Raw genomic sequence first — 114,994 nt, 5'->3', positions numbered from 1 at the left:
CGGTGAACCGGACGATCGACGCCTGCGTCTGGGACGAGGCGAGTTCGCGGCCGACTTCGGCGGCGGCGAGGAGGTAGTCGTCGAGCACCCGCTGCGCGGCTTCCCGGCGGCCGAGGGCGTCGCCGACGCGCAGGAACTGCTCCCGCCAGAACACGGGGTCGGATCCCACGGTCACGGTCGGCGCGATCGCGTCGAGCCGGCCGTACAGATCGGACTCGACCGACGAGCCCAGGATCAGATCCGGCTGCGCCTGCGCGACCAGGTCGAGATCGGGCAGGTCGCCGGAACCGACCGACGGCAACTCGGCGATGCCGGTGCCGAGGTAGTCGAAGTAGCCGGGGTCGATCGGGGTGAACGCCACACCGACCACCCGCTCCCACAAACCGAGCGCGCACACCGCGTCCATCGCCGCGAGGTCGAGAACGACGATGCGCTGCGGGTCCGCGGGAACCTCTGCGGTGCCCGCGGTGTGCACGACGGTCCGGGTGCCGGTGGCCGGCTGCCCCGCGTCGAGGGGAGAGGGGAGCGGGCACGCGGTCGTGGTGTCACGATCGACACCGACGACCGCGGCCCCGGCGATGCGGGTGGTCGTGCGCACGATGCTGTCCGCCGGATCGTCCGTGGTTTCCCCGCACCCCGCGAGGGCGAGCGTCGCCACGGTGACGGCGGCGAGGACGGCAGTTCGGGACCGGTGCACAACGGGCAATTCGACCACTTCCTGTTTCGGGGACGGTCCAGGTTATCCCTTGTGCGGATCGACCCCGAACGCCTCCGCGAGGTCGTCGAGGATCAGGTGGGCCCCCTGGATGCTGACGGGAGTCATCCACAGGCTGTCGTCGACGTCGATCTTGCGGCCCCGGAGGTTCCCCCACAGCGGGTTGGTCAGGAACGGCTGAGCGGCGCCCTCCGACTTCCCGTCGCCGTCGCGGTACATCGAGACGAAGATGACGTCGGCGTCCGCCTGGGCGATCAGCTCGGGGCTGATGGCGTTCATGATGCTGCTCGGGTCGGCCGGATCCGGACCCTGGCTCTCGGGCCGGGCCAGACCCGCGTCCTCGAGGACGATGCCGCTGAACGAGGTGGTGCGGTACAGGCGCGCGGTCGGCTCACCGGCGAAGCGCACGACCGAGACGGTCGGGTTGTTCGCCGAGGCGTTGATCTCGTCGCCGATCGCCTTCGCTCGTGCCTCGTACTCGCCGATCTTCTGCTCGGCGAGGTCCTCCTTGCCGAGCGCCCGGGCGGCGAGCCGGATGTTGTCCTTCCAGGTCGGTCCGGTGGACTGGGAGAAGACGGTGGGAGCGATCGCCGACAGCTCCTCGTACTGCTCACCGTTGCGCACCTCGGCGGACAGGATCAGGTCGGGCTCGAGGGCGGCGATCTTCTCCAGGCTCACGTCGGCGACCTTGCCGACCGAGACGGCGTTCGCGGCGTACTTCTCCGGGGCGTCGCCGAGGTAGTCGGGCAGTCCTTCGGTGCGGTAGTCGACGTAGCCGACGAGTTCGCTCTCGAGCAGCAGCGTCGCGTCGGCGTAGCTGGTGTCGAGCGCGACGACCCGCAGGGGAGCCTCGTCGAGCGTGGTCGAGCCGCGGAAGTGTTCGACCGTGCGCGGGAAGCCCTCGGTCGACGAGACGGACGTTTCCGGCTCGGTGTTGTCGGCGGAACAGCCGGCGAGGGCGACTGCGGCGGTGAGTGCCGATACGAGCGCGACGGTCGCGCGGCGGCGGAATCGAGGGAGCACGTCCATACCTCGGACTTTCGGAGCGGGGCAACAACGACGCAACACTAGCCTGATAAGGTTTCGCTACCCTAAATCCCTGTCCGATGTGACGTACATCATCCGCGCGCGGGGGCGGCGCGCGACACGCCGGGGAAGGGGCTCACGAGGGTTCTGCTCACGAACAACACCCTGGTCGTGACAGCACCTCGAGGTACGCTGTCGCACCGAGTACGACACTGAGTAGGACCCGGTGGGCGACCGCTGTGTGCACGGTCTACGATTCGACTCAGCGCAAGCCAGAGACCGCTCGCCTCCAGCCCGAGGTCGAGCGCGCATTCAGGAGGATTAGTGACTGCCGTAGCGCCCCAGCCAGTCCCGATAGCTGCAGCAAGGCCGTACCCGCCGCGGCAGGGACCCAAGGGTTCGTTCATCTACAAGATGATCACGACTACAGATCCCAAGCTGCTCGGGATCATGTACCTCATCACCTCGTTCTCGTTCTTCCTCATCGGTGGCCTCATGGCCCTCCTGATGCGCAGCGAGCTCGCGGTCCCCGGCCTGCAGTTCCTTTCGAACGAGCAGTTCAACCAGCTGTTCACCATGCACGGCACGATCATGCTGCTCATGTACGCGACGCCGGTCGTGTTCGCGTTCGCGAACTACATCGTCCCGCTGCAGATCGGCGCCCCCGACGTCGCGTTCCCGCGTCTGAACTCCTTCAGCTACTGGCTGTACCTGTTCGGCGCGACCATCGTGCTCGCCGGCTTCATCACCCCCGGTGGTGCCGCGGACTTCGGCTGGACCGCCTACACCCCGCTGACGAGCGAGCTGCACTCGCCGGGCGTCGGCGCCGACTTCTGGGTCCTGGGCCTCGGCGTCATGGGTCTGGGCACGATCCTCGGTGCGGTCAACTTCACGACCACCGTCGTCTGCCTGCGCGCCCCCGGCATGACCATGTTCCGGATGCCGATCTTCACCTGGAACATCCTCATCACCAGCCTGCTGATCCTGCTGGTCTTCCCGCTGCTCACCGCCGCGTTCTTCGGTCTGTTCGTCGACCGTCACCTCGGTGGCCACATCTTCGACCCGGCCACCGGTGGCGTCCTGCTGTGGCAGCACCTGTTCTGGTTCTTCGGCCACCCCGAGGTGTACGTCATCGCGCTGCCGTTCTTCGGCATCGTCTCGGAGATCTTCCCGGTCTTCTCGCGTAAGCCGATCTTCGGTTACACCGGCCTGGTCTACGCGACCCTGGCGATCGCGGCCCTGTCCATCGCGGTGTGGGCACACCACATGTACGCCACCGGCGCCGTGCTGCTGCCGTACTTCTCGTTCATGACGTTCCTCATCGCCGTCCCGACCGGCGTGAAGTTCTTCAACTGGATCCTGACGATGTGGAAGGGTCAGCTGACCTTCGAATCGCCGATGCTGTTCTCGGTCGGCTTCATCATCACGTTCCTCTTCGGTGGCCTGACCGGCGTCATCCTCGCGAGCCCGCCGCTGGACTTCCACCTGCACGACTCGTACTTCGTGGTCGCGCACTTCCACTACGTGCTCTTCGGCACCATCGTGTTCGCCACCTACGCGGGCATCTACTTCTGGTTCCCGAAGATGACCGGCCGCATGCTCGACGAGCGTCTCGCCCGCTGGCACTTCTGGCTCACGTTCATCGGCTTCCACACCACCTTCCTGGTGCAGCACTGGCTGGGCAACGAGGGCATGCCGCGTCGCTACGCCGACTACCTGCCCACCGACGGCTTCACCACGCTGAACACCATCTCGACGATCGGCTCGTTCATCCTCGGTGCCTCGACGCTGCCGTTCCTGTGGAACGTCTTCAAGAGCTACCGGTACGGCCAGGTCGTCACGGTCGACGACCCGTGGGGTTACGGCAACTCGCTCGAGTGGGCCACCTCCTGCCCGCCGCCGCGCCACAACTTCACCGAGCTGCCGCGCATCCGGTCGGAGCGTCCGGCGTTCGAGCTGCACTACCCGCACATGGTCGAGCGGATGCGGGCCGAGGCCCACGTCGGCCCGGGCAGCCACAAGCACAACGTGGCCGTGCACGAGGGTGCAGACAGGGAAGCCCTGAAGTAAGTCGGTAACCCGATGTGACGCAAGGCCCCGCCCGATGCTCGGGCGGGGCCTTGCGCGTGACCGGGCGCACCACCCCCAACCTCTGAGGCAGCCGTTCCGATTGGCAGAATGGAAGGGCCCGTGCCGCGAGAGAAACGAAGGATCGGAGACGTAGTGGCGTCTGACACCACCGTGCTGGTGACCGTGACAGGACCGGACCATCCCGGTGTGACCGGTGTGCTCTTCGCGGCGCTCTCCCGCCACGACGTGGATCTGCTCGACGTCGAGCAGGTCGTCATCCGCGGCCGGCTGACACTCGGTGTCCTGGTCGCGTGCCCGAACGACCCGGAGGCCCTCCAGGACGAGATCGAGGCGGCGATGGCCACGGTCGGGATGCACGCGGACGTGCAGATCGGCGTCGAACGCGGCCTCGAGCACTCGGTCTCGACGCACGCCGTCGTCGTGCTCGGCAGCCCCGTCAGCGCCCGCGCGATGCGCTCGGTCGGCCGGGAACTGGCCCGCCAGGGCGCCAACATCGACTCCATCCGCGGCATCGCGGACTACCCCCTCACCGGCCTCGAACTCATGGTGACCGCGGCCGACACCGGCGCCGACGCCGACGCGCAGCTCCGGGCCGGCCTCGCCGAGGTCGCCGCCGGCCTCGAGATCGACATCGCCGTCGAGCGCGGCGGCCTGGCCCGGCGTTCCAAGCGCCTGATCGTGTTCGACGTCGACTCGACCCTCGTGCAGGGCGAGGTCATCGAGATGCTCGCCGCTCACGCCGGTGTCGAGGACAAGGTCCGCGCCGTCACCGAAGCCGCGATGCGCGGCGAGATCGACTTCACCGAATCGCTGAACCAGCGCGTCGCCACCCTGGCGGGCCTGCCCGCGACCGTGATCGACGAGGTCGCCGAGAGCCTGGAGCTGACCCCCGGCGCCCGCACCACCATCCGCACGCTGCGCCGCCTCGGCTTCCGCTGCGGCGTCGTCTCCGGCGGCTTCCGTCAGGTCATCGAGGGTCTCGCGCACGAACTCGAACTCGACTTCGTGCGCGCCAACACCCTCGAGATCGTCGACGGCAAGCTCACCGGCCGGGTCGTCGGCGACGTCGTCGACCGCGCCGCCAAGGCCCGCGCCCTGCGCGAGTTCGCCGACGAGGTCGGGGTGCCGATCGAGCAGACCGTTGCGGTCGGTGACGGCGCCAACGACATCGACATGCTCAGCGCCGCCGGTCTCGGCATCGCGTTCAACGCCAAGCCCGCGCTGCGTGAGGTCGCCGACACCGCGCTGTCGTACCCGTACCTGGATGCGGTGCTGTTCGTGCTCGGCGTCACCCGCGACGAGGTCGAGGCCGCGGACCGGGTGGACGGCACGCTGCGGCGCGTGCCCCTCGACAGCGGTGCCTGACAGCGGTGCCTGACACCGACGCCGGGTTCGGTGCCCGCCACCGGGTGCTCACCCGCGGATACGGGCATCGGCCCGACCCTGACGACCCGGCCGCGGTCCTCGCGATGCCGATCGTGCTGCACATCCCCAAGCAGAACCCGCCGCGGCGCAGCGCACTGCTCGAGGCCGCGGCGATGGCGACGATCGCCCTGTGCCTGGACCCGCGCGTCGGACCGGACGCGGACGGACCGCCCGGTCCGTGGCAGGACGCCTACCTCGCCTGGAGCGACGCCCGCATCCGGAAGGTCAGCCGCCGTGCCCGGGGCGCGCAGTGGCTCGCCGCGCAGGACGTCGACGGGATCACCGTCGACCACGACGGCGCCCAGGCCCGCGCGCTCGTGCCGGGTCCGGTCGGTGACCTGGACCCGCGCATCTCACGGCTGCAGATCGGTGGCACCGACCTGCCGCACGACGATCCCGGCGACCCGGATCCCGGCATTCCGGTGCTGTGGATCGACGCCGGCCTCGACATGACCGTGGGCAAGGCCGCGGCGCAGGTCGGGCACGCGGTGATGCTGCTCGCCGGGGTTCTCGACGAGGACGCGGTGCGGGCGTGGGCCGCGGACGGCTACCGTTGCGCCGTGCGCGACGCGGACCCCGAACGGTGGAAGGAACTGCGCGCCCGCGCCGAGGCGGGCCGGGGCCCGGTCGCCGCGGTCCGCGACGCCGGTTTCACGGAGGTCGCACCGGGTTCGATGACCGTGATCGCGGTCGCCGGCTGACGCCCCGCCGGGCTCAGCCGTCCTTCCGGAACATCAGCACGGTCGGTCCGGTCACCTCCCACTCGGAGCCGACGGGTCGAGGCGACGCGTCGGCGGGTGCACCGTCGGGTGCGCTCGAGTCGAACACGCACACCACCCGACCCCGATACCACTCGGGTCCGGCGAGCACGAGCGTCGCCGGGCCGGCAGCATGCAGCACGATCAGGCCGCTGCTGTCCGCGAGCGGCACCCCGGCCCGCGTGACCGTGCCCAGTTGCGACCCGTCCACCCACGCCTGCAGGGTGCGCCGGTCGTCGTCGTGCCAGCCGGCCTCGTCGAGTTCGAGGCCGTCACCGCCGAACCACACCAGGTCGGGATAGCCGACGGTGCGGGCGCGGCCGTCGAAGAAACGGCGCTGACGCAGCACCGGCACGACCTTGCGCAACTGCAGCAGCTGTCGCACGAATGCGATCCGGGTGGTGTCGGCCGACGACCAGTCCAGCGGCCACGCATCGGTCACCGGGGTGTCCGCCGGGACGCAATAGGCGTTGTTGTTGCCGCCCTGGCTGTGTCCGAATTCGTCGCCGGCGAGCAGCATCGGGGTGCCGGTGGACAGCAGCAGCGTGGCCAGCAATGCCCGCACGTGCCGGTCGCGGGCGGCGACGATCTCCGGGTCGTCCGTCGGCCCCTCCACACCGTGGTTGACCGACTCGTTGTGGTCGGCGCCGTCCCGTCCGTCCTCGCCGTTGGCCTCGTTGTGCTTGCGTTCGTAGGCGACCAGATCGGCCACGGGGAACCCGTCGTGCGCGGCGACGAAATTGATCGACATCCACGGCTGCCGCACGGTCCGGTCGTAGAGGTCCTCGGAACCGGCGAGACGCGAGGCGATCTCGCGGATCCCGGACCGTCCCGCCCAGAACCGGCGGACCGTGTCGCGGTACCGATCGTTCCATTCCGACCACTGCGCGCCGAACTCGCCGAGCCGGTAACCGTGGACGGTCGCGTCCCACGGTTCGGCGATCAGCTTCAGATCCGTCAGCACCGGATCGGTGGTGATCGCGGTGAGCAGCGCGGCCCGCGAGTCGAACGTGCCGCCGCGCGGACGGCCCAGCGCGCTGGCCAGATCGAACCGGAACCCGTCGACCCCCATCTCGGTGGCCCAGTAGCGCAGGCTGTCGCACACCATCCGCACCGCGATCGGCGAGGTGGCGTCGACGGTGTTGCCGCAGCCGGTCAGGTCGATGTCGAGCCCCTGCTCGTCCAACAGGTAGTAGCCGCGCGCGTCGAGTCCGCGCCAGGACAGGCTCGGCCCGGCCACCGACCATTCGCACGTGTGGTTGTAGACGACGTCGAGGATCACCTCGATCCCGGCGGCGTGCAGCGCCGCCACCATGGCCCGGAACTCGTCGATCTCCGCGCCGGGCACGCTCGCGTACCCGGGGTGCGGCGCGAAACAGGCGGCGGTCGAATAGCCCCAGTGGTTGCGCATCCCGCGTGCCCGTACCGGGGGTTCGGTGAGGAACGCGTGCACCGGCAGCAGTTCGACGGCGGTCACCCCGAGCCCGACGAGATGCTCGAGGACGGCCGGCGCGGTCAGCCCGAGATAGGTGCCGCGGTGTTCGGGCGGCACCCCGGGATGGCGTGCCGTGTAGGACCCGACGTGCAGTTCGTAGAGCACCGTCTGCTCCCACGCGGTGCCGGGGCGGTCGTGCCGGACCGTTCCGGCCGGTTCGGTGACCACCGACAACGGGACGTGGCCGAGGGAATCGACGGTCGAGGGTGCGCCGAAGGGATCGTCATCGTAGGCGAGCAGGCGTCGCGGATCACCGATGGCGCCGGTCAGGCGGCGGGCCCACGGGTCGAGCAGCAGCTTGTGCGGGTTGGTGCGCAGCCCGGTGCCCGGCTGCCACGGGCCGTGCGCCCGGTAGCCGTAGCGCTGCCCGGGACCGACCCCGGGCACCGTGCCGTGCCAGATTCCGAAGGTCCGGTCCGGCAGGTCGATCCGCTGTTCCCGCCCGTCGTCGTCGATCAGGCAGACCTGCACACGGTCGCTGTGCGGGGCGTGCACCGAGAAGTGGGTGCCCGCGTCGGGGTCGTCGGCTTCGAGGGCGGTCGCCCCGAGCGGGAACGGACCGCGGTCGGCGCGCGCCACCGGCGGCGCGGTGGGATCGGTGGGGGAGAGCGACACGAAACGATCCTGCCGGTGAATCGGCTGCCGGGGTAGTCCAAGATGGACGGCGTGGCACAACCTGATCCCGATCTGCTCATCGAATTCGACGACGTGTTGGTGCGGCGGGGCGGCAACGTCCTGGTCGGACCCGTGACCTGGAAGGTGGAGCTGGACGAACGCTGGGTGGTGCTGGGGCCGAACGGCGCCGGCAAGACCTCGTTGCTGCGGGTCGCGGCCGCGGAGACGTTCCCGACCTCCGGCACGGCGAGCGTGCTGGCCGAGCGGTTCGGGCGCACCGACCTGTCCGAACTGCGACCGCGCATCGGCATGTCGTCGTCGGCGCTGGCCAACCGCGTTCCGGCCGACGAGAAGGTCTCCGATCTGGTGGTTTCCGCCGGGTACGGCGTGCTCGGCCGGTGGCGGGAGAAGTACGACGCGATGGACACCGAGCGGGCTACGGAGATGCTCGAGAGCCTCGGCGCCGAACACCTCGCCGACCGCATGTACGGCACCCTGTCGGAGGGGGAACGCAAGCGGGTCCTCATCGCCCGGGCGTTGATGACCGATCCGGAACTGCTGCTGCTCGACGAACCCGCGGCGGGTCTGGACCTCGGTGGCCGTGAGGAACTCGTCGCGCGCCTGGCGACGCTCGCCGCGGACCCGGATGCCCCCGCGACGGTGCTGATCACGCATCACGTCGAGGAGATCCCGCCGGGCTTCACCCACGCGATGCTCCTCAAGGAGGGGCAGGTGGTCGCGCAGGGGCTGATCGACGACGTGATCACCTCCGAGAACCTGAGCACCGCGTTCAGCCAGTCGATCACGCTCGATCGGGTGGACGGGCGCTTCTTCGCGCGCCGCACCCGGGAGCCGGGCCGGCACCGCGTGCACGTCTGATTCCGGATCGGGACCGGCGTCTCGATGCCGGTCCCGATGCGATGCGGATCACCCCGTCACGTAGTTTGTACGCATGTCTACCGAACGCTCTGCAGCCCCCTTCGATCCGGCCGCGGTGCCGATCAAGGACGCCTCCACCGTCCTTCTGCTCCGCGATTCCGACGGGGGTATCGAGGTATTCCTGCAGCGCCGCGTCGTCGGCATGGACTTCGCCGGCGGCATGACGGTGTTCCCGGGCGGTGGCGTCGACCCCTCCGACAGCGCCGCGTCCGTGCGCTGGGCCGGCCCGACCATCGCCTGGTGGGCCGAGCGGTTCACGACCACCGAGGGACGCGCGCAGGCACTCGTGCTGGCCGCGGTCCGCGAGACGTTCGAGGAGTGCGGCCTGCTGCTGGCCGGACCCAGCGAGGACACCGTCGTCGCCGACACCGCGCAGTACGCGCAGGCCCGTCGTCTCCTCGAGGCGCGGGAACTGTCGTTCGGCGACTTCCTCGCCGCCGAAGGCCTCGTGGTCCGCACCGACCTGCTGCGCCCCCGCGCGAACTGGATCACCCCGCTCGGTGAACGCCGCCGCTACGACACCCACTTCTTCGTCGCGGCCGTCCCCGAAGGGCAGCGTGCCGACGGCGACACCAGCGAAGCCGAGCACGTGCAGTGGCGCACGGCGGCCGAAGCACTCGACGACTGGCAGGCGGGTGCGTCGATCCTGCTGCCGCCGACCTGGGCCCAGCTCACCTCGCTCGCCGCATACGCCACCGTCGCGGACGTGCTCGCGGACGAGGTCGTGATCGAACCGATCCTGCCGATCCTGTCGCGCAACGACGAGGGACAGATCCGCGTCTCGTTCGGCGGCGACGAGGGCTACTACACCCGCGGGGGGCCGCACCCCTGGGCGAAGCGCACCGACATCTGATCTAGCCTGAGCGGCATGGCTGAATACGTCACTCTCGAGGTGTCCGACGGCATCGGAACCATCCGGCTCGACCGCCCGCCGATGAACGCACTGAACCGGCAGGTGCAGGAGGAGATCCGTGCCGCCGCCCGGGAGGCGACGGTACGCAAGGACGTCAAGGCCGTGATCGTCTACGGCGGCGAGAAGGTGTTCGCCGCCGGTGCCGACATCAAGGAACTCGCCGAGATCGGCTTCGTGCAGATGAGCGAGATCATCGGGGACCTGCAGTCCGCGCTCGGGTCGATCGCCGACATCCCGAAGCCGACGGTCGCGGCGATCACCGGCTACGCGCTCGGCGGTGGCCTGGAACTCGCGCTCGGCGCGGACCGCAGGATCATCGGCGACAACGTCAAGCTCGGGACGCCGGAGATCCTGCTCGGCATCATCCCCGGGGGCGGCGGCACGCAGCGGCTCGCGCGGCTCGTCGGTCCGTCGAAGGCGAAGGACATCGTGTTCACGGGCCGGTTCGTCGGACCGGACGAGGCGCTCGCGATCGGGTTGGTCGACGAGGTCGTCGCACCCGATGACGTGTACAACGCAGCGCGGAGGTGGGCGTCGCAGTTCACCGGAGCGGCCTCGCGTGCGCTCGCGGCGGCGAAGGCTGCGATCGATCAGGGCCTGGACACGGATCTCGACACCGGACTGAAGATCGAGCAGCATGTGTTCGCGTCGCTGTTCGCGACGGCCGACCGCACGATCGGGATGGAGTCCTTCATCGCGAACGGCCCGGGCAAGGCCGCGTTCACCGGCGAATAGCCCGCCGAAACTGGAACTTGTTCCATGCTTACCGATGGGTAGGATCACACCTATGACTGCAAGCAGGACCGACGGGACCGATCCCGCGCCCAACCCGCACGCCACCGCCGAAGAGGTCGCCGCTGCGCTCGAGGACACCAAACTCGCCCAGGTGCTCTACCACGACTGGGAAGCCGAGACGTACGACGAGAAGTGGTCAATCTCCTACGACGAACGTTGCATCGACTACGCCAAGGGCCGCTTCGACGCGGCGGCGGGTGAGCAGCCCCTTCCGTACGGGAAGGCGCTCGAACTCGGCTGCGGCACCGGTTTCTTCCTGCTCAACCTCATGCAGGCGGGCGTCGCGAAGTCCGGTTCGGTGACGGACCTGTCGCCCGGCATGGTCAAGGTCGCCCTGCGCAACGCCGCGAATCTCGGACTCGACGTCGACGGCCGGGTCGCCGACGCCGAGACCATCCCGTACGAGGACGACACCTTCGACCTCGTCGTGGGTCACGCCGTGCTACACCACATCCCGGATGTCGAGCAGTCGCTGCGCGAGGTCCTGCGCGTTCTCAAGCCCGGCGGCCGGTTCGTCTTCGCCGGTGAGCCCAGCACGATCGGCAACTTCTACGCGCGGTGGCTCGGTCGCATCACCTGGGAGGCGACCACCAACATCACCAAGCTGCCGTTCCTGAGCGACTGGCGCCGTCCGCAGACCGAACTCGACGAGTCCTCCCGGGCCGCGGCCCTCGAAGCCGTCGTCGACCTGCACACCTTCGATCCGTCCGATCTCGAGAAGATCGCGACCTCGGCCGGTGCCGTCGAGGTGAAGGCGTCGAGCGAGGAGTTCGCCGCGGCGCTGCTCGGCTGGCCCGTGCGCACCTTCGAGGCCGCCGTGCCGGAGGAGAAGCTCGGCTGGGGCTGGGCGAAGTTCGCGTTCGGTGGCTGGAAGACGCTGAGCTGGGTCGACGAGAAGGTGCTCAAGCACGTCGTGCCGCGCAGCTTCTTCTACAACGTCATGATCACCGGTGTGAAGCCCGGCAAGTAGTTGGGATACGAGTTCACCCTCGCCGACGTCGCCTATCTGGCGTCGGACGAGGCGGCGTCCGCCTTGACCGAGGTGGACGGCCGGGAACTGTCCGCGCGTACACGCCTGGCCGACATCGGCTGGGTGCGTACGCGTTTCGGCGACCGTGCCGGCCTGCTCGTCGAGACCGTGCTGGCGCGCCGCAAGGCTGTCGCGAAACTGCCGGAGGCCGGGGGATGGCTGCTCACCGACGACGCGGTGCAGCAGGCCACCCCCGCCGTGGTCGCCACGCATCGGGCGCGGCGCCTGGCCGGGCGGCGCGTGCACGACGTGACATGTTCGATCGGCGCGGAACTGGCGGCGCTCGTGGGTGTCGCCGACCTCGTGATCGGCAGCGATCTGGACCCGGTGCGGTTGGCGATGGCCGCGCACAACGTGCCGGGCACATCGCTGATCCGGGCCGACGCGCTGCGGCCCGTCACCCGCGGGACCACCGTGATCGCCGATCCCGCACGCCGCGCCGGCGGCCGGCGCACGCACGATCCGGCGGCGCTGCAACCACCGCTGCCGGACCTGCTCGACGTCTATGCCGGACGCGATCTCGCGGTGAAGTGCGCGCCGGGCCTGGATTTCGACGCGATCGACTGGGCGGGGGAGGTCGAGGTCGTCTCGCTCGACGGCGGTGTCCGCGAGGCGTGCCTGTACTCGCCGGGCCTGTCGAGCCCCGGTGTCCGACGCCGGGCAAGCGTGTTGCGTTCGGATGGAACGGGATTCGAGGTCACCGACGCGATGCCCGACGACATCGACGACCGTCCTCCGGGGCAGTGGATCGTCGATCCCGACGGCGCGATCGTGCGGGCCGGCCTGGTCCGGCACTGGGCGGCATATCACGGTCTGTGGCAACTGGATCCGCGCATCGCCTATCTCACCGGCGACACCCTGCCCGAGGGCGTGCGCGGCTTCCGCATCCTCGATCGGTTCAAGTACACCGAGAAGGCCTTGAAACAAGCGCTCGCGCAGCACGACTGCGGGGTCGCCGAGATCCTCGTCCGCGGAGTCGACGTCGACCCCGCGGTGCTGCGGCCACGTCTGAAGCTCCGGGGTTCGCGGTCGTTGTCGGTGGTGCTGACCCGGATCGGGCGCACCGCGGAGGCTTTCGTGTGCGAGGCGTCGTTCTAGATGTAGTCGACGACCACCTTCTCGATGGTGCCCTCGAACGGGAACGGTGCGCGGTCGTAGTAGTCGAGCGACACCGGGGATCCGAGACAGGTACCGATGTCGAGACAGTCGTTCGCCGTGAACAGCAACGGCGCGCTGATCGGCACGGTCGTCTCGCCGACCTTCTGCCCGTCGACACACATCCGGACGTTCAGCGGGCCGCCGGGACGGGTCTCGGCGTACTCGGTGAACACCTCGAGTTTGTGCTCACCGGGCGGAATCGGCTCCGCCGAGCGCATCTTGGTGCGCATCAGGATGAACAGGTTGTACTCGTAGCAGAGGTAGCCGTCGTCCATGAAACAGGTCAGCCCGCCGCCGTTGCCGCCGAGAGCGTAGAGGACACCGCCGGCCCGCTCGGGGACGGTCAGCTCGACGGCAACGCGGTTGTTCCTGTTTCCCAGTGCGGGAGCACAGAATTCGGGCATACGGGTGACGTCGCCGGTGAACTCCCAGCTGGTGTACGGCGTGGTGATCCGCTGCTCGGGGTGAAGTGCCACCACCCAAAGCCCCCCGCCGATCGGCAGGGCGTTGTTCTTGGCCGCCTCGATCGCGAACAACTCCCGCAGCTGGGCCAGCTTCTCGGGATACTGCGCCGCGAGGTCGCGGTTCTGGGTCCAGTCCTCGTCGAGATTGTAGAGCTCCCAGGTGTCGTCGTCGGGGTTCCAGTCGCGGATCCCGCCGGGCATGCCCTGCAGCCACGGTGCCCGGGGTCCGAATGCGGACGCCATCCAGCCGTCGTGGTAGATCGCGCGGCTGCCCATGATCTCGAAGTACTGGGTGAGCTTGCCCGCCTTAGCATCCCGGTCGACGAAGGTCTCCGCGAAGCTGGCACCGTCGATGGGGTCCTGCGGAATCCCGTTCACGGAGCGGGGCGGGGTGATTCCGAGCAGGTCGTAGAAGGTCGGCACCAGATCGTTGCAGTGCAGGAACTGGGTTCGCGGGGTCCGATCGGGGGTGATCTTCGCGGGCCACCGCGCCACCATCGGATTGCGGGTTCCCCCGAGATGCGACGCGAGGAGTTTCATGCCCTTGTAGGGCGTGCTGCCCGCCCACGCCCATCCCGCGTGGTACATGTTGTCGGTCTTCGGAGAGCCGAGGACGTCGAGTCCGCCGAGTTCCTCGAGAGCGGCGATGTGCTGCGCCGGGGTCGTCGGAATCCCGTTCTGCGCCAACAGTTCGCTGATGGTCCCTTCCTGGCCCTCCCCGGACGAGCCGTTGTCGCCCCAGATGTAGAGGACCAGGGTGTTGTCGCGGTAGCCGAGCCGGTCCAGCTCGTCGAACAACCGCCCGACCTGCACATCACAGTGCTCGGCGTACCCGGCCGCCACCTCCATGAGGCGACGCTGGAACGGCTTCTCCTCCTCGGGGATGTCGTCCCACGCCGCCATGGTGGGATCGCGGTCGGTGAGCTCGGCCTCCGGTGGGATCCAGCCCTTCTCCTTGGCCCGGGCGAACACGCGCTCGCGGTAGGCGTCCCAGCCGTCGTCGAACTTGCCCGCATACCGGTCGGCCCAGTCCTTCATGATGTGGTGCGGGCCGTGCAGGCAGCCGCTGGCCCAGTACATGAAGAAGGGCCGGTCGGCGTCGAGCGCCTTGTGGCGGCGCAACCAGCCGATGGCGTCGTCCGCGAGGTCCTCACTGAGGTGGTAGCCCTCCTCGGGGGTCTTCGGCGGCAGGACGACGGTGGTGTTGCGGACCAGGTTCGGCTCGTACTGCGATGCCTCACCCGCGAGGAAGCCGTAGAAGTAGTCGAAACCGACGCCGGTGGGCCAGTTGTCGTAGGGCCCGGCGGCCGTGGTCTCCTCGGCCGGGGTGTTGTGCCACTTGCCGAACGCCGCGGTGGTGTACCCGTAGTGCCGCAGGACCTCCGCTCCCGTCGCACTCGACTTCGGGATGTGGCCGGAATACCCGTCCCAGTCGTTGGCCAGTTCGGCGATCTGCCCGTTTCCGACGCGATGGTGGTTGCGGCCGGTGAGCAGCGACGCGCGGGTCGGCGAACACATCGCGGTGGTGTGGAAGCGGTTGTAGCCGATGCCCTCGTCGAGCATGCGGTCGAGGGTGGGGGTGTTCACCTCGCCGCCGAACCCTGTCGGCAGACCCGGACCGGCGTCGTCGATCAGCACGACGAGGATGTTCGGGGCGTCGGCGGGCAGCCGGCGCTGCTTCGGGTGTGGGCTGTACACCGATTCCTGCATGGTGCGGCCCGCGATACTCCCCGACGGCGTCGGGGGAAACGGCAGGGTATCCCCGCCGGGTATCGGTGCTGCCCGGAGTTCCTTGCCCATGACCGTGTGCCCCCTTCTCCGTCCACCCGTTCCAGTACAGCACCGGTTCGTCGTCGCGGAGACGGGTTTGCGAGATGGAAGTCACGGCCGGAGGATGCACCGGAAGCCGATGTGGCAGGTCGACGTCTCCTCGGTTTCACCCTGCCGGGCAGCGGGGCGGTAGCGAAGACAGTAGTTCGGCGCGCACAGGTGCGAGCCGCCCTTGATCACGCGGCGCGCATACGGTTCGTTCGGGTCGTGGACCACAGCAGCGTCGACGCGGGGATTCGCCGGAATGCAGCACGACGACGCCGGGGCGACGTTCTTGCCGCTCGCCGAGTGGTCGGGGGAGAAGTGGTCGCTCGTCCACTCCCACACGTTGCCGGCCATGTCGTCGAGCCCATACCCGTTGGGCCGGAAATGCCCGACGGGGGAGGTTCCGGCGAACCCGTCCTCGAGGAGGTTCTGCCACGGGAACTCGCCCTGCCAGACGTTCCCGCCGGGGCGGCCGCCCGGCTCGTGCTCGTCACCCCACACGAAGATCTTGCGATCGAGGCCGCCGCGCGCGGCGAACTCCCACTCCGCCTCGGTCGGCAGTCCCTTGCCGGCCCACTCGGCGTACGCCCTGGCGTCGAACCACGACACGTGCGTGACCGGATGCCGTTCCCTGCCTCCGACATTGCTGTCGGGACCCTCGGGGTGACGCCAGTCGGCGCCGGGTGTGAAGGACCACCAGCGGGTGTAGTCGTCGAGGGGAACAGGGCCCCGGGGCGGCGTGAACACCAGTGACCCGGGAACGAGCAGTGCCGGGTCCGCCCCGGGGTACCGGTCCGGGTCGGGCGCGACCTCCGCGGTCGTGACATATCCGGTCGCTTTCACGAAGCGGCGGAACTCGGCGACCGTCACCGGGTGCTCGTCCATCCAGAACCCCCCGACCGTTACCTGGTGGACCGGTCGTTCCTCGGGATAGAAGTCCTCCGAGCCCATCCAGAACGTGCCTCCCGGAATGAAGACCATGTTCTTCGGCACTGCGTTCTTCGGTAGCGCCCTTGTCATGGGGATCAGCGTCGCACGGTCCGTGCGCCCGTCGGTGGGATTCCCGACTAGCGCGCCGCCATGGCAGAAATGCGGATATCGCGGGTGCGCTCCTGGTGAGCGGTCATCAGGGCGCGCGCCCGCTCGCCGTCCCCCGCGACGATCGCGTCGAGGATGTGGCGGTGCTCCGTCTCGATCGCGTCGAGATTGTCGGGAGCCGCGGACGCCTCGGCGTCGTAGACGGCCAGTTGCGCGTCCAGGCGTTCCATCAGCTCGGCGATGGTCGGGTTGTGGGCGGCGGAGCGCAGCGCGGCGTGCCAGTCGTTGTGCAGGCGGAGTGCGCTCTTCGGATCCGGCGCCGCGACGGCGCGCTCGAACAGGCTCGTCAGCCGGGCCAGATCGATCTCGGATCGTCTGGTCGCCGCGGCGAACGCGGCAGCGGATTCCAGCGCGATCCGGGCGTCGCAGATCGCGAGTACCTCCTCCTCGGTGCGCTCACGCACCATGTAGCCGCGGGTGACCTTGATCACCAGACCGTCGAACTCGAGCCGCTGCAACGCTTCCCGCACGGGTGTCCGCGACAGCCCCATCTCCGCGCCGACGCCGGCCGGCACCAGCATGGAGCCGGGCGCATATTCGCCGTTCGTAATGCGTTCGCGCAGTTGTGCGTACGGCGATCTGTCGACGTCCAACGGTCGGTTCCCTCCTCGAGACGCGCAGAAAAGTGGACGAACCAACCCATACCAGGACAGCGCGCGGATGGGAAGGGTTTGAATCCATGTGTATACAGTTGTCGTCGGTTGTTGTCGTTTGTATTTATAGTGCTCCTCGCACTGCTGTCCGCGAGGAGAACGATGAACACGACCACCCCCACACCGACGGCGACCGGCGATGTCTGATCTCACGGTCTCCGCAGCACCGGCTACCCCTGCGCCAACCGCCGAGCCGCCGCGCACCCGCCGCGTCATCCGGACGCCGCGGGCGACCGCGCTGTTGCCGTGGGTCGTTCCGGCCCTCGTGCTGCTCGGCTGGCAGTGGGCCTCGTCCACCGGAGTGATCTCCGCGTCGATCCTGCCGCCCCCGAGCAAGGTGCTCGACACCGCCCGAAACCTCTGGGCCGCGGGAGAACTGCAGACCCACTTGCTGGTGAGTGTGCGACGCATCGTCATCGGCTTCACCATCGGCGCCGGGATCGGTCTCGTCCTCGGCTTCGCCGTCGGCCTCTCGCGCATCGCCGAAGGACTCGTCGACCGGACCCTGCAGATGCTGCGTGCGCTGCCGCATCTCGCCCTCGTCCCGCTGCTCATCGCGGCGTTCGGCATCGGCGAGCTGCCGAAGGTCCTGCTCGTGACCCTCGGCGTCATCTTCCCCGTCTACCTCAACACCGTCGCGGGTATCCGCACCGTCGATCCGAAGCTCGTGCAGCTCGGCCGCTCGTACGGACTCGGGCGCGGCGAGCTGATCCGGCAGGTCATCGTCCCCGGCGCGATGCCGATGATCCTGACCGGCATCCGCTACGCGCTCGGCGTGGCCTGGCTGACGCTCGTGATCGCCGAAACCATCGCGACCAGCGAGGGCATCGGCTTCCTCGCCCAGAACGGCCGCGACCTGCTCCGCAACGACCGGATCGTCCTCGCGATCGTGCTCTACGCGCTCGCCGGCCTCCTGGCCGATCAGCTCATCCGGCTGGTCGAGGCGCGAGTCCTCCGCTGGAACCCCAACTACCGGAAGGGAACTCGCTGATGTCCCGTGACGACCTCGTCGGACTCGACCTGCTCGGCGTCGGACACCGCTACCAGGACAAGCGCATCCTGAACAACATCGACCTGTCGATCGCGCCGGGCGAGTTCGTGACGTTCCTCGGACCGAGCGGCGTCGGCAAGTCCACCCTGCTCCGGATCCTCGCCGGGCTCGAGCAGCCGACCGAGGGCCGCGTCGAGCCGACCGTCGACCGGCCCGTCGTCTCGCGCATGATGTTCCAGGAGGACCGGCTCCTGCCCTGGCGCAACGTCCTCGACAACGTCCAGCTCGGCACCAAGGGACGACGCGACGAAGCGGCCGCGCTGCTCCGCGAGGTCGGACTCGCCGGTCGGGAGAACGCCTGGCCCTCCGAACTGTCCGGCGGCCAGCGGCAGCGCGTCGCGCTCGCCCGCGCCCTGCTGCACCACCCCGACGTGCTGCTCCTCGACGAACCGTTCGGTGCACTCGACGCGATCACCCGGGTCACGATGCAGCAACTGCTCGAACGGATGCTCGCCGAGCGGCCCCGGACCGTCCTGCTCGTCACCCACGACGTCGAGGAAGCGTTGATCCTCTCCGACCGGGTGCTGCTGCTCACCGAATCCGGGATCACCCGTGAACTCCGGATCGACCAGGCCCGCCCCCGGCACCGCGGTGACGCCCGCCTCGCAGCCTGGAAGGAGGAGTTCCTCGACGGGCTCCTCGAGGCCGACCGCGCCCTCCATTCCTGACACTGCCCCTCCGATCCACCCGATCCACCCGTAGGAAGGTTTCACCCCCGCTATGTCACCCCTGACCTCTTCGTCGCTGAGCCGACGCGGCTTCCTCAAGGCCACCGGCGCCGGTGTCCTCGGCCTGACCGCCCTGTCCCTCGCCGGGTGCAGCACCGACGCCGCAGCAGACGAAGACGGCCCGCTCACCCAGGTCCGGTACGCGCTGATCGGCGACGGCAACGCCGAACCGGGCACCGTGCTGCGCAACAGCCTCGGTGGGTTCGACGTCGCCGCCGACCTCGGCGTGCCGGTGGAATGGCCCACCGGATTCCCGGCGTCCCTCCCGGTGATGGAGGCGATCAAGTCCGGCAGCGTCGACTTCTCCTTCGCCACCGCGACCGCCGTCATCTACGCGATCGGCGGTGGCGTTCCCATCGTCCCGCTGGTGGCGTACCCGCTGCCGAGCAACGAGGTGGACGTCCTGGTCCCGCAGGGCTCCACCATCCGGTCCGCCGCAGATCTGAAGGGCCGCAAGGTCGCCGACCACCGCGGCACGACCGGCACGTACAGCCTGGTCAAGTACCTCGAGACCGCGGGCCTGACGCTCGACGACATCGAGTACGTCAACCTCACCGCCGCGGACGCCGAGGCCGCGTTCGCGCAGGGCAAGGTGGACGCCTGGATCACGTGGCAGCCGATGGCCGAGCTGGCCAAGCGCAAGCACAACGCCGCGACCCTGCCCGACGTGAAGACCTACGACTATGCCTTCTTCGTCGCGAGCGAATCGTTCGCGAACAACCACCCCGAGGTCGCGGCGAAGCTGGTGCGCAACGTCCGCGACGCACAGCGCTGGATCGAGGCCAACCCCGCCGCGGCCGTCGACGAGTTCACCCGGCTCGGCGGCTTCGGCGGCAACGCGATGGAAGCCGAGGTGTACCGCGACCTCGTCGAGACGAAGCGGCTCTCGTACTCCGGTGCGGGACAGTTCACCTCGGTCGGTGCCGACGCGATCGCCGGCTCCCAGGATCTCGCCGACAACTTCCACCGGCTCGGCATCTACCCCGAGCAGGTCGATGTCACGTCGTGGCTGCAGGATTCGCGGTTCGACTCGATCAAGTCCGTCATCGACAAAGAACTCTCGAACGTCCAGTAACTCTCGAAGTAGGTATCAGCACCGTCATGTCCGACTCCCAGATGCATCTCGCCGCGTTCATCACCGCCGGCCCCGGCCGCCCCGGTGGCTGGCGCTACCCGGCCTCGGTCCCCGGGTGGTTGTCCGCGGAGTACTACCAGAACATCGCCCGCACCCTCGAGGACGGCAGGTTCGACCTCGCGTTCTTCGCCGACATCCTCTCGGTGCCCGACCGGTTCGGGTCGAGCACCGACACCCAGTTGCGCAACGGCGCGCTCGGCTCGTTGCGTCTCGATCCGCTGCACGTGCTGTCGTCGATGGGTGCCGTGACCCGGCACCTCGGTCTCGCCGCGACGGTGTCCACCACGTACGCGCAGCCGTTCACCGTGGCCCGCTCGTTCGCGAGCCTGGACCACCTCACCGCCGGCCGCGCTGCCTGGAACGTGGTGACCTCGTTCCAGGAGTCCGAGGCGCGCAATTTCAACCTCGACGAGCAGTTCCCCCGCGAGAAGCGCTACGAACGCGCCGACGAGTTCCTCGAGGTGGCGGCGAAGCTCTGGGACAGCTGGGAGGACGACGCGCTGGTCCTGGACACCGAGGCGCCGTTGTTCGCCGACCCCGCCAAGGTGCACGCGATCGGCCACAAGGGCGAGTGGTTCACCGTTCAGGGACCGCTCAACGTGCCGCGGCCGCCGCAGGGATACCCGGTGGTGATCCAGGCCGGCGCCTCCGCCAAGGGCAAGGACTTCGCCGCCCGCTGGTCCGACGTGATCTTCTGCAGCCACGCGTCGCTCGAGTCGGCGCAGGACTTCTACCGCGAGATCAAGGAGCGGGCCGCCGCGCACGGCCGCGACCCCCGTCAGGTGAAGATCCTGCCGTCGATCGCCCCGGTCATCGGTGCCACCAGCGCGATCGCGCAGCAGACCTTCGAGGAGCTGTTCGAACTGGTGCCGCCACTGGGCGGGCTCTCGACCCTCGCCTACCACCTGGACGTGGACCTGTCGACGTTCCCCCTCGACGAGCGGCTGCCCGACGTCGAGGTTCCCGGCGTCGAGGGCCACTACCGCGAGGTCCGCGAGATCACCGAACGCGAGGGGCTCACGCTGCGGGAGCTCGGCAAGCAGTACGGTGGCCGCGTCGAAGGCGGATTCATCGGTACCGCAACGGAAGTCGCAGACGGCCTGGAGGAGTGGTTCACCGGAGGCGCGTGCGACGGCTTCATGGTGCAGGCTCCCTACCAGCCCGGGGGATTCGAGGACTTCACCCGGCAGGTCGTCCCCGAGCTGCAGAAGCGCGGCCTGTTCCGAACCGAATACGAGGGATCCACCCTGCGCGAGAACCTCGGACTCGAGCGTCCCGCTGCGCGTGAATGGGAGAACCGGATCCCCAAGCCCGCGAGCGCCGCCCGATGAGCGCCGGCACCGCGCCCGCGTCGAACATCGCGGCCGTCTCGGGGCACACCATCGCCGGGGTACCCGGCCGGTTCGTGATCGACGCCCGCGCCAATCATCTGGTGACCGACTCGCGATTCGGTCCCGGTGAGTCCATCCAGGCCGGGGAGCTGCTCCTGTCGGCGCTCGCCTCGTGCGCGATGGCGAACTTCGAGGCGAACGCGACGGAACTGGAGTTGCCGCTCGCCGGGATCCGGGTCGAGGCCTCGCACGCCCGCGGCAGCGAGGATCCGACCCGGTACGACTTCACCCGGGTCACGATCACCACGACCGGGGTGGATCAGGCTGCGGCGGACGTCCTGCGCGAGCGGTTCGTCGCGACCTGCCCGATCTACAACACGATCCGGCGGGGCAGCGGGATCGAGTTGACGGTCCTCGCCTCCTGAGATGACCGGCCTACGGCCACACCACCGGTGCCTGCGCCCCGGTGGTGTGGCCGTTCGGCACTCTCAGCGCAGCGTGTAGAGATCCCCGAGCAGCGTGGTCGCCAGCAGTTCGCCGTCCGGTCCGATCGCGGTGCCGACCGCGAAACCTGATGCCCCCGGCAGGGATTCCTGATCCAGCGTGCTGCCGTCGGAGGTGTCGAAGACCAGCGCGGCGAGGCCGTCCGGAACCCGCACCACCGTGTACCCCACTCCGTCCGCGGCGACGGCCGGTGCGCCGAGCTGACGCACGTCGTCGCGTTCCCACAGGGATTCGGGGTGATCCCCGGCGTCGCGCAACGCCACGAGCGGACCGTCCGCGCCGCCCCCGGCGAGCAGGATCGTCCCGTCGGCCGTCACCGCCGGTCCCGTCGAGGTGACGAAACCCGGATCGTGGCTCCAGCGCGGCGAGCCCGTCGCGGCGTCGATCGCCCAGAGGGTGCCGTCGCCGTCGTGCACGTACACCGTCGCGCCGTCCGCGGAGAGCACCGGGCTCGTCACCGCCCCGCCCGGAAGGTCCGCGAGCGACCACTCCTCGGCGATGCGCGCGTCGTCACCGCCGGTGTAGCGCAACGCGACCAGTGCCGCCTGGTCCGTCCCCGGGCGCCACAGGGTGGCGAAGATGCGGTCCGTCGCCACGTCCACCGCGGGCGTCGTCGCGACCGGGCAGTCGGGGGAGCCGCCGAAGCACGCGGCCAGTCCGTGGTCGGGGGCCTGCCGGGGCACGTTCGTGCCGTCCTGCACACCCGGGATCGGCACCATGTCGTAGATCGGGGCGACGAGCCTGCCCGTCTGCGTATCGACGACGTTGACCTGACCGAAGTGCGTGACCACCAAGAGGTTTCCGTCACCGGTGAACTGTGCGCTGCGCGGTGTGCCGCTCACCGGGATACGCCAGCGGCGCTGCCCGTGCTCGTTGAACGAGTACAGACCGCCCTCCTCGCCGACATAGACGTTGGCGACGGTGTCGGCGACCGGCGTGACCACGCCGACGCCCGGCGCGAGACGCGTACACCAGCGTTTGCGGCCGGTGTCGATCTGGAACGCGAACAGATTGCAGCCGGCGTCGGTGGATGCGCTGACGAAGATCTGCCCGTTGGCGGCGATCGACGGCGGTGATCCGACCGCGCCGCCGACCGATCGGGTCCAGGCGACCGACACGTCCGAGAGTCCGTCCGCGACCGCGGTGCTGCTGTTGCGGGCGTCGGAATAGCGGCCCGGCCACGCTCCTTCGGAGAGGATGTCGATGGGTTCGTCCCCGCTTCCGCATCCGCTCAACGCGAGTGCTGCCGTCGTCGTCAGCACTGCAGTCCGCAGGACACCCCGCATCACACATCTCTCCTCAGGCCCGAAGGATACGGTCGGTCAGCCTATCGGGCCGGGCCCCGTGCTTTCCTCACGAGGCTGACCGTAGGCTGGCATGTTATGACGAGCATGTGGGGCGCACCGTTGCGCACGAGGTGGCGTGGTTCACGTCGCCGGGACGCCGACCAGGCGAAATTCCTGACCGTCGACTCGCTGCGGTGGGTGCTGGCCAACAAGGCGTACACACCCTGGTACCTGGTGCGGTACTACCGACTCGCGAAGTTCAAGCTTGCGAACCCGCACGTGATCCTGCGCGGCATGGTCTTCCTCGGCAAGAACGTCGAGATCCACTCGACGCCGGAACTGTCGCGGCTCGAGATCGGCAGATGGGTGCACATCGGTGACGGCAACGCCATCCGCTGTCACGAGGGGTCGCTGCGCATCGGCGACAAGGTCGTCTTCGGCAAGGACAACGTCGTCAACACCTACCTCGACATCGAGATCGGTGCGTCGACCCTCGTCGCGGACTGGTGCTACATCTGCGACTTCGACCACCGCACCGAGGACGTCACCTACCCGATCAAGGATCAGGGCATCGTCAAGAGCCCGGTGCGGATCGGGCCCGACACCTGGATCGCCGCGAAGGTCACCGTGCTGCGCGGTACCCGCGTCGGCCGCGGCTGCGTGCTCGGTGCGCACGCCGTGGTCAAGGGCGACATCCCGGACTACAGCATCGCCGTCGGATCCCCGGCCAAGGCCGTGAAGAACCGGAAGGCCGACTGGGAGGCCGGCGCTGCGCAGCGCGCCGAATACATCGCGGCGCTCGAGGACATCGCCCGCAAGAAGGCGGGCGACCTGCCGGAAGGCGCGGACGCCGGAGCCTGATCCGGTATCCGTCGTCGACGAGGGATGGTCGACGAGGGTGAGGGGAGCTGCGGGATGGACTACTGCGAGTACCGCCGTTACGACGCGGTGGGGTTGGCCGAACTCGTCGCCACCGGCCAGGTCGGCGCCGAGGAGCTGCTCGAGACGGCGATCGCGCGCCTGGACGCGGTCGAACCGGTCCTGAACACGGTGGTGTACCGGCTCGACGAGCGGGCCCGCACCCGCGCCAACGGCCGGCTCACCGGGCCGTTCGCCGGGGTTCCGTTCCTGGTGAAGGACCTCGCACAGGACGTGGTGGGCACACCGACCGGAAGCGGTAGTCGTGCCCTCGCCGCGCTGCCGGCCGCGCGCAACGCGCTCGTCGTCGACCGCTGGATCGACGCGGGGCTGGTCGTGTTCGGGAAGACGAACACCCCGGAGTTCGGGGCGAAGAACATCACCGAACCGGAGGCGAACGGGCCGACGCGCAATCCGTGGAACCCGGAGCACACGCCCGGCGGATCGTCGGGTGGTTCGGCCGCCGCGGTCGCGGCGGGGGTGGTGCCCGCCGCCGGCGCGAACGACGGCGGCGGGTCCATCCGGATCCCCGCCGCCTGCTGCGGACTCGTCGGGCTCAAACCGGGGCGCGGTGTGGTGCCCAGCGGCCCGGCCGTCGGCGAGTTGCTGCACGGCGCGGTGTCCAACGGGGTCGTCACTCGCACGGTCCGGGACGCGGCGGCGATGCTCGACGTCGTCGCCGGCCCCGACCCGACCGGTCCGTACCTCGGTGCCCGCGCCGAGGAGTCGTATGCGGCGATCGCGAGCCGCCCACCGCGGCAACTGCGCATCGGCTACGCGACCGCCTCGCCGCTCGGCACTCCCGTCGACCGGGAAGCGGTCGCGGCCGTCGACGACGCGATCGCGCTGCTCGACGAGCTCGGGCACCACGTCGAACCCGCCGAGACCGGTATCGACGAGCGGCGCCTCGCGACGGACTTCCTGACGATGTGGTTCGCCTCGCTCGCGCAGGATGTCGACGATGCTCGTCGCCGGACCAATTGCGGCCCGGACGGATTCGAACTCGACACCCGTGTCCTCGCGGCCGTCGGCCGGTCGGTGTCGGCACCGGATTACCTTGCGGCCCTTCAGCGGTGGAACGGTTACACGCAGCAGCTCGTGGCCTTCCACGAGCGCTACGACCTGCTCCTCACACCGACGCTGGCGTCGCCGCCGATCCGCATCGGCGAACTGACCACCCCGCCGATGGTCCGGATTCTGAGCCGGCTGATCGTCGCGGGCCGGCTCGGCCGTCTCGCGCGGCTCGGTGGTCTCCTGGACTCGATCGTCGACGACAACCTGGGTCGGACCCCCTACACGCAGCTGGCGAACATCACCGGGCGCCCGGCGATCTCGGTGCCGCTGTACATGACGCCCGACGGTCTACCGCTCGGGGTGCAGTTCGTCGCGCCGCTCGGTGGGGAAGGGTTGCTGCTCGCGCTCGCAGCGCAATTGGAACAGGCCCGGCCGTGGGCCGACCGGCAGCCGCCGCTCGCCCCGGCCTGACGGCCTCGTGCGCGGTTCCGGTGGCGGGGGCTACCGAAAACGCGCACGAGGCGCGGGTCATCCGCGATCAGGGAGTGGACGTTGCGGGATGCTCGGACGCGCCAGCGGATGCCGCACCCGCCGCTTGGCGCCCGCGTACACCTGGGCCGTCTCCTCGGCGACCTGCCGCCAGTCGAAGTCGTCGGTGAGCCGCGCGCGGGCAGCGCGTGCGCGTTCCTGGGCGGCGTCGGGGTCGTCGAGCAGTTCCCGCACCGCCGAGACGAGCCCGGCCACATCGCCCGGCTGGAACGACAGCCCGGTGACACCGTCGACGACGGCCTCGCCGAGACCCCCGGCGGTGGAGGCGACGAGCGGGGTGCCGGCGGCCGCGGCCTCGAGCGCGATGATCCCGAACGGCTCGTAGCGGCTCGGCAGCACGATCGCGTCGGCCCCGTGCAGCCAGCCGAGCAGTTCGGTGTGGTCGAGGTTGCCGAGGAAGGTCACCGACCGGGCGACCCGGTGGACGCGGGCCTGCTCGCGCAGCCATTCGAACTGAGTGCCTTCACCGGCGACGACGAGTGTCGTCCCCGGATGCGACCGCCGGATCTTCGGCAGCGCCGCGATCGCGTCCTGTACACCCTTCTCGTATTCGAGCCGTCCGACGAACAGCAGCCGCGCCGGACCGGTGCGGGGCTCGCGGTCGCGGTACGACCACGTGGTGACGTCGATGCCGTTGCGGATCACCGAGATCGACGGCAGATCCGGCCCGTACAGCTCCGCGACCTCGTCGCGCATCGAGGCGGAACACGTGATGAGCCAATCGGATTCGTTCGCCAGCCACCACTCGACCGAGTGCACCTGGCGGTTCATCTTCCCGGACAGCCAGCCGCTGTGCCGCCCGGCCTCGGTGGCGTGCAGGGTGGACACGAGCGGCACGTCGAAGTATTCGGCGAGCGCGATCGCGGGGTGCGCGACCAGCCAGTCGTGCGCGTGCACGACGTCGGGCGTCCAGCCCTCGCCGATGCCGCCCTTGCTCAGGCCGACACCCGCACGGACCATCGCGTGACCCATGGCCAGGGTCCAGCCGAGCATGTCCTCGCCGAAGTCGAAGTGCGGCGGGTCCTCGGCGACCGCGACCACCAGGACGCCCTCCGCGATGTGCGTGAGGGTGGGGTGGGTGGACGCGTCGGTTCCGGTGGGACGCCGGGACAGGACGACGACCTCGTGACCGGCCGCGGCGAGTTCGGTGGCCAGGTGGTGGACGTGGCGACCGAGTCCGCCGACGACGACCGGCGGGTACTCCCACGAGACGATGAGAATTCTCATGTCGGCTCTCCGTTCGGCAGTCGACGTGCGTCGAGTGCGGGGAACAGGTTGTCGGCGCGGTTCCAGCCGTCGGCGAGGCGCGCGGCCGCGTCGTGGCGGCCGGCCGCGACGGCGTCGGCGATCTCGCGCAGTGCGTGCGCGTGCTTGTGCGCGCGGTCGCGGGCGTATCCGGCGGCGGTGTCCTTGCTGACCATGAACGCCCAGTCGCTCGAGACCGCCATCAGCGCCTCGCGCAGCATCTGGTCGTGGACGCGGTTGCGCAGCGCGGGCAGACCGGGCGCGGCGGTGGCGCGGTCCTTGTCGAGGGTGTCGAGGGTGGTGCGGACGACCTCGTCGTTGAGTTGCACCAGGTCCTGGACCTGTTCGCCGGCCCAGACCCGCCAGTCCTTGCCGGATCCCCACGACGAGTCGGGGAGTTCGACGGGGGTGCCGACGTAGCCGCGGTCGCGGGCGTCGGCGAGAGTGCCGACCTCGATGCCGGCCTCGGGCAGCGCCCGTAGCAGCCGTTCCAGGAACAGTGGGCCCTCGTACCACCAGTGCCCGAACAGTTCGGTGTCGAACGCGGCGACGACGAGCGCGTCCCGGCCGATCCGGGCCGACTCGCTGCGCAGCCGTCTCCGGATGGTCTCGACGAAGTCGGCGACGTGCTTGTCGACGGTCGCGGATGCGAGATCCGGGTCGTAGGGCGCCTTTTCGTGCGAGGGCACGGTGCGGCCGGTGACCCGGGCGGGCTTGAGTCCGGTGTCGTGGCAGTAGGTGTGGAAGTCCCGGTACGCGGCGTGCCCGGGGTAGCCGGACTTCGGTGACCACACGCGGTAGGAGACCTGCAGATCGCGGCCGAACGCCACGACGTCGGAGTCCCACACCGTGCGGCCCAGGGAGGTGTCGCCGCGCAGGGCGGGTCCGTCGACCATGAAGTGCTCGACGCCGGCGGCGGCGTACCCGGTCTCCATCCCGGGGGTGAAGGCGCACTCGGGTCCCCAGATCCCCCGGGGGGTGTGCTGCCAGCGGGCCTGCGCGTCGTACAGACCTTCCGACAACGAGAACGCGCGCAGGCGCGGATCGAGCAACGGCTGGAAGGGATGGGCCAGCGGACCTCCGAGCAGTTCGATCGCGTCGGCGTCGATCAGTCCACGGATGACCGCGGAACCGCCGTGGCGCCAACGGGTTTCGAACTGTTCGAGCGCCTCGCCGGCGAGGCGGTGCTCGCGGGCGCCGAGGTCGCGGTACGACTGCTCGGCCATCCCGGCCGCTTCGTGGGCGCGCAACTGCCAGTTGCCGATCCAGTGGTGCATGCCGGTCAGGCAGTGCGGATCGTCCAGTTGGGCGGCGAGCACGGGCGTCACGCCGAGGGTGAGCAGCCGGGTGCGGCCTTCGGCGGCGAGCCGGTGCAGGACGTCGGTGACCGGCAGATACGTTGCGGCCCAGGACTGGTAGAGCCATTCCTCGCCGACGGGCCAACGCCCGTGATTGGCAAGCCACGGCAGGTGCGAGTGCAGCACGAGGGCGAACATGCCCGGTACGCGGGTGGTCACCGCGCTGGGTCCTTCACCGCGATGGCGACCAGATCCAGGCTCGCGTCGATGTTTTCGGGATCGAGGACGAAGTCGTCCACGGCGACGCCCGCGACGTCGGCGGTCAGATCGGCGGGCCACGGCTCGCCTGCCAGGGCGCGTTCGATCTGCGCGTCGATGAACGAGCCGCCGTGCTTGGCGTCGAGGGCGCGCAGCGCGGGGCCGTGGTGCACGCCGGTCATCAGTTCGACGCGGAAACCGGCCTCTACGAGCAGTTCGGTCAGTTCGGCGGCGTTCAGTTCGCGGGTGTGGAACGGGTTGAGCGGGGTGTCGCGGCCGGGGGAGAAGGTGATCCGGTTCGGGGTGCTCACCAGCAGTTCGCCGCCGGGGACGAGGACGCGGTGGCACTCGCGCAGGAATTGCGCCTGGTCCCAGAGGTGCTCGATGACCTGGAAATTGACGACCACGTCGACCGATTCGTCGTCGAGGGGCAGGTCGGCGAGGTTGCCCTGGCGGATGTCCACGCGCGGGTAGCGGGCGCGCACGTGGGCGACGGCGCTCTCGTCGTAGTCGAGTCCGATCACGCGCTGTGCGACGTCGGCGATCATGTCGGCGCCGTATCCCTCGCCGCAGCCGGCTTCGAGGACGGTTCGCCCGGTGCACCGCGCGAGCAGATCGCGGTAGACCACCTCGTGGCGACGGAACCAGTAGTTCTCCTCGGCGATGCCGGGGACGGTTCGCTCGCCGGTGAGGGGCAGTTGCTGCGCTTCGTCTGCGCGGACGGTGGAGTCGCTCACCGCCCAGAGACTAGACGTATCACTGTTCTCCCTGTTCGGGGTGGTCCACATCACAGGCCTCTCGTTCCCTTCGGGTGGTTATGGTGAACCGGATCTCTTGCCAAGTTACTGGTGGGTAACTTAGCGTGAGGTAATCTAACGCACACCCCGTGCGAAACACGAGTGCTCGGTCCAGGCAGTGCCTCGCCCGATCCCTAAAGCAGCGATACAACAGGAGGTCGACGTAGACCCATGACGAACATCGTCGTTTTGATCAAGCAGGTCCCCGACACGTGGTCCGAGCGCAAGCTCACCGACGGCGACTACACCCTCGACCGCGAGGCCGCGGACGCCGTGCTCGACGAGATCAACGAGCGGGCCGTCGAAGAGGCCCTGCTCATCAAGGAGCGCGACGGGGGCGAGGTCACCGTGCTCACCGCCGGTCCCGACCGGGCGACCGACGCGATCCGCAAGGCGCTGTCCATGGGCGCCGACAAGGCCATCCACCTCAACGACCCGGCCCTCCACGGCTCCGACGCCATCCAGACGGCGTACGCCCTGGCTGCCGCGCTCGGTCAGATCGAGGGTGTCGAGCTCGTCATCGCCGGTAACGAGGCCACCGACGGCCGCGTCGGCGCCGTCCCGGCGATCATCGCCGAATACCTCGGTCTTCCCCACCTGACGCACCTGCGCAAGCTCACCATCGCCGACGGCAAGGCCACCGGCGAGCGCGAGACCGACGAGGGCGTCTTCGGCCTCGAGGCATCCCTCCCGGCCATCGTCTCGGTCACCGAGAAGATCAACGAGCCGCGCTTCCCGTCCTTCAAGGGCATCATGGCCGCGAAGAAGAAGGAAGTTCAGACCCTCACGCTCGCCGACATCGGTCTCGACCCCGAGATCTTCGGCGTCGCCAACGCCGGCTCCACCGTCACCGGTGTCACCCCCAAGCCCGCGCGTACCGCTGGCGAGCGCGTCACCGACGAGGGTGACGGCGGCAGCAAGATCGCCGCATACCTCGTCGCCCAGAAGATCATCTGATCCGCGCCCACGCGAACACAGCAGACTTACCAAGGGAGAAAGAAGCAATGGCAGAAGTACTCGTGCTCGTCGAGCACGCCGAGGGCGCGCTGAAGAAGGTCAGCATCGAGCTCATCACCGCAGCGCGTGCGCTCGGTGAGCCCGCCGCCGTCGTCACCGGCCCCGCCGGCACCGCCGACAAGCTGCAGGACGCGCTCGCCGCGGCCGGCGCCGCCAAGGTCTACGCCGCCGAGTCCGACGACATCGACGGCTACCTGGTGACCCCGAAGGTCGACGTCCTGGCCTCGCTCGTCGAGTCCGTCGGCCCGGCCGCCGTGCTCACCGCCGCGAGCGTCGAGGGCAAGGAGGTGTCGGGCCGCCTCGCCGCGCGCATCGGCTCCGGCCTCCTCGTCGACGTCATCGAGGTCAAGTCCGACGGCTCCGCCGTCCACTCCATCTTCGGTGGCGCGTTCACCGTCGACGCCAAGGCCAACGGTGAGGTCCCGGTCATCTCCGTCCGCCCGGGTGCCGTCGAGGCGCAGCCGCAGGCCGGTGCCGCCGAGCGCGTCGCCGTCGAGGTTCCGGCTCAGGAAGAGTCCGCCGTCAAGATCACCTCGCGTGAGCCCGTCGTCGGCGGCGACCGCCCCGAGCTCACCGAGGCGTCGATCGTCGTCTCCGGTGGTCGCGGTGTCGGTTCGGCCGAGAAGTTCTCGGTCGTCGAGGAGCTCGCCGACTCGCTCGGTGCCGCCGTCGGTGCCTCGCGTGCCGCCGTCGACTCCGGCTACTACCCGGGCCAGTTCCAGGTCGGCCAGACCGGTAAGACGGTCTCGCCGCAGCTGTACGTCGCGCTCGGCATCTCCGGTGCCATCCAGCACCGCGCCGGCATGCAGACCTCGAAGACCATCGTCGCGGTCAACAAGGACGAAGAGGCCCCGATCTTCGAGATCGCGGACTACGGCGTCGTCGGCGACCTGTTCAACGTCGCGCCGCAGCTGACCGAGGCGATCAAGAAGCACAAGGGCTGATCCTTGTAGCTCCTCGTCGCTCGCGCGCAGCCCCGCTCCGGCATGCCGGAGCGGGGCTGCGGCGTATCGGGTGTCGGGATCGTCGGAAAGGTGTTCACCGCGCGTGCATCCCGGAGTCATCGCGGTGCCGCCGGGCGGCCGCCCCGGCCCGATACACCTGCACCATGACCACACCGTCGGTGCTCGCCCGTCCGCGTCTCGACCCCGCGCCGGTGCTGTCCGGACCGCGCTACTCCCTGTTCGTCTCCGCAGATCCGGAACACTTCGAGGCCGCGCAACGCCTGCGCCGCCGCGTGTTCTCCGCCGAACCCGGATTCCGGCTGCCGGCCGGAGCCGGTGATCTGGACGAGGACCGGTTCGACGCGTTCTGTGATCACCTGCTCGTCCACGACCGTCACACCGGCACCATCATCGGCTGCTACCGCATGCTGCCGCCCGATGCCGCCCGCGCCGCCGGGGGCTACTACACCGCGACCGAGTTCGACCTGACCGTGCTGGACCCGCACGGGCTCGGCGCGGTTGAGATGGGCCGCGCGTGCGTCGACCCGGCGCACCGCTCCGGGACGGTGCTCACGCTGATGTGGGCGGGCATCCTGCGATACCTGGAACTTACCGGCCACACCTGGGTCTTCGGGTGCGTGTCGGTTCCGATGCGTGCCCACCCCGGCGAGGTTCACGGCGCCAACGTCCTCGCGGTTCGCGACGTCCTTCTCACCCGCCACGCCGCGACGCCCGGGCACCGGGTGCGGCCGCTGCGTCCGGTGCCGGCGACCGACCGGGCCGCCCGCGCCGTGCTGCCCCCGCTGCTGCGCGGATATCTGCGGCTGGGGGCCCGGATCTGCGGCGAACCCGCCCACGACCCGGACTTCGGGGTCGCCGACTTCGTGGCGCTGCTGAACCTCCACGACGCGGACGCTCGCTACCTGGCGAGGCTGCGCAGCGCCGCGGAGCAGGCCGATCGCGTCGCGGCGGTCCCGGCGTGAGTGTCCGGACCCACCCCTGGATGCCCTCCAGTCCGTGCGACACGAGTTGCCTTCCGCGCGACCCGGATCGTGTGAGTCTTCTCACATGCGCGGGGCGGTGGCTGGTCGTGCTCGTCGTCCTGGCCGCGGTGCCGGTCCTCGCCGCAGGACGCCTGCTGCCCGCCGCCGCTCGCGTCGCGTTGGTGCGGGGCTGTGCGCGGGCGTTGCTGCGCTGCGCGGGCGTGCGGCCGACGCTCACCGACCTGCGCGACGACGCCGAGACCGGACGCGGGTCGGGCGTGCTCGTCGTCGCTCCGCACGTGTCCTGGATCGACGTTCTGGTGCTCACCGCGATCGCGCCGTCCGGATTCGTCGCCCGCGCCGACCTACTCGGCTGGGGTGTGCTCGGGACGCTCGCGCGGCGTATGCGGGTCATCCCCATCGAGCGCGAGAACCTGCGCGAGCTGCCGGAGGTCGTCGCCGGGATCCGCACCCGCCTGCAGCTCGGTGACCGTGTCACGGTGTTCCCGGAGGGCACCACGTGGTGTGGGCGGGCGCACGGCCGCTTCCGGGCTGCGCTGTTCCAGGCCGCCGTCGACGCCGGATGTCCCGTCCAGCCGGTGCGATTGCGCTATCTCGGCCGCGCCGGCGCGGTCGCGACCGCGCCCGCGTTCGTCGGCGACGACACGATCGGTGAGGCGATCCGCCGGATGCTGTGGCACCGGGGCACCGTGGCCGACGTCGTGCTCGCACCCCTCGAGCCGCCCGGCACCGACCGTCGCGCGCTGGCGGCGCGCTGCGAACGTGCGGTACGAGGCGAGCCGGGTGAGATGCCGGTCACGGTTGCGGCTGCGGCCGCGGGCTAGCGAGCGGTCGGGGACCGACCCGGCACCCGCTATCCTGGACCGGTCATGACCTCGCCCACCGCCGGCGCATCCGGCTCACCGAAGACCGTCTACCTCGACCACGCCGCGACCACCCCGATGCTGCCTGCGGCGATCGAGGCGATGACGCAGGTCTTCGCGACGGTCGGCAACGCCTCGTCGCTGCACGGTTCCGGCCGCGCCGCGCGCCGCCGCATCGAGGAGGCCCGCGAGTCCATCGCCGCCGATCTCGGGGCCCGTCCGTCCGAGGTGCTGTTCGTCTCCGGCGGCACCGAGGGCGACAACCTCGCGGTCAAGGGCATCTTCTGGGGCCGCCGGGCGCAGGACCCGCGCCGGAACCGGGTGATCGCGAGCGCGGTCGAACACCATGCCGTGCTCGACGCGGTCGAGTGGCTCGTCGAACACGAGAATGCCGAGGTGACGTGGCTGCCCGTCGACGCGGACGGGCGCGTCGATCCCCAGACGCTGCGGGCCGCACTGTCCGAGCACGCCGACGAGACCGCGCTGGTGACGATCATGTGGGCCAACAACGAGGTCGGCACCGTGATGCCGATCCCCGAACTCGCCGCGGTCGCCGCCGAGTTCGACGTGCCGATGCACAGCGACGCGGTGCAGGCCGTGGCGCATCTGCCCGTCGATTTCGCGGCGAGCGGCCTGTCCGCCATGACGGTCGCGGCGCACAAGTTCGGGGGCCCGCAGGGTGTCGGTGCGCTGCTGCTGGGCCGCCAGGTGCCGTGCGTGCCGCTGGCCCACGGCGGCGGGCACGAACGCGACATCCGCTCGGGCACGCAGGACACCGCCTCGATCGTCGGCATGGCCGCGGCGCTGCACGCGGCGGTCACCGAACTCGACGCGACCACTGCCCGACTCGCTGCGCTGCGTGATGCGCTCGTCGCCGGCATCGAGGACGTGATCCCCGAAGCGATCCTCAACGGACCGCGCGGCGCGAACCGTCTGCCCGGCAATGTGCACTTCACTTTCCCCGGCTGCGAAGGGGATTCGCTGTTGATGCTGCTCGATGCGGCGGGAATCGAGTGCTCGACCGGTTCGGCCTGCACGGCCGGTGTCGCCCGGGCCAGCCACGTGCTGATCGCGATGGGAGCCGATCCGCGCATCGCACGCGGTTCGTTGCGATTCTCGTTGGGGCACACCTCGACTCGTGCCGACGTGGACGCGGTGATCGCGGCTCTGCCGCAGGTGGTGGAACGGGCGCGCGCCGCCGGATTGGCGAGCGCTGCCGGTCGTGGAGGTGACGGACGATGAGGATTCTCGCGGCGATGAGCGGCGGTGTGGACTCGGCGGTGGCCGCGGCCCGCGCCGTCGATGCCGGACACGAGGTCGTCGGTGTGCATCTGGCGCTGTCGACGGCGCCGGGCACGCTGCGCACGGGTTCGCGCGGCTGCTGCTCGAAGGAGGACGCCGGTGACGCCCGGCGTGCCGCCGACGTGCTCGGAATCCCCTTCTACGTCTGGGATTTCGCCGATCGCTTCAAGGAAGACGTGATCGACGACTTCGTCGCGTCGTATGCGGCGGGACAGACCCCGAACCCGTGCCTGCGGTGCAACGAGAAGATCAAGTTCTCGGCGCTCGCGGACAGGGCGGTCGCACTCGGCTTCGACGCCGTCGCCACCGGCCACTACGCCCAGCTGAACGACGGGGTGCTGCGCCGTGCCGTCGACGCCGACAAGGACCAGTCGTACGTGCTCGCGGTGCTCACCGCCGAGCAGCTCTCGCGGGCGATGTTCCCGGTCGGGGACACCCCCAAGGAGCTGATCCGTGCCGAGGCCGCCGAGCGTGGGCTGGCCGTCGCGAACAAGCCGGACAGCCACGACATCTGCTTCATCCCGTCGGGTGACACCCGCGCGTTCCTCGGTGCCCGCATCGGCGTGCGGCCCGGCAAGGTCGTCGACGCGGACTCCGGAGCGGTGCTCGCCGAACACGAAGGCGTGCACGGATTCACGATCGGCCAGCGCAAGGGGCTCGGCATCGCCGGACCCGGACCGGACGGCCGTCCCCGCTACGTGACCCAGATCGACCCGGACAGCGGCACCGTGAAGGTGGGCTCGGCCGAGCAGCTGCAGGTGCGCTCGATCACCGCCGAACGTGCGGTGTGGACCTCGGGCGTCGCCCCGGAGGGACCGATCGAGTGCGTCGTGCAGGTCCGTGCCCACGGAGGGATCGCCCCCGCGGTCGCCGAGGCGGTCGGCACCGGCATCGAGATCTCGCTGCGCGAGCCGCTCACGGGTGTCGCCGCAGGTCAGGCCGCCGTGCTCTACCGGCCGGATCCGGCCGGGGACATCGTCGTGGGCAGCGGCACCATCGCCGCCGCCGACGGCTGGTGACCGCGGCCCCGGAAGGTCCCGGAAGCTGGGCGGGCATCGGGACCGGAATCGGATCGTGGCCCGGCGTCGACGCGCGTGAATCCGCGGCGGTGATCCTCGGTGAGCTCGCCGCGCTCCCGCACCTGGTCGAACTGCCCGCCCGCGGACTCGGGGCGGACATGATCGGGCGGGCGAGCGCGCTGCTGGTGGATCTGCACCTCGACGGCACCACCACCGGCTACCGGCTCACCGGTCGTCGCGGCACGATCGCCGCCCGCGCCGAGGATCTGCTGAACCAGGATCTCGACGCGTTCGAAGAGGCCTGGGAGAACGCGGGTCTCGGCCCCGGCCACACGGTGAAGGTGCAGTCGGCCGGTCCGCTGACACTCGCCGCGCACACCGAACTGGCCACCGGCCGCCGCGTCCTCACCGATCCCGGTGCGGTACGCGACCTTTCCGAATCGCTGGGGGAGGGCCTGTCCCGGCACGCCGCCGAGGTCACCCGGCGGACCGGAGCCACGGTCGTCGTCCAGCTCGACGAACCGGCCCTGCCGGACGTACTCGCCGGAACCCTCACGGGCAGAACGATTCTCGAATCCGTCGCGGCGATGCCCGAACCGGAGACCCAGCACGTGCTGGACACGACGATCGAGGCGACGCGCCGGTCGGTCGCCGTGCACTGCTGCGGCGGGACCGTGCCGACCGGGCTGCTGCGGGCGAGCGCCGCGGACGCGGTCGCGCTGGATGTCGCCCGGGTGTCGGCCGCCGACCTCGACGGCATCGGCGAGCTCCTCGACTCCGGCACCACCCTGCTGCTCGGCCTGATCCCCACGACCGCGCCGGCCACACCGCCGACGTGGCGGCAGGTCGCGGCACCGGCGGTGACCTTGATCGACCGGCTCGGCTTCCCCCGAGCGGCCCTGCGCTCGGTCGCGGTGACCCCCGCCTGCGGGCTGGCCGGGGCCGACCCGGAGTGGGCGCGCACCGCGCTGCGCCTGACCCGTGACGTGGCCGCGGCGTTCACCGAGGACCCGGAATCCCTCTGATCACCCGGGCAGAGCGACCGGGAACTGTCGGCGACCTCGACTAGGCTTGCGGGCTGTGAGTGAATCGACGGACGCTGTGGGTGAAGCGACGAGCGCAGAGGGTGAATCGACGAGCGCAGCCGTCACCGCACCTCCCGAGGCCCGCGAGCGCTGGCAACAGCTCGCCGAGGAAGTGCGCGAGCATCAGTTCCGCTACTACGTGCGCGACGCCCCGATCATCTCCGACGGCGCGTTCGACCAGCTGCTCGGCGAACTGAACGCGCTCGAGGAGCAGTATTCGGAGCTGCGCACGCCGGATTCCCCGACCCAGCTCGTCGGCGGCGGCTTCGCGACCGACTTCACCGCCGTCGACCACCTCGAGCGGATGCTCAGCCTCGACAACGTCTTCACCGAGGACGAACTGCGCGGCTGGCTCGCCCGTGTCGAGTCCGAGGCCGGCAGCAACCTGCACTACCTCTGCGAGGTCAAGATCGACGGCGTCGCCCTGAACCTCGTGTACGAGAACGGCAAACTCGTGCGCGCGGCGACCCGCGGCGACGGCCGCACCGGGGAAGAGGTCACGCTCAACGCGCTGACCATCGACGACATCCCGGAACGGATCACGGGCACCGACGATTTCTCGGTCCCGAGCGTGCTCGAGGTGCGCGGCGAGGTGTTCTTCCGCCTCGAGGACTTCCAGGCACTCAACGCGAGCCTCGTCGCGGAAGGCAAGGCGCCGTTCGCGAATCCGCGCAACTCCGCCGCGGGCTCGCTGCGGCAGAAGAACCCCGCGGTCACCGCCAAGCGGCGGCTCGGGATGATCTGCCACGGTTTCGGGCGCCTCGAAGGCTTCGAACCGACCACCCAGTCCGAGGCGTACACCGCGCTCGCGGCGTGGGGTCTGCCGGTCTCCCCGCACACCCTCCGCGTGCAGGGCGCCGACGCGGTCGTCGAGCGGATGAAGTACTGGGGCGAGCACCGGCACGATGTCGAGCACGAGATCGACGGTCTCGTCGTCAAGGTCGACGAGATGTCGCTGCAACGGCGCCTCGGCGCGACCTCCCGCGCGCCCCGCTGGGCGATCGCCTACAAGTACCCGCCCGAAGAGGTCACCACCAAACTCCTCGACATCCGCGTCAGCGTCGGCCGCACCGGCCGCGTCACCCCCTTCGCGTACATGGAACCGGTGACGGTCGCGGGATCGACGGTGTCGCTGGCGACGCTGCACAACGCGTCCGAGGTGGCCCGCAAGGGCGTGCTCATCGGTGACACCGTGGTGCTGCGCAAGGCGGGTGACGTGATTCCGGAGGTGCTCGGTCCGGTCGTCGACCTGCGCGACGGCACCGAGCGCGAATTCGTGATGCCCACCGAATGTCCCGAGTGCGGAACGCCTCTCGCGCCGGCGAAGGAATCCGACGTCGACCTGCGGTGCCCGAATCAGCAGTTCTGTCCGGCGCAGCTGCGCGAACGCGTCTTCCATGTGGCCGGGCGCGGCGCGTTCGACATCGAGGCGCTCGGCTACGAGGCGTCGACGGCTCTGATCAACTCCGGTGCGATCGGCAACGAGGGCGATCTGTTCGCGCTCACCGCCGAGGACCTGATGACCACATCGATCTTCCGAACCACCAAGGGCGCACTGTCGAAGAACGGCGAGCGGCTGCTCGAGAATCTCGAACGCGCGAAGGACAAGCCGCTGTGGCGCGTGCTCGTCGCACTGTCCATCCGGCACGTCGGACCCACCGCGGCGCGGGCGCTGGCCACCGAATTCGGCAGCCTCGAACGGATCCGGAACGCGTCGGTGGAAGAACTCGCTGCCGTCGAGGGGGTCGGACCGACCATCGCCGCGTCGGTCGACGAGTGGTTCAAGGTGGACTGGCACCGCGAGATCGTCGACAAGTGGGCGGCCGCCGGTGTCCGCATGGAGGACGAACGCGACCATTCGATCGAGCGGACTCTCGAGGGACTGTCGATCGTCGTCACCGGCAGCCTCGAAGGGTTCTCCCGTGACCAGGCGAAGGAGGCCATCCTGTTGCGGGGCGGGAAGGCCGCCGGCTCGGTGTCGAAGAAGACCGCCTTCGTCGTGATCGGCGACGCCCCCGGATCGAAGGCCGACAAGGCTGCCGAGCTGGGCGTTCCGATCCTCGACGAGGCCGGGTTCCGGAAACTGCTCGAGTTCGGTCCGGACGCGGTGACGGGCACGGGCGAGGACACCGGCGACGACCGAGTGTGGTGAGGATCGCGTTCCGGTGTTTTGGGCGGCCGCGGGATCGGCTGTCATAGTGCACAAATGATCGAAATCAGGCGTGTGAGCCCGGACGAGTACGAGACCGTCGGCGACCTCACCGTCGACGTGTACGTCGGCGGCGGCTTCGTCGAACCCGACGATCCGTATGTGACGCGGCTGCGCGACACGGCCACCCGCGACGCTCAGGGCGAGGTCGTCGTCGCGGTCGCGGACGGCGAGATCGTCGGATCGCTGACCCTGGCCGAACCGAAGTCGCGCCTCGCGGACATCGCGGAAGAGGACGAACTCGAACTGCGGATGCTCGCGGTCGCACCGGCCGCGCGCCGCCGCGGAGTCGGATCGGCCCTCGTCCGGCACGCCCTCGACACCGCGTACGAGCGCGGGGACCGCGCCGTGGTGATCTCGACCGAACCGGCCATGGTCGACGCCCGCCGCATCTACGACCGCAACGGATTCGTCCCGGTCGCCGAGCGCAACTGGGTGCCGGTGCCCGGTGTCGAGCTGACCGCGATGGTGCGCGAACTGGTCTGACCCCGTTCGCCCGGCGTCACCCCAGAACGGTGCCGATGATGCCGGCGAGGTAGCCGAGCCGGGCCACCTCGGACGGCCGGAACTCCGGTCCACCCGGCCGTCCGAGCATGAGTACCCGGGTGGGGGAGCCGAGCGGTGCGGCGGCGAGTGTCGTGTCCATCTGCCGCCACACCGCGGGAACCCACGCGGCTTCGTGGTCGAGCAGCTGCGGCTTCTCGAGCGGCATCCAGGGCAGGTTCAGTGCGTGGGTCTCCGGGGCGCCGGGACTGCCCGCGACCCGGTAGGGGCCCTTCGGGCCGACGGCGATCACCGTGGCCCAGCCGACGCGCAGCACGCGCGGCGCACCGTCGGCGAGGATCTGGAGCCGGCCGTCGCGCGCGGTGGCGACCTGGTCGATCAGTTCGAGTTCGCGGTGGGTGTCGAGCATGCCCGCGTACGGCCGGATGGAGTCGACGGTGACGCCGTCGAGCGCTTCGGCGGCGGTGATCAGCGTGTCGGGAAGTTTGCCGGGCTCGACGTCGACGACGAGATCGTCGATGGCGAAGTCGGCGCCGCGTTCGACGACATCGAGCGACAGGATGTCCGCGCCGACCGATCCGAGGGCTACGGCGAGCGCGCCGAGGCTACCGGGTCGATCGGGTAGCTGGACACGCAGCAGGTACGACACGTGCGTCCTTTCACCTATGGGCCGATTCGAGGGCACGCCGATGGCCGGCGCGCTGCATGGTGAGGCCGCACAGGCGACCCCCGACTGCGACCATCCTGTCACCTTCGAGGCCTGTTCGGTGCGCAGATTCCGGACGAAACGGGCGGCGTCATTGCAAATCCGCCGGTCGCGGGCGGGCGTGAAACACGATTGATACGCGCGTTTCGCGTCCCCGAAACGAATCGGCCCCGTCCCGGGGTCGCACAGGAGGCCGAACCGGGCACGCACTACGCTGGATGCGACGTTCGTTCTCCCATGAAAGGGGTCACCGAAGGTGCCTGCCATCTCCCGTGACGAGGTCGCACACCTCGCCCGGTTGTCCCGGCTCGCGCTGTCCGACGCCGAACTCGACGAGTTCGCCGGCCAGCTGGATTCGATCCTCAGCCACGTCAAGGCGGTGTCGGAAGTGGCCGCGGACGACGTGGCGCCGATGGCCAACCCGAACGCGGTGACCAACGTGACCCGACCCGACGTCGTGGTGCCGGGCCTCAGCCCGGAGGAAGCGCTCTCGGGTGCACCGGTCGTCGAGGAGGGCCGTTTCTCGGTTCCCCAGATCCTGGGAGAGGGCGAATGAGCAGCGAACTGACCCGCCTGTCCGCCGCCGACCTGGCGTCGCGGATCCACGCCGGCGAGGTGTCCTCCGTCGAGGTCACCCAGGCCCACCTCGACCGCATCGGCGAGGTCGACGGCGAGTACCACGCGTTCCTGCACGTCGCCGGTGAGCAGGCGCTCGCCGCGGCCGCCGAGGTCGACCGCGCGGTCGCCGCCGGCGAGGCTCCGGCCTCCCCGCTCGCGGGTGTGCCGCTCGCCCTCAAGGACGTGTTCACCACCACCGACATGCCCACGACGTGCGCGTCGAAGATCCTCGAGGGCTGGATCGCGCCCTACGACGCGACGTTGACCACCAAGCTGCGGCAGGCCGGGATCCCGATCCTCGGCAAGACCAACATGGACGAGTTCGCGATGGGCTCGTCCACCGAGAACTCCGCGTACGGCCCGACCCGCAATCCGTGGGACACCACCCGCATCCCGGGCGGATCCGGCGGTGGCTCGGCCGCGGCGCTCGCGTCGTACCAGGCCCCGCTCGCGATCGGCACCGACACCGGCGGCTCGATCCGTCAGCCCGCCGCCGTCACCGCGACCGTCGGCACCAAGCCCACCTACGGCACCGTGTCCCGCTACGGGCTGGTCGCGTGCGCGTCGTCGCTGGACCAGGGCGGCCCGTGCGGCCGTACCGTCCTCGACACCGCGCTGCTGCACGAGGTCATCGCCGGGCACGATCCGCGCGATTCCACTTCCGTCGACGCACCGGTCCGCCCGGTCGTGGAGGCCGCCCGCCAGGGCGCTGCCGGCGACCTGAAGGGCCTGCGCGTCGGTGTGGTCAAGGAACTGCACTCGGAGAGCTACCAGCCCGGCGTCATCGCCTCGTTCGACGCTGCGGTCGAGACCCTGACCAAGCTCGGCGCCGAGGTCGTGGAGGTGTCCTGCCCGCACTTCGAGTACGCGCTGGCGTCCTACTACCTGATCCTGCCCTCCGAGGTCTCCTCGAACCTCGCGCGTTTCGACGCGATGCGGTACGGCCTGCGTGTCGACGACGGCACCATGAGCGCCGAGCAGGTCATGGCCGCCACCCGCGCCGCCGGTTTCGGCAAGGAAGTCAAGCGGCGCATCATGATCGGCACCTACGCGCTGTCGTCGGGCTACTACGACGCCTACTACGGCCAGGCCCTCAAGGTCCGCACGCTCATCGCACAGGACTTCGACAAGGCCTACGAGCAGGTCGACGTCCTGGTGTCGCCGACGAGCCCGTTCACGCCGTGGAAGATCGGCGAGAAGGTCGACGATCCGCTGGCGATGTACCTGTCCGACCTGTGCACGCTGCCGACCAACCTGGCCGGCCACTGCGCGATGTCGGTGCCGTCCGGCCTGTCCGCCGACGACGGTCTGCCCGTCGGCCTGCAGATCATGGCTCCGGCACTCGCCGACGAGCGTCTCTACCGCGTCGGCGCGGCCTTCGAGGCTGCGCGCGGCCCGGTCCTCGTCTGACCCGAACCAGCCACAGCGGGCCCGGAACCGTACGGTTCCGGGCCCGTCGTGGTTCCGCCTGCGTGACCGCGTCCCGTCTGCCACTATGGGATGCATTGTCCGCGAAGGGGGATCGCGTGAACCAGGTGGAGCTTTCGGCGGGGACCATCGAATACGAGGACACCGGTGGCGACGGCCCGGTGCTGGTGTTCATCCACGGGCTGCTCATGGACGGGTCCGGATGGCGGCACGTCGTCGAGGAATTGCGGGGAAGATACCGGTGCATCGTGCCGACCTGGCCGCTCGGTTCGCACCGGACACCGATGCACCCGGACGCGGACCTGACGCTCATCGGAATGGGCCACCTGATCGGGGAATTCCTCGACACCCTCGACCTGCACGAGGTGACGCTGGTCCAGAACGACTGGGGCGGCGCCCAGATCTTCCTCGCCGTCGGCAATCCCGAGCGCGTGTCCCGGCTCGTGCTCACCGCCTGCGAGGCGTTCGACAACTATCCACCCGGACCCGTCAAGCTGCTGCTCCCGCTGGTTCGTCTGCCCGGCGGATTCCGCGTGCTGATGACGGTGCTGGGCACCAAGCTGGGACGGCGCGGTCCCGGCACGTGGGGATGGATGAGCAAACGACCTGTGCCCGACGAGATCTACGACGCCTGGTTCGGGCCGGCCGCGGTCGATCGCGACGTGCGGCGCGATCTCGCGAAATACGCGTTGTCCGCGCCGCCGAAGCGAGAACTGCTCGACCTCGCCGCGAAGTCGGCGGAGTTCGCCGGGCCGGTGCTGATCGTGTGGGCGACCGAGGACCGGATGATGCCCCGCGACCACGGACGTCGTCTCGCCGGGCTCTTCCCGGACTCCCGCCTCGTCGAGATCGACGACAGTTACACATTGCTGGCCGAGGACCAGCCGGAGAAGCTCACCGAGGCGATCGGGGACTTCCTGGCGGCGACCGGCACCTAGGGAGCGCATCGGGCCTGGTCCGGCCCGTAGCGGTGCCCGTGACCCGGTGCCGCATCCAGCGCGAACAGCAGGTCCACCGTCGTCTGCAGGAAGCCGATCACCGGCAGCCAGGCGGGCAGCGGGGCGTCGACGCGGGCGCGGGACAGGTCCGGCGGGGACCACAGCAGCGACGGCCGCCACCGGATCACCGGGTCCGAGGAGTTCGCCAGCACGGTCCCGCCGTCCGGTCGCACCGAGCCCGCGGGCGGACCGGTCCACAAGGCCTCGCAGGGTCCCGGCGCGGCGGGCCCGTCGAACGCGGCACCGGCACCGACCGCTCCGAGGCTCTGCCCGTACACGTGCAGCTGCGGCCGATCCACCGGATCGAGTGTGTCCAGATGCGAACGGACCGCGTCCACCAGCGCCGTGGCCGCGTCGATCGCGGCGTCGCGGTCGAGCACGAACGTCACCCAGCTCGGTGCCGACGAGTACTGCATCGCGACGAACGCCACGTCGTCGCCGTAGGCGGATTCGAAGCCGGCCAGCGCGTTCGCGTCGATCCACCCGGAACCGGTCGGCACCGCCACCACCAGGTGCCCGCGATCGAATCCGCCGGCCCGGTCGAGTTCCCGCACCGCGAGCGCGGCCCGTGCCGGCGGATCCGGGGCCGAATCCACACCGACGTAGGTGCGAATCGCCTGGCCGGCGTTGTCGAGAGCGACGAAGCGGCGGCCCTGCTCGCCGAGGGTGTCCCACGGCACCAGCGACTGCGGTGCGCCCGACACTCCGGCCGGGAGCCGCGACGGCGGGAGGGAGGCTGCGGCCGTCGGTGCGAATCCGGTTGCGGCGGTGTATCCGGCGAGGGCGATGATGCCGGCCGCCGCCAGTGCCCGCGCCGGCCCGATGCGACGAATCCGTGCGGTGACACCGAGAGCGAGAGCCACGATCAGCGCGGCGGTGGTCACGACGACCGCCCAGTGTGAGGCGCCGACGGGAGGGACGCCCATCGTGTCCCGCAGCCCGTTCTGCCAGCGGTCCGCGGCGAGGGTCGCCGCGCCGCACAGCGCGGCCGCCACACCGACCGCACCCCACCTGGCCGGGACCGACGCGACGGGCGGCGCGATCCGGAATCTCTCGCGAATCGTCCGGCCCATCGCGAGCAGTGCGAGGCCGCACAGCACGGACACGGCGGTGACGGCGGCCTGGACGACCGCGGGCCTCGGCAGCAGCGACGGGGCCAGCGAGATGCAGACTGCGACGGTCGTCGCCGTCGTCGTCGCGACGCGCGGGCAGATCGCTGTCGATGCGTACGTCGAAAGATGATGGGACCGTGGGATTTCGAGAACCGCTGCGCTCATGACCGCACCCGCAGTCCTGCGGCTCCGGCCGCAGCGGCCGTGCCCAGCCCGAGCAGGATCGGCAGCGGCGATTCCGGACTCGGTGCCCGATACTGCTGCCGCCACGAATTGATCCGCACCGCAACGGATGCGACCTCCGCGGCGATCACGCAGCCCGGTGCGGCGTCGGGCTCCGTCGCGCAGGCCTCGCGCAGGTCCCGCGTCAAGTTTTGGTCCAGCGCGCGGCGCGCATCCGGCCCGAGTTCGCCGCCGGCGTCGCGGGCGAACCGCAGCCGGTCGTACCCGAGATCGTGAGTGCGACAGGCCGGTTCGAACACCCCCGGCAAGGGCACCGGTGACGAGCACGAACCCTGTGGATCGCTGAGTCGCTCGCCCGAGACTCCGGGTTCGCGAACCGGGCTGTAGCGCATCGCCGCCTCGAAGTCCGGCGGGAACGCGGCGCTCGCGGTGTCGGTGTCACCCGATCCGAGCGCGACCACGGCGGCCGCAGCGGCGGGATGCTCGGCGGTGGACCGGTCCTGCGCTCCCGGCGACCCGGCGGCACCCACCCAGACGTATGCGGCGAGAACACCGACGGCCGTGGCGGCTCGGGCTCTCGCGGATCCGATGATCATGAACGCCGACGCTAGGAACGCGGTACCGATGTCCGGATCACACGACGGACCGGTTCGCCGCGGACCACCCGATACCGGGGTAGCAGCGAGATCTCACTCCACGGTATGAGGACAGACGAGGCTGCGGTACCTAGCGTGGGAACCGTGAATTCGTTGGTGCGTGAAGGTGTACATCACGGCGTGGACCTGTCGGTCCGGTACGGTCGCGGACGCTGGTGGAACATCGCGATCGTCGTGACCACCGTGATCCTCTACGCGATCGCGTGGCCGACGCTCCAGCTCACGCACGACGTTCCGGCGCCGCTCATGCCGATCATCTCCGGGCTGGCGGTGTTCCCGTTCCTGCTGATCCGGGCGCAGCCGGCGCTGGGGTGGGCGATCTCCGCGGTCGCGGCGATGATCGTTCCGTGGGCGTTCGACCGGGTCCCGAACTACGGCTATCCCTGGCAGGTAGTCCACATTCTGGTGCTCCTCGCCCTGCTCGTCGCGGTGTGCCTGCGCGAGGAGATCCGGATCGTGCTCGTCGTCTGGCTCGCGACCGTCCTGTTGTTCTTCGTCTACCTGCCGGGCAACGACGGATGGGGCTGGGCGATCGGGCTCGCCGCGATCGCGGCGTTCGCGCTGCTCGTGCGCTGGCTGGTGCTGTCCCGGCGGCAACTGGCCCGTGAGGAGGAGATCAGCGAACTCGAACGTGCCCGTCGCGCGGCGCTCGAGGAGAAGGCGCGCATCGCCCGCGACCTGCACGACATCGTCGCCCACCACATGTCCCTAGTCGTGGTGCAGGCGCAGAGCGCCCCGTACCGGCTGCCGGACGTCTCCGACGAGGTCCGCGCCGAATTCGAATCGATCGGCGTTCACGCGCGGGAGGCGCTCAACGAGGTCCGCGGCATGCTCGGTGTGTTGCGAAGCGACGGCATGCTGCCCGAGAACGCTCCGCAGCCCGGGCTGAGCCGGGTCGACGAACTGTTCGACGCGTCCCGCCGCGCCGGGGTGCACCTCACCGCACGGATCGACGGGGACACCGGGTCGGTGTCCGACAGCGCGGGACTCGCGGTGTACCGGATCCTGCAGGAGTCGCTCGCCAACGCGGCCCGGCACGCGCCGGGCTCGGAGGTGTCCGTGCAGGTGGTGTGCGGTCCGGACCAGGTGGACCTGACCGTCCGCAACGGCGCCTCGGAGGCCGGTCGCGGGGACCGTCCCGTGGACCGGCCGGACCGCGGAGGCGGCAACGGTATCCGCGGCATGGCCGATCGGGCGGCGTCGGTCGGGGGACGGTTGTACGCGCACCCGCGACCCGACGGAGGATTCGAGGTGTCGGCGGTGCTGCCCCGCGTCCCCGCCGCCTAGGGTGGGGGTGATGACCGAGCCGCACGCACCCATCACCGTGTTCATCGCCGACGATCAGGCCATGGTCCGCCAGGGCTTCGGCGCGCTGCTCGCCGCGCAACCCGACATCAGTGTCGTCGGGGACGCCCCGGACGGGAAGGTCGCGGTGAGCGAGGTCGCGAGGTTGCGGCCCGACGTCGTGCTCATGGACGTGCGCATGCCGGAGATGAACGGCCTCGACGCTGCTCGGCACATCCTCGCCGACCGGCGCGAGCCGCGCTCGAAAGTGTTGATGCTCACCACATTCGACCTCGACGACTATGTGTACGAGGCGCTGGGGATGGGTGCGAGCGGGTTTCTGCTCAAGGACGCGCCGGCGGACGAACTCGTCCGGGCCGTACGGGTCGTCGCCGACGGGCAGGCGTTGCTGGCGCCGACGGTCACCCGCCGGCTCATCGCCGACGTGACCCGCCGGCGCGCGCCCCGTCGCAGCACCGCGCTCGACGTGCTGACCCCGCGCGAGACGGAAGTGCTCGAGCTGATCGCGCACGGCCTGTCGAACCAGGAGATCGCGCAACGGTTGTTCGTCGCCGAACAGACGGTCAAGACGCACGTCGGCAAGGTGCTCGGCAAGTTGCATCTGCGGGACCGCGCGCAGGCGGTTGTGGTGGCCTACGAGTCGGGGCTCGTCGTGCCCGGGTGACGGTCGGATCGGAACCGCGAAGGGGCCGGGCGTCCCGACCACGCCCGGCCCCTTCGTTCTCCGCGGAAGTGTTCGCGATCAGACCGTTTCGGTCTCCCGCTCCGGCGCGGGCGCGATCTCGACGGTGGCCCGCTTGGGCTGGGTGCGGACGTGGGTCGTGTAGATGGCCAGGCCGACGAAGACCAGTCCGCCCACGAGATTGCCGAGCACCGTCGGGATCTCGTTCCACACGAGGTAGTCGACGAGGGTGAAGTCGGCGCCGAGGAGCAGGCCGGACGGGAACAGGAACATGTTGACCACGGAGTGCTCGAATCCCATGTAGAAGAACAGCATGATCGGCAGCCACATGCCGAGCACCTTGCCGGTCACGTTCTTCGACATCATCGCGGCGACCACACCGGTCGAGACCATCCAGTTGCACAGCACGCCGCGCAGGAACAGCGTCGCCATGCCCGCGGCGCCGTGTTCGGCATAGCCGACGGTGCGTGACTCGCCGATGGTCATCAGCTTCTCGGCCACCTCGTTCGGCGGAATCGAATATCCGTAGGTGAGCACGAACGTGATGATCACGGCGACCATGAACGCCCCGGCGAAGTTGCCGACGAACACCAGTCCCCAGTTGCGCAGGACGCCGCCGATCGTCACGCCCGGACGGCGGTCCAGGTATGCGACCGGCGCGAGCGTGAACACCCCGGTGAGCAGGTCGAAACCGAGCAGGTAGAGCAGGCAGAAACCGACCGGGAACAGGGCCGCGCCGAGCAGGGCGTTACCCGTCTGGACGGTCACGGTGACCGCGAACGCCGCCGCGAGGGTGAGCAGCGCACCACCCATGAACGCGCGGATCAGCGTGTCGCGGGTGGACGTGAGGACTTTGCTATGGCCGGCGTCGACCATTGCGCGGGCCAGCTCGGCCGGTGGGACATAGGACACGGCAACCTCCTGTGGGATCGGAGAAAGTGTCGTGGGCCGCGGTGACCGGTGTGTTGCCTCGCCGTAAGTGCGCGTTGCGTTCCGCTCAGCGCGATCGCGGGTTCTCTGTGAGACTTTGCAGCGGGCAACGTTGCCGATCGAGATGACGCTCACGCCGCTTGCGGGCAGGATGACAGGAGCGACACGGATCCTCTGCAACGGAGGCGTACATGACGAAGGTCGGAATTCTCACCAGCGGCGGCGACTGCCCGGGACTCAATGCGGTGATCCGCGGCGCGGTCCTGAAAGGGGAGACCGTGTACGGCCAGGAGTTCGTCGGCTTCCTCGACGGATGGCGCGGACTCGTCGAGGGCGATGCGATGCCGCTCGACCGCAGTTCGGTGCGGGGCCTGTCGAACCAGGGCGGCACGATCCTCGGCACCAGCCGATTCGGGCCGTATCAGGGACCGCAGGGCGGCGCGCAGAACATCGCCCGCACCCTCGAGAAACTCGGTGTCGACGCGGTGGTGGCGATCGGCGGAGAAGGCACCGCGGCGGCGTCGAAACGACTGTTCGAGGAAGGAATCCCGATCGTCGGGGTTCCCAAGACGATCGACAACGACCTCGGCCGCACCGACTACACGTTCGGATTCGACACGGCCGTCGAGATCGCCACCGTCGCCATCGACCGCTTGCGCACCACCGGTAACTCGCACAAACGCTGCATGGTGCTCGAAGTGATGGGGCGGCACGCCGGGTGGATCGCCCTGCACTCGGGTACAGCGGGGGGCGCGCACGCGATCCTCATTCCCGAGCACCCGGAGAGCATCGACCAGATCTGCGCGTGGACGACGAGTGTGCGCGACCGCGGTCGCGCCCCGATGGTCGTCGTCGCCGAGGGCTTCACGCTGCCGGACATGACCGAGGCCCACTCGCACAAGGGTCTCGACGGATTCGATCGTCCGCGCCTCGGTGGTATCGCCGAGATCCTGGCCCCGATGATCGAGGAACGCACCGGCATCGAGACCCGTGCGACGGTGCTCGGTCACATCCAGCGCGGGGGAGTGCCCACCGCGTTCGATCGGGTCCTGGCGACCCGGCTCGGTATGGCCGTCACCGATCTCGTCGCCGACGAGGACTGGGGTCACATGGTGGCGCTGCACGGCACCCGCATCGTCCGCGTCGGGTTCGACGAGGCGCTCGCGCACCACAAGCTGGTGCCGGAGGAGCGATACCAGGAGATGCGGGTTCTGTTCGGCTGAGTGGTGGTGAGTGGGCCGGGTGGCGGCGTCTAAAATCGACCGCATGACTGCCGCCATGTCCGATGATCTGCTCGCCTACGACGACGTGCTCGCGAAGTTCGAGCCCGTGATGGGCATGGAGGTGCACGTCGAACTGCACACCGCCACCAAGATGTTCTGCGGCTGCCCGACCACGTTCGGTGCCGAGCCCAACACGCAGGTGTGCCCGGTGTGCCTGGGCCTGCCCGGATCGCTGCCCGTCGTCAACCAGGCTGCCGTCGAATCCGCCATCCGCATCGGCCTGGCGCTGAACTGCGAGATCACCCCGTGGGGCCGGTTCGCGCGCAAGAACTACTTCTACCCGGATCAGCCGAAGAACTACCAGATCTCGCAGTACGACGAGCCGATCGCGACGAACGGCTACCTCGACGTCGTGCTCGACGACGGCACCACGTGGCGGGTCGAGATCGAACGCGCCCACATGGAGGAGGACACCGGCAAGTCGCTGCACGTCGGCGGCGCGACCGGACGCATCCACGGGGCGAGCCACTCGCTGCTGGACTACAACCGTGCCGGTGTGCCGCTCGTCGAGATCGTCACCAAGCCGATCGTCGGTGCCGGTGAGCGTGCCCCCGAGGTCGCCCGCGCCTACGTCACCGCACTGCGCGATCTGCTGAAGGCCCTCGACGTGTCGGACGTGCGCATGGACCAGGGCTCGATGCGCTGCGACGCCAACCTCTCGCTCAACCCGATCGGCGCGGACGAGTTCGGTACCCGCACGGAGACCAAGAACGTGAACTCGCTCAAGTCCGTCGAGGTCGCGGTCCGCTACGAGATGCGCCGCCAGGCGGCGGTGCTCGTGGCCGGTGGCACGGTGGTCCAGGAGACCCGCCACTTCCAGGAGGCCGACGGCACGACCTCGCCCGGTCGCCGCAAGGAAACCGCAGAGGACTACCGCTACTTCCCGGAGCCGGATCTCGAGCCGGTCGCTCCGAGCGCCGAGTGGATCGAGGAACTGCGCGGCACCCTGCCGGAGCTGCCGTGGCTGCGCCGCGCCCGCATCCAGAAGGAATGGGGTGTCTCCGACGAGGAGATGCGCGACCTGGTCAACGCCGGTGCTCTCGACCTGGTGATCGCGACGACCGAGGCCGGGGCGCCCGCGTCCGAGGCCCGGTCCTGGTGGGTCGCCTACCTGACGCAGCAGGCCAACGCCCGCGAGGTGGAACTCGCGGATCTGCCGATCACCCCGGAGCAGGTCGCGAAGGTCATCGCGCTGGTCGCCGACGGCAAGCTCACCAACAAGCTCGCGCGGCAGGTCGTCGACGGTGTGCTCGCCGGCGAGGGCGAACCGGAGGAGGTCGTGGCCGCGCGCGGACTCGAGGTCGTGCGGGACGACTCGGCGCTGCAGGCCGCGGTCGACGAGGCGCTGGCCGCGAACCCCGACATCGCCGACAAGATCCGCTCCGGCAAGGTCCAGGCGGCCGGCAAGATCGTCGGCGACGTCATGAAGGCCACCCGCGGCCAGGCCGACCCGGCGCGCGTCAAGGAACTCGTCATCGCCGCGTGCAGTTGATCTTGGGCCGCTAACGTAGCGGTACATGGATGCCGCAGTCGCCCTTTCGCTGTTCTGGATCGTCGTGGCGGCTGTGGTCGCGCCGCTCGTCGCGGGAGCGGTGCCGCGTCGCCTCGTGCCGGAAGTGGTGCTGCTGCTCGTCGCGGGGGTCGTCATCGGTCCCAACGCGCTCGGCTTCGCCGAGGTCGACGGCGGGATCGAGATGCTCCGCGAACTCGGTCTGGGGCTGCTGTTCCTGCTCGCCGGCTACGAGATCGATCCCGCGGAGCTGCGCGGTCGCGGTGGTCGCCGCGCCCTGATCACGTGGTGCGTGTGCATGACACTGGCCCTGGCGACCGTCGCGGCGCTCGGCGCGGCCGGTCTCGTGAATGCCGAGGTCGCCGTCGCGATCGCGTTGACGTCGACCGCGCTGGGCACTCTGCTGCCGATCCTCGCGGACCGCGGGCTCGTCGACACCCCGCTCGGGCGGTCGGTGCTCAACCACGGAGCGGTCGGCGAGCTACTGCCCGTGATCGCGATGGCGACGCTGCTGGGCGCGCGCGGTGCGCTCGGATCCCTGCTGGTCCTCGCGGCGTTCGCGGTGGTCGCCGTGATCGTGGCACTGCTGCCGCCGCGGATCCTGCGGGAAGGATCGCAGTTCCTGGCATTCGTGCGACGCACCTCGATGACCACCGCCCAGACGTCGGTCCGGTTGACGATGCTGCTGCTCGTCGGGCTCATCACCCTCGCGGTCGTGTTCGACCTGGACGTGATCCTCGGCGCGTTCGCCGCGGGATTCATCCTGCGCCGGGCGATTCCGTCCGGCGACGTGCTGCTCGAGACGAAACTCGACGGACTTGCCTACGGGTTCCTCATCCCGATCTTCTTCGTCACCTCCGGGATGGCGATCGACGTGGGTGCCGTCGTCGAGAAACCCGGTGTGCTGATAGCGTTCCTGCTGTTGCTGATTCTGGTCCGGGGTGTGCCGGTGTTCGTGTCCGCACGCCTCGACCGCGACTCCCGCTTCGACACCGCGGAACAACTGCAGATCGCGCTGTACTCGACGACCGGGCTTCCGCTCATCGTCGCCGTCACCGGGGTCGCGGTCTCGGCGGGGGAGATGACGAACGGCAGTGCGTCGATTCTCGTTGCGGCCGGGGCGATCACGGTGCTGGTCCTTCCGATGGTCGCGGGGCTGCTCCAGCGATCCGATCGGCCGCAGTCGGTGAGTTCGCCGGACGCCGGTCGCTGAGGCTGCGAATAATCCCGAATTCACGACGTGTTTCGGAATTCGCCCACGCTGTAGCGTGAGCGAATTCGCACCCACCGCGTCGATTGTCGCCGAGAGTGGTTCTCCGGGACGCGAGACGGCGACGTCCGACGGTCTTTCCGGCTCAGTCGAATCCGCCACCGCCTGCCGGGAACTGGATGCGCACGACCCGATCGTCGTTCGGCCCCGGCTGGCCGCCGTCCTTGTTGACGGTCGAGACCCACAGCAACCCGTCGGCGCCGGCCGACGCGCCGCCCAGCCGCCCGTACCTGTCCTGCGCTGCGAGCACCGGGGCCGCGGTGACCGCGCCGGTACCCGGGTCGGTGGCGACCACCGACACCGCCTTGCCGTCGGTCAATGAGATCGCCACCGCATCGGGGCCGGCCGCGCATCCGGCGAGGCCGGGACGGTCCGGCCACGTCCACACCGGCGCGCCCGCGACGGAACCGTCCGACCCCACCCGCTGCAACCGGTCCTCGAGCGGCGTGCGGTCGGTGACCCACAGATTGCCGATCGGGTCACGGCACACGTCGCCGGCCGTTCCGATGCCGGACAGCACCACCGTCGGTGCGGGGGCAGGACCGCCCGGGGCGGGCAGCGGCACGCGCAGCAGCTTCCCGGCAAGCGACGCGGGATCTGTTGCGGCAGCAGGGTTTCCGACGTCTCCGGTGAGGACGGCCAGCTCGGTGGGGGTGACGAACTCGATGGCGCCGGCGTTACCGTTCGCGCCGCGTGGGATGCCGGTGAACACATCCTTGGGGACGTCGCCGGCGGCGATGCGCACCACCCGGTTGTCGGACGGTGTCGTGATGTACGCGTAGAGCAGCCGGTCCTCGCCGTAGCTGGGGGACAGGGTCAGGTCGAGGAGGCCTCCGTCGCCCGAGCCGTCCACCGGGATCGTTGCGATCTCGACGGGTTCGGTGCCGGGGGCGACCTGCAGGATCCGTCCGGTGCGCCGCTCGGCCACGAACGCGGAACTGCCGTCCGGCACGGTGACGAGCCCACCGGTGGTGTCGAGGCACGTGGCGACGACCGCGGGATCCGGATCCACACACGGGCCGGGAGGCACCGCAGGGACGGACGGTGTCGTCGACGTGGTCGGTGACTGCTCGAGCGGGCCGATGTCGGCACCGCCGTCGAACGACGGCTCCGGTGTGAACGGGGTCGTGGCCGCATCGTCGAACCGGGCACACGACGTGACCGTGGCGAACAGGCCGAGTGCCAGCACCAATGTCGGCAGTCGCCGCGAACCCCTCAACCGCGCACCCCTCGTCATGCCGCAAACGTTACCGGCACGCCGAGCGTCTCCTCGGTTCCCGGGTGCTCCCCGCCGCGCGACCTAGGCTGGACCACGTGAGCGACAAGGCGAAAGACCCAGTCCCGGAGCCGGCGCCGTACGACAATCCGACGCTCGAGCTGAACCGTCCACGTTCGTCGATGCTCGAATCCGACGACGACCTCGACCTGGATCAAAGGTCGTTCGAATCCCGCTCCGCCGGGGCGTTCGACGGCCCCACCGACCCGATCCATCGGCCGGAGATGCCGGTCGCGCCGGGATCGTACGAGGAGCCGGAACCGGTTGCCGCTGTGCCCCCGAAGGTACGGCGCGGCACCCTCGACCTCGGTTTGCTGATCCTGAGGCTGGCCGTCGGCGGCATCATGATCGTGCACGGGCTGCAGAAACTCACCGGATGGTGGGACGGACCCGGACTCGACGGATTCGAAGCGCTCGTCGAGGGCGCCGGCTACCGGTACTCGGAGATCCTCGCGATCGTCGGTGCGATCGGGGAGGTCGCGGCGGGGACCCTGCTGGTCCTGGGCCTGCTGACACCGCTCGCAGCGGCCGCCGTGGTCGCGATCATGATCAACGCGGTGCTGTTCAAACACCACCTCGAACCGGGCCTGCAGTACTTCGCGGCGGAGCAATCCGGTGTGGAGTTCGAGCTACTGCTCGGGGCGGCGGCGGTGGCGATCGTGCTGACCGGTCCCGGCCGGATCGCCGTCGACGGAGCACGTGGCTGGGCGACGCGCCCGTTCATCGGATCGTTCGTGGCACTGCTGCTCGGCGTCGCCGGCGGCGTGTGCCTCTGGCTTTTCGTGCGCTGACGCGCTCGTGCGCGGTTTCGGTAGCCGGAGCTACCGAAACCGCGCACGAGTACGAGCTACGGGAGCTGGCGGACGGCACCCTTGTCGGCGGAGGTCGCGAGCGCCGCGTAGGCGCGCAGGGCCTTCGACACGACACGGTCACGGGCGACCGGCTGCCACGGGTTCTCCGAGGCCTCCATCTTCGCGCGGCGCTCGGCGAGCACCTCGTCGTCGACGAGCACCTCGAGGGTGCGGGTCGCGACGTCGATGCGGATGCGGTCACCGTTCTCGACGAGACCGATCACACCGCCGGACGCGGCCTCGGGGGAGACGTGCCCGATGGACAGGCCCGACGTGCCACCGGAGAAGCGGCCGTCGGTGATCAGCGCGCACACCTTGCCGAGGCCCACGCCCTTGAGGAAGGACGTCGGGTGCAGCATCTCCTGCATGCCGGGACCACCCGCGGGGCCCTCGTAGCGCACGACCACGACATCGCCCGGCTTCACCTTCTTGCCGAGGATGACCGAGACGGCCTCCTCCTGCGACTCGACCACCAGGGCCGGTCCCTCGAAGCTGAACAGGTCCTCGTCGATACCGGCGGTCTTGAGGATCGCGCCGTCGACGGCAAGGTTGCCGCGCAGCACGCACAGGCCACCCTCGACCGTGTAGGCGTGCTCGATGTCACGGATGCAGCCACCGGCGGCGTCGGTGTCCAGCGACGCCCAGCGGTTGTCGGTCGAGAACGGCTCGGTGGTGCGAACCCCGCCGGGGGCGGCGTGGAACAGTTCGAGCGCCTCCTCGGTGGCCTTGCCGGACCGGATGTCCCACTCGTCGAGCCACTGGTCGAAACTCGCCGTGTGCACGGTGTGGACGTCCGTCTCGAGCAGGCCGCCGCGGCGGAGTTCACCGAGCAGCGCGGGGATTCCGCCCGCGCGGTGCACGTCCTCCATGTGGTAGTCGGAGTTCGGTGACACCTTCGACAGGCACGGAACCTTGCGGCTGATCGCGTCGATGGTCTCGAGGTCGAAGTCGACCTCGCCTTCCTGCGCGGCGGCGAGGGTGTGCAGCACGGTGTTCGTCGAACCGCCCATCGCGACGTCGAGTGCCATCGCGTTGCGGAACGCCGCCGGGGTGGCGATGTTGCGGGGCAGCACCGACTCGTCCTCGTCGCGGTAGTAACGCAGCGCCGCCTCGACGATCGTGGTGCCGGCCTTCTCGAACAGCGCGCGGCGGGCGGCGTGGGTGGCGAGGGTCGACCCGTTGCCCGGCAGCGCCAGGCCCAGCGCCTCGGTGAGGCAGTTCATCGAGTTCGCGGTGAACATGCCCGAGCACGAACCGCACGTCGGGCAGGCGCTGCGCTCGACCTCGTCGAGGCCCTCGTCGCTCACCGACTCGCTCGCGGACGCGGAGATCGCGGTGATCAGGTCGGTGGGGGCGTGGGCGACACCGTCGACGACGACCGCCTTGCCCGCTTCCATCGGACCGCCGGAGACGAAGATCGTCGGAATGTTCAGGCGCATGGCCGCATTGAGCATGCCCGGGGTGATCTTGTCGCAGTTGGAGATACACACCAGCGCATCGGCGGTGTGGGCGTTCACCATGTATTCGACCGAGTCGGCGATGATTTCGCGGCTCGGGAGCGAGTACAGCATGCCGCCGTGGCCCATCGCGATGCCGTCGTCGACGGCGATGGTGTGGAACTCGCGGGCGACGCCACCGGCGGCCCGGACCGCGTCGGCGACGATCTCGCCGACGTCCTTGAGGTGGACGTGTCCGGGCACGAACTGCGTGTAGGAGTTGGCGATCGCGACGATCGGCTTGCCGAAATCGGAGTCGGTCAGACCGGTGGCGCGCCACAGGGAGCGGGCACCGGCGGCGTTGCGTCCGACGGTGGTGGTGCGTGACCTCAACGGGGGCATGTGCAGGTTTCCTTCACAGGGCGGGTGGCTGCGCCTTCGGCTGTCGGGCCGGCTGCCGGGCTGCGGCAGGGGCCGGGGTGCAGCGGTGTCGAATTTACCGTTGTGCTATTTCGATGCGTCATCCGACTCGGCGGCCGGGTCTTCCTCGGCTTCACGCTCCGCGGCCTCGGCGCGGGCGGCGTCGGCCGCGGCATACGGATCGGTGATGCGTCCGCCACTGGCCTCGGCGAGCTCGGGGAGCCGGCCGAACGTGACGACGGGAAGCGGAACCTCGGATCCGTCGGTGAGGGTCGCGCGCGCCCAGCCGCGCTTGGGGAAGCGGATTCCCGCGAGTGCGCCCCACCCGATGCGGGTCGTCGAGAACGTGGCGCGGGCAGTGATGCCGTCGGGTCCGACGACGGTGCGTACGCGCAGGATCCACGCGAGCACGAGAAACGGGATCACCAGCATCCAGGAGAACGCCGCGGGCCAGGCCATCGCGGGCGAGGCCACCGCAAGGAGCAGGATGCCGCACGCGAGCAGCGACAATCGGGAAATCCGAATGACGCGCGTCGCCGATTCCGGCGTGTGGGATGATGAACGCGGTGGCACGGGCTGCTGGGAGGATGACACCTCACCATCTTCGCATTGCAGCCGAGGCATCTCACATTCTGGGACAGACGACCGAACCAAGTTGACTGTCTGCTTCGCGCGCGCCTACCGTCTAGCGCGTGAATAAGAATGGGTTGCTCGTAATCGGCCGGCGCGTCGTCGCCTGAGCCGCATACCGCAACTCGCCCACGACGCGCCACCCTCGTACAGCAGATGCTGACGAGGGTTTTTTGTTGCCCGGAGCCAGAATCAGAGGAATTCGCAGTGAGCGCACCAACCGCACGGCCTCAACCCTCGCCGCGAAAGCCGGGGTCCACCCCGACTACCGCAGCCGCCGCAGCGCAGCCCGGAACTCGCCGCCAGGTCGCGCCCGAGCGGGTCACCGGAGCCCAGTCGGTCGTCCGAGCCCTCGAGGAGCTCGAGGTCGACACGGTCTTCGGCATCCCCGGTGGTGCGATCCTTCCCGTCTACGATCCGCTGTTCGATTCCAAGCGGGTCCGTCACGTCCTCGTTCGTCATGAGCAGGGCGGCGGTCACGCCGCAACCGGATATGCGCAGGCCACCGGCAAGGTCGGTGTGTGCATGGCCACCTCCGGCCCCGGCGCCACCAACCTCGTGACCCCGCTCGCCGACGCCCAGATGGACTCCGTCCCGATCGTCGCGATCACGGGCCAGGTCGGCCGCGGTCTCATCGGCACCGACGCCTTCCAGGAAGCGGACATCTCCGGCATCACCATGCCGGTGACCAAGCACAACTTCCTCGTCACCGACGGCGCCGACATCCCGCGCATCCTCGCCGAGGCCTTCTACATCGCCGCGTCCGGCCGCCCCGGCGCCGTCCTCGTCGACATCCCCAAGGACATCCTGCAGGCGCAGACCACCTTCAGCTGGCCGCCGGAGATGCACCTGCCCGGCTACCGCCCGGTGACCAAGCCGCACGGCAAGCAGGTCCGCGAGGCCGCGCGCCTGATCGCCGAGGCGAAGAACCCGGTGCTGTACGTCGGCGGCGGCGTCATCAAGGCCGACGCGTCCGCCGAGCTGCTCGAGCTCGCCGAACTGACCGGCATCCCCGTCGTCACCACCCTGATGGCGCGCGGCGCATTCCCGGACACCCACCGCCTCAACTGCGGCATGCCCGGTATGCACGGCACCGTCGCGGCGGTCGCGGCTCTGCAGAAGAGCGACCTGCTCGTCACGCTCGGCGCCCGCTTCGACGACCGCGTGACCGGTCAGCTCGACTCGTTCGCGCCGGACGCGAAGGTCATCCACGCCGACATCGACCCCGCCGAGATCGGCAAGAACCGGCACGCGGACGTCCCGATCGTCGGCGACTGCCGCGAGGTCCTCGTCGAACTCGTCGAGGCGATCCGTGCGGATCTGGCCACCGGCACCAAGCTCGACTACGCGCAGTGGTGGGAATACCTCGACGACATCCGTCGCACCTACCCGCTGAGCTACGACCGTCCCGCCGACGGTTCCCTGTCGCCGCAGTACGTCATCCAGGCCGTCGGCAAGCTCGCCGGTCCGGACGCCATCTACTGCGCCGGCGTCGGCCAGCACCAGATGTGGGCTGCGCAGTTCGTCGACTACGAGAAGCCGCGCACGTGGCTGAACTCCGGTGGTCTCGGCACCATGGGCTACGCCGTGCCGGCCGCCCTCGGCGCCAAGATGGGCAAGCCCGAGGCCGAGGTGTGGGCGATCGACGGTGACGGCTGCTTCCAGATGACCAACCAGGAACTCGCGACCTGCGCCGTCGAGGGTGTGCCGATCAAGGTCGCGCTCATCAACAACGGCAATCTCGGCATGGTCCGTCAGTGGCAGACGCTGTTCTACGACCAGCGCTACTCGAACACCGAGCTCGGTACCCACGGTGAGGTCCGGATCCCGGACTTCGTCAAGCTCGCCGAGGCCCTCGGCTGCGTCGGCATCCGGGTCGAGCGCGAAGAGGACGTCGAGCCCGCCATCCGCCAGGCCCAGGCCATCAACGACCGCCCGGTCGTCATCGACTTCATCGTCGGTAAGGACGCCCAGGTGTGGCCGATGGTCGCCGCCGGCACCAGCAATGACGAAATCATGGCGGCGCGGGGCATCCGCCCGCTGTTCGACGACGACGAGGCCGCCGCCGAGCCCGCCGTCATCCACGAGGCCATGAACCGCGAGCAGGCCGCCACCGATTCCGCAGCAGGAGAGGATCGTCAGTGAGCACGAGTCACACCCTCAGCGTTCTCGTCGAGGACAAGCCGGGCGTGCTGGCCCGTGTCGCGGCCCTGTTCTCGCGGCGCGGATTCAACATCGAATCCCTCGCCGTCGGGGGAACCGAGGTGCCCGACATCTCCCGCATGACGATCGTCGTGACCGTCGACGAGTTCCCGCTCGAACAGGTCACCAAGCAGCTCAACAAGCTGGTCAACGTCATCAAGATCGTCGAGCAGGAGGGCGAGGCGTCGGTGGCGCGCGAGCTCGTGCTCATCAAGGTCCGTGCGGACGCCAGCGTCCGCACCCAGGTCATCGAGACGGTGAACCTGTTCCGCGCCAAGGTGATCGACGTCTCTCCGGAGTCGCTGACCATCGAGGCCACCGGCACCCGCTCGAAGCTCGACGCGCTTCTGCGGATGCTCGAGCCGTACGGCATCCGCGAGATCGTGCAGTCCGGTGTCGTCGCCGTCGGACGTGGTCCCAAGTCGATCACGGCCACCCGTTAGCCTGAACACACCCCAATTGCTGAAAGAGGTAGGAACTGTGGCAGTCGAGCTTTTCTACGACGACAACGCCGATCTGTCGATCATCCAGGGCCGCAAGGTCGCGGTGATCGGCTACGGCAGCCAGGGGCACGCGCATTCGCTGAGCCTGCGTGACTCGGGCGTCGAGGTGCGCATCGGTCTCAAGGAAGGCTCGAAGTCGCGGGCCAAGGCCGAAGAAGCCGGCCTCACCGTCGGAACCCCCGCCGAGGTTTCGGAGTGGGCCGACGTGATCATGCTGCTCGCCCCCGACACGGCGCAGGCGTCGATCTTCAAGAACGACATCGAGCCGAACCTGAAGGACGGCGACGCGCTGTTCTTCGGCCACGGCCTGAACATCCACTTCGGCCTGATCAAGGCTCCGGAGTTCGTCACCGTCGGCATGGTCGCCCCCAAGGGCCCCGGCCACCTGGTGCGTCGTCAGTTCGTCGACGGCAAGGGCGTGCCCGCGCTCATCGCCATCCACCAGGACCCGAAGGGCGAGGGCGAGGCTCTGGCCCTGTCCTACGCGAAGGGCATCGGCGGCACCCGCGCCGGCGTCATCAAGACCACCTTCAAGGAAGAGACCGAGACCGACCTGTTCGGTGAGCAGGCCGTCCTCTGCGGTGGCACCGAGGAGCTCGTCAAGACCGGCTTCGACGTCCTCGTCGAGGCGGGCTACGCCCCGGAGATGGCGTACTTCGAGTGCCTGCACGAGCTCAAGCTCATCGTCGACCTCATGTACGAGGGTGGCATCGCGCGCATGAACTACTCGGTGTCCGACACCGCCGAGTTCGGTGGCTACCTCTCCGGCCCGCGCGTCATCGACGCCGGCACCAAGGAGCGCATGAAGGACATCCTCAAGGACATCCAGGACGGCACCTTCGTCAAGCGTCTCGTCGCCAACGTCGAGAACGGCAACAAGGAGCTCGAGGGCCTGCGCAAGCAGAACGCCGAGCACGGCATCGAGGTCGTCGGCAAGCAGCTGCGCGACCTGATGAGCTGGGTCGATCGCCCGATCACCGAGACCGCATAAGCAGTTTCGTCCTCTGCCGGCCCGGCACCCGACTTCGGGTGCCGGGCCGGCGGCGTTCGTGGCGGATACGCCGGTGTGTTCGGTGGATAATGTGCCGATGTCCTGGAGCCTGGGCCTCGATCGACTGCCGGGGGTCGTCACGGTCCGCACCTACCGTCGCGAGTGGTTGCGCCCGGACGTCACCGCCGGCCTCGCGCTGATCGGGCTGCTGATCCCGGCGGGCATGGGGTACGCGACCGCGGCGGGGCTGCCCGCGTACACGGGGCTCTACGCGACGATCGTGCCGCTGCTCGCGTACGCGATCGTCGGGCCGTCCCGGGTGCTCGTGCTCGGCCCCGACTCGGCTCTGGCCCCGTTGATCGCGGCGGCCGTGCTCCCGCTCGCCGCTGCCTCCGGTGATCCGCAGCGGGCAGTCGCACTGGCCGGTGTGCTCGCCGTGCTCGTGGGGACCGTCCTGCTCGTCGCGGGGTTCCTGCGTCTGGGTTTCGTCACCGATCTGCTGTCCAAGCCGATCCGGATCGGATACCTCAACGGCATCGCGCTCGTCGTCGTGATCGGACAGTTGCCCACGCTGCTCGGCATCGACGTCGATGCGGACGACGTACTCGGCCGGATCGGCACCGTCGCCGGGGAAGCGGTCACCGGAGGCATCGACCTGCTCGCCACCGCCGTGGGCGTCGGCTCGCTGGCCGTCATGGTGACGTGCCGGATGCTGCGGATCCGGATACCCGGGGTGCTCGTTGCGGTTGTCGGCGCGATCGCGCTGTCCGCCGTGCTCGGTCTCGGCGACGACATCGCAATGGTCGGTGCGCTGCCCCGCGGCCTGCCCGCCCCGTCCTTCGGCGGGGTGGGGTGGAACGACGTGGTCACCATGCTCGGTCCCGCCGTCGCGATCGCCCTCATCGCCTTCGCCGACACCGCGGTGCTGTCCCGGACGTTCGCCGCCCGGCGCGGCGCCGACGTGGACGGCAGCGCGGAGATGCGGGCGATGGGCGTGGCCAACATCGCCGGCGGATTGTTCGGCGGATTCCCGATCTCCGCAAGTTCTTCCCGGACACCGGTGGCGGAGCAGAACGGTGCGCGGACCCAGCTCGTGGGCGTCGTCGGCGCCCTCGGTGTGCTCGCGTTCGTGCTGCTCGTGCCCGGTCTGACGGCGTACCTGCCGCAGGCCGCGCTCGCCGCGGTCGTGCTGGTCGCGGCGGCGGCGCTCATCGACGTGCGGGGTCTGGTCACGATGTGGCGGATGAGCCGCGTCGAGGCCGGTCTCGCCGTCGCGGCGTTCCTCGGAGTCGCGCTCGTCGGGGTGCTCGAAGGCATCCTGGTCGCTATCGGGCTGTCCCTGCTGACGGTCGTGGTCCGAGCGTGGCAGCCCTATCGCACGGAACTGGTGGAACTGGACGGGGTTCCGGGCCTCCACGACATCACCCGGCATCCCGAGGGGCATCGGATTCCGGGACTGGTGATCGCGCGGTTCGACGCCCCGCTGTTCTTCGCCAACGGTGATCTCCTCGACCGCCACGTGCGGGAACTGGTGGCGCACGCGCCGACGCCCGTCGAGTGGGTGGTGATCGCCGCCGAACCGATCACCGGCCTCGACACCACCGCCGTCGACGAACTCGTCGACCTGGACCGCTATCTGGCGAGCAAGGGAATCCGGTTGGCGTTCGCGGCGATGAAAGGCCCCATCAAGGACAAACTGGTGCAGTTCGGGGTGGGGGATCGGTTCGACGCGACACACTTTCACCCGACCGTGCGCGCGGCGGTCACCGCGTTCCGGGAACAGCGACGCGCGGTCGGCGAACCGGACAGTACTGATCGGTGAAACATCCAGCGCGAGAACAACACTCGACCGAGAGTTCGTGAATCATGCACCGGGCGAGCGATTTCTCGTGAAATCGGATTCGGGCATACGAGACGAACTCGAGGGCTCCCGCCGACCCGGCGTAATCGAAATCACCTCCGACGTGCGCCGGGGGTCGCATCACACCGATCGAGGCGTGTCGTACCACCTGGTAGGACAACCCCGGGTCGCGCACCCACGCGGAGGTGGGGGGTTCTAAACTCGACGCTGTCACGGCTGTGCCGCGTGCCGAGAAGGGTGTGCGCGCCGTCGACGCCCGCAGACAATCAACTACAGGGAGTTCGCACGTGAGCCAGAATGGCCGTCCCGTTGTCCTGATCGCCGACAAGCTCGCGCAATCGACCGTCGATGCGCTCGGCGACGGTGTCGAGGTGCGCTGGGTCGACGGCCCGGACCGCCCCGCGCTTCTCGCGGCTGTGCCCGACGCCGACGCCCTGCTCGTCCGTTCCGCCACCACCGTCGACGCCGAGGTGCTCGCCGCCGCGACGAAGCTCAAGATCGTCGGCCGCGCCGGTGTCGGCCTGGACAACGTGGACATCCCCGCCGCCACCGAGCGTGGCGTCATGGTCGTGAACGCGCCGACCTCGAACATCCACTCGGCCGCCGAGCACGCCGTCTCGCTGCTGCTGTCGACCGCGCGTCAGATCCCGGCCGCCGACCGCACCCTGCGTGAGAAGACCTGGAAGCGCTCGAGCTTCAACGGCACCGAGATCCTCGGCAAGACCGTCGGTGTCGTCGGCCTGGGCCGCATCGGCCAGCTCTTCGCGCAGCGCCTCGCCGCCTTCGAGACCACGGTCATCGCGTACGACCCCTACCTGCCCGCCGCGCGCGCCGCGCAGCTCGGCATCGAGCTGGTCGACATCGACGAGCTCGTCGAGCGCGCCGACTTCATCTCGGTGCACCTGCCCAAGACGAAAGAAACCGCCGGCCTGATCAACGCCGAGCGTCTGGCCCGGGCCAAGGACGGCGTCATCATCGTCAACGCCGCCCGCGGTGGCCTGATCGACGAGGCCGCGCTCCACGACGCGCTCGTCTCCGGCAAGGTTCGCGGCGCCGGCCTCGACGTGTTCAGCACCGAGCCGTGCACCGACTCGCCGCTGTTCGAGCTGGACAACGTCGTGGTGACCCCGCACCTGGGTGCCTCCACCGCCGAGGCGCAGGACCGCGCCGGCACCGACGTCGCCAAGAGCGTGCTGCTGGCCCTGGCCGGCGAGTTCGTGCCGGACGCCGTCAACGTCTCCGGCGGCCCGGTCGGCGAAGAGGTCGCACCGTGGCTCGAACTCGTCCGCAAGCTCGGCCTGCTCGCCGGCACGCTCTCGTCGGAGGCCGTGCAGAACGTGCAGGTCGTCGTCAGCGGTGAGCTCTCCGCCGAGAACGTCGACATCCTCGGGCTCGCGGCTCTGCGCGGTCTGTTCTCCGCCAGCAGCGACGAGGCCGTCACCTTCGTCAACGCTCCGCAGCTCGCCGAGCAGCGCGGCGTGAGCGTCGAGGTCGACAAGCACAGCGAGGCGCAGACGCACCGCAGCGCCGTCGAGGTGCGTGCCGTGGCCGCCGACGGCTCCGTCACCGCGGTCGCGGGTGCGCTGACCGGCCTGCAGCAGGTCGAGAAGATCGTCAACATCAACGGCCGCAGCTTCGACCTGCGCGCCGAGGGCCACAACATCATCGTGCACTACGAGGACCGTCCGGGCGTGCTCGGCATCCTCGGCACGATCCTCGGCAACGCGTCCATCGACATCCAGGCCGCTGCGCTGAGCCAGGACGTCGAGGGGTCGGGTGCCACCGTGATCCTGCGCGTGGACCGTGTGGTCGGCGACGCCGAGGTCGCCCAGATCGTCGAGAAGCTCGACGCCCGCGTCGCGCAGGTCGATCTGTCCTGATCCATCCCGTGCTTCACCCCCCGGTGGCCGCGACCGTCTGCACGGTCGCGGCCACCGTCGCACAAGGAAGTGAGTAGAGCCCATGAAGCTTGCGGTCATCCCCGGTGACGGCATCGGTATCGAGGTCACGGCCGAAGCACTGAAGGTGCTGCGGAAGCTCGTGCCCGACCTCGAGACCACCGAATACGACCTCGGTGCTCGCCGGTACAACGCCACCGGTGAACTCCTGCCGGAGGCGGACCTCGCCGCCATCCGCGAACACGACGCGATCCTGCTCGGCGCGATCGGCGACCCGTCGGTCACCCCCGGCATCCTGGAGCGTGGACTGCTGCTGAACATGCGGTTCGCTCTCGACCACCACGTGAACCTGCGTCCGTCGCGGCTGTACCCGGGAACGGCGTCGCCGCTCGCCGGTAACCCGGAGATGGATTTCGTCGTGGTTCGCGAAGGCACCGAAGGCCCGTACACCGGCAACGGTGGCGCCATCCGCGTCGGCACCCCGCACGAGATCGCCACCGAGGTGTCGATCAACACGTGGTTCGGCGCCGAGCGCGTCGTGCGCTACGCGTTCGAGCTGGCGCAGAGCCGCCGCAAGCACCTGACGCTCATCCACAAGACGAACGTGCTCTCCAACGCCGGGGCCATCTGGACCCGCGCGGTCGAGACGGTCGGCGCCGAGTACCCGGAGGTCGAGACGGCGTATTGCCACATCGACGCCGCGACGATCTACATGGTCACCGATCCCGGCCGGTTCGACGTCATCGTCACCGACAACCTGTTCGGCGACATCATCACCGACCTGGCCGGTGCGGTCACCGGTGGCATCGGCCTGGCCGCCAGCGGCAACATCGACGCCTCCGGCACCAACCCGTCGATGTTCGAACCGGTGCACGGCAGCGCCCCGGACATCGCCGGCAAGGGAATCGCAGACCCGACCGCGGCGATCCTGTCGGCGGCCCTGCTGCTGCGTCACCTCGGTCGTGAGGACGACGCGGCCCGCATCGAAGCGGCCGTCGAGGCGGATCTCGCCGCACGCGGCACCGGCCCCATCGTGACCGGCGAGGTCGGCGATCGGATCGCGGCAGCGCTCTGAGACAGCGTTTTCCGGCAGTGCTCGGAGAAAGGGTCCCTCCGGCGGGCGGCCGCCGGAGGGACCCTTGTTCGTTCCGTGGGAACGGCGGCTATTCGTCCCGTGGGACGAGGGGCACGGCCGCGAGCGGTGCGATCGCTGCGATCGCGAAGGCGATCGGGAATCCCACGGCGCCGATCAACGCTCCGAAGGCGGGACCGACAGCCGCGCCGGTGACGAACTGCCCGGTGTTCTGGATGCCCAGTGCACGACCACCCCAGAACGGCCCGCCCAGCTCGGCGACCGCGGTGAACGCCAGTCCGTTCGGTGCAACGGTCGTCACCGACGCCACCAGCAGCATCACGACCGCGGTGGGGGAGGCGAACCAGGCGGTGGCGGCCAGCGCCGCCATCGATACGACGACGGAGATCGAAACGATCCGCAGCGGTCCCATCCGGCTGCCGGTCCGGTCCGACCACACGCCCACGATCACACGACCGATCGCGCCGAGGAATTGGGATGCGGTGATAACCAGTCCGGCGCTCGTCTCGGTCCAGTCCAGGTCGGTGACCAGCCACACGAGTGCAAAGGTCCACACCATCTGCTGGGGGACCACCAGCAGGATCGACGTGCCGTGGATGCGCGCCAGTGTCCGCGAGCCGCGATATGGATTGTCCAGCAAGCCGTTGTCGGCTGCGGTGTCCCGATCCGGCCGCGGCGGGTCGATGATTCCGACCGCGCACGCGATCGCTCCCACGCCGCACATGATCGCGGGAAATGCCAGCGCCCAACCGATTCCGTGATCGCGGGCGAGTGGGGGCATCATCATGGCGGCCAACGCGATTCCGAGCGGAACGGACATCTGCCGGATGCCCATCGCCAGACCCCGCTGTGCCTGCGGGAACCAGCCGACGACGACGCGCCCGCTGGCGGCGTTGGCGCTGGCCGCGCCCGCTCCCGCGGCCGCGAGCAGAACCGCCAGTGCGCCAGGGGCTGTGGTCGTCGCGGCGGCAGCCGTCGCCGCGGAGGCGATGCCGAGACCCGCGGCGAGGGCGTTCCGCTCACCGAAGCGATCGGCGATCGCCCCCCATGCGACGAGTGTGAGTACCCCTCCGAGAATCGGTGCGCCGGCCAGGGTTCCGGCCTGCGCGAGGTCCAGGCCGTGCTCGGTGTGGAGGGTGGGGATGAGGAAGGCCGTGCCGTTGACGACGGTGGCCTGCACGGTCTGTGCCAGCACTCCCAGGGCCAGGATCAGCCACCGTTTCCGGCCGATGTCGGCGACAACTTCCATCATGTCTCACTATCTGGGAACATATCTCGAAGTATGAAACAATGAACAAACGGTACACCCGGATCGACGGGGGCGCCGGGTGAGCGTGGGCGCACCGATAGACTGCGCGTCATGCGCCTTGGTCGAATTGCCAGCCCCGACGGTGTCGCCTTCGTCAGCATCGAAGGCGAATCCGATTCCGCGATCGCGAAAGAGATTGCCGAGCACCCTTTCGGGACGCCCACGTTCACCGGCCGTAGCTGGCCGCTCGCCGACGTCCGCCTGCTCGCGCCGATCCTCGCGAGCAAGGTCGTCGCCGTCGGACGCAACTATGCCGCGCACGCCGCGGAATTCGGCAACGAGGTGCCCGAGGAGCCGGTGATCTTCCTCAAGCCGAACACCTCGATCATCGGCCCCGGCGCCCCGATCGTCATCCCGCGCAACACCTCGCTCGTGCACCACGAGGCGGAACTCGCCGTCGTCATCGGCCGGCCGTGCAAGGACGTGCCCGCCGCGAAGGCGCTCGACGTCGTGCTCGGATACACCATCGCCAACGACGTGTCCGCCCGCGACCACCAGAAGCAGGACGGCCAGTGGGCACGCGCCAAGGGGCACGACACGTTCTGCCCGCTCGGTCCGTGGATCGAGACGAACCTCGACGCCTCCGACCTCGAGATCTCCGCCGAGGTCGACGGGCGGGAGCGTCAGCGCAGCCGAACCTCGTTGCTGATCCACGACATTCCGAAGCTCATCGAGTGGGTTTCCGCCGTGATGACGCTGCTCCCGGGTGACGTCATCCTCACCGGAACCCCCGAGGGTGTCGGCCCCATCGAGCCGGGCAACACCGTGTCGGTGACGATCGAGAAGATCGGTACCCTCACCAATCCGGTCGTCGCGAAGGGCGAGTGACAACCGCACTTCGCTTCTGCCGCCGCGGCGGGGAGGACTAGCCTGGTAGGGACTTTTCATCCCTCTACCAGAGTGAGCCATGACCAGCAGCGAAGTACGCGTTCGATTCTGCCCGTCCCCGACCGGAACCCCGCACGTGGGCCTGGTGCGCACCGCCCTGTTCAACTGGGCGTTCGCGCGCCACCACGGCGGCACCTTCGTGTTCCGCATCGAAGACACCGACGCAGCCCGCGACACCGAGGAGTCGTACCAGGCGATCCTCGACGCCCTGCGCTGGCTCGGCCTGCAGTGGGACGAGGGACCGGAGGTCGGCGGGCCGTACGAGCCGTACCGGCAGTCCCAGCGACGGGATCTGCACCTCGACATCGTCGCCAAGCTCGTCGAGGCCGGTGAGGCCTACGAGTCGTTCTCGACTCCCGAGGAGGTCGAGGAGCGGCACAAGGCTGCCGGCCGCGACCCCAAGCTCGGCTACGACAACTTCGATCGCGACCTGAGGCCCGAGCAGCGGCAGGCCTACCTCGACGAGGGACGCAAGCCGGTGGTGCGGTTGCGCATGCCGGATCACGACCTCACGTGGAACGACCTCGTGCGCGGTGAAACCACGTTCAAGGCGGGTGTGGTCCCGGACTTCGCGCTGACCCGCGGCAACGGCATCCCGCTGTACACGCTCGTCAACCCCGTCGACGACGCGCTGATGCGCATCACCCACGTGCTGCGCGGCGAGGACCTGCTCTCGTCGACGCCGCGGCAGCTCGCCCTGTACGAGGCGCTGCAGCGGATCGGTGTGGCCGATTTCACGCCGGAGTTCGGGCATCTGCCGTTCGTGATGGGACAGGGCAACAAGAAGCTGTCCAAGCGTGACCCCGAGTCGAACCTGTTCCTGCACCGCGACCGCGGGTTCATCCCCGAGGGTCTGCTGAACTACCTCGCGCTGCTCGGCTGGGGCCTGGCCGAGGACCGCGACGTGTTCTCGCTCGACGAGATGGTCGCCGCGTTCGACATCTCGAAGGTCAACTCGAACCCCGCTCGCTTCGACCAGAAGAAGGCCGACGCGATCAACGCCGAGCACATCCGCCTGCTCGAGCCCGCGGACTTCGCGGCGCGGTTGAAGGCCTTCCTGATCGAGCACGGCTACATCACGGCCGACGTCGACGACGCGCGGTTCTCCGCGGCCGCCGAACTCGTCCAGACCCGCATCGTCGTGTTGTCCGACGCCTGGGACCTGCTGAAGTTCCTGTTCGTCCCGGAGTCGGAGTTCACGGTGGACGAGGCGTCCGCCGCCAAGAATCTCGGTGCCGACGCCGCGCCCGTACTCGACGCGACCATCACCGCGCTCGACGGTGTGGGGGAGTGGACGACCGCCAACCTCGAGGAGGCGCTCAAGGCCGCTCTCATCGAGGAGCTGGGCCTCAAGCCGCGCAAGGCGTTCGCTCCGGTGCGTGTCGCCGTCTCCGGATCGCACATCAGCCCGCCGCTGTACGAGTCGATGGAACTGCTCGGCCGGGACGTGACCCTGGCGCGCCTGAGCTCCGCCCGCGCGGGCATCGCCTGACCATCTCGCCGGTACCGGCTCGGCCCGCCACCCTCCACCCGGAAGGTGGCGGGCCGAGTCGTCTGCGGGGGATCGTTCCGCACGGCTCCGAGGGGCAATTCATGCTCTTGACCAGGCGATTTGTAGTTCGTGGTGGGGTTGGTGCTAATCTTTCTCTCGGTTCGGAACGGAGGCCACAGACGCCCGCAGGGCAGGCCGAAGGAACAAACCAATGGGGTATGGTGTAATTGGCAACACAGCTGATTCTGGTTCAGCCATTCTAGGTTCGAGTCCTGGTACCCCAGCTGAGATGCGGTGGTTTGCCCACAGCGTCTCGGCCAGCTAAGCTGGCTGAGCTTCCTCCGGGAAGCAACCAGAGAAGAAGTTCTCAGGCCCCCGTCGTCTAGCGGCCTAGGACGCCGCCCTCTCACGGCGGTAGCGTGGGTTCGAATCCCATCGGGGGTACCATGAACTGCCCATCGATCCCCGGATCGATGGGTGTTCTTCTCTGAAGAAATGAAGATGGTCCAGGCCCCCGTCGTCTAGCGGCCTAGGACGCCGCCCTCTCACGGCGGTAGCGTGGGTTCGAATCCCATCGGGGGTACAGCGAAGGCCCTCCGAGCATTGCTCGGAGGGCCTTCCTCGTTGTCGGTACCGGCTATCCGCTCTTGCGCCGGAATTCGCGGTGATGATCGGCGGTTGCATGCGGACCGTGCGCCTTCGAATCCGCGTCGAGATGGGCGGTGCCCCGGCCCGTGCGGCTGTTCTTGCGCTCGAGCGCCGCCCGGAATTGCTCCTTGATCCGGTCCTTGGACGTGTCGCTCATGACATCTCCCTCCGGTCGGCCGGTCTGGATGCGAACGAATCTATCGCGGCGCGGGAGCCCTGTCGCCCGATTTTCGAGTGCCTACAGGTACCGGGCCGTCGTGCCACCGATGGGCATCGCCGGCATGCCGAGCTTGCGGTGATCCCACGAGCGGACACGGTCCGGCACCACACGCACCGCGACGCGCTTGTGCATCATCCGCTCGACGGCGGGGAGCATCTCGTCGGTGTACGGACCGGTGTAGCGCTCCCAGACGTTGCGGCACACCGCGAAGAGGGTGTCGTGGTCGTCGGTGATCTCGGCGTGGCCTTCGATCGACACGCCCCGCAACTGGTCGTAGGTGTCGCCGGCCTCGACGAGCACGGTGATGCGGTTGTCGCGCCGCAGGTTCACCGTCTTCTGGGACTTGGCCTTGGTTTCGAACCAGATCTCACCGTCGATCAGCGCGTACCACATCGCGATGAGATGCGGTGTGCCCGACGGCCCGAGCGTCGCCATGTTGGCGACACGGCTGCGGTCGAGGAAGTCCTGGACTTCGTCGTCCGTCATGGTGATCTGTGCGCGTTGTTTGATGCCCATGGGACAGCACTGTGTCATGCGTCATGCCCGGCTGTCACCACCGGTGCGGCTGTCGTCTCAGCGATCACAGATCCGGGGGAATCCTTCAGAGCCGCTTGTGGAGTGCTTCCGCGGCGGCGAGGAGATCGGACGCCCAGCGGGCGCCGGGCTTGCGGCCCATGCGGTCGATGGGGCCGGACACGGAGACCGCCGCGACGACCGTCCCGGCCGCGTCGCGCACGGGTGCAGCCACCGAGGCGACGCCCGGTTCGCGTTCGGCGGCGCTCTGCGCCCACCCGCGGCGACGGACCTCCGCGAGGACGCGTTCACCGAACGCCGCGTCCGGCAGGATCGCCCGCTGGGTGGCGGCATCCGCCCATGCGAGCAGAACTTTCGCGCCCGACCCGGCGGTCATCGGCAGCCGAGCGCCGACGAGGACGGTGTCGCGCAGGCCCGTCGGGGGCTCGAGGGCGGCGACGCACACGCGCTGGGTGCCCTCCCTCCGGTACAGCTGCACGCTCTCGCCGGTGATCTCGCGCAACCGGGGCAGGATGAGGGAGGCGGCCTCCACGAGCGGATCGCCGGCGCCGGCGGACAGTTCGGCCAGGCCCGGTCCGGGACGCCACTGGCCGTCGCTGTCCCGGGTGAGCAACCGGTGGATCTCGAGGCCGACGGCCAGCCGGTGCGCGGTCGCGCGCGGCAGGCCCGTGCGGGAGCACAGTTCGTTGAGGTTGCACGGCTGCTCGGCCACCGCGTGCAGCACGGACATCGCTTTGTCCAACACTCCGATGCCGCTATGCTGTCTCATAGGTCGATACCTCCGTCTCGCATACTGGGAAGCATAACCCATGTACCGACGGGCGGGGACGGCACCATACGCGGCCCGGGCACAGCCCCGAGAACCGGCAACCGCGTTCGTCACGTACGACAGGTGGAGAAGATGGCTGGAAAAACTCTGGCGGAGAAGGTGTGGGATCAGCACGTTGTCGTGCGCGGTGAGGGAGAGGGCTCGGCGCGGCAGCCGGATCTGATCTACATCGACCTGCATCTCGTGCACGAGGTCACGAGTCCTCAGGCGTTCGACGGCCTGCGGCTCGCCGGACGCCGGCTGCGGCGTCCCGATCTCACGATCGCGACCGAGGACCACAACGTCCCGACCGTCGACATCGACAAGCCCATCGCCGATCCGGTCTCGCGCACCCAGGTCGAGACGCTGCGCCGCAACTGTGAGGAATTCGGCGTCCGGCTGTACCCGATGGGCGACATCGATCAGGGCATCGTGCACGTCGTCGGCCCGCAGCTCGGTCTGACCCAGCCGGGCATGACGGTGGTGTGCGGCGACAGCCACACCTCCACCCACGGCGCATTCGGTGCCCTGGCAATGGGTATCGGCACGAGCGAGGTCGAGCACGTGATGGCGACGCAGACGCTGTCGCTGCGCCCGTTCAAGACGATGGCGATCACCGTCGACGGCGAACTGCCCGAGGGCGTCACGGGCAAGGACCTGATCCTCGCCGTCATCGCGAAGATCGGCACCGGCGGCGGTCAGGGCTATGTCCTCGAATACCGCGGCGAGGCGATCCGCAAGCTGTCCATGGAAGCGCGGATGACGATCTGCAACATGTCGATCGAGGCGGGCGCCCGCGCCGGCATGATCGCGCCCGACGAGGTCACCTACGAGTACCTGAAGGGCCGTCCGCACGCCCCGCAGGGCGCGGACTGGGACGCGGCGGTCGCCGCGTGGGATGCGTTGCGTACCGACGAGGACGCCGTTTTCGACGCCGAGGTCCACATCGACGGTGCGTCGCTGACCCCGTTCGTCACGTGGGGGACCAACCCGGGCCAGGGTGCCCCGCTCGGCGCGAACGTGCCGGTGCCCGAGGAGATCGCCGACGAGACCGAGCGCCTGGCCGCCGAGAAGGCGCTGCGCTACATGGATCTCGAACCCGGCATGCCGCTGCGTGAGATCGCCGTCGACACCGTCTTCGTCGGTTCGTGCACCAACGGCCGCATCGAGGACCTGCGCGCCGTCGCCGATGTTCTCAAGGGACGCAAGGTCGCCGACCGGGTGCGGATGCTCGTCGTGCCCGGTTCGATGCGGGTGCGCGCCCAAGCCGAGGCCGAGGGCCTCGGCGAGATCTTCACTGCGGCGGGCGCCGAATGGCGTCAGGCCGGGTGCTCGATGTGCCTGGGTATGAACCCGGATCAGCTCGCGCCGGGCGAACGTTCGGCATCGACGTCGAACCGCAACTTCGAAGGACGCCAGGGCAAGGGCGGCCGCACCCACCTCGTGTCGCCGGCGGTCGCGGCGGCGACCGCGGTGCGCGGCAAGCTCTCCGCCCCGGCGGATCTGGACTAGGTCAAGGGACCGAAGGAGAATTCTCGATGGAAGCCTTTACTACTCACAAGGGCATCGGTGTTCCGCTGCGCCGCTCGAACGTCGACACCGACCAGATCATCCCGGCGGTGTACCTGAAGCGCGTCACCCGTAGCGGATTCGAGGACGGCCTGTTCGCCGGCTGGCGCACCGATCCGTCGTTCGTGCTCAACACCCCGCCGTTCGACCGCGGCTCGGTTCTCGTGGCGGGCCCCGACTTCGGCACCGGGTCGTCGCGCGAGCACGCCGTGTGGGCTTTGTCCGATTACGGATTCCGCGTCGTGATCTCGTCGCGCTTCGCCGACATCTTCCGCGGCAACGCCGGAAAGGCGGGCCTGCTCGCCGCTCAGGTCGAGCAGGCGGACGTCGAACTGCTGTGGAAGCTCATCGAACAGCAGCCCGGCCTCGAGCTCGAAGTCGATCTCGGGAAGCGGACCGTGACGGCCGGAACCACTGTGGTGCAGTTCGCTATTGACGACTACACGCGGTGGCGTCTGCTCGAGGGTCTCGACGACATCGGACTGACATTGCGGCAGGTAGACGCGATTTCCGAGTACGAAAACGCAAGGCCGTCTTGGAAACCGACAACCCTCCCGACCCCCTGATCGAGGGTCCTTGCAGCACTGCCCCGGCGGGCCCGGCCGATGTGATCTTCGGCCGGGCCCGCCGTTCTAGTTGCATGAGAATTGGCGTGGCACATAGACTCTTGCCCGTTTGCGGGTCTACCGTGGACTACAAGTCGGTCTGACGGTGGACCGTAATGTGCGGAGGAAATCAATGAACAAGGCAGAGCTGATCGACGTTCTGACCGAGAAGCTCGGTTCGGACAGGCGTACGGCAACGGCAGCCGTCGAGCACATCGTCGATGCGATCGTGCGCGCCGTGCATGCCGGGAACAGCGTCACCATCACCGGTTTCGGTGTCTTCGAGCAGCGTCGCCGCGCCGCTCGTGTCGCTCGTAACCCGCGCACCGGTGAGACCGTCAAGGTCAAGCCGACGTCCGTGCCGGCGTTCCGGCCGGGCGCGCAGTTCAAGGCAGTCATCGCCGGTACCCAGAAGCTTCCCGCGTCCGGTCCCGCCGTCAAGCGCGGTGTGGCTGCTCCGGTGAAGAAGGCTGCCGCGAAGAAGACCGCTGCGAAGAAGACCACCGCCGCCAAGAAGACCACGGCGGCAGCGGCCAAGAAGACCACCGCCGCCAAGAAGACCACGGCGGCAGCGGCGAAGAAGACCACCGCGGCGAAGAAGGCTCCGGCCAAGACCACGGCGGCCAAGAAGACCACCGCGGCAGCGAAGAAGACCACCGCGGCGAAGAAGGCTCCGGCCAAGACCACGGCGGCGAAGAAGACCACCGCGGCGAAGAAGGCTCCGGCCAAGACCACGGCGGCCAAGAAGACCACCGCGGCCAAGAAGACCACGGCGGCCAAGAAGACCACCGCTGCGAAGAAGGCTCCGGCCCGCCGGGGCGCAGCCAAGAAGTAATCGGCACAGCCGAGAACCGATCTGCGGGCGGCCCGATCGGGCCGCATCGCTGAGCACAACCGTTTCGGCGGTCACCGGATCCGTTCCGGTGACCGCCGAAATGCATTCCCGAGACTTCTATCGGGGCGGGGCGGGCAGAGCGCTCTCGATATGGTCGACCGCGACGACCCGGTCCTCGTGCAGCGACAGCACCCACGTGCTGCCCTTGCGGTTGCGGGTCGCGGGCACGGTGACACCGTCCCGTTCCGCCCACCACCGGACGAGGTCCGGAATCACCTTGCCCTGACTGCAGATCACCGGTGAACCGCCGCGCCGGGCGATCTCCAGTGTGCGTTTGCGGCCCAGCTGCGGATCGGCTGCGTAGTCTTCCTCGGCGAGCGACGGTTCGATCGCGATGTCGACGCCCAGCTGTTCGGCGAGGGGCTCCACTGTCTGGATACAGCGGACACGGTCTGCGGCCGTGATGCTGTCCGCCCCGAATGCGCGCAGCTGTGCGACAAGAGCCTCGGCCTGGGCCTTGCCCGTCGAATCGAGCGGCCGCAGCCGGTCGTCACCGCGATGCTGTTTGCGGCTGCCGGCCTTGGCGTGCCGCACGATCAGAACGGTCTTCGTATCCGCCGGCAGGGCCCGGAATCGGCGCAGCACCGTGCGATCCATCGGGTACGAAAGCTGATCGAACGCGGTGTCCGGGTCCTCCCAGCGCAACTCGTCGACCTCGTGGTTCGGGACGAACTCGCCGCCGACCGCACGCGCCGCCCAATAGTCGACCCGTTTGAGTTTGCGGTGTCCCGGAACGGGATACGTGATCTTGCCGAGATGCCGGCCGAGCTGCGCCCGGAATCCGGTCTCCTCGTCGATCTCGCGGACCGCCGCGACGACCGCCGTCTCACCGGGATCGAGCTTGCCCTTCGGGAAGCTCCAGTCGTCGTAGCGGGGACGGTGGACGAGCGCGACCTCGACCCGTGCCGGATCGGCCGGGTTCGGTCGCCAGAGCACGGCACCCGCGGCGAAGATGTTCGCCTTCACGGGCTTGTCGGAATTCACCGGTTTCCGGGGGGAAGTCACAGAAGTCCTTCCGACACTCACGCCCGGCTGCGCATGAGCTCGACCTGGTGGTCACGAGCGGCAGTGCCAGGGGCCGGCGATGCCGACCAGGTGCCGTCGCTTTCCAGGGTCCAGCATCGGGTCGCAGGGTCCAGGGCGGAATCGAAGATCGAACCCAGCTGCTTGGTCAGCCGCGAATCCTTCACCTGCACCATCACTTCGACGCGGCGATCGAGATTGCGGTGCATCATGTCCGCGCTGCCGATCCAGAATTCGTCGGCTCCGCGGAAGTGCAGCGCCCGCGAATGCTCGAGGAAACGACCCAGAATGGACCGCACGGTGATGTTCTCGCTCAGACCCGGGACGCCCGGTTTGAGCGCGCAGATGCCGCGCACCACGATCTCGACCGGAACCCCGGCGCGGGACGCCCGATACAGCGCGTCGATGACCTGCTCGTCGACCAGAGCATTCGCCTTCAAGCGGATTCCCGTGGCGTTTCCGGCTGCATCTCCCGTCGCTGCGGTCGCCCTGGCGGCGAGCTCGATCTCGCGGTCGATGCGTTCGATGATGCCTGCCCGCACCCCGTGCGGAGCGACCAGCAGATTGCGGTACTTCGCCTTCCGGGAGTACCCCGTGAGTGTGTTGAACAGATCGGTGAGGTCCGAGCCGATCTCGGGATCGGAGGTCAGCAGACCCACGTCCTCGTACAGGCGTGCGGTCTTCGGGTTGTAGTTGCCCGTTCCGATGTGGCAGTAGCGGCGGATCGCCGAACCTTCGCGTCGCACCACCAGGCACGTCTTGCAGTGCGTCTTGAGACCGACGAGGCCGTACACCACGTGCACACCGGCCTGTTCGAGCTTGCGTGCCCACTTGATGTTCGCCTGCTCGTCGAACCGCGCCTTGATCTCGACGAGCGCCACCACCTGCTTGCCGGCCTCGGCGGCCGCGATGAGCGCATTGACGATGGGGGAGTCGCCGGAGGTGCGGTAGAGGGTCTGCTTGATGGCGAGAACCTGGCTGTCCGCGGCCGCCTGCTCGATGAAACGCTGCACACTGGTGGAGAACGAATCGTACGGATGGTGCACGAGTACATCGCCTTCCCGGAGCGTGGAGAACACGCTCTTGGGCGTCTCGCGCTCACCGAACGCCGGGTGCGTCGCCGGGACGAAGGGTGCATCCTTCAGGTCCGGCCGGTCGACGGAGTAGACCTGCCACAGGCTCGACAGATCGAGCAGACCCGGCAATTGCACGACGTCGGCAGGGTCGACATCGAGTTCGCGCAACAGCAGGTCGAGCATGTGCTCGGTCATGTCGTCGGAGACCTCGAGCCGCACCGGCGAACCGAAACGGCGTCGTGCCAGTTCGCGTTCGAGGGCCTGCAGCAGATCCTCGTCGCGGTCCTCCTCGACCTCGAAATCGGCGTTGCGGGTGACGCGGAACGCGTGGTGCTCGACGATCTCCATACCGGGGAACAACACGTGCAGGTGCGCGGCGATCAGTTCCTCGAGCGGCAGGAAAGCGGGAATGCCGTCGGAGATTCCGGGGCGATCGACCCGGACGAACCGGTCGACATTGTCCGGAACCTTCACGCGCGCGAAGTGCTCACCCGCGGACTTCAGATCCTTCACCGTCACGGCGAGATTGAGGCTCAGCCCGCTGATGTAGGGGAACGGGTGCGCGGGATCGACGGCGAGCGGGGTCAGAACCGGGAACACCTGCTCGGCGAAATAGTCGGTCAGACGCACCTTCTCGTCGTCCGACAACTCGGACCACCGGATGATCGAGATGCCTTCGTTTGCGAGATCGGGCTGAACCATGTCGAGGAACACCCGGGAGTGCCGGTTGGCGAGTTCGCGCGTGGACGAGGCGATCAGCGCGAGCTGGGCGCGCGGAGACAGTCCGTCCGCGGACCGTACCGCGAGGCCGGTTTCCGCGCGCCGCTTCAGGCCTGCGACACGCACCATGTAGAACTCGTCGAGATTCGACGCGAAGATCGCGAGGAACTTGGCGCGTTCGAGCAGCGGCAGCGACGTGTCCTCGGCGAGAGCGAGAACTCGCGCATTGAAATCGAGCCAGCTCAGTTCGCGGTTGAGATACCGGCCTTCGGGAAGGCCGTCGGCGAGCGCCGGCAGCGCAGCGGCAGCCGGCGGCGCTGCCGGGGCGGAACCGATCCGCGAGGTCGTCGCGGTCGCGACGCTGTTCGACACGGAGCGCTCGGGAGATTCGGGGTCGGGCCGTCGATCTGTGCTGTCACCGTTGTTCACGGATTCATTGTGGCAGGAACCGGTTAACGCAGGGAGCCGAGCGGAAGCCCGATCCGGTCGAGCGTCGCGGTGGTCGCGGGGCCGACACCCAGCGCCACGGCCGCCTCGAGATCGGCTCCGGTGTCGACATCGAGCCGCAGTCCGGGCCAATCGCCCTCGAGCGCGCGGGCGCCGGATGCGATGTGGCGGGCGGCGGAATCCGATCCGAACCGCGGCTCGAACGGCCGATCGGGGAAACAGTGGACGAGCGCAGAGGTGCCGGCCCCGGTGTGGTCCACGACCACCGCCCGGCCGACCCGCCGCGCGTGCGCGAGCGCCTCGGCGAGTTCGCTCGGGTGCACGGCCGGAAGATCGGCCTGCAGCGCGACGAGCGTCGCCTCCGGTGCCGACGTCCGGACCTGCCCCGCGGCATACGACAGTGCCGCATTGAGCGGTTCCGTTCCGCTGTCGGGAGGATCCGCCAGGACGTGGGCGCCGCGCGCTCGCGCTGCCCGGGCGACGTCCGGATCGCCGGTGACGACGGTGACCGTGACGTCCTCGAGGTGCAGCGCCGCGTCCAGGGTGTCCTCGAACATCGCCAGCGCCAGGTCGGCGCGCTCGCCGGGGGTGTAGACCCGCGCCAGCCGCGTCTTCGCCAGGCCGAGGGCCTTGACGGGGATCAGCACGTGCGGGGCGGTCATGGCTGCCGATTCTGCCAGCCGCGGGAAACCGGCGCGGTCCGGTGTCCGGTCGTGCGTTCCCGGGCGCGGGTGTTCGCGCAGCTCGCGACGATCGCCTGGGCAATACTGTGACGACGAGCGGTCGGCGATCGGCCGGTGGTGGTGATACGAGCAAAGGGGACTGCGTGAGCAAGGCGACGGTGTTGGGGGCGGGCTCGTGGGGGACGGCGTTCGCGAAGGTGCTGGCCGAGGCCGGAACCGATGTGACGATCTGGTCGCGCCGTGCGGAGGTCGCCGAGTCGATCGAGACGCGGCACGAGAACCCCGGATACCTGCCGGGTGTCACGTTGCCCGAATCGCTGCACGCGACATCGGATCACCGGCTCGCCCTCGCGGGTGCGGATTTCGTGGTCCTCGCGGTGCCGTCGCAGTCGTTGCGGGAGAACCTGGAGCATTGGCGGGACGACATCGGCCCGAATGTCACGCTCGTCAGTCTCGCCAAGGGGATCGAGCAGGGCACGCTGCTGCGGATGAGTCAGGTGATCGCTCAGGTGACCGGTGCCGAGGAGAGTCGCATCGCGGTGCTGTCCGGGCCGAATCTCGCCCGCGAGATCGCCGAGGGCCAGCCCGCCGCGACCGTGATCGCCTGCACCGATTCCGGACGCGCCATGCAGATCCAGAAGTCCTGTGCCACAGGGTATTTCCGTCCATACACGAACTCCGACGTGATCGGCTGCGAGGTCGGCGGGGCCTGCAAGAACGTCATTGCACTGGCGTGCGGGATGGCCGTCGGTGTGGGTCTGGGCGACAACACGATTGCGACGATCATCACCCGCGGCCTCGCCGAGGTCACCCGGCTCGGCACGGCAGTCGGCGCCAAGCCGGCGACGCTCGCCGGTCTCGCGGGCGTCGGGGATCTCGTCGCCACGTGCACCTCGCCGCTGTCGCGGAACCGGTCGTTCGGTGAACGTCTCGGCCAGGGGGGGTCGCTCGAGAGCGCCCAGGAGGCCACGCACGGTCAGGTCGCCGAAGGCGTCAAGTCGTGCACGTCGGTGCGCGCGCTCGCGGCCAACTACGACGTCGAGATGCCACTGACCGACGCGGTGCACCAGGTTTGCTACGAGGGACTGTCGGTGCCCGAGGCGATCGGCCGGTTGCTCGGCCGTCGTACCAAGCCGGAGTGAGCCGGCCGTGACGCGTGATCGGCGAACGCCGGGGAATTCGACACGCTGCGTGAAAGCGGTTGCGGCAGAACACGAACCGGGTTCGCCGATGCAGCCGGGACCGGTGTTCGCGGCGCCCTATCAACTCGGCCCCGACGAGGATCCGGCGCTCGACAGCTACGCGCGCGCATCGAATCCCGGTTGGCGGGCACTCGAATCGGCGCTCGCGGCGCTGGAAGGCGCGGTCGCGGCACGCGTCGTCGGGTCCGGAATGTCCGCTGTCACCGTCGCGTTGCGGTCGCTGGCGCAACCGGGCGGCACCGTCGTCGTTCCGTCCGACGGCTACTACCAGGTGCGCGCGTACGCCCAGGAGTTCCTGGCGCCGCACGGGGTGACCGTCGTCGAACTGTCCTGCGCGGAGTTCGGCGACGGCACCCTGACCGACGTTCTGGTGACCGCTCCCGACAATTCCGTCGTGCTGGTCGAGACACCGTCGAATCCCGGCCTCGACACCGTGGACCTGCGCGCGATCGCGACCGTGTGCCACATGTGCGACGCACTGCTGCTCGTCGACAACACCACGGCCACCCCGCTCGGCCAGCAGCCGCTGGCGCTCGGCGCGGACGCCGTCGTCGCGAGCGGCACCAAATCGCTCAGCGGCCACAGCGACCTGTTGTTCGGCTACCTCGCCGTCGCCGACTCCGCGTTGCTGCCGCGCATCGACCGGGAGCGGTTGTTCTCCGGCACCGTCCTCGGACCGTTCGAGACGTGGCTGGCGCATCGCAGCCTCGGGACCGCGGGCCTGCGGTTCGAGCGACAGTGCGCCAACGCCCTCGCGGTCGCGCGGATGCTGCGATCGCATCCCGCGGTCGAGGGGGTGCGCTATCCGGGGTTGCCGGACGATCCCGCCCATCCGGTCGCTGCCGCGCAAATGAGCAGGTTCGGTCCGCTGGTGACGTTCCGGCTCGCCGACGAGCACGCCTTCCATCGGTTCGTCGCGGCCTCCGAGCTGGTCGGAGCGGCGACGAGTTTCGGCGGGATCCACACCACGGCCGACCGGCGCGCCCGCTGGGGCGACCAGGTGCCCGCCGGATTCGTCCGGCTCTCGTGCGGCATCGAGGATGCCGAGGATCTCCTCGCGGACATCGACGCGGCTCTCCGGGCGGTGTGACCGGCACGGCTTCGTGAACGAACCGGCCCTACTCGGGTATGGCAGCCGGTACCCGTGCCGGTACGGTTTGTACGTGAGCAATCCCCGCACCCGGGTGGCCGTCGTGTTCGGCGGCCGCAGCAACGAACATTCCGTCTCCTGCGTTTCCGCAGGCAGCATCCTGAGCAACCTCGATCCCGAACTGTACGAGGTCGTGCCGATCGGGATCACCACCGACGGCGCGTGGGTGCTCGGCGACTCCGATCCCGCCCGGCTGGCGAAGGCCGGGCGCGAACTGCCGACGGTCGCGGCGGACGGGTCGGCCCTCGTGCTCACCGCCGACCCGACTCGCAGCGGCGACATCGTCGCACTCGACGAAGGGGAGTTCGGCAAGGTCCTCGCGTCGGTCGACGTGGTGTTCCCGGTGCTGCACGGCGCCTACGGGGAGGACGGCACGATCCAGGGGCTGCTCGAGCTCGCGGGCATCCCGTACGTCGGTCCGGGTGTGCTCGCCAGTGCCGCGGGCATGGACAAGGAATTCACCAAGAAGTTGCTGGCCGCCGAGGGGCTGCCGGTCGGATTCCAGATCGTGCTGCGCCCGGGAGTCGATTCGCTCACCGAGGAGCAGAAGGAACAGCTGGGTCTGCCGGTGTTCGTCAAGCCCGCCCGCGGCGGCTCGTCCATCGGCATCAGCCGGGTCGCCGACTGGGAGTCGTTCGACGCGGCACTCGAGAAGGCGCGCCTGCACGATCCGAAGGTCATCGTCGAATCCGCGATCGTCGGGCGCGAGGTCGAGTGCGGCGTGCTCGAATTCCCGGACGGCGACGTGCGGGCCAGCGTGGTCGCCGAGATCCGCATGCCGGACAGCTCCGGCAACCACGAGGCGTTCTACGACTTCGACACCAAGTACCTCGACGACGTGTGCGAGTTCGACGTGCCCGCCAAGCTCGACGACGACGTCAGCGAGGAACTGCGGGCGCTCGCGATCCGCGCGTTCCGGGCACTCGATTGCCAGGGGCTGTCGCGCGTCGACTTCTTCGTGACCGACAACGGACCGGTGATCAACGAGATCAATACGATGCCCGGCTTCACGTCGATCTCGATGTACCCGCGGATGTGGGAGGCGGCGGGCATCGGTTACAGCGAGCTCGTCTCGATCCTCGTGCAGACCGCTCTCGCCCGGGGCACCGGGCTGCGCTGAGCGGCTGTTCCGGCGCGGCGACTACTCTGTCAACCATGACTGCCGTGACTCCCGACACCGCCGCATCGGACGCTGCTGCAAAGGGCACCGGGGACATTCGCGAGGCCGTGCACGCCGCGGCGCGTCGTGCCCGGGTCGCGTCCCGTCGTCTCGCCCTGCTGACCACCATCGAAAAGGACGCCGCGCTGCACGCCGCGGCGGACGCGGTTCTCGCCGCGGCCGATGCGGTTCTCGCCGCGAACACCGCGGACGTCGACGCTGCACGCGAAGCCGGGACCGAGGAATCGATCCTGGACCGCCTGCGGCTGACCCAGGCCCGGATCGAGGGCATCGCGTCCGGGCTGCGTCAGGTCGCCGGTCTGCCGGACCCGGTCGGTGAAGTGGTGCGCGGCTCGACGCTGCCGAACGGCCTCGAGATCCGGCAGCTGCGGGTGCCCCTCGGTGTCGTCGGCATGGTGTACGAGGCCCGGCCCAACGTCACCGTCGACGCCTTCGGTCTCGCCCTCAAGTCCGGCAACGCGGCGCTGCTGCGCGGTTCGTCGTCGGCGAAGCGGTCCAACGCGGCACTGGTCGAGGCGCTGCGCGGCGCACTCGAAGCGCAGGGGCTTCCCGCGGACGCGGTGCAGCTGCTGCCGAGCGAGGACCGCTCCTCGGTCACCCACCTGATCCAGGCCCGCGGCCTGGTCGACGTCGTCGTCCCGCGCGGTGGCGCGGGCCTGATCTCCGCGGTCGTGCGCGACGCGACGGTGCCGACCATCGAGACCGGGGTCGGCAACTGCCACGTGTACGTGCACTCGGCCGCGGACCTCGAGATGGCCGAGAAGATCGTCGTCAACGCCAAGACGCGCCGGCCGAGCGTGTGCAACACCGTCGAGACCATCCTGGTGGACAAGGCGATCGCCGACACCGCGGTGCCGCAGCTGATGCAGGTGATGCAGGCCCACAGCGTCGTCGTGCACGGCGACCTGCCCGGCATGGTCCCGGCGACGGACGCGGACTGGTCCGAGGAGTACCTGACACTCGACGTGGCGATGGCCGTCGTCGACGATCTGGATGCCGCGGTCGAGCACATCGACCGCTACGGCACCGGCCACACCGAGGCGATCGTCACCTCGGATCTGGCTGCGGCCCGGGAGTTCACCGCGCGGGTCGATGCCGCAGCGGTTATGGTCAACGCTTCGACCGCATTCACCGACGGCGAGCAGTTCGGGTTCGGTGCCGAGATCGGCATCTCCACCCAGAAGCTGCACGCCCGCGGCCCGATGGGGTTGCCGGAGCTGACCTCCACCAAGTGGGTGGTGTGGGGCGACGGCCACACCCGCCCGGCCTGATCGAAAGGATCCAGCGTGGATCGTGCGCTGCCGACCACTCCGCCGATCTTCGCCGACGTCGACGATGTGATCACACGTCTCGCGGAGACGGGTTACCTCGCCGACAAGGCAACCGCCACCGCCGTGTTCCTTGCGGACCGGCTGGGCAAGCCGCTGCTCATCGAGGGGCCGGCCGGCGTCGGGAAGACCGAACTCGCGCGTGCCGTCGCGCAGACCTCCGGCGCCGAACTGGTGCGCCTGCAGTGCTACGAGGGCGTCGACGAGTCCCGCGCGCTGTACGAGTGGAATCACGCCAAGCAGATCCTGCGGATCCAGGCGGCGGGTGCGAACGCCGCGAGCGGAACCGGCGAGTCGTGGGATTCGACGAAGCAGGACGTGTTCTCCGAGGAGTTCCTGCTCTCGCGGCCGCTGCTGACGGCGATCCGCCGGGAGGATCCGACGGTGCTGCTCGTCGACGAGGTCGACAAGGCGGACGTGGAGATCGAGGGCCTGCTGCTCGAGGTGCTCAGCGATTTCGCCGTCACCGTCCCCGAACTCGGGACGATCCGCGCCGTGCGCAAGCCGTTCGCGGTGCTCACCTCGAACGCGGCGCGGGAGCTGTCCGAGGCGCTCAAGCGCCGCTGCCTGTTCCTGCACCTGGACTTCCCGGACGCGGAACTCGAGCGCCGGATCCTGGCGAGCCGGGTCCCGGAGCTGCCCGAGGCCGTCGCCGAACAGCTCGTGCGCACCGTGCGGGTGCTGCGCGGCATGCAGCTCAAGAAGCTGCCGTCGGTCGCCGAGACGATCGACTGGGGCCGCACGCTGCTGGCGCTCGGACTCGACACCCTCGACGACGCGGCGGTTCGCACCACGCTCGGGGTCGTGCTCAAACACCAGTCCGATCAGCAGCGTGCTGCTGCCGAGCTGCGGCTGAACTGAGATGGCCGGCGCACGCCCGCCCGGGCAGAACCGAGGGCCCGCCGCTCCGCACGGGTTGCCGGGCCACCTCGTCGGCTTCGTCGAGGCGCTGCGCCGGCGCGGCATCGCGGTCGGGCCGTCGGAGACCGTCGACGCCGGTCAGGTGATGACGGTGCTGGACCTGCTCGACCGTGAGGCGCTGCGGGAGGGGCTCGCGTGCACGCTGCTGCGCCGGCCCACCCACCGCGCCACCTTCGACGCGCTGTTCGACCTGTGGTTCCCCGCCGCGGTCGGGAACCGCGAAGCCGGGGGAATCGACCCGTCGCTGCCGCGCACACCGGACGGGGACATCGACTTCGAGGCGCTGCGCGACCTGATCGCCGAGCTGCTGTCCGACGATTCGCCCGAAGCGCTGGAGCTGACCGAACTGCTCACCGCCCAGCTCGTCGAGGAGCTCGGCCAGTACCAGTCCGGGAACGGTCCCTCGTTCTCCGCCTATCAGGCGCTGAGGGACGTCAAACCGGAAACGCTCGTCACTCGCATCCTCGAGGGGCTGCTGGGCAACGGGTCGTCGGAGGAGCACGAACCGGCCGGCGACTACGAGACCGAGGTCGCGCGCCGCACCGCCGCGCGTCGCGTCGCCGATTTCCGGGCGATGGTCGAGCGCGAGACGCGCCGGCGCACCGCCGAGCAGGTCGGTCGCGACCGCGTCGAGAAGTACGGTGTGCCGAAGCTGGCCGAGGAGGTCGACTTCCTGCGCGCCTCGGACGCGGAGCTGACGGCGTTGCGCCGAAGCGTCACCCCGCTGGCCCGGTTGCTGGCGAGCCGGCTCGCGGCACGCCGGCGCCGGGCCCGCGCCGGGGCCATCGACCTGCGCCGCACCCTGCGCAAGTCGATGTCGACCGGCGGTGTGCCGATCGACCTGGTCAACCGCAAGCCGCGCCCGGCCCGCCCGGAACTGGTGGTGCTCTGCGACGTCTCCGGGTCCGTCGCCGGGTTCTCGCACTTCACGTTGCTGCTGGTGCACGCGCTGCGCGAGCAGTTCACCCGGGTGCGGGTGTTCGCGTTCATCGACACCACCGACGAGGTCACCGACTACTTCTCCGCGGGTTCCGACCTGGGGACGTCGATGGCGCGGATGCTGCGCGAGGCCGATCTCATCGCGTACGACGGGCACTCGGACTACGGCAACGCGATCGGGGTGTTCGCCGAGCAGTATGCGCACAGCCTCACCAGCCGCAGTTCGCTGCTGATCCTCGGCGACGGGCGCACCAACTACCGCAATCCGAACCGTGAGGCGCTCGAGCATCTGGTGACGGTCGCGCGGCACGCGCACTGGCTCAACCCCGAACCGCGGGGGCAGTGGGGTTCCGGCGACTCGGCGGCGAAGGTGTACAGCGAGGTCGTCACCATGCACGAGTGCCGGACCGCGCAGCAGCTCGCGGCGGTCGTGTCAACGCTCCTGCCGGTCTGACGGCCCTGCCGACCCTGCGAAGGCAGGGCCGCGCCGGTGAACCCGTAAGCTGGTCAACCGTGCAACAGCCATCCGACCTGCAACCTGCGCCGCTCCGGCGCGTGGGTGTCATGGGCGGCACGTTCGATCCCATCCACCACGGACATCTCGTGGCGGCCAGCGAAGTCGCCGACCGCTTCGGTCTCGACGAGGTCATCTTCGTGCCGACCGGGCAGCCGTGGCAGAAATCCGACCGCCACGTCAGCTCCGCCGAGGACCGCTACCTGATGACGGTCATCGCGACCGCGTCGAACCCCCGGTTCTCCGTCAGCCGTGTCGACATCGACCGCGGCAAGCCGACGTACACCGTCGACACCCTGCGGGACCTGCACGAACGGCTGCCCGACGCCGAGCTGTACTTCATCACCGGCGCGGACGCGCTCGCGTCGATCCTGTCCTGGCAGGAATGGCAGGTGCTGTTCGACCGTGCGCGCTTCGTCGGTGTCTCCCGGCCCGGCTACGACCTCAACGTCGAGCACCTCGCGCCGCACCTCGAAGGCCTGCCCGCCGACGCCGTGAGCCTCGTCGAGATCCCCGCCCTGGCGATATCGTCGACGGACTGCCGCACGCGGGTCAGCGCGAACCGTCCGGTGTGGTACCTCGTCCCGGACGGGGTGGTGCAGTACATCAGCAAACGCAATCTGTATCGTCCGCAGGATTCACGGCGGCCCGACGGGGCCGCCGCGGTGACCGACCCGCAGACGGTCCGCCGCGGGGCCGCACCGGAACCGCCCCGCACCGCAACCGAGAGAAAGAGCACGCAGTGAGCGCATCGGCAGAAGCCATCGAGATGGCACGTATCGCGGCCCTGGCGGCCGACGAGAAACTGGCATCCGACGTCGTGGTGCTCGACGTCTCCGAGCAGCTCGTGATCACCGACTGCTTCGTGATCGCCTCCGCGGCGAACGAGCGGCAGGTCAACGCGATCGTCGACAACGTCGAGGAGAAGCTGCGCGAGGCCGGCCACAAGCCGGTGCGCCGCGAGGGCACCCGCGAAGGGCGCTGGACGCTGCTCGACTACATCGATGTCGTCGTGCACATCCAGCACGACGAGGAACGCAACTTCTACGCCCTCGAGCGGCTGTGGAAGGACTGCCCGACCGTGCCGGTCGAGGGCATCGAACCGTCGACCCGGAACCTCACCGCGCCCGCCCACGACGCGCTGCCGGAAACCCCGGACCACCTGTGACGGAGATCGTCCGCCGGCTGATCCTGCTGCGTCACGGACAGACCGAGTACAACGCGACCAGCCGCATGCAGGGTCAGCTCGACACCGAGCTGTCCGAGCTGGGCCGGCGCCAGGCGGTCGCCGCGGCACGGGAGATCGCGGCGTTCGAGCCGCTCGCGGTCGTCTCGTCCGACCTGCGGCGCGCCTACGACACCGCGGTCGTGCTCGGCGACAGCGCGGGTGTTCCCGTCGAGATCGACCCGCGCCTGCGGGAAACGCACCTCGGGAAGTGGCAGGGGCTCACGCACCACGACGTCGACTCGGTCGCGCCCGGTGCCCGGGCCGCGTGGCGCGCCGATGCGACATGGGCACCGCCGGAGGGGGAGAGCAGGGTCGACGTGGCGCGGCGTGCCGTCCCGGTCGTGCGGGAACTGCTCGACAAGTACGAACACTGGGGGGAACGGCCGATCGTCCTGGTCGCGCACGGCGGGCTGATCGCCGCGCTCACCGCCGCCCTCCTGGATCTGCCCGTGGATCGCTGGCCGATCCTCGGCGGTCTCGGCAACACCGGTTGGGTACGGCTCAGCGGCTACGGAGAGGAACCCGCATGGCGGCTCGATGTGTGGAACGCGACGGCGAACGTGGTGGCCGATGACGTCCTCTGACGCACCGGAGGTTCCGGACGCCACCGGCGGATCGACGCGACCGACCCTGCTGGTCATCGGCGACTCGCTCAGCTACTACGGCCCGAAGGGCGGCCTGCCCGCGGACGATCCGCGGATCTGGCCGAACCTCGCTGCGGCCGAACTCGGCTGGGATGTCGAGCTGATCGCCCGGATCGGCTGGACGACGCGCGACGCGTGGTGGGCGATGACGCAGGATCCCCGTGTGTGGGCGTCGATCCCGCGCGCGGGTGCCGTCGTGCTCGCCGTCGGCGGCATGGACACGCTGCCGTCGCCCCTGCCGACCGCGCTGCGCGAACAGCTCCGCTACGTGCGGCCGGCGTCGCTGCGTCGCGTCGTGCGCAACGCGTACGGCTGGCTCCAGCCGCGGCTGTCGCCGCTCGGCTGGCCGGTCGCGCTGCCGGCGCGGGTGAGCGTCGAATACCTCGAGACCATCCGCGACTCGCTTGCCTACATGCGTCCCGACCTGCCGGTGATCGCCACCCTGCCGTCGGTGCACCGCAGCGAGCAGTACGCGTCGGTCCACAAGGGCCGTCCCGCGGCGGCCCGCGCGATCACCGCGTGGGCGGCCGAAAAGTCCGTTCCCCTGGTCGATCTGGCGGCTGCGGTCCGCGAGAACATCCAATCGGACGACGCGAACCCGGACGGTATCCACTGGGGCTGGGACGGGCACCGCAAGGTCGCCGCCGCGATGGTCGAAGCGGTGCGGATGGTGCACCGAGATGCGGATTCGGTGGCAGACGGCATACGGTAGTCGACGTGTCTGTTGTGGTGGTGACCGATTCGTCGTGCTGTCTGGATCGGGAAGCGGTGGAGCGGTACGACATCCGTGTCGTGCCGCTGCACGTGATCTCCGAGGGCCGTGAGCTCCGCGAGGGCGTCGACGAACTGCCCGAGGACCTGTCGAAGGTGACCACCTCGGGGCCGGCGCCCGCCGAGCTCACCGATGTCTACGCTCGGGCGCTCGCCGACAGCGACGGTGACGGCGTGGTCGCCGTGCACATCTCGCGGCAGCTGTCCGGCACCTGGGAGGCCGCCAAGTACGCGGCCGACGCATTCGGGGGACGCGTGCGTCTCGTCGATTCCCGCAACACGGCAATGGGATTGGGCTTCTCGGCACTCGCCGCGGCGCGGCTCGCCGAGACCGGCGCGTCGCTCGACGAGGTGTTTGCGCGCGCCGTCGACGTCGCCGAGGCCGGCCGCGCGCTGCTCGTCGTCGACCGGCTCGACCATCTGCGGCGCGGCGGCCGGATCGGCACCGCGACCGCGTTGCTCGGTACGGCCCTGTCGATGAAGCCGGTCCTGCATCTCGTCGACGGCAAGCTCGTCCTGCGGGAGAAGACCCGGACCATGTCCAAGGCGCTCGCCAAGCTCGTCGAGGCCGTCGTCGACCAGTGCGCCGAGGTCGCGAAGATCGCCGAGCCGAAGGTCGCGGTGCACCACCGGGACGCCCCCGAGCGCGCGAAGTCCCTCCTCGACGAACTGACCGGGCGGCTGCCGGAGGGCACGGAACTGCGGATGACCGAACTCGACGCCGTGCTGGGCGCACACGTCGGTCCCGGGGCGATCGGGATCGTCGTCTCGCGGGACGGGCAGGACCCGGATCGGAACGTCCACGCGGAACCGTGATTTCGCCGCGCGCCGAATTCGGTCGGATCCGGGCGGTGGTGCGGTCGGTGCCCTAGCATCGGGTCCGTGACCGACTCGTCCGGCGGGGCAGCCCCGTTGCGTGTGCTCGTATACAGCCACGACGCGAACACCCGCGCGCAGGTCGTGCGTGCGCTGGGGACGCGCCCACACCCGGATCTCCCGGAACTCGAGTACGTCGAGGTGGCCACCGCGCCGGTCGTCATCCGGCGCGTGGAGGAGGGCGACATCGCCCTCGCCGTCCTCGACGGGGAAGCGACCCCGGTCGGCGGCATCGGCCTGGCGAAGCAACTGCGCGACGAGATCGATCCGTGCCCGCCCCTGCTGCTGTTGCTGGGCCGCCGAGACGACGCGTGGCTGGCCTCCTGGTCGAGGGCCGACGCGGCGGTTCTGCACCCGGTCGATCCGTTCCGGCTCGCCGAGGCGGCGCTGCCCCTCCTGCGCCGCGTGTGACCTGTCCGTGACGGGTTTGTGACAGCGACGACTCGCGTGGTCGCTTGTCACGGATCCGTTTCGATCCCACCGAATTTCGGCACCGTGAAAGCACCGTGAAAATCGGGACAAGGCTGGGGACAACCCTTGTAGGGTGAGTCGCACATATCACACCCAGGCCGAAGGAGTGATTCCGGTTACGCATCGAGCCGAGGCGATCGGTGAGACCGGTCGGTTTCGTGCCGAGCACACCGGGGTCACGAGAAGGGGGATCAGCGGACATGAACCTCTATGTGCCGATCCTCGTGCTCGGGGCGATCGCGGTCGTCTTCGCGCTGTTCTCCGTGGGGGTGGCCGGACTGGTCGGTCCCCGGCGATACAACCGGGCGAAACTCGAGGCCTACGAATGCGGGATCGACCCGACGCCGCCGCCCACGGGTGGCGGGCGGTTCCCGGTCAAGTACTACCTGACGGCGATGCTGTTCATCATCTTCGACATCGAGATCGTCTTCCTCTACCCGTGGGCGGTGCACTTCGACAGCCTCGGCCTGTTCGGTCTCGCCGCCATGGCGTTGTTCCTGTTCAACGTGTCCGTGGCCTACGTCTACGAGTGGCGGCGCGGTGGTCTCGGATGGGACTGAACCGGCGCGGGACCACAGCGCCACCCGGGACCACAGCGCCACCCGGGACCACAGCGCCACCCGGGACCACACCGCCACGCGGGACGACAGCGACACCGGAAGCGAGATGAGTCGGAGATGGGAATCGAGGAGAAGGTACCGAGCGGTTTCCTGCTGAGCACGGTCGAGGCCGCGGCCGGGTACGCCCGCAAGGGCTCGTTGTGGCCCGCGACCTTCGGCCTGGCGTGTTGCGCGATCGAGATGATGACCACCGTGTCGGGGCGTTTCGACATCGCTCGCTTCGGGATGGAGGCGTTCCGCGCCTCGCCCCGGCAGGCCGACCTGATGATCGTCGCCGGCCGGGTGAGCCAGAAGATGGCGCCGGTGCTGCGGCAGGTCTACGACCAGATGGTCGAACCGAAATGGGTGCTCGCGATGGGGGTGTGCGCCTCGTCCGGCGGCATGTTCAACAACTACGCGATCGTGCAGGGCGTCGACCACGTGGTGCCCGTCGACATCTACCTGCCCGGCTGCCCGCCCCGGCCGGAGATGCTGCTCCACGCGATCCTGAAGCTGCACGAGAAGATCCAGCAGATGCCGTTGGGCGTCAACCGCGAAGAGGTGATCCGCGAAGCCGAGAAGGCGGCGCTCGCGTCCCCGACCACCCTCGAACTGAAAGGCCTGCTGCGATGACCGGGCGGGAGCCGGTCGGGCGGGAACCGGGCGAACCCGAGGTCATCGACGTGCGCCGCGGAATGTTCGGTCCGCCCGACACCGGTGACACGTCCGGATACGGCGGGCTCGTCCGGCCGATCGCGTTGCCCGGTGCCACACCCCGTCCGTACGGCGGGTGGTTCGACGAGGTCGCCGACGGTCTCGAAGCGGCGCTGACGCAGGCGTGGGTGAACCCGGGGGAGGCGATCGAACGTGTCGTCGTCGACCGCGACGAGATGACCGTCCACGTCCGCGCCGAGCACCTGCCCCGGGTCGCGCGGTGCCTGCGGGACGAACCCGGCCTGCGGTTCGAACTGTGCCTCGGCGTCAGCGGGGTGCACTTCCCGCACGAGAACGGGCGCGAGCTGCACGCGGTCTACCACCTGATGTCGATCACCCACAACAGACGGATCCGGCTCGAGGTGTCGGTTCCCGATGCCCACCCGCACATTCCGTCGCTGTACGCGGTGTACCCGACCGTCGACTGGCACGAGCGGGAAACCTACGACTTCTTCGGGATCGTGTTCGACGGGCATCCGGCGCTCACCCGCATCGAGATGCCCGACGACTGGGTGGGACACCCGCAGCGCAAGGACTACCCCCTCGGAGGAATCCCCGTCGAATACAAGGGTGCGCGGACACCGCCACCCGACGAACGGAGGGCGTACCACTGATGAGCGATCCGTATTCGACCGGCGGGAACGCCGAGGGCACCGTCTACACCGTCGCCGGCCAGGACTGGGACGAGATCGTCGACGCGGTCCGCGCCTCGGGCGGACCGGACGCCGAACTGGCCGAGGAACGCATCGTCGTCAACATGGGTCCGCAGCACCCGTCCACGCACGGCGTGCTGCGGCTCATCCTCGAGATGGACGGCGAAACCGTCACCGAGGCCCGTTGCGGTATCGGCTACCTGCACACCGGAATCGAGAAGAACCTCGAATTCCGCACGTGGACACAGGGCGTCACGTTCGTCACCCGGATGGACTACCTGTCCTCGTTCTTCAACGAGACCGCCTACTGCCTGGGCGTCGAGAAACTGCTCGGCATCACCGATCTCGTGCCCGAACGCGCCACCGTCGTGCGGGTGATGCTCATGGAACTCAACCGCGTCTCCTCGCACCTGGTGGCACTGGCCACCGGCGGGATGGAACTCGGGGCCATGACGTCGATGTTCCTCGGGTTCCGCGAACGCGAACTGATCCTCGACGTGTTCGAGGCCGTCACCGGGCTGCGCATGAACCACGGCTACATCCGGCCCGGTGGGCTGGCGCAGGACCTGCCGGACGGTTCGCTCGACAAGATCCGCGAGGTCCTCGACGTCGTCCCGCGCCGCCTGCGCGATCTCGAGGACCTCCTCGACGAGAACGCCATCTGGAAGGCCCGCACGAAGGACGTCGGCTACCTGGACCTGATGGGCTGCATGGCGCTCGGCATCACCGGCCCGGTCCTGCGATCGACGGGACTGCCGCACGATCTGCGCAAGTCGCAACCCTATTGCGGTTACGACACGTACGAATTCGACGTCGTCACCGACACCGGCTGCGACTGCTACGGCCGCTATCTGATCCGGGTCGGAGAGATGAAGGAATCGCTGAAGATCGTCGAGCAGTGCCTCGATCGGCTGCGGCCCGGACCGGTGATGGTCGAGGACCCGAAGGTCGGGTGGCCGGCCGACCTGGCGGTGCGCGAGGACGGACTCGGCAACTCGCCGGAGTACATCGGCAAGATCATGGGCACTTCCATGGAAGCACTCATCCACCATTTCAAGCTGGTCACCGAGGGATTCCGGGTCCCGGCCGGACAGGTGTACGTGGCCGTCGAATCGCCCCGCGGCGAACTCGGAGTGCACATGGTCAGCGACGGCGGCACCCGCCCGTACCGGGTGCACTACCGGGACCCGTCGTTCACGAACCTGCAGGCGGTCGCGGCGATGTGCGAGGGCGGCATGGTCGCCGACGTCATCGCCGCGGTCGCCAGCATCGATCCGGTGATGGGAGGTGTGGACCGATGACCCGGGCACACACGACCGGCGAATCCGCGGTCCCGGCGAACCGGCCGGAGCCGGTCTTCGTCGAATTGGGCCGCACGGCAGCCGAAACCGAGCGCATCGAACACCCCGGCGCACCCCGGACGTACCCGCCGGACGTGCGGGAGCGTCTCGAGGCCGACGCCGCCGCGATCATCGCCCGCTACCCGGTGACGCGGTCCGCCCTGATCCCGCTGCTGCACCTCGTCCAGGCCGAGGACGGCTACATCACCCCCGCCGGAATCGAGTTCTGCGCAGCGCAACTCGCGCTCACCGGTGCCGAGGTCGCGGCCGTGGCCACCTTCTACTCGATGTACCGCCGCCGCCCGACCGGCGACTACCACGTCGGGGTCTGCACCAACACCCTGTGCGCGATCATGGGCGGGGACGCGATCCTCGAGGCCCTCGCAGAGCATCTCGGTGTCGACCCCGGCTCGGCGGACGACACCACCCCGGACGGGAAGATCACCCTCGATCACATCGAATGCAACGCGGCCTGCGACTTCGCGCCCGTGGTGATGGTCAACTGGGAATTCTTCGACAACCAGACCCCGGACTCGGCGACCGCGCTCGTCGACGCCCTGTGGGCCGGCAAACGCATCACGCCGACCCGCGGCGCGTCGCTGTGCACATTCCGCGAAACCGCCCGCATCCTGGCCGGATTCCCCGACGAACGTCCCGGCGCGAACGACAGCGCGGCGCCGGGCGACGCGACCCTCGCCGGGCTGCGGGTCGCCCGCGAACGGAACATGCGGGCACCCGAGGCGACCGGAACGGAAGGGAAGTGACATGCCGCTGAGTCCGGTCCTGAGCCGGTACTGGGACGAACCCCGGTCGTGGACGCTCGACACCTACCGGAGCCACGACGGCTACAAGGCGCTCGAACGCGCCCTGCGCACCGACCCGGACGAGGTCATCGCCACCGTCAAGGACTCCGGTCTGCGCGGCCGCGGCGGCGCAGGATTCCCGACCGGCACGAAATGGTCGTTCATCCCGCAGGATCCGACCACGCCCGCCGGTGCCAAGCCGCACTATCTCGTCGTCAACGCCGACGAATCCGAACCCGGCACCTGCAAGGACATGCCGCTGATGCTGGCATCGCCGCACACGCTCGTCGAAGGTGTCGTCATCGCGGCCTACGCCATCCGGGCCTCGCACGCGTTCATCTACGTGCGCGGCGAGGTCGTCCCCGTGCTGCGCCGGCTGCAGCACGCGGTCGCCGAGGCGTACGACGCCGGATACCTCGGCCGCGACATCCTCGGCTCCGGCTTCGACCTGGACGTCGTCGTCCACGCCGGTGCCGGCGCCTACATCTGCGGCGAGGAGACCGCGCTGCTCGACTCGCTCGAAGGGCGACGCGGGCAGCCGCGGCTGCGGCCGCCGTTCCCGGCGGTCGCCGGGCTCTACGCGTGCCCGACCGTCGTCAACAACGTCGAATCCATCGCGAGCGTGCCGTCGATCCTGCTCAACGGCGTCGACTGGTTCCACTCGATGGGCACCGAGAAATCCCCGGGTTTCACGCTGTACTCGCTGTCCGGGCACGTCACCCGGCCGGGCCAGTACGAGGCACCGCTCGGCATCACCCTGCGCGAACTCCTCGACTACGCCGGCGGTATCCGCGCCGGGCACCGGCTCAAGTTCTGGACACCCGGCGGGTCGTCGACGCCGCTGTTCACCGCCGCACACCTCGACGTGCCCCTCGACTACGAAGGGGTCGGGGCCGCCGGGTCGATGCTCGGCACCAAGGCGCTGCAGATCTTCGACGAGACGACCTGCGTGGTGCGCGCGGTGCTGCGCTGGTCGCAGTTCTACAAGCACGAATCGTGCGGGAAGTGCACCCCCTGCCGCGAAGGCACCTGGTGGCTCGTGCAGATCCTCGAACGTCTCGAAGCCGGCACCGGCACCGAGGCCGACCTCGAGAAGTTGCTCGACATCTCCGACAACATCCTCGGGCGCGCGTTCTGTGCGCTCGGCGACGCCGCGACCAGCCCCATCACGTCGTCGATCGCACTGTTCCGCGACGAGTACATCGGGCATCTCACCCACGGCGGATGCCCGTTCGATCCGCGCCTGTCCACCCTCACGGCAGGGGGAGTGTCATGACCGCAGACCGGCCCGCGACGGCCAAGGACCCGGTCGTCACCATCGACGGCATCGAGATCAGCGTTCCCCCGGGAACTCTCGTCATCCGCGCCGCCGAGCAACTCGGCATCCGCATCCCGCGGTTCTGCGATCACCCGCTGCTCGACCCGGTCGGGGCATGCCGCCAGTGCCTCGTCGAGGTCGAAGGCCAGCGCAAACCTCTCGCCTCGTGCACCACCACGGTCACCGACGGCATGGTCGTCCGCACCCAGTTCACGTCCCCGGTGGCGGACAAGGCACAACAGGGCGTGATGGAACTGCTGCTCATCAATCACCCCCTGGACTGCCCGGTGTGCGACAAGGGCGGGGAATGCCCGCTGCAGAACCAGGCGATGTCCAACGGCCGTGGCGATTCTCGCTTCGAGGGCGTCAAACGGACCTTCCCGAAGCCGATCGCGATCTCCTCGCAGGTGCTGCTGGACCGGGAGCGGTGCGTGAACTGCGCCCGCTGCACCCGCTTCTCGCAGCAGATCGCCGGTGACCCGTTCATCGATCTGCTCGAACGCGGGGCCGGCCAGCAGGTCGGCATCTACGCCGAGGAACCGTTCGATTCGTATTTCTCCGGCAACACCGTGCAGATCTGCCCGGTCGGTGCGTTGACCGGAACGGCCTACCGCTTCCGGGCGCGCCCGTTCGATCTGGTGTCCAGCCCGAGCGTCTGCGAACACTGCGCCAGCGGCTGCGCGCAACGCACCGACCACCGGCGCGGCGTCGTGTTGCGACGCCTCGCGGGCAACGACCCGCAGGTCAACGCCGAATGGAACTGCGACAAGGGCAGATGGGCGTTCACCTACGCCACCGAACCCGACCGGATCACCACCCCGCTGGTCCGCGACGACGACGGCACACTCGTTCCGAGATCCTGGCCCGCCGCCCTCGCGATCGCCGCCCGGGGACTGGCCGCGGCGCGCGGCGCGGGCGTGCTCGTCGGCGGACGCGTCACCGTCGAGGACGCCTACGCCTACGCGAAGTTCGCGCGGATCGTGCTGGGCACCAACGACATCGACTTCCGTGCGCGGGAGCACTCCGGTGAGGAGGCGCAGTTCCTCGCGGCCCGAATCGCCGGCCGGCTGCTCTCCGTGACGTATGCGGATCTGGATCGTGCGCCGGCGGTGCTGCTCGTCGGATTCGAACCCGAGGAGGAATCGCCGATCGTTTTCCTGCGGCTGCGTCTGGCGGCGCGCGGCGGCGCCGCGATCCGGTCGATCGCGGCGTTCGCGAGCCGGGGCCTGACGAAGATGTCGGGCCGGGTGGTGCAGGCCGTGCCGGGTTCCGAAGCCGCGGTGCTGGACGGGATCCGGTCGGGGGAGCAGGGCGGCGACGTCTCCGACCTGCTGCGCCGTCCCGGCGCGGTGATCATCGTCGGGGAACGGTGCGCGACGATGCCCGGCGCGCTGTCGGCGGCGATCCGGCTCGCCGACGACACCGGTGCCCGGCTCGCGTGGGTGCCGCGCCGGGCCGGTGAACGCGGCGCCCTCGAGGCCGGGGCGCTGCCGACGCTGCTGCCCGGTGGCCGGGACGTCAGCGATCCGCAGGCGCGCAGCCGGGTTGCGCAGGTGTGGTCCGACAGCGTCGGCGGCACCGTCGAACTGCCCGCGAATCCCGGACGCGACACCGCGGGCATCCTCGCCGCGGCCGCGGCCGGCGACCTCGGTGCCCTGATGATCGGCGGAGTCGACCTCGACGACCTCCCCGACCCGCAGTCCGCACGCTCGGCGGTGGAATCGGCCGGATTCGTTGTGAGCCTGGAACTGCGCCGCAGCACCGTCACCGACCTCGCGGACGTGGTGTTCCCGGTAGCCGCCGTCGCCGAGAAGTCCGGTGCCTTCCTCGACTGGGAGGGCCGGGTCCGTGAGTTCGGGATCGCGCTGCGCGGCCCCGGTACCCTGCCGGACCGACGGGTCCTCGACGCGCTCGCCGCCCAGATGGGGACCCGGCTCGGTGTGCCCGACGCGGAGTCCGCGCGCCGCGAACTGGACCTGCTCGGTCCGTGGGAGGGGCAGCGGCCGGCCGATCCGGCGACGGAGACGGTCGAGCCACCCCGCGCCGGTCCCGGAGAGGCGGTCCTGACCGGCTGGCGGATGCTGCTCGATGCCGGGCGGATGCAGGACGGGGAACCGTACCTCGCCGGTACCGCTCGACCGCCGGTGGTCCGGCTGTCCGCCGCGACCGCCGCCGAGATCGGCGCCTCCGACGGGGATGCGGTGACGGTGTCCACCGACCGCGGCGCCGTGACGCTGCCGCTCGCGATCACCGAGATGCCCGATCGCGTGGTGTGGCTGCCGCTGAACTCACCCGGCTCCGCCGTCCACCGGCAACTGGGCGTCGGATCCGGCGGGCTCGTACGGATCAGGGCGGGGGAGGTGCAGTGATGGACGGGTATGCAGACCTGTCGGCGTTCGGACACGATCCGTGGTGGCTGATCCTGGTCAAGGCCGTGGCGGTGTTCGCGTTCCTGGTGCTGACCGTGCTCGTGGCGATCTACGCGGAACGACGGGTCCTGGCCCGCATGCAGATGCGGATCGGACCGAATCGGCTGGGACCGCATGGGATTCTGCAGAGCCTCGCCGACGGCATCAAACTGGCGCTGAAGGAGGGCATCGTCCCGTCCGGGGTGGACCGGCCCGTCTATCTGCTCGCCCCGATCATCGCGACGGTCCCGGCCTTCATGGCGTTCGCGGTGATCCCGTTCGGGCCGGTGGTTTCGGCATTCGGGCAGCGGACGCCGTTGCAGCTCACCGATCTTCCGGTCGCGGTGCTGTACATCCTGGCGGTCACCTCCGTCGGTGTGTACGGCATCGTGCTCGCCGGCTGGTCGTCCGGCTCGACGTACCCGCTGCTCGGCGGTCTGCGTTCGACCGCGCAGGTGATCTCGTACGAGATCGCGATGGGATTGGCGTTCGCCGCGGTGTTCCTGCTCTCCGGCACGATGTCCACATCCGGGATCGTGTCCGGGCAGGTCGGGACGTGGTACGTCTTCCTGCTGCTGCCGTCGTTCCTCATCTACGTCACGGCCATGGTCGGCGAGACCAACCGCGCCCCGTTCGACCTGCCCGAAGCCGAGGGCGAACTCGTCGGCGGATTCCACACCGAGTACTCGTCGCTGCGCTTCGCGATGTTCATGCTCGCCGAATACGTGAACATGACGACCGTGTCCGCGCTGGCCACCACGCTGTTCCTCGGCGGCTGGCGCGCTCCGTGGCCGCTGAACATGTGGGACGGTGCCAACTCCGGCTGGTGGCCGGTGCTGTGGTTCGTCGCCAAGGTGTGGGCATTCCTGTTCCTGTTCGTGTGGCTGCGCGCCACCCTGCCGCGGCTCCGCTACGACCAGTTCATGAATCTCGGCTGGAAGGTCCTCATTCCGGCATCGCTGTTGTGGGTCGTGGTCGTCGCCGTGATCCGGGCGCTCGGCAACGAGGGATACGTGGCCGGGCAGGGCACACTCGCCGCCGTCGGGGTGGTGTGCGTCCTGGCGTTCCTGGTGTTCACCCGGTTGCGGCGCACGTCCGGGGGCGGCGAACCCGCCCGGGCCGCACCGGAGGCGGCCGAACCGTTCGACCCTGGGGCCGGGGGTTTCCCGGTCCCACCGATGCCGGGTCCCGTGCCCGCGCAGCGCACCCCCGCGGAGGGATGACGATGCCCGAATTCCTCGATCCCATCGCCGGTTTCGGCACCACCTTCGCGGCGATGTTCAAGAAGCCGATCACCGAGCAGTATCCCGAGCAGAAACGGCCGCCGGCGCCCGGGTATCACGGCCGCCACCAGCTGAACCGGCATCCAGACGGCCTCGAGAAGTGCATCGGCTGCGAACTGTGCGCGTGGGCGTGCCCGGCCGACGCGATCTACGTGGAAGCGGCGGACAACACCGAGGCCGAACGGTATTCGCCGGGGGAGCGGTACGGCCGGGTCTACCAGATCAACTATCTGCGCTGCATCGGCTGTGGACTGTGCGTCGAGGCGTGCCCGACGCGCGCGCTGACGATGACCGCCGAATACGAGATGGCCGACGACAACCGGGCCGATCTCATCTACGACCGGTCGCGGCTGCTGGCGCCGCTGCAACCCGGGATGGAAGCGCCGCCGCACGCGATGTATCCGGGCGCCACCGAGGAGGACTACTACCGGGGCCTCGTGCCGGGTGCTGCGCCGAAAGAGGGGTCGGAACAATGAACACCCTCACGGTCCTGGCCCAGGACGTCGTCGAGCGCACGTCCACCGGTGAAGCGGTGCAGTTCTGGATTCTCGCCGTCGTCGCGGTGATCGGTGCGATCGGGGTGGTCGTCTCGAGCAAGGCTGTGTACTCGGCGATCTTCCTGGCGCTGACCATGATCGTGCTGGCCGCCTTCTACATCGCCCAGGACGCCCAGTTCCTCGGTGTCGTCCAGATCGTCGTGTACACCGGCGCCGTCATGATGCTGTTCCTGTTCGTGGTGATGCTCGTCGGCGTCGACGCGTCCGAATCGTTCACCGAAACCCTTCGCGGGCACCGCATCGCGGCGGTCGTGGCGGGAATCGGGTTCGGGGTGCTGATCATCGGGTTCCTCGCCGACTCCGAGCTGCCGCCGTTCGCGGGTCTGGTGGACGCCGGTGACGGGCACGTCGCGGGTCTCGCGGAACTGCTGTTCGTGCGGTACGTGTGGGCGTTCGAACTCACCGGAGCGCTGCTCGTCACCGCGACCATCGGTGCGATGGTGCTCACGCATCGCGAACGGACCGGTGAGCGTCTCGGTCAGAAGGAACTGGCCCGCAGGCGGTTCCGGGAGTGGGGTGCAGCGGGGGAGTCGGAGGTGCGGGTGACGCCGCTGCCGAGTCCCGGGGTGTACGCGCGGCGCAACGCCGTCGACGTTCCGGCCCGACTGCCGGACGGCAGCTATTCGCCACTGTCGGTGAGCCGGGTACTCGAGGCCCGGGGCGCGATCGTCGAGAGGCCGGACGAGGAGGAGACCCGATGAATCCGGCGAACTACCTGTACCTTTCCGCATTGCTGTTCACCATCGGCGCCGCGGGTGTTCTCGTGCGGCGCAACGCCCTGATCGTGTTCATGTGCGTCGAGCTCATGCTCAACGCCGTGAACCTGTCGTTCGTGACGTTCGCGCGGATGCACGGAAATCTCGACGGGCAGGTGTTCGCGTTCTTCACGATGGTCGTCGCCGCCGCCGAGGTGGTGGTCGGCCTCGCGATCATCATGACGATCTTCCGCACCCGCCGTTCGGTGTCGGTCGACGACAACAACCTGCTCAAGCACTGAGCCTGCCGAGAGAACTGAGTTTTCCGAGAGCACTGGGAGGAGACCGGGATGGGCGGAACCTCGGCCGTGTGGCTTCTGCCGGCGTTGCCGCTCGCCGGCGCCGCGGTACTGCTGCTGACCGGCCGGCGCAGCGACACGTGGGGACATCTGGTCGGATGCGCGACCGCGCTGGTCTCGTTCGGGCTGGCAGTGGTGCTGTTCGTGCAGATGCTCGGGCGCGCCGCCGACGACCGGGCCGTGCAGCAGGAACTGTTCTCGTGGGTACCCGTCGGCGAGCTGCAGATCGACTTCGGCCTGCAACTGGACCAGTTGTCGATGTGCTTCGTGCTGCTCATCACCGGTGTCGGGTCGTTGATCCACATCTATTCGGTCGGGTACATGGCGCACGGCCCGGACCCGTCGGGCAACACCGCGGGACGGGCACCCGGACGGCGGTTGTTCTTCGCGTACCTCAACCTGTTCCTCGCGGCGATGCTGGTGCTGGTGCTTGCCGACAACTATCTCGGCCTGTACCTCGGATGGGAGGGTGTCGGTCTCGCGTCGTATCTGCTCATCGGGTTCTGGCAGTACAAGCCGACCGCGGCGACCGCGGCGAAGAAGGCGTTCGTCGTCAACCGGGTCGGTGACACGGGCCTGGCCGTCGCCATGATGATCATGTTCTCCTCGTTCGGCTCGATCGGGTTCGCCGACGTCTTCGCCGCGGTTCCGGGTGCGAGCGAAACGGTCTCGACCGCGATCGGCCTGACCTTGCTCCTGGCGGCATGCGGCAAGTCCGCGCAGGTGCCGTTGCAGGCGTGGCTCGGGGACGCGATGGAAGGCCCGACCCCGGTGTCCGCACTGATCCACGCGGCGACGATGGTCACCGCCGGTGTCTACCTCATCGTGCGGTCCGGCCCGATCTTCGACGTCGCGCCGGGCGCGCAACTGGGCGTGGTGATCGTCGGGGCCGTGACCCTGCTGTTCGGCGCGATCATCGGCTGCGCGAAGGACGACATCAAGAAGGCGCTGGCGGCGTCGACGATGAGCCAGATCGGCTACATGGTGCTCGCCGCGGGCCTCGGTCCGGCCGGTTACGCGTTCGCGATCATGCACCTGCTCACGCACGGTTTCTTCAAGGCCGGGTTGTTCCTGGGCGCCGGTTCGGTGATGCACGGCATGAACGACGAGACCGACATGCGCCGCTTCGGCGGCCTGCGCACGGTCATGCCGATCACCTACGTCACGTTCGGTCTCGCGTATCTGGCGATCATCGGGATCCCGCCGTTCGCGGGCTTCTTCTCCAAGGATCTGATCATCGAGGCGGCGTTCGGGTCCGGTGGTGTCGAAGGGTTCGTCCTCGGCGCGGCCGCGCTGCTCGGCGCCGGCATCACTGCGTTCTACATGACCCGCGTGATGCTCATGACGTTCTTCGGGCGGCGGCGGTGGGCGGAGGACGCGCATCCGCACGAATCACCCGGGGTGATGACCGTGCCGATGGTGGTGCTGGCGATCGGCTCGGTCGCCGGGGGCGCGCTGCTGGCCTACGGTGGGGCGCTGGTGAACTGGCTCGAACCGGTCGTGGGGGAAGAGCACGGTGAACTGCCGGTCCCGGTGTGGGTGCTCACCGTTGTGACCCTCGCGGTGGTGCTCGTCGGTGTCGCGATCGCCTACCGGCAGTATGCGATCCGCGAGATCCCGGTCGATGCACCGGACGAGGTGTCCGCCCTGACCCGTGCCGCGCGCCGCGACCTGTACGGGGACGCGGTCAACGAAGCGGTGTTCATGCGACCCGGACAGCACGCGACCCGCGCCCTCGTCGAGGTCGACGACCGTGCCGTCGACGGTGCCGTCGGTGGGGTCGCCGTGCTGATCGGGGCCGCGTCGGCGCGGCTGCGCACGCTGCAGACCGGATTCTCCCGGTCCTATGCCCTGTCCATGCTGGTAGGCGCGGCCCTCGTGGTCGCCACGATGGTGCTCTGGTGAGGATGCGATGAACCAGTTCCCGTGGCTGAGCGCGTTGTGGCTGGTGCCGGCGATCGGCGCGCTGCTCGTGTGGACGGTGCCGGCGCGCCGGCCCGACCTTGCCAAGGCCGGTGCCCTCGTCGTGTCGCTGGTGGTCGCGGTGCTCGCGATCGTCGTGGCGGTGCGGTTCGAACCCGGGGGAGCGCAGTACCAGTTCGTGGAATCGCACCGGTGGATCCCGTCTTTCGGTGCCGGATACACGCTCGGGGTCGACGGCATCGCGCTGGTGCTGGTCCTGCTCACCGCGGTGCTGGTGCCGTTGCTGCTGCTGGCCGGATGGAACGACACCCGGGACGCCGTGGTGCGGAACGGCATCGGGGGCAAGCGGCCGCACGCGTACGTCGCGCTGATCCTGGTGGTCGAGGCGATGGTGCTGCTGGCCTTCACCGCACTCGACATCCTGCTGTTCTACGTGTTCTTCGAGGCGATGCTCATCCCGATGTACTTCCTCATCGGCGGGTTCGGCCGGGCGCAGGACCGGGCCGCCCGCTCCGCGGCGGCGGTGAAGTTCCTGCTCTACAACCTGTTCGGCGGCCTCATGATGCTCGCCGCGGTCATCGGTCTGTACATCCTGACCGTCGACCAGGGGGTGGGGACGTTCGACTTCCGGGAGGTCGTCGCGCTGGCGACGGCCGGTGAGCTCGGTGCCTCCCAGGGGCTGCTGAACGCGCTGTTCCTCGGGTTCATGTTCGCGTTCGCGGTCAAGGCGCCGCTGTGGCCGTTCCACAGCTGGCTGCCCGGCGCCGCCGTCGAAGCGACACCGACGAACGCCGTGCTGATGATGGCGATCGTCGACAAGGTCGGCACGTTCGCGATGATCCGGTACTGCCTGCAGCTGTTTCCCGAGGCGTCGGCGACGTTCGCGCCGCTGATCGTCACCCTGTCGGTGATCGGCATCCTGTACGGCGCGATCGCCGCCATCGGGCAGACCGACGTGATGCGGCTGATCGCCTACACGTCGATCTCGCACTTCGGGTTCATCGTGCTGGGCATCTTCGCGATGACCAGCCAATCCCAGACCGGATCGACGCTGTACATGGTCAACCACGGGCTTTCGACCGCGGCCTTGTTCCTCATCGCGGGATTCCTCGTCTCCCGCAGGGGTTCTCGCCTGATCGCCTCGTTCGGAGGGGTCCGCAATGTCGCCCCGATCGCGGCCGGCACGTTCCTCGTCGCCGGTCTGGCGACGCTGTCGCTGCCCGGGCTCGCCCCGTTCATCAGCGAATTCCTGGTCCTGATCGGCACATTCCCGCGCTACGGCGTCGCCGCGGTGTTCGCCACCGGCGCGCTCGTGCTTTCCGCGATCTATGTGCTGTGGCTGTACCAGCGGATGATGACCGGTCCGCTCGCCTCCGGCAACGAGGAGGTCCGCGACCTGGTGCCGCGCGAACTGGTCGTCGTCGCACCGCTCGTCGCGCTGCTCATCGTGCTCGGCCTGTTCCCGAAACCCGCGCTCGATGTGATCGACCCGGCCGTGAACCACACGATGACCACGATCGGGCAGACCGACCCGGCGCCCACCGTGCCCGGTCCGGTGCTGACCGGGGCGGTGGTGGGCGCCGATCCGGAAACCGATACGCCCGAGCAGGGAGGTGAATCCGAGTGAACGAGATCAGCGCTCCGTCGATCGAATACGGTCTGCTCTCGCCGATGCTCATCGTGCTCGGTGTCGCGGTCGCGGGGGTGCTCGTCGAGGCATTCGTGCCCCGCCGGGTCCGGCACACGACGCAGTTCGTGCTCGCGATCGCCGGTCTCGTCGCGGCCTTCGTCGCGGTCGTCTCGCTCGCCGGAACCAGCAGTTCGGCGGTGCTCGGCGCGGTCGTGATCGACGGCCCGGCCCTGTTCCTGCAGGGCGCGATCCTGCTGGCCTCGATCCTTGCGGTCGGATTGATCGCGCAACGCCGTGTGGCAGTGGCGGAGGCGGTCGGGGCCGAGACGGTCACGGCCGGGGCCCGGTTCGCCGTCGACGACTTCGCGCCGCAACCCGCCGTGCCGCCGGGAAGCGCCGCCGAGCGCACGGCGGCAGGCCAAGGAATCACCACGTCCGAGGTGTTCCCGCTCGCGATGTTCGCGGTCGGCGGGATGCTGCTGTTTCCCGCATCCGACGACCTGCTCAGCATGTTCGTGGCCCTCGAGGTGCTGTCGCTGCCGCTGTATCTGCTGTGCGGCCTCGCGCGGCACCGGCGCCTGCTCTCGCAGGAAGCGGCGCTGAAATACTTTCTCCTCGGCGCCTTCTCGTCGGCGTTCTTCCTCTACGGCATGGCCATGTTGTACGGGTACGCGGGCACGGTGCGGTTGTCCGGGATCGCGGCGGCCGTCGCCGGCGGGTCCGGCGACGACACCCTCGCCCTGATCGGCGTGGCGCTGCTGGCGGTCGGGTTGCTGTTCAAAGTCGGTGCGGTGCCGTTCCAGTCGTGGATCCCCGACGTCTATCAGGGCGCCCCCACCTCGGTCACCGCGTTCATGGCGTCGGCGACGAAGATCGCGGCCTTCGGGGCGCTGCTGCGGGTGTTCTACGTCGCGGTGCCCGAGCTGAGCGCGAACTGGCAGCCGGTGCTCGGGGCCGTCGCCGTCCTGACGATGGTGGCCGCGTCGGTGATCGCGGTGACCCAGCGCGACGTCAAGAGAATGCTCGCGTACTCGTCCGTCGCTCACGTCGGTTTCGTTCTCACCGGCCTGGTCGCGGCCAACCACGCGGGCGTCGCGTCGACGATGTTCTACCTGCTCGCCTACGGGATCAGCACCGTCGGGGCGTTCGCGATCGTCGGGCTCGTCCGCGACCGCACCGGGGAAGCCGGCGACCTGTCCGCGTGGTCGGGGCTGGGCCGTCGATCCCCGGTCGCCGCAGCGGCATTCGCGCTGTTCCTGCTCGCGTTCGCCGGGATCCCGCTGACCAGTGGTTTCGTCAGCAAGTTCGCGGTGTTCGGTGCCGCGATCGAGGGCGGGGCCGCGCCGCTCGTCGTCGTCGGTGTCGTGTGCAGTGCGATCGCCGCCTACTTCTATGTGCGGGTCATCGTGCTGATGTTCTTCACCGAACCCGGCGACGACGCGGTGACGGTCGTCGCGCCGGGTGCGGTGACCGCGACGGTCGTGGCGGTGTCCGCGCTGGTGACCATCGTCCTCGGGATCGCGCCGCAGCCGGTGCTGGATCTCGCGGACCGGGCGGCTGTGTTCTTCCAGTGAGCGCGGGGTTGTCCACAGGCGCCGGATTCATCCACAGATTCGCCGGATCCGGCGTCGGCGGGTCTCGCGCCGATCCCCGGATGGTTACCGTCGCGGCATGGGGAGCGGCGACGAGGGGGAACGGGTCCGGTCCCGGCTGGACGCGATCGCCCGTGCCGCCGGTGACTACGGGGCCGACGGTGATTACAGGGTTGCCGGTGACGATGGGGAAGAGTCACCGGTCGGCGAGTCGGAACCGCTGCGGCTGATCGACCGATTGCGCGCGGCACGCTGGCAGGCGGGCAACGGTGGGACCGCGGCGCTCGGCGTGGTCGGCATCGTCGCGGCACTCGTCGCGTTCGTCGTGGTTTGGCGTGATCAGCCTGTGCCGCAAGCGGTTCCACCGCTTCCTTCGGTGTCGACCGCGTCCGAGCCGCTCGTTTCCGCGCCGAGCGGCGCGGCAGCGGCGCCGGACACGGCCGAGCCCGAAGAACTCGTCGTCAGCGTCGTCGGGTTGGTCGCCGCACCGGGGCTCGTGACGTTGGCGCCCGGTACGCGGGTCGCGGATGCGCTGACTGCCGCCGGGGGAGCGTTGCCGGGCGCCGATCTTACGGGCATCAATCTGGCGCAGCGCGTCGCCGACGGCGACCAGATCGTCGTCGGTGCCGCGCCGCCGGATCCGCCGCCTCCCGCGAGCAGCGTGTCGAGCGTCGGAACCGGTGCGGGATCACGGGCCTCGGCACCGGGAGGCGCGGCATCGGGAGGCACGGCATCGGGAGGTGCGGCGGGACCGGTGAATCTGAACACCGCCGACGAAGCGCTGCTCGACGCGTTGCCCGGGGTGGGTCCGGTGACCGCCGCGGCCATCATCGCCTGGCGCGACGAGAACGGGCCGTTCACGGATGTCGAGCAACTCGGCGAGGTCGACGGCATCGGCCCGTCCCGGCTCGCGCGACTGCGCACGCTGGTCACGGTGTGAACAGCGACCGGACCGCTACGCGGCTCGATGCCCGGCTCGTTCCGTGCGCGGCCGCGGCATGGGCCGTCACGCTGCTCGGTCTGTACGCGGGTAGCCGGGCGGCCCTGGCCGGCACCGTGATCGCCGTGCTGCTCGCCGGGGTCGCCGCGTTCGCCCGCGCACGCGGATCGAGACGGGTCCGCGTGGTCGCGGGACCGCTCCTGGCAGCGTTGCTGATCGGCGCCGGCTACGGCGTCGCCGTCGGGGTGCGTGCCGCAGCCGCCGAGACGCATCCGCTCGCGACCGCGGCGCCGCGCGGAGCGAGCATCACCGCCGAGGTGGTGGTCGACGACGATCCGAAATCGATGCGGCAGAACGCTTTCGGCGGGGAGCCGCAGGTGCGTATCCCGGCGTCGTTGCGGTCCGCACAGATCGGACGCGAGCGCGTCGAGGCGGGCGGCTCGGTCGTGCTGTTCGCGGCGGCCGAAACCTGGTCGGAACTGGTTCCGGGACAACGCATCACGGTGCGCGGCACGCTCGCCGTCGCGGACGGGCCGGGACTCGTGGCCGCGCTGCTGCGGGCCCAGGGACCACCGCGCGCGGTCGCGCCGCCGCCGCTGCATCAGCGGTGGGCCGCGACCGTCCGGGAAGGGCTCGCGTCCGCGGCGCAGGCCGTGCTGTCACCCGATGCCGCCGGGCTGCTGCCGGGACTGATCGTCGGGGACACCTCGAACCTGCCGGACGACGTGCGCGAGGAGTTCCGGGTCGCGGGTCTGACCCATCTGACCGCGGTGTCCGGGGCGAACGTGAGCATCGTGCTCGGCGCGGTGCTGCTGCTCGTGCGGGCACTCGGAATCGGACCGCGCACGGGTACCGTCCTCGCCGCCCTGGCACTCGTCGCGTTCGTCGTCGTGGTACGGCCGTCACCGAGTGTGCTGCGCGCCGCCGCGATGGGATCGGTCGCGCTGCTCGCACTGGTGGTGGGACGACGCAGGCAGGCGATGCCGGCGCTCGCCGCGTCCATCGGGATGTTGCTGATCGTCGCACCGGAGCTCGCAGCCGACGCCGGTTTCGCGCTGTCGGTCGTCGCGACGGCCGGACTGATCGCGGTGGCGCCGGGATGGGTGACGCGCATGCGGGCCCGCGGCATCCCGCGGGCCCTCGCAGAGGTGTGTGCGGTGTCCGCGGCGGCGTTCGTCGTCACCGCCCCGATCGTCGCGGCCCTGTCCGGCGCGGTGAGCGTGGTGGCGGTCGTCGCGAATGTGCTGGTGGCGCCGGTGCTTCCGCCGCTCACCGTGCTCGGGTCCCTGGTCGTCCTGTGCGGCGCGGTGTGGTCGCCGGGGGCGGAACTGCTCGCGCGCGGCGTCGCCCCGATGCTGTGGTGGCTGCTCGAAGTGGCCGACCGCGCGGCCGCGTTGCCCACCGCCGAACTGACGGTGCCGGCGGGTGCGGCCGGTGCCGTGACCGTCGGTGCGGCCATCGTGTGCGGTTGGGTGGTGGCACGGCACCGCCGGCTGAGGAGGATCGTCGCGGTCGCGGCACTGGCCGCGGCGGCCGTGTGTGTGCCGGTGTGGATCGGCCGGCCGGGCTGGCCCGGGACGGGGTGGGTGCTCGTCGCGTGCGATGTGGGACAGGGTGACAGTTTCGTGCTGTCCACCGGCGACGGCGGCGCGATCGTCGTGGACACCGGACCGGACGCGACGGCCGTGGACCGGTGCCTGCGCCGGCTGCGGGTGACCCGCATCCCGATGCTGTTGATCACCCATCTGCATGCCGATCACGTCGGCGGTCTCGACGGTGTCCTCGCGGATCGGTCGGTGGCGGTCGTCGTCACGGGTCCGGGCGCGACCTCGCGCCCCGGCGGTGCCGACCTGGTCGCGACCGCGCGGCGGTTCTCGGTGCCGACCCGGGAAATCCATCGGGGGGAGGTGTTCACGATCGGGACGATCACCCTCCGGGTGCTCGGCGACGGCACGGGCGGTGGTGAGGAGAACGACCGGTCGCTGGTCGCGCGGGCCGATACCCCGATCGGGTCGGTGCTGCTGACCGGCGATGCCGAAGCGGGTGCGCAGGAGGCACTCCTGCGCTCGGGCGCCGAGGTGCGGGCCGACGTGCTCAAGGTTCCGCATCACGGTTCGCGGACGTCGTCGTCGCGGTTCCTCGCGGAGGTGCGTCCCCGCGTCGCATTGGTCGGGGTCGGACGCGACAACCCGTTCGGGCACCCGCACCCGGAGATTCTGTCGAGTCTGCAGGAACTGGGCACACGGGTACTGACCACCGACGTGCTGGGGGACATCGCGGTGGTACGGGCCGGGTCCGGGGCCCTTGCCGTCGTGTCCGACCATCGTGGCACGATCGGTCCGTGAGCGCGACGCAACTGCACCTGGTCCTGGGCGACGAAGAACTGCTCGTCGAACGCGCGGTCGCCGGGATCGTCGCCGGAGTACGCGAAACCAGCGGCGCGGGCGCCCAGTTGCCGGTGTCCCGGCTGCGCGCGGGGGATGCCGGTGCCGCCGAACTCGCGGAACTGCTGAGTCCGTCGCTGTTCGCCGAGGACCGCGTGGTGGTGCTCGAAGCCGCCGCCGAGGCCGGCAAGGACGCGGTCGCGTTGATCCTCGACGCGGCGGCCGCGCCACCCGAGGGCGTCACGCTGGTGATCCTGCACAGCGGCGGCGGCCGGGCCAAGGCGATGGTGGGGTCGCTGCAGAAGTGCGGCGCCGAGGTCCACGAATGCGCGAAGGTCACCAAGGCGAGCGAACGTGTCGACTTCGTGCGCGCCGAGTTCCGGGCCGCCGGGGTGCGCGTGGCGCCCGACGTCGTGCAGATGGTGATCGACGCGGTGGGCTCGGATCTGCGGGAACTCGCCGCCGCGTGCAGCCAGTTGTGTGCGGACACCGGCGGGAAGGTCGATGTGACCGCGGTGAACCGGTACTACTCCGGCAAGGCGGAGGTCACCGGGTTCGAGGTGGCCGAGAAGGCCGTCGCGGGGGACACGGCCGGCGCGCTCGAGGCGTTGCGCTGGGCGATGCACCGCGGTGTCGCGCACGTGCTGCTGGCCGACGCGCTGGCCGACGCGGTGCACACCATCGCGCGGGTCGGGTCCGCCGGGCGCGGTGATCCGTTCAAGATGGCGTCGGATCTGGGTATGCCGCCGTGGAAGGTGAAGAAGGCGCAGGCGCAGGCCCGCGCGTGGAATCCGGACTCGGTCGCGTCCGGACTGGCGATCGTGGCGGCCCTCAACGGTGAGGTCAAGGGCATCGCCGCCGACGCCGACTACGCGGTCGAGCGTGCGGTCCGGCGGATCGCCGCCCTGGCCGGCCGCTGATCACCGCTCCCGGTTCGGTCCGGGGTCCGGACGACGAAAGACCGCCCTCACGGAGAGGGCGGTCTTGTCGGAGCCAGAGCTTGCGTTCTACCTCAGAGCTGGTTGGCAACCTTCGCCAGAGCCGACTTCTTGTTGGCGGCCTGGTTCGGGTGGATGACACCCTTGCTGGCGGCCTTGTCGAGCTTGCGGCTGGTGGAGACGAGGAGCTCGGTGGCCTTGTCCTTGTCGCCGGCGGCCGCGGCCTCGCGGAAGGAACGGATCGCCGTGCGCAGCGAGGACTTGACCGACTGGTTGCGGAGTCGGTTGCGCTCGTTGGTGCGGATCCGCTTCACCTGGGACTTGATGTTGGCCACGCGTAAAATCCTGTCGTTTTGCTGGGTAGCTGGTCGGAAAGCTCTGGGTGCACCAAAGCGCACCGACGTACGACGATACCAGCGGGCCGCCGCAATGCCAAAAAGCGGTCGCGTTCGGGGCCCGAATATTTCGTTCCCGTTCCAAATGTTTCGCGGGCGTGACAAGTTTGTTTCCGATTCCGCACCCGGGCCGGACGTGTACGAACATTTCGGACATGAGCCGCCGCAACTCCACCCTCGACGCTGCCGGAACCGGGAAACGACGTCGATCGACGACCACCGACGTCTTCGACGGCTACCCGGACGCGGCCGCCGCCGGAGCGGCGTACGACGAGATGTTCGACGCGGACGGCCGTGTGCGAGCCCCGTACCGGCGCCTCGCGAAGATCCTCGAAGCGAAGGGACCGGAGGACCTCACCGCCCGCACCGAGGCGCTCGGCCGGGCGTTCACCGACCAGGGTGTGACCTTCTCCCTGTCCGGGCAGGAACGACCGTTCCCGCTCGACCTCGTGCCGCGGGTGATCGCCGCCGCCGAATGGACCAAGATCGAGCGAGGCGTCACCCAGCGGGTGCGGGCGCTCGAGATGTTCCTCCACGACGTGTACGGCGAGCAGCACATCCTCCGCGACCGCGTCGTGCCCAAACGGCTGGTGACCTCGTGTGAGCACTTCCACCGCGAAGCGGCCGGCATCGTGCCGCCGAACGGGGTGCGCATCCACGTCGCCGGGATCGACCTCATCCGCGACGAGACCGGCACCTTCCGGGTCCTCGAGGACAACCTGCGGTCCCCGTCGGGCGTGTCCTACGTCATGGAGAACCGTCGCGCAATGGCCCGGGTCGCTCCCGACCTGTTCCTCGAACACAGGGTCCGGCCCGTCGGCGAGTACGCGCTGCGCCTGCTGCGCGCACTGCGTGCCGCCGCGGCCCCCAACGCCGCCGACCCCACCGTCGTGGTGCTCACCCCCGGTGTCGCGAACTCCGCCTACTTCGAACACTCCCTCCTCGCCCGGCAGATGGGTGTCGAACTCGTCGAGGGCCGCGACCTGTTCTGCCGCGACAACATCGTCTACATGCGCACCACCGAAGGTGAGCGGCAGGTCGACGTCGTCTACCGCCGCATCGACGACGACTTCCTCGACCCGATGCAGTTCCGGCCCGACTCGGTGCTCGGTGTCGCCGGCATCCTCAATGCCGCCCGCGCGGGCAACGTCGTCATCTCGAGCGCTGTCGGCAACGGTGTCGGCGACGACAAGCTGATCTACACCTATGTGCCGGACATCATCGACTACTACCTCGGCGAGAAGCCGCTGCTCCCGAACGTCGACACCCTGCGGTGCTGGCTGGACGAGGAGCGTGAGGAGGTCCTCGACCGCATCGACGAACTGGTGATCAAACCGGTCGAGGGCTCCGGCGGCTACGGCATCGTGTTCGGCCCCGATGCCTCCGCCGCGGAACTGAAGACCATGGCCCGCAAGATCCGGGCCGACCCGCGCAGCTGGATCGCGCAGCCAGTCGTGCAGCTGTCGACCGTCCCCACCCGGGCAGGCGAGGCGCTCGCGCCGCGGCACGTGGACCTGCGGCCCTTCGCGGTCAACGACGGTGAGGACGTGTGGGTGCTGCCGGGCGGCCTGACCCGGGTCGCGCTGCCCGAAGGGTCGCTGGTGGTCAACTCCAGCCAGGGCGGCGGCAGCAAGGACACGTGGGTGCTCGCGCCCCGCAGCTCGGGCGAGGAGAGCGAACTCGGTGGCGACCGGGTCGTCGCGGAACCGTTGCAGGTCGGATCCGTCGATCGCGGACCGGAACTGAGCGACACCCAGCAGCAACAACAACAGCAGCAACAGCAGAACGGGAGGGGGCATTGATGCTGGCGCGCAACGCGGAATCGCTGTTCTGGATCGGCCGCTACGTCGAGCGGGCCGACGACACGGCCCGGATCATGGACGTCGCGGTCCACCAGCTTCTCGAGGACTCGACGGTCGATCCCGACAAGACGTGCCGCCGGCTGCTGCGTGTTCTCGGGTTCGACGAGCCTGCCGGTGCCCTGGACGTGCAGTCCGTCGTCGACCTCGTGGCGTTCGGACGCGACGGCGGCACGTCGATCGCGTCGACGATCGCCGCCGCACGGGAAAACGCCCGCGGCGCGCGCGAGGTCACGTCCACGGAGATGTGGCAGTGCCTCAACACCACCTACAACGGTCTCGCCGAACGTGAACGCGCGTCGAAACGCCTCGGCCCGCACGAGTTCTTCCGCTACATCGAGGAACGTGCCGCGATGTTCGCGGGCCTGGCCGACAGCACTCTGTGCCGCGACGACGGCTACCGATTCCTGCTGCTGGGCCGGTCCATCGAACGCGTCGACATGACCGTGCGCCTGCTGCTGTCGCGGGCCGGCGACCGTCCGACCTCCCCGACCTGGGCGACGGTGCTGCGTTCGGCGGGCGGGCACGACACCTACCTGCGCACCTATCGGGGGGCGCTCGACGCGGGCCGCATCGTCGAGTTCATGCTGCTCGACCGGCTGTTCCCGCGCTCGGTATTCAGCGCGATCCAGGAGGCCGAACGCTGCCTGGCCGAACTCGACTCCTCCGACAACCGGCTCGGAGCCGGGAACGCGGCGCAGCGCCTGCTCGGGCGGGCCCGCAGCGAACTCGAATTCCTCGAGCCGGGGGTGCTCGTGGAGGAACTCGCCGAGCGTCTGCTGATGCTGCAGGACATGTGCCGGCAGGTCGGTGACGCGATTGCGCGTCAGTTCTTCCACTCCGCCCCTTGGGTGGCGTGGATCGATGCGAGGGCCGTGGAACTCGACCGCGTGCCGGTGGAAGGAGAACTGTGAGCTGGCGGATGCGCGTGGTGCACACCACGGGATACGGCTACGACGGGCCGGTGACCTCGTCGTACAACGAGGCTCGTCTCACGCCGCGGTCGGACGGCCGGCAGACGGTGATCCTGTCCCGCGTCGACACCACACCGGCGACACGGGCCTACCGCTACACCGACTACTGGGGCAGCGGGGTCACCGCCTTCGACCTGCACGCCCCGCACACCTCGCTCGACGTCACGGGCCTGTCCGTCGTCGAAACCGAGGTGTCGGGACCGCCCGAGACCGTGGTCGATTGGGACGAACTGCGTTCGGAACCGATCCGCGATCGGTTCGACGAACTGCTGGTGCCGACGGTGTTCGTGCCCGCGGACAAGAACCTCGCCAAGGTCGCGCGCGGCCTGGCCCGCGGACTCGACCCGGTCTCGGCGGTGTTCGCCGCCGCGCAGTGGGTGCACGAGGAGATGAACTACGTGCCGGGCTCGACCGGGGTGCACACCTCGGCCGTCGAGGCGTACGCGGACCGCAGCGGCGTGTGCCAGGACTATGCGCACCTGACGCTGTTGTTGCTGCGCGCCATGGACATTCCCGCGCGGTACGTGTCGGGATACCTGCATCCGCAGGTCGACGCCGAGATCGGGGTGACCGCCGCAGGAGAGTCCCACGCGTGGATCGAGGCGTGGACCGGGGCGTGGTGGGGTTACGACCCGACCAACCTGTCGTTCATCGGTGAACAGCACGTTTCGGTCGGGGTAGGACGGGATTACGCGGACGTGCCGCCGCTCAAGGGCATCTACACCGGCGGCGGCGCCACGGCGCACGAGGTTGTTGTCGAGGTCACCCGGCTTGCGTAATGTGCCGGACGCAGGGGGAAGTCGAACCGACTCGGATCGGCCCCACGGGGCCGCGAACCTCTAGGTGGTCCCATGACGTCCCAACACGAGACAGCCCAGGAATACGTCGAGACGGAACCGTTCTCGGACGTCAAGAAGTTCGTGGCGGAAGGGATCGGCACGTTCGTGCTGGTGTTCTCCGCCGTCGGCACGGCGGTGTTCGCCGGGGCGAAGGTCGGCAATCTCGGTGTCGCGCTGGCATTCGGCCTCACGCTGCTGTTCCTCGTCTACACGATCGGCCCGATCTCGGGCTGCCACGTCAATCCCGCAGTCACCGTGGGCCAGTTGATCGTCGGCCACATCACCGCGGCGCGTGCCGTCGGCTACTGGGTCGCGCAGTTCATCGGCGGTCTGCTCGCCGGTGTGGTGATCTACACGATCGCGCAGTCGCTTCCGTCCTACGACCGCACCGTGGACGGTCTCGGTGCCAACGGCTGGGGTGCGCACAGTCCGTCGGCGATCACCGGCCCGCTCGGTGGGGTGCTGGAGGAGGGTTACGGCCTCGGCGCCACGATCCTGATCGAGGTGCTGCTCACCGCGCTGCTGGTGTTCGTGGTGCTCTCGGCCACCGATCAGGTGTCGGACGTGCTCATGGCCGGTGTCGCGATCGGTTTCACCCTCGTGGTGATCCACCTGATCGCGATCCCGATCGACAACACCTCGGTCAACCCGGCGCGCAGCCTCGCGGTCGCGCCCTACCAGGTCGGTGCGCTCGGCCAGTTGTGGGTGTTCATCGTGTTCCCGCTGATCGGCGGTGCGCTGGGCGCGCTGGTCTACCGGCTGCTGTTCGGCAACACCCGCGGCCTGCGCGCGTAACGCGCGACCGCTGTCTCGCTGCGCTCCGGCTTCACTGCCAGCCGAAGTCGGAGCGCAGGCGGGCGGCGACCGCGTCGAACCGCCTGCGGTCCAGGATCGCGCCTTCGCGCCGGATGCCTTCCTCGGGGACATCGAGAACCCGGTCGAGCCGAACCCAGCTCGGCCGGTTCTCGGCGTCCCAGGCGCCCGGGCCCAGTGCGAGCCAGTCGCGGTGCCCGTCGCGGTCGCTGTTCGACGAGAGCATCAGACCGAGCAGCGTCGAGCCGTTGCGGCCGACGACGAGAACGGGCCGGTCCTTGCCCTGGCTCGCGTCCTCCTCGTAGGCGACCCACGTCCACACGATCTCACCGGGATCGGCGCGACCGTCGAGGTCGGGCGCATAGTCGATGCGCCGCGCCCGGTGCGCGGTGGGTGCGCTGCGCGAGGTCACCGGCCGGCCGGGTGTGGGGGCGGGCCGACGGGTCTGCGCCGAGCCGCCGAGTGCGGTGCGTGCTCTGCCCTCAGCCACGATGCGGGCCTTGTCCAAGGCACCGGATCGCTGCAGTTGCTCGAGCAGCCGAGGACCCTGCTCGACCGCCAGCTTGCCCAGTTGCTTTCCGAGTTTCTTCCACGTACCAGCCACGGTCGCCGAGCTTAGCGGCGCCGCGGCGGCAGCGTCCGTGGCGGCAGGTCAACGGCCCTTACGGCGCGTACGGGCCTCGAGGATGCCGATGATGGCGTCGGCGAGGGGGCCGTCCTGGCCGGCGACGGCCTGCTCGAGGTCCTCGATCATGGCGGCCGTGACTCGGGTCTGTTTGAGGTGTTGGCCGGCGACGAATTCGTGGGTCATGAGTTGGGTGTCGAGGTCGTCGATCTTGGCGAGGAGCTGGTCGAGCTCGGCGACGGTGATCTCGACGGTGCCGAACTCGGCGAGCTCCCCGAGACCGGCTTCGGTGGCGCGCTGGGCCGCGAGGTCGCGGCGG

Annotated in this window: 104 protein-coding genes and 3 tRNA genes (2 of these 107 cut by a window edge); 80 read left to right on the top strand and 27 right to left on the bottom strand. The window is 69.5% G+C overall.

Features of this window, described 5'->3' with window-relative positions:
- Both ACWDTS_RS06970 and ACWDTS_RS06965 read right to left on the bottom strand, forming a co-directional pair.
- A protein-coding gene (locus ACWDTS_RS06970; RefSeq protein ID WP_450117864.1) for an ABC transporter substrate-binding protein crosses the window boundary here: on the bottom strand, positions 1–706 show its 5' portion. It extends 359 nt beyond the left edge of the window; 706 of the gene's 1,065 nt are visible here — the first part of the coding sequence; it begins with the start codon at positions 704–706; its stop codon lies beyond the left edge, outside the window.
- 33 nt (positions 707–739) lie between these two features.
- The gene (locus ACWDTS_RS06965) at positions 740–1,744 is read right to left on the bottom strand and encodes an ABC transporter substrate-binding protein (protein ID WP_450117863.1); all 1,005 of its coding nucleotides are present in this window, start codon (positions 1,742–1,744) and stop codon (positions 740–742) included.
- Between the two features lie 321 nt (positions 1,745–2,065).
- Between ACWDTS_RS06965 and ctaD the strand changes: the two genes are divergently transcribed.
- The 3 genes from ctaD (at position 2,066) to ACWDTS_RS06950 (ending at position 5,958) form a co-directional block, all read left to right on the top strand.
- Positions 2,066–3,811, top strand: a complete 1,746-nt coding sequence (ctaD, locus tag ACWDTS_RS06960; protein ID WP_248673351.1) for an aa3-type cytochrome oxidase subunit I — start codon at positions 2,066–2,068, stop codon at positions 3,809–3,811.
- Positions 3,812–3,919: 108 nt separating this feature from the next.
- Positions 3,920–5,197, top strand: a complete 1,278-nt coding sequence (gene serB, locus ACWDTS_RS06955; RefSeq protein WP_248673350.1) for a phosphoserine phosphatase SerB — start codon at positions 3,920–3,922, stop codon at positions 5,195–5,197.
- 5 nt (positions 5,198–5,202) lie between these two features.
- The gene (locus ACWDTS_RS06950; protein WP_450117862.1) at positions 5,203–5,958 is read left to right on the top strand and encodes a peptidyl-tRNA hydrolase; all 756 of its coding nucleotides are present in this window, start codon (positions 5,203–5,205) and stop codon (positions 5,956–5,958) included.
- A 13-nt stretch (positions 5,959–5,971) separates the two neighbouring features.
- Here ACWDTS_RS06950 and glgX read toward each other — a convergent pair whose 3' ends face one another.
- Positions 5,972–8,125: a glycogen debranching protein GlgX gene (gene glgX, locus ACWDTS_RS06945; RefSeq protein ID WP_450117861.1), complete on the bottom strand. Its 2,154-nt coding sequence runs from the start codon at positions 8,123–8,125 to the stop codon at positions 5,972–5,974.
- Between the two features lie 42 nt (positions 8,126–8,167).
- Here glgX and ACWDTS_RS06940 point away from each other — a divergent pair, with 42 nt between their 5' ends.
- The 5 genes from ACWDTS_RS06940 (at position 8,168) to ACWDTS_RS06920 (ending at position 12,900) form a co-directional block, all read left to right on the top strand.
- Entirely contained in the window at positions 8,168–9,004 is an 837-nt protein-coding gene (locus tag ACWDTS_RS06940) for an ABC transporter ATP-binding protein (RefSeq protein ID WP_197251325.1), read from the top strand.
- Positions 9,005–9,077: 73 nt separating this feature from the next.
- The gene (locus ACWDTS_RS06935; protein ID WP_450117860.1) at positions 9,078–9,917 is read left to right on the top strand and encodes an NUDIX hydrolase; all 840 of its coding nucleotides are present in this window, start codon (positions 9,078–9,080) and stop codon (positions 9,915–9,917) included.
- A 15-nt stretch (positions 9,918–9,932) separates the two neighbouring features.
- Positions 9,933–10,712, top strand: coding sequence for an enoyl-CoA hydratase-related protein (locus ACWDTS_RS06930; RefSeq protein WP_450117859.1), 780 nt, complete (start codon positions 9,933–9,935; stop codon positions 10,710–10,712).
- 52 nt (positions 10,713–10,764) lie between these two features.
- Positions 10,765–11,742, top strand: a complete 978-nt coding sequence (locus ACWDTS_RS06925; RefSeq protein WP_197251322.1) for a class I SAM-dependent methyltransferase — start codon at positions 10,765–10,767, stop codon at positions 11,740–11,742.
- Positions 11,743–12,900 (top strand): THUMP-like domain-containing protein, encoded by a 1,158-nt coding sequence (locus tag ACWDTS_RS06920; RefSeq protein WP_450107996.1) that lies wholly within the window; start codon positions 11,743–11,745, stop codon positions 12,898–12,900.
- Here ACWDTS_RS06920 and ACWDTS_RS06915 read toward each other — a convergent pair.
- The 3 genes from ACWDTS_RS06915 to ACWDTS_RS06905 form a co-directional block, all read right to left on the bottom strand.
- On the bottom strand, positions 12,897–15,224 hold the full coding sequence (locus ACWDTS_RS06915) for an arylsulfatase (protein ID WP_450117858.1): 2,328 nt from the start codon (positions 15,222–15,224) through the stop codon (positions 12,897–12,899). The genes ACWDTS_RS06920 and ACWDTS_RS06915 overlap by 4 nt on opposite strands.
- An 81-nt stretch (positions 15,225–15,305) precedes the next feature.
- Positions 15,306–16,220 (bottom strand): formylglycine-generating enzyme family protein, encoded by a 915-nt coding sequence (locus tag ACWDTS_RS06910; protein ID WP_450108138.1) that lies wholly within the window; start codon positions 16,218–16,220, stop codon positions 15,306–15,308.
- An 86-nt stretch (positions 16,221–16,306) separates the two neighbouring features.
- Positions 16,307–16,930 (bottom strand): GntR family transcriptional regulator, encoded by a 624-nt coding sequence (locus ACWDTS_RS06905; protein WP_248673347.1) that lies wholly within the window; start codon positions 16,928–16,930, stop codon positions 16,307–16,309.
- 199 nt (positions 16,931–17,129) lie between these two features.
- On the opposite strand from ACWDTS_RS06905, the gene ACWDTS_RS06900 reads away from it, so the two are divergent.
- The 5 genes from ACWDTS_RS06900 to ACWDTS_RS06880 are packed head-to-tail and all read left to right on the top strand — an operon-like array spanning position 17,130 to position 21,660.
- A complete protein-coding gene (locus tag ACWDTS_RS06900) occupies positions 17,130–17,981 on the top strand; it encodes an ABC transporter permease subunit (protein WP_450107998.1) in 852 nt (283 codons plus the stop codon).
- Positions 17,981–18,709, top strand: a complete 729-nt coding sequence (locus tag ACWDTS_RS06895) for an ABC transporter ATP-binding protein (RefSeq protein WP_197251317.1) — start codon at positions 17,981–17,983, stop codon at positions 18,707–18,709. Before ACWDTS_RS06900 ends, ACWDTS_RS06895 begins: the two co-directional genes overlap by 1 nt.
- 52 nt (positions 18,710–18,761) lie before the next feature.
- On the top strand, positions 18,762–19,844 hold the full coding sequence (locus ACWDTS_RS06890; protein ID WP_450107999.1) for an NrtA/SsuA/CpmA family ABC transporter substrate-binding protein: 1,083 nt from the start codon (positions 18,762–18,764) through the stop codon (positions 19,842–19,844).
- Between the two features lie 26 nt (positions 19,845–19,870).
- The gene (locus tag ACWDTS_RS06885) at positions 19,871–21,235 is read left to right on the top strand and encodes an LLM class flavin-dependent oxidoreductase (RefSeq protein ID WP_450108000.1); all 1,365 of its coding nucleotides are present in this window, start codon (positions 19,871–19,873) and stop codon (positions 21,233–21,235) included.
- Positions 21,232–21,660, top strand: coding sequence for an OsmC family protein (locus tag ACWDTS_RS06880; protein ID WP_248673344.1), 429 nt, complete (start codon positions 21,232–21,234; stop codon positions 21,658–21,660). The genes ACWDTS_RS06885 and ACWDTS_RS06880 overlap by 4 nt, the downstream gene beginning before the upstream one ends.
- A 63-nt stretch (positions 21,661–21,723) precedes the next feature.
- On the opposite strand, the gene ACWDTS_RS06875 is transcribed toward ACWDTS_RS06880, so the two are convergent.
- Complete coding sequence (locus ACWDTS_RS06875) at positions 21,724–23,025, bottom strand: outer membrane protein assembly factor BamB family protein (protein WP_248673376.1); 1,302 nt, start codon at positions 23,023–23,025, stop codon at positions 21,724–21,726.
- 96 nt (positions 23,026–23,121) lie between these two features.
- On the opposite strand from ACWDTS_RS06875, the gene ACWDTS_RS06870 reads away from it, so the two are divergent.
- Both ACWDTS_RS06870 and ACWDTS_RS06865 read left to right on the top strand, forming a co-directional pair.
- Positions 23,122–23,886 carry an acyltransferase gene (locus ACWDTS_RS06870; protein ID WP_197251313.1) on the top strand — a complete coding sequence of 255 codons (765 nt, stop codon included), beginning with the start codon at positions 23,122–23,124 and terminating at the stop codon, positions 23,884–23,886.
- Positions 23,887–23,940: 54 nt separating this feature from the next.
- Positions 23,941–25,428, top strand: coding sequence for an amidase (locus ACWDTS_RS06865; RefSeq protein ID WP_450117857.1), 1,488 nt, complete (start codon positions 23,941–23,943; stop codon positions 25,426–25,428).
- Between the two features lie 57 nt (positions 25,429–25,485).
- Here ACWDTS_RS06865 and ACWDTS_RS06860 read toward each other — a convergent pair whose 3' ends face one another.
- From ACWDTS_RS06860 to ACWDTS_RS06850, 3 genes are read right to left on the bottom strand one after another with little or no spacing between them, the layout of a single operon-like run.
- Positions 25,486–26,733: a glycosyltransferase family 4 protein gene (locus ACWDTS_RS06860; RefSeq protein WP_197251311.1), complete on the bottom strand. Its 1,248-nt coding sequence runs from the start codon at positions 26,731–26,733 to the stop codon at positions 25,486–25,488.
- The gene (locus tag ACWDTS_RS06855) at positions 26,730–28,247 is read right to left on the bottom strand and encodes a 1,4-alpha-glucan branching protein domain-containing protein (RefSeq protein WP_197251343.1); all 1,518 of its coding nucleotides are present in this window, start codon (positions 28,245–28,247) and stop codon (positions 26,730–26,732) included. The genes ACWDTS_RS06860 and ACWDTS_RS06855 overlap by 4 nt, the downstream gene beginning before the upstream one ends.
- A gap of 17 nt (positions 28,248–28,264) precedes the next feature.
- On the bottom strand, positions 28,265–29,095 hold the full coding sequence (locus ACWDTS_RS06850; RefSeq protein WP_450117884.1) for a class I SAM-dependent methyltransferase: 831 nt from the start codon (positions 29,093–29,095) through the stop codon (positions 28,265–28,267).
- Positions 29,096–29,275: 180 nt separating this feature from the next.
- Between ACWDTS_RS06850 and ACWDTS_RS06845 the strand changes: the two genes are divergently transcribed.
- From ACWDTS_RS06845 to ACWDTS_RS06805, 9 genes are all read left to right on the top strand, one after another.
- Complete coding sequence (locus ACWDTS_RS06845; RefSeq protein ID WP_197251310.1) at positions 29,276–30,061, top strand: electron transfer flavoprotein subunit beta/FixA family protein; 786 nt, start codon at positions 29,276–29,278, stop codon at positions 30,059–30,061.
- Between the two features lie 47 nt (positions 30,062–30,108).
- Entirely contained in the window at positions 30,109–31,065 is a 957-nt protein-coding gene (locus tag ACWDTS_RS06840) for an electron transfer flavoprotein subunit alpha/FixB family protein (protein WP_197251309.1), read from the top strand.
- Positions 31,066–31,229: 164 nt separating this feature from the next.
- The gene (locus ACWDTS_RS06835) at positions 31,230–32,048 is read left to right on the top strand and encodes a GNAT family N-acetyltransferase (protein ID WP_450117856.1); all 819 of its coding nucleotides are present in this window, start codon (positions 31,230–31,232) and stop codon (positions 32,046–32,048) included.
- Between the two features lie 71 nt (positions 32,049–32,119).
- A complete protein-coding gene (locus ACWDTS_RS06830; RefSeq protein WP_450108005.1) occupies positions 32,120–32,893 on the top strand; it encodes a lysophospholipid acyltransferase family protein in 774 nt (257 codons plus the stop codon).
- 45 nt (positions 32,894–32,938) lie between these two features.
- Positions 32,939–34,174, top strand: a complete 1,236-nt coding sequence (locus ACWDTS_RS06825) for a cysteine desulfurase family protein (RefSeq protein WP_450108006.1) — start codon at positions 32,939–32,941, stop codon at positions 34,172–34,174.
- Positions 34,171–35,253: a tRNA 2-thiouridine(34) synthase MnmA gene (gene mnmA, locus ACWDTS_RS06820; RefSeq protein ID WP_450117855.1), complete on the top strand. Its 1,083-nt coding sequence runs from the start codon at positions 34,171–34,173 to the stop codon at positions 35,251–35,253. Before ACWDTS_RS06825 ends, mnmA begins: the two co-directional genes overlap by 4 nt.
- On the top strand, positions 35,250–36,278 hold the full coding sequence (locus ACWDTS_RS06815) for a methionine synthase (protein WP_450108008.1): 1,029 nt from the start codon (positions 35,250–35,252) through the stop codon (positions 36,276–36,278). Before mnmA ends, ACWDTS_RS06815 begins: the two co-directional genes overlap by 4 nt.
- A 76-nt stretch (positions 36,279–36,354) precedes the next feature.
- Positions 36,355–38,490 (top strand): NAD-dependent DNA ligase LigA, encoded by a 2,136-nt coding sequence (gene ligA / locus ACWDTS_RS06810; protein ID WP_450117883.1) that lies wholly within the window; start codon positions 36,355–36,357, stop codon positions 38,488–38,490.
- A 54-nt stretch (positions 38,491–38,544) separates the two neighbouring features.
- Entirely contained in the window at positions 38,545–39,033 is a 489-nt protein-coding gene (locus tag ACWDTS_RS06805) for a GNAT family N-acetyltransferase (protein WP_450108009.1), read from the top strand.
- Positions 39,034–39,049: 16 nt separating this feature from the next.
- Here ACWDTS_RS06805 and ACWDTS_RS06800 read toward each other — a convergent pair whose 3' ends face one another.
- Positions 39,050–39,700, bottom strand: a complete 651-nt coding sequence (locus ACWDTS_RS06800; protein ID WP_450108010.1) for an amino acid-binding protein — start codon at positions 39,698–39,700, stop codon at positions 39,050–39,052.
- Positions 39,701–40,013: 313 nt separating this feature from the next.
- Between ACWDTS_RS06800 and gatC the strand changes: the two genes are divergently transcribed.
- The 3 genes from gatC to ACWDTS_RS06785 all read left to right on the top strand — a co-directional run bounded on the left by gatC (position 40,014) and on the right by ACWDTS_RS06785 (position 42,741).
- Positions 40,014–40,313, top strand: a complete 300-nt coding sequence (gene gatC, locus ACWDTS_RS06795) for an Asp-tRNA(Asn)/Glu-tRNA(Gln) amidotransferase subunit GatC (RefSeq protein WP_450108011.1) — start codon at positions 40,014–40,016, stop codon at positions 40,311–40,313.
- Positions 40,310–41,785 carry an Asp-tRNA(Asn)/Glu-tRNA(Gln) amidotransferase subunit GatA gene (gene gatA / locus ACWDTS_RS06790; protein ID WP_450108012.1) on the top strand — a complete coding sequence of 492 codons (1,476 nt, stop codon included), beginning with the start codon at positions 40,310–40,312 and terminating at the stop codon, positions 41,783–41,785. The genes gatC and gatA overlap by 4 nt, the downstream gene beginning before the upstream one ends.
- Positions 41,786–41,901: 116 nt before the next feature.
- Positions 41,902–42,741 carry an alpha/beta fold hydrolase gene (locus ACWDTS_RS06785; protein WP_450108013.1) on the top strand — a complete coding sequence of 280 codons (840 nt, stop codon included), beginning with the start codon at positions 41,902–41,904 and terminating at the stop codon, positions 42,739–42,741.
- On the opposite strand, the gene ACWDTS_RS06780 is transcribed toward ACWDTS_RS06785, so the two are convergent.
- The gene (locus tag ACWDTS_RS06780; RefSeq protein ID WP_450117854.1) at positions 42,738–44,078 is read right to left on the bottom strand and encodes an alpha/beta-hydrolase family protein; all 1,341 of its coding nucleotides are present in this window, start codon (positions 44,076–44,078) and stop codon (positions 42,738–42,740) included. The genes ACWDTS_RS06785 and ACWDTS_RS06780 overlap by 4 nt on opposite strands.
- Positions 44,075–44,692, bottom strand: a complete 618-nt coding sequence (locus tag ACWDTS_RS06775) for a hypothetical protein (RefSeq protein ID WP_450117853.1) — start codon at positions 44,690–44,692, stop codon at positions 44,075–44,077. The genes ACWDTS_RS06780 and ACWDTS_RS06775 overlap by 4 nt, the downstream gene beginning before the upstream one ends.
- 135 nt (positions 44,693–44,827) lie before the next feature.
- Here ACWDTS_RS06775 and ACWDTS_RS06770 point away from each other — a divergent pair, with 135 nt between their 5' ends.
- Together ACWDTS_RS06770 and ACWDTS_RS06765 are read left to right on the top strand one after the other, a co-directional pair.
- A complete protein-coding gene (locus ACWDTS_RS06770) occupies positions 44,828–46,039 on the top strand; it encodes a sensor histidine kinase (protein ID WP_450108016.1) in 1,212 nt (403 codons plus the stop codon).
- A gap of 10 nt (positions 46,040–46,049) precedes the next feature.
- Positions 46,050–46,721 carry a response regulator gene (locus tag ACWDTS_RS06765; protein WP_248673337.1) on the top strand — a complete coding sequence of 224 codons (672 nt, stop codon included), beginning with the start codon at positions 46,050–46,052 and terminating at the stop codon, positions 46,719–46,721.
- 78 nt (positions 46,722–46,799) lie between these two features.
- Here the strand turns inward: ACWDTS_RS06765 and ACWDTS_RS06760 are convergent, their stop codons facing one another.
- Entirely contained in the window at positions 46,800–47,651 is an 852-nt protein-coding gene (locus tag ACWDTS_RS06760) for a formate/nitrite transporter family protein (protein WP_197257360.1), read from the bottom strand.
- A 209-nt stretch (positions 47,652–47,860) separates the two neighbouring features.
- On the opposite strand from ACWDTS_RS06760, the gene ACWDTS_RS06755 reads away from it, so the two are divergent.
- From ACWDTS_RS06755 to ACWDTS_RS06745, 3 genes are read left to right on the top strand one after another with little or no spacing between them, the layout of a single operon-like run.
- Complete coding sequence (locus ACWDTS_RS06755; RefSeq protein ID WP_197257358.1) at positions 47,861–48,892, top strand: 6-phosphofructokinase; 1,032 nt, start codon at positions 47,861–47,863, stop codon at positions 48,890–48,892.
- Positions 48,893–48,935: 43 nt separating this feature from the next.
- On the top strand, positions 48,936–50,444 hold the full coding sequence (gatB, locus tag ACWDTS_RS06750) for an Asp-tRNA(Asn)/Glu-tRNA(Gln) amidotransferase subunit GatB (protein WP_450108017.1): 1,509 nt from the start codon (positions 48,936–48,938) through the stop codon (positions 50,442–50,444).
- Positions 50,445–50,469: 25 nt separating this feature from the next.
- The gene (locus tag ACWDTS_RS06745) at positions 50,470–51,675 is read left to right on the top strand and encodes a cation:proton antiporter (protein WP_450108018.1); all 1,206 of its coding nucleotides are present in this window, start codon (positions 50,470–50,472) and stop codon (positions 51,673–51,675) included.
- Positions 51,676–51,817: 142 nt separating this feature from the next.
- On the opposite strand, the gene ACWDTS_RS06740 is transcribed toward ACWDTS_RS06745, so the two are convergent.
- Positions 51,818–52,969: a PQQ-dependent sugar dehydrogenase gene (locus ACWDTS_RS06740; protein WP_450108019.1), complete on the bottom strand. Its 1,152-nt coding sequence runs from the start codon at positions 52,967–52,969 to the stop codon at positions 51,818–51,820.
- 77 nt (positions 52,970–53,046) lie between these two features.
- On the opposite strand from ACWDTS_RS06740, the gene ACWDTS_RS06735 reads away from it, so the two are divergent.
- On the top strand, positions 53,047–53,799 hold the full coding sequence (locus ACWDTS_RS06735) for a DoxX family protein (RefSeq protein ID WP_450108020.1): 753 nt from the start codon (positions 53,047–53,049) through the stop codon (positions 53,797–53,799).
- A gap of 56 nt (positions 53,800–53,855) precedes the next feature.
- On the opposite strand, the gene ilvD is transcribed toward ACWDTS_RS06735, so the two are convergent.
- Entirely contained in the window at positions 53,856–55,697 is a 1,842-nt protein-coding gene (gene ilvD, locus ACWDTS_RS06730; protein WP_450108021.1) for a dihydroxy-acid dehydratase, read from the bottom strand.
- A gap of 105 nt (positions 55,698–55,802) precedes the next feature.
- On the bottom strand, positions 55,803–56,288 hold the full coding sequence (locus tag ACWDTS_RS06725; RefSeq protein ID WP_450108142.1) for a PH domain-containing protein: 486 nt from the start codon (positions 56,286–56,288) through the stop codon (positions 55,803–55,805).
- 264 nt (positions 56,289–56,552) lie between these two features.
- Here ACWDTS_RS06725 and ACWDTS_RS06720 point away from each other — a divergent pair, with 264 nt between their 5' ends.
- The 6 genes from ACWDTS_RS06720 (at position 56,553) to ACWDTS_RS06695 (ending at position 64,875) form a co-directional block, all read left to right on the top strand.
- On the top strand, positions 56,553–58,490 hold the full coding sequence (locus tag ACWDTS_RS06720) for an acetolactate synthase large subunit (protein ID WP_197257350.1): 1,938 nt from the start codon (positions 56,553–56,555) through the stop codon (positions 58,488–58,490).
- Complete coding sequence (gene ilvN, locus ACWDTS_RS06715; protein ID WP_197257348.1) at positions 58,487–58,990, top strand: acetolactate synthase small subunit; 504 nt, start codon at positions 58,487–58,489, stop codon at positions 58,988–58,990. The genes ACWDTS_RS06720 and ilvN overlap by 4 nt, the downstream gene beginning before the upstream one ends.
- A 37-nt stretch (positions 58,991–59,027) precedes the next feature.
- Entirely contained in the window at positions 59,028–60,041 is a 1,014-nt protein-coding gene (gene ilvC, locus ACWDTS_RS06710; RefSeq protein WP_197257346.1) for a ketol-acid reductoisomerase, read from the top strand.
- Positions 60,042–60,138: 97 nt separating this feature from the next.
- Positions 60,139–61,863, top strand: a complete 1,725-nt coding sequence (locus tag ACWDTS_RS06705; protein ID WP_450117852.1) for a SulP family inorganic anion transporter — start codon at positions 60,139–60,141, stop codon at positions 61,861–61,863.
- Positions 61,864–62,189: 326 nt separating this feature from the next.
- Entirely contained in the window at positions 62,190–63,782 is a 1,593-nt protein-coding gene (serA, locus tag ACWDTS_RS06700; RefSeq protein WP_450117851.1) for a phosphoglycerate dehydrogenase, read from the top strand.
- An 82-nt stretch (positions 63,783–63,864) separates the two neighbouring features.
- Positions 63,865–64,875, top strand: coding sequence for a 3-isopropylmalate dehydrogenase (locus tag ACWDTS_RS06695; RefSeq protein WP_197257344.1), 1,011 nt, complete (start codon positions 63,865–63,867; stop codon positions 64,873–64,875).
- Positions 64,876–64,963: 88 nt separating this feature from the next.
- On the opposite strand, the gene ACWDTS_RS06690 is transcribed toward ACWDTS_RS06695, so the two are convergent.
- Positions 64,964–66,145: an MFS transporter gene (locus ACWDTS_RS06690; RefSeq protein WP_450108023.1), complete on the bottom strand. Its 1,182-nt coding sequence runs from the start codon at positions 66,143–66,145 to the stop codon at positions 64,964–64,966.
- Positions 66,146–66,253: 108 nt separating this feature from the next.
- On the opposite strand from ACWDTS_RS06690, the gene ACWDTS_RS06685 reads away from it, so the two are divergent.
- From ACWDTS_RS06685 to ACWDTS_RS06665, 5 genes are all read left to right on the top strand, one after another.
- On the top strand, positions 66,254–67,030 hold the full coding sequence (locus ACWDTS_RS06685; protein ID WP_197257342.1) for a fumarylacetoacetate hydrolase family protein: 777 nt from the start codon (positions 66,254–66,256) through the stop codon (positions 67,028–67,030).
- 79 nt (positions 67,031–67,109) lie between these two features.
- Positions 67,110–68,582, top strand: coding sequence for a glutamate--tRNA ligase (gene gltX, locus ACWDTS_RS06680; RefSeq protein WP_450108025.1), 1,473 nt, complete (start codon positions 67,110–67,112; stop codon positions 68,580–68,582).
- Positions 68,583–68,794: 212 nt separating this feature from the next.
- Positions 68,795–68,866: transfer RNA gene (locus ACWDTS_RS06675), tRNA-Gln, on the top strand.
- 87 nt (positions 68,867–68,953) lie between these two features.
- Positions 68,954–69,029 (top strand) — tRNA-Glu (locus tag ACWDTS_RS06670).
- Between the two features lie 63 nt (positions 69,030–69,092).
- Positions 69,093–69,165: transfer RNA gene (locus ACWDTS_RS06665), tRNA-Glu, on the top strand.
- Positions 69,166–69,219: 54 nt separating this feature from the next.
- Here ACWDTS_RS06665 and ACWDTS_RS06660 read toward each other — a convergent pair.
- From ACWDTS_RS06660 to ACWDTS_RS06650, 3 genes are all read right to left on the bottom strand, one after another.
- Complete coding sequence (locus ACWDTS_RS06660) at positions 69,220–69,387, bottom strand: DUF5302 domain-containing protein (protein WP_450108026.1); 168 nt, start codon at positions 69,385–69,387, stop codon at positions 69,220–69,222.
- Positions 69,388–69,468: 81 nt separating this feature from the next.
- Complete coding sequence (locus tag ACWDTS_RS06655) at positions 69,469–69,966, bottom strand: pyridoxamine 5'-phosphate oxidase family protein (RefSeq protein ID WP_450108027.1); 498 nt, start codon at positions 69,964–69,966, stop codon at positions 69,469–69,471.
- Between the two features lie 85 nt (positions 69,967–70,051).
- The gene (locus ACWDTS_RS06650) at positions 70,052–70,753 is read right to left on the bottom strand and encodes an IclR family transcriptional regulator (protein ID WP_420751584.1); all 702 of its coding nucleotides are present in this window, start codon (positions 70,751–70,753) and stop codon (positions 70,052–70,054) included.
- A gap of 132 nt (positions 70,754–70,885) precedes the next feature.
- On the opposite strand from ACWDTS_RS06650, the gene leuC reads away from it, so the two are divergent.
- From leuC to ACWDTS_RS06635, 3 genes are all read left to right on the top strand, one after another.
- A complete protein-coding gene (gene leuC / locus ACWDTS_RS06645) occupies positions 70,886–72,304 on the top strand; it encodes a 3-isopropylmalate dehydratase large subunit (RefSeq protein WP_450117850.1) in 1,419 nt (472 codons plus the stop codon).
- A 26-nt stretch (positions 72,305–72,330) separates the two neighbouring features.
- Entirely contained in the window at positions 72,331–72,927 is a 597-nt protein-coding gene (gene leuD / locus ACWDTS_RS06640) for a 3-isopropylmalate dehydratase small subunit (protein WP_450117849.1), read from the top strand.
- Between the two features lie 172 nt (positions 72,928–73,099).
- On the top strand, positions 73,100–73,801 hold the full coding sequence (locus ACWDTS_RS06635) for an HU family DNA-binding protein (RefSeq protein ID WP_248673330.1): 702 nt from the start codon (positions 73,100–73,102) through the stop codon (positions 73,799–73,801).
- 117 nt (positions 73,802–73,918) lie between these two features.
- On the opposite strand, the gene ACWDTS_RS06630 is transcribed toward ACWDTS_RS06635, so the two are convergent.
- The 3 genes from ACWDTS_RS06630 to cofC all read right to left on the bottom strand — a co-directional run bounded on the left by ACWDTS_RS06630 (position 73,919) and on the right by cofC (position 77,789).
- Positions 73,919–74,866: an NUDIX hydrolase gene (locus tag ACWDTS_RS06630; protein WP_450117848.1), complete on the bottom strand. Its 948-nt coding sequence runs from the start codon at positions 74,864–74,866 to the stop codon at positions 73,919–73,921.
- A 17-nt stretch (positions 74,867–74,883) separates the two neighbouring features.
- Positions 74,884–77,052, bottom strand: a complete 2,169-nt coding sequence (locus ACWDTS_RS06625) for an RNA degradosome polyphosphate kinase (RefSeq protein WP_450117882.1) — start codon at positions 77,050–77,052, stop codon at positions 74,884–74,886.
- An 80-nt stretch (positions 77,053–77,132) separates the two neighbouring features.
- Positions 77,133–77,789, bottom strand: coding sequence for a 2-phospho-L-lactate guanylyltransferase (gene cofC, locus ACWDTS_RS06620; protein ID WP_197252214.1), 657 nt, complete (start codon positions 77,787–77,789; stop codon positions 77,133–77,135).
- A gap of 164 nt (positions 77,790–77,953) precedes the next feature.
- On the opposite strand from cofC, the gene ACWDTS_RS06615 reads away from it, so the two are divergent.
- The 29 genes from ACWDTS_RS06615 to holA all read left to right on the top strand — a co-directional run bounded on the left by ACWDTS_RS06615 (position 77,954) and on the right by holA (position 109,152).
- Positions 77,954–78,952, top strand: coding sequence for an NAD(P)H-dependent glycerol-3-phosphate dehydrogenase (locus tag ACWDTS_RS06615; RefSeq protein ID WP_197252213.1), 999 nt, complete (start codon positions 77,954–77,956; stop codon positions 78,950–78,952).
- Between the two features lie 49 nt (positions 78,953–79,001).
- On the top strand, positions 79,002–80,102 hold the full coding sequence (locus ACWDTS_RS06610) for a cystathionine gamma-lyase (protein ID WP_450117847.1): 1,101 nt from the start codon (positions 79,002–79,004) through the stop codon (positions 80,100–80,102).
- Positions 80,103–80,175: 73 nt separating this feature from the next.
- Complete coding sequence (locus ACWDTS_RS06605; RefSeq protein ID WP_450117846.1) at positions 80,176–81,282, top strand: D-alanine--D-alanine ligase family protein; 1,107 nt, start codon at positions 80,176–80,178, stop codon at positions 81,280–81,282.
- A 35-nt stretch (positions 81,283–81,317) separates the two neighbouring features.
- On the top strand, positions 81,318–82,613 hold the full coding sequence (locus ACWDTS_RS06600; protein WP_450117845.1) for a glutamate-5-semialdehyde dehydrogenase: 1,296 nt from the start codon (positions 81,318–81,320) through the stop codon (positions 82,611–82,613).
- A gap of 15 nt (positions 82,614–82,628) precedes the next feature.
- Positions 82,629–83,531, top strand: coding sequence for an AAA family ATPase (locus ACWDTS_RS06595; RefSeq protein ID WP_197252210.1), 903 nt, complete (start codon positions 82,629–82,631; stop codon positions 83,529–83,531).
- Position 83,532: 1 nt separating this feature from the next.
- Positions 83,533–84,984 carry a vWA domain-containing protein gene (locus ACWDTS_RS06590; protein WP_248673323.1) on the top strand — a complete coding sequence of 484 codons (1,452 nt, stop codon included), beginning with the start codon at positions 83,533–83,535 and terminating at the stop codon, positions 84,982–84,984.
- A 110-nt stretch (positions 84,985–85,094) separates the two neighbouring features.
- Positions 85,095–85,790 carry a nicotinate-nucleotide adenylyltransferase gene (gene nadD, locus ACWDTS_RS06585; protein ID WP_197252220.1) on the top strand — a complete coding sequence of 232 codons (696 nt, stop codon included), beginning with the start codon at positions 85,095–85,097 and terminating at the stop codon, positions 85,788–85,790.
- Positions 85,787–86,212 carry a ribosome silencing factor gene (gene rsfS, locus ACWDTS_RS06580; protein ID WP_197252208.1) on the top strand — a complete coding sequence of 142 codons (426 nt, stop codon included), beginning with the start codon at positions 85,787–85,789 and terminating at the stop codon, positions 86,210–86,212. The genes nadD and rsfS overlap by 4 nt, the downstream gene beginning before the upstream one ends.
- On the top strand, positions 86,209–86,856 hold the full coding sequence (locus ACWDTS_RS06575) for a histidine phosphatase family protein (RefSeq protein ID WP_308200764.1): 648 nt from the start codon (positions 86,209–86,211) through the stop codon (positions 86,854–86,856). Before rsfS ends, ACWDTS_RS06575 begins: the two co-directional genes overlap by 4 nt.
- The gene (gene octT / locus ACWDTS_RS06570) at positions 86,843–87,628 is read left to right on the top strand and encodes a diglucosylglycerate octanoyltransferase (RefSeq protein WP_197252206.1); all 786 of its coding nucleotides are present in this window, start codon (positions 86,843–86,845) and stop codon (positions 87,626–87,628) included. The genes ACWDTS_RS06575 and octT overlap by 14 nt, the downstream gene beginning before the upstream one ends.
- Before the next feature lie 5 nt (positions 87,629–87,633).
- A complete protein-coding gene (locus tag ACWDTS_RS06565; RefSeq protein ID WP_197252205.1) occupies positions 87,634–88,503 on the top strand; it encodes a DegV family protein in 870 nt (289 codons plus the stop codon).
- Between the two features lie 66 nt (positions 88,504–88,569).
- Complete coding sequence (locus ACWDTS_RS06560; RefSeq protein WP_197252204.1) at positions 88,570–88,974, top strand: Rv3143 family two-component system response regulator; 405 nt, start codon at positions 88,570–88,572, stop codon at positions 88,972–88,974.
- 260 nt (positions 88,975–89,234) lie between these two features.
- Complete coding sequence (locus tag ACWDTS_RS06555; protein ID WP_248673322.1) at positions 89,235–89,594, top strand: NADH-quinone oxidoreductase subunit A; 360 nt, start codon at positions 89,235–89,237, stop codon at positions 89,592–89,594.
- A 117-nt stretch (positions 89,595–89,711) separates the two neighbouring features.
- Positions 89,712–90,266, top strand: a complete 555-nt coding sequence (locus ACWDTS_RS06550; RefSeq protein ID WP_197252203.1) for a NuoB/complex I 20 kDa subunit family protein — start codon at positions 89,712–89,714, stop codon at positions 90,264–90,266.
- A complete protein-coding gene (locus ACWDTS_RS06545; RefSeq protein ID WP_450117844.1) occupies positions 90,263–90,961 on the top strand; it encodes an NADH-quinone oxidoreductase subunit C in 699 nt (232 codons plus the stop codon). Before ACWDTS_RS06550 ends, ACWDTS_RS06545 begins: the two co-directional genes overlap by 4 nt.
- On the top strand, positions 90,961–92,301 hold the full coding sequence (gene nuoD, locus ACWDTS_RS06540) for an NADH dehydrogenase (quinone) subunit D (RefSeq protein WP_450117843.1): 1,341 nt from the start codon (positions 90,961–90,963) through the stop codon (positions 92,299–92,301). Before ACWDTS_RS06545 ends, nuoD begins: the two co-directional genes overlap by 1 nt.
- A complete protein-coding gene (gene nuoE, locus ACWDTS_RS06535; RefSeq protein WP_450108034.1) occupies positions 92,298–93,104 on the top strand; it encodes an NADH-quinone oxidoreductase subunit NuoE in 807 nt (268 codons plus the stop codon). The genes nuoD and nuoE overlap by 4 nt, the downstream gene beginning before the upstream one ends.
- Position 93,105: 1 nt before the next feature.
- Entirely contained in the window at positions 93,106–94,419 is a 1,314-nt protein-coding gene (gene nuoF / locus ACWDTS_RS06530) for an NADH-quinone oxidoreductase subunit NuoF (protein WP_450117842.1), read from the top strand.
- Positions 94,416–96,830 (top strand): NADH-quinone oxidoreductase subunit G, encoded by a 2,415-nt coding sequence (locus ACWDTS_RS06525; protein WP_450117841.1) that lies wholly within the window; start codon positions 94,416–94,418, stop codon positions 96,828–96,830. The genes nuoF and ACWDTS_RS06525 overlap by 4 nt, the downstream gene beginning before the upstream one ends.
- Entirely contained in the window at positions 96,830–98,092 is a 1,263-nt protein-coding gene (nuoH, locus tag ACWDTS_RS06520; RefSeq protein ID WP_450117840.1) for an NADH-quinone oxidoreductase subunit NuoH, read from the top strand. Before ACWDTS_RS06525 ends, nuoH begins: the two co-directional genes overlap by 1 nt.
- A gap of 2 nt (positions 98,093–98,094) precedes the next feature.
- Positions 98,095–98,628 (top strand): NADH-quinone oxidoreductase subunit NuoI, encoded by a 534-nt coding sequence (nuoI, locus tag ACWDTS_RS06515; RefSeq protein WP_197252219.1) that lies wholly within the window; start codon positions 98,095–98,097, stop codon positions 98,626–98,628.
- On the top strand, positions 98,625–99,410 hold the full coding sequence (locus tag ACWDTS_RS06510; protein ID WP_197252196.1) for an NADH-quinone oxidoreductase subunit J: 786 nt from the start codon (positions 98,625–98,627) through the stop codon (positions 99,408–99,410). The genes nuoI and ACWDTS_RS06510 overlap by 4 nt, the downstream gene beginning before the upstream one ends.
- Positions 99,407–99,706: an NADH-quinone oxidoreductase subunit NuoK gene (nuoK, locus tag ACWDTS_RS06505; protein ID WP_197252195.1), complete on the top strand. Its 300-nt coding sequence runs from the start codon at positions 99,407–99,409 to the stop codon at positions 99,704–99,706. Before ACWDTS_RS06510 ends, nuoK begins: the two co-directional genes overlap by 4 nt.
- Before the next feature lie 48 nt (positions 99,707–99,754).
- The gene (nuoL, locus tag ACWDTS_RS06500) at positions 99,755–101,668 is read left to right on the top strand and encodes an NADH-quinone oxidoreductase subunit L (RefSeq protein ID WP_450117839.1); all 1,914 of its coding nucleotides are present in this window, start codon (positions 99,755–99,757) and stop codon (positions 101,666–101,668) included.
- A 7-nt stretch (positions 101,669–101,675) separates the two neighbouring features.
- Entirely contained in the window at positions 101,676–103,313 is a 1,638-nt protein-coding gene (locus ACWDTS_RS06495; RefSeq protein ID WP_450117838.1) for an NADH-quinone oxidoreductase subunit M, read from the top strand.
- Positions 103,314–103,357: 44 nt separating this feature from the next.
- The gene (gene nuoN / locus ACWDTS_RS06490) at positions 103,358–104,890 is read left to right on the top strand and encodes an NADH-quinone oxidoreductase subunit NuoN (RefSeq protein ID WP_450117881.1); all 1,533 of its coding nucleotides are present in this window, start codon (positions 103,358–103,360) and stop codon (positions 104,888–104,890) included.
- Between the two features lie 97 nt (positions 104,891–104,987).
- Positions 104,988–105,848, top strand: a complete 861-nt coding sequence (locus tag ACWDTS_RS06485) for a helix-hairpin-helix domain-containing protein (protein ID WP_450117837.1) — start codon at positions 104,988–104,990, stop codon at positions 105,846–105,848.
- On the top strand, positions 105,845–108,193 hold the full coding sequence (locus ACWDTS_RS06480; RefSeq protein WP_450117836.1) for a DNA internalization-related competence protein ComEC/Rec2: 2,349 nt from the start codon (positions 105,845–105,847) through the stop codon (positions 108,191–108,193). Before ACWDTS_RS06485 ends, ACWDTS_RS06480 begins: the two co-directional genes overlap by 4 nt.
- On the top strand, positions 108,190–109,152 hold the full coding sequence (gene holA / locus ACWDTS_RS06475) for a DNA polymerase III subunit delta (protein ID WP_197252191.1): 963 nt from the start codon (positions 108,190–108,192) through the stop codon (positions 109,150–109,152). Before ACWDTS_RS06480 ends, holA begins: the two co-directional genes overlap by 4 nt.
- A 92-nt stretch (positions 109,153–109,244) precedes the next feature.
- Here holA and rpsT read toward each other — a convergent pair whose 3' ends face one another.
- The gene (rpsT, locus tag ACWDTS_RS06470) at positions 109,245–109,505 is read right to left on the bottom strand and encodes a 30S ribosomal protein S20 (RefSeq protein WP_420751961.1); all 261 of its coding nucleotides are present in this window, start codon (positions 109,503–109,505) and stop codon (positions 109,245–109,247) included.
- A 215-nt stretch (positions 109,506–109,720) separates the two neighbouring features.
- Here rpsT and ACWDTS_RS06465 point away from each other — a divergent pair, with 215 nt between their 5' ends.
- The 4 genes from ACWDTS_RS06465 (at position 109,721) to ACWDTS_RS06450 (ending at position 114,032) form a co-directional block, all read left to right on the top strand.
- The gene (locus ACWDTS_RS06465) at positions 109,721–111,367 is read left to right on the top strand and encodes a circularly permuted type 2 ATP-grasp protein (protein ID WP_450108043.1); all 1,647 of its coding nucleotides are present in this window, start codon (positions 109,721–109,723) and stop codon (positions 111,365–111,367) included.
- Complete coding sequence (locus tag ACWDTS_RS06460) at positions 111,367–112,338, top strand: alpha-E domain-containing protein (RefSeq protein WP_248673314.1); 972 nt, start codon at positions 111,367–111,369, stop codon at positions 112,336–112,338. Before ACWDTS_RS06465 ends, ACWDTS_RS06460 begins: the two co-directional genes overlap by 1 nt.
- An 8-nt stretch (positions 112,339–112,346) precedes the next feature.
- Complete coding sequence (locus ACWDTS_RS06455; RefSeq protein WP_450108145.1) at positions 112,347–113,177, top strand: transglutaminase family protein; 831 nt, start codon at positions 112,347–112,349, stop codon at positions 113,175–113,177.
- 72 nt (positions 113,178–113,249) lie between these two features.
- Positions 113,250–114,032 (top strand): aquaporin, encoded by a 783-nt coding sequence (locus ACWDTS_RS06450; RefSeq protein WP_450117835.1) that lies wholly within the window; start codon positions 113,250–113,252, stop codon positions 114,030–114,032.
- Between the two features lie 31 nt (positions 114,033–114,063).
- Here ACWDTS_RS06450 and ACWDTS_RS06445 read toward each other — a convergent pair whose 3' ends face one another.
- Positions 114,064–114,654: a type II toxin-antitoxin system PemK/MazF family toxin gene (locus tag ACWDTS_RS06445; RefSeq protein WP_450117834.1), complete on the bottom strand. Its 591-nt coding sequence runs from the start codon at positions 114,652–114,654 to the stop codon at positions 114,064–114,066.
- Positions 114,655–114,702: 48 nt separating this feature from the next.
- Positions 114,703–114,994, bottom strand: partial view of a hypothetical protein gene (locus ACWDTS_RS06440; protein WP_450108045.1) — the 3' portion only. The gene runs 53 nt beyond the window's last position; the window shows 292 of its 345 coding nt (coding positions 54–345); its start codon lies off the right edge, out of view; it ends in the stop codon at positions 114,703–114,705.

This window comes from Rhodococcus sp. NPDC003383 (assembly GCF_053589115.1).
This window is presented reverse-complemented; position numbering and strand designations above follow the sequence as displayed.

Excerpts from the sequence above, each read along its gene's own strand:
- ACWDTS_RS06965 (WP_450117863.1), bottom strand. The coding sequence starts at position 1,744 with ATGGACGTGCTCCCTCGATTCCGCCGCCGCGCGACCGTCGCGCTCGTA.
- serB (WP_248673350.1), top strand. The coding sequence starts at position 3,920 with ATGGAAGGGCCCGTGCCGCGAGAGAAACGAAGGATCGGAGACGTAGTG.
- ACWDTS_RS06940 (WP_197251325.1), top strand. The coding sequence starts at position 8,168 with ATGGACGGCGTGGCACAACCTGATCCCGATCTGCTCATCGAATTCGAC.
- ACWDTS_RS06935 (WP_450117860.1), top strand. The coding sequence starts at position 9,078 with ATGTCTACCGAACGCTCTGCAGCCCCCTTCGATCCGGCCGCGGTGCCG.
- ACWDTS_RS06930 (WP_450117859.1), top strand. The coding sequence starts at position 9,933 with ATGGCTGAATACGTCACTCTCGAGGTGTCCGACGGCATCGGAACCATC.
- ACWDTS_RS06925 (WP_197251322.1), top strand. The coding sequence starts at position 10,765 with ATGACTGCAAGCAGGACCGACGGGACCGATCCCGCGCCCAACCCGCAC.
- ACWDTS_RS06915 (WP_450117858.1), bottom strand. The coding sequence starts at position 15,224 with ATGGGCAAGGAACTCCGGGCAGCACCGATACCCGGCGGGGATACCCTG.
- ACWDTS_RS06910 (WP_450108138.1), bottom strand. The coding sequence starts at position 16,220 with ATGGTCTTCATTCCGGGAGGCACGTTCTGGATGGGCTCGGAGGACTTC.
- ACWDTS_RS06900 (WP_450107998.1), top strand. The coding sequence starts at position 17,130 with ATGTCTGATCTCACGGTCTCCGCAGCACCGGCTACCCCTGCGCCAACC.
- ACWDTS_RS06895 (WP_197251317.1), top strand. The coding sequence starts at position 17,981 with ATGTCCCGTGACGACCTCGTCGGACTCGACCTGCTCGGCGTCGGACAC.
- ACWDTS_RS06890 (WP_450107999.1), top strand. The coding sequence starts at position 18,762 with ATGTCACCCCTGACCTCTTCGTCGCTGAGCCGACGCGGCTTCCTCAAG.
- ACWDTS_RS06885 (WP_450108000.1), top strand. The coding sequence starts at position 19,871 with ATGTCCGACTCCCAGATGCATCTCGCCGCGTTCATCACCGCCGGCCCC.
- ACWDTS_RS06880 (WP_248673344.1), top strand. The coding sequence starts at position 21,232 with ATGAGCGCCGGCACCGCGCCCGCGTCGAACATCGCGGCCGTCTCGGGG.
- ACWDTS_RS06875 (WP_248673376.1), bottom strand. The coding sequence starts at position 23,025 with ATGCGGGGTGTCCTGCGGACTGCAGTGCTGACGACGACGGCAGCACTC.
- ACWDTS_RS06870 (WP_197251313.1), top strand. The coding sequence starts at position 23,122 with ATGACGAGCATGTGGGGCGCACCGTTGCGCACGAGGTGGCGTGGTTCA.
- ACWDTS_RS06865 (WP_450117857.1), top strand. The coding sequence starts at position 23,941 with ATGGACTACTGCGAGTACCGCCGTTACGACGCGGTGGGGTTGGCCGAA.
- ACWDTS_RS06860 (WP_197251311.1), bottom strand. The coding sequence starts at position 26,733 with ATGAGAATTCTCATCGTCTCGTGGGAGTACCCGCCGGTCGTCGTCGGC.
- ACWDTS_RS06855 (WP_197251343.1), bottom strand. The coding sequence starts at position 28,247 with ATGTTCGCCCTCGTGCTGCACTCGCACCTGCCGTGGCTTGCCAATCAC.
- ACWDTS_RS06850 (WP_450117884.1), bottom strand. The coding sequence starts at position 29,095 with ATGTGGACCACCCCGAACAGGGAGAACAGTGATACGTCTAGTCTCTGG.
- ACWDTS_RS06845 (WP_197251310.1), top strand. The coding sequence starts at position 29,276 with ATGACGAACATCGTCGTTTTGATCAAGCAGGTCCCCGACACGTGGTCC.
- ACWDTS_RS06840 (WP_197251309.1), top strand. The coding sequence starts at position 30,109 with ATGGCAGAAGTACTCGTGCTCGTCGAGCACGCCGAGGGCGCGCTGAAG.
- ACWDTS_RS06835 (WP_450117856.1), top strand. The coding sequence starts at position 31,230 with ATGACCACACCGTCGGTGCTCGCCCGTCCGCGTCTCGACCCCGCGCCG.
- ACWDTS_RS06825 (WP_450108006.1), top strand. The coding sequence starts at position 32,939 with ATGACCTCGCCCACCGCCGGCGCATCCGGCTCACCGAAGACCGTCTAC.
- mnmA (WP_450117855.1), top strand. The coding sequence starts at position 34,171 with ATGAGGATTCTCGCGGCGATGAGCGGCGGTGTGGACTCGGCGGTGGCC.
- ACWDTS_RS06805 (WP_450108009.1), top strand. The coding sequence starts at position 38,545 with ATGATCGAAATCAGGCGTGTGAGCCCGGACGAGTACGAGACCGTCGGC.
- gatA (WP_450108012.1), top strand. The coding sequence starts at position 40,310 with ATGAGCAGCGAACTGACCCGCCTGTCCGCCGCCGACCTGGCGTCGCGG.
- ACWDTS_RS06780 (WP_450117854.1), bottom strand. The coding sequence starts at position 44,078 with ATGAGCGCAGCGGTTCTCGAAATCCCACGGTCCCATCATCTTTCGACG.
- ACWDTS_RS06775 (WP_450117853.1), bottom strand. The coding sequence starts at position 44,692 with ATGATCATCGGATCCGCGAGAGCCCGAGCCGCCACGGCCGTCGGTGTT.
- ACWDTS_RS06765 (WP_248673337.1), top strand. The coding sequence starts at position 46,050 with ATGACCGAGCCGCACGCACCCATCACCGTGTTCATCGCCGACGATCAG.
- ACWDTS_RS06755 (WP_197257358.1), top strand. The coding sequence starts at position 47,861 with ATGACGAAGGTCGGAATTCTCACCAGCGGCGGCGACTGCCCGGGACTC.
- gatB (WP_450108017.1), top strand. The coding sequence starts at position 48,936 with ATGACTGCCGCCATGTCCGATGATCTGCTCGCCTACGACGACGTGCTC.
- ACWDTS_RS06745 (WP_450108018.1), top strand. The coding sequence starts at position 50,470 with ATGGATGCCGCAGTCGCCCTTTCGCTGTTCTGGATCGTCGTGGCGGCT.
- ACWDTS_RS06740 (WP_450108019.1), bottom strand. The coding sequence starts at position 52,969 with ATGACGAGGGGTGCGCGGTTGAGGGGTTCGCGGCGACTGCCGACATTG.
- ilvD (WP_450108021.1), bottom strand. The coding sequence starts at position 55,697 with ATGCCCCCGTTGAGGTCACGCACCACCACCGTCGGACGCAACGCCGCC.
- ACWDTS_RS06705 (WP_450117852.1), top strand. The coding sequence starts at position 60,139 with ATGTCCTGGAGCCTGGGCCTCGATCGACTGCCGGGGGTCGTCACGGTC.
- ACWDTS_RS06695 (WP_197257344.1), top strand. The coding sequence starts at position 63,865 with ATGAAGCTTGCGGTCATCCCCGGTGACGGCATCGGTATCGAGGTCACG.
- ACWDTS_RS06690 (WP_450108023.1), bottom strand. The coding sequence starts at position 66,145 with ATGATGGAAGTTGTCGCCGACATCGGCCGGAAACGGTGGCTGATCCTG.
- ACWDTS_RS06685 (WP_197257342.1), top strand. The coding sequence starts at position 66,254 with ATGCGCCTTGGTCGAATTGCCAGCCCCGACGGTGTCGCCTTCGTCAGC.
- gltX (WP_450108025.1), top strand. The coding sequence starts at position 67,110 with ATGACCAGCAGCGAAGTACGCGTTCGATTCTGCCCGTCCCCGACCGGA.
- ACWDTS_RS06660 (WP_450108026.1), bottom strand. The coding sequence starts at position 69,387 with ATGAGCGACACGTCCAAGGACCGGATCAAGGAGCAATTCCGGGCGGCG.
- ACWDTS_RS06655 (WP_450108027.1), bottom strand. The coding sequence starts at position 69,966 with ATGGGCATCAAACAACGCGCACAGATCACCATGACGGACGACGAAGTC.
- ACWDTS_RS06650 (WP_420751584.1), bottom strand. The coding sequence starts at position 70,753 with ATGAGACAGCATAGCGGCATCGGAGTGTTGGACAAAGCGATGTCCGTG.
- leuC (WP_450117850.1), top strand. The coding sequence starts at position 70,886 with ATGGCTGGAAAAACTCTGGCGGAGAAGGTGTGGGATCAGCACGTTGTC.
- leuD (WP_450117849.1), top strand. The coding sequence starts at position 72,331 with ATGGAAGCCTTTACTACTCACAAGGGCATCGGTGTTCCGCTGCGCCGC.
- ACWDTS_RS06635 (WP_248673330.1), top strand. The coding sequence starts at position 73,100 with ATGAACAAGGCAGAGCTGATCGACGTTCTGACCGAGAAGCTCGGTTCG.
- cofC (WP_197252214.1), bottom strand. The coding sequence starts at position 77,789 with ATGACCGCCCCGCACGTGCTGATCCCCGTCAAGGCCCTCGGCCTGGCG.
- ACWDTS_RS06600 (WP_450117845.1), top strand. The coding sequence starts at position 81,318 with ATGACTGCCGTGACTCCCGACACCGCCGCATCGGACGCTGCTGCAAAG.
- ACWDTS_RS06590 (WP_248673323.1), top strand. The coding sequence starts at position 83,533 with ATGGCCGGCGCACGCCCGCCCGGGCAGAACCGAGGGCCCGCCGCTCCG.
- nadD (WP_197252220.1), top strand. The coding sequence starts at position 85,095 with ATGGGCGGCACGTTCGATCCCATCCACCACGGACATCTCGTGGCGGCC.
- octT (WP_197252206.1), top strand. The coding sequence starts at position 86,843 with ATGACGTCCTCTGACGCACCGGAGGTTCCGGACGCCACCGGCGGATCG.
- ACWDTS_RS06555 (WP_248673322.1), top strand. The coding sequence starts at position 89,235 with ATGAACCTCTATGTGCCGATCCTCGTGCTCGGGGCGATCGCGGTCGTC.
- ACWDTS_RS06550 (WP_197252203.1), top strand. The coding sequence starts at position 89,712 with ATGGGAATCGAGGAGAAGGTACCGAGCGGTTTCCTGCTGAGCACGGTC.
- ACWDTS_RS06545 (WP_450117844.1), top strand. The coding sequence starts at position 90,263 with ATGACCGGGCGGGAGCCGGTCGGGCGGGAACCGGGCGAACCCGAGGTC.
- nuoD (WP_450117843.1), top strand. The coding sequence starts at position 90,961 with ATGAGCGATCCGTATTCGACCGGCGGGAACGCCGAGGGCACCGTCTAC.
- nuoE (WP_450108034.1), top strand. The coding sequence starts at position 92,298 with ATGACCCGGGCACACACGACCGGCGAATCCGCGGTCCCGGCGAACCGG.
- nuoF (WP_450117842.1), top strand. The coding sequence starts at position 93,106 with ATGCCGCTGAGTCCGGTCCTGAGCCGGTACTGGGACGAACCCCGGTCG.
- ACWDTS_RS06525 (WP_450117841.1), top strand. The coding sequence starts at position 94,416 with ATGACCGCAGACCGGCCCGCGACGGCCAAGGACCCGGTCGTCACCATC.
- nuoH (WP_450117840.1), top strand. The coding sequence starts at position 96,830 with ATGGACGGGTATGCAGACCTGTCGGCGTTCGGACACGATCCGTGGTGG.
- nuoI (WP_197252219.1), top strand. The coding sequence starts at position 98,095 with ATGCCCGAATTCCTCGATCCCATCGCCGGTTTCGGCACCACCTTCGCG.
- ACWDTS_RS06510 (WP_197252196.1), top strand. The coding sequence starts at position 98,625 with ATGAACACCCTCACGGTCCTGGCCCAGGACGTCGTCGAGCGCACGTCC.
- nuoK (WP_197252195.1), top strand. The coding sequence starts at position 99,407 with ATGAATCCGGCGAACTACCTGTACCTTTCCGCATTGCTGTTCACCATC.
- nuoL (WP_450117839.1), top strand. The coding sequence starts at position 99,755 with ATGGGCGGAACCTCGGCCGTGTGGCTTCTGCCGGCGTTGCCGCTCGCC.
- ACWDTS_RS06495 (WP_450117838.1), top strand. The coding sequence starts at position 101,676 with ATGAACCAGTTCCCGTGGCTGAGCGCGTTGTGGCTGGTGCCGGCGATC.
- nuoN (WP_450117881.1), top strand. The coding sequence starts at position 103,358 with ATGCTCATCGTGCTCGGTGTCGCGGTCGCGGGGGTGCTCGTCGAGGCA.
- ACWDTS_RS06485 (WP_450117837.1), top strand. The coding sequence starts at position 104,988 with ATGGGGAGCGGCGACGAGGGGGAACGGGTCCGGTCCCGGCTGGACGCG.
- ACWDTS_RS06465 (WP_450108043.1), top strand. The coding sequence starts at position 109,721 with ATGAGCCGCCGCAACTCCACCCTCGACGCTGCCGGAACCGGGAAACGA.
- ACWDTS_RS06460 (WP_248673314.1), top strand. The coding sequence starts at position 111,367 with ATGCTGGCGCGCAACGCGGAATCGCTGTTCTGGATCGGCCGCTACGTC.
- ACWDTS_RS06455 (WP_450108145.1), top strand. The coding sequence starts at position 112,347 with ATGCGCGTGGTGCACACCACGGGATACGGCTACGACGGGCCGGTGACC.
- ACWDTS_RS06450 (WP_450117835.1), top strand. The coding sequence starts at position 113,250 with ATGACGTCCCAACACGAGACAGCCCAGGAATACGTCGAGACGGAACCG.